Consider the following 115,343-nt stretch of genomic DNA (forward strand, 5'->3'; position numbering starts at 1 on the left):
GCTCTTTGAAAAATTGGAGAATTGGTTGCTGATACTTACGCCCCCTATTAGGTATTTATGCTCCGGATGCCTTAAGGTCGTATGTACGATTCCTTTCCATAATAAGAACAGGGGCATGGGTTTTTGCTGGTATTCCTTGGTAATGTAGGCCCTTCCCATTTCAATGGAATTTTTCATCATCCCATAAAGTTCGGGTTCCACCCGGAACAGGTCCTGCAAATAAAACCCGTCGATGCCGTATTCCGGGAAAATTTCCGAACCCAGACCCATACGGTAGGCACCCACAATGCATTTTTCCGCATCGTCCCATAAAAAAAGATGGTAATAATAGGAATCGAACTTGTCAAGGTCAATGGCATTGTTGGTACCTTCCCCAATTTCACGAAAAGTAACTTCGCGTTGCCGTCCAATTTCCTTGAGGATAAAAGGCATATCCTTCTCCTTGGCTAGGAAAACCTCGTAGTTCTTACTTTGCAACAACCTGCAATCCTTTTCCCGAAGCTTTTCGATTTCGCCCTGCATCACCTCTTTTCGCATGGCGGAAGCAATCTTTTTGGGCGGTTTGGGGATTTTTAGGGAAGTGGGTATTTGGTCTATCAGCCGTTCCTTTTCATAGGCATTGGAGAGAATATAGGTCTTTCTTCGCAACAGATCTGAAAATTCCACCATGTCTTCCTGTTCCTTTTGGGTCTGTACCGTTATAGGCTGGCCGATCCTGATTTTTATGGGTCTGTTATGTTGTGAAAATACCTGTGAAGGAATCATGGCCGTTCTAAAAATATCGTTCAGTTTGGAAAGCCTATAAAAAAGCTTGCTATTTCTGGCATGAAAATAAATAGGGACAACCGGTACCTCCGCCTTTCTTATTAGCTTTAAGACAGCATCTTCCCAAGGTTTGTCTACGATCAATTTTCCATCGCGATACGTGGAAACTTCCCCTGCCGGAAATATCCCCAAGGGATGCCCATCCCTTAGATGTGTGAGTGTCCTTTTAAATCCGCTCACACTACTTTTGGCATCCTTATGCCCTTCGAACGGATTTACCGGAAGAATGTAAGGGTCCAATGGCACCATACGCTGTAACAGGAAGTTGGCCATGATCTTAAAATCCGGTCTTTTGGGAAGCAACAGGTTCATCAGCAGAACACCGTCAATAGCTCCCAAGGGATGGTTGCTAATGGTGATGAACGGGCCGTCTTTGGGCAATCGCCTAAAATCCTCTTCGGGAATTTCAAAATCGATTTCAAAATGGTCTAAAACGGCCTGGGTAAATTCCCTGCCCTCCAAGTGAGAAATACTATCGTAAAACCTATTGACGCCGGATATGCGGGTGACCTTCATCAATACCCAACCTATAAAAGTTCCCAGAAAGCCGTACTTGGACAAGTTAACGGCCTTTGCCACTTCTTTTGCGGTCACTAAACCCATACCCTAAACAATTTCAGGGCATAAATATAGGAAAATGGTAGTGGAGGTCACTATTTTAAAGAAGGGAAAAAATAGCGCAGAAGGCTATTTCACCACTAATTGCACCGTCTCCTTACCCCGCTGTTCCAACAGAACTTCATGCCCATTCACCAAGGATTCGAGTGCTTGGGCGTTAAAATGCCGGATGGTGTAGAGCGAAACATCCTCATGGTGTACCACCTTGAACTTACTTTTTAATTGCTGTAAAAGATCTTGCAAACCACCAAATTTGTTATCTACACAAACTGAAAAACTAATGGCGGAATTTTGGATCAGGTCCACCTTGATCTTAAAGTCATGAAATAGCTTGAAAATCTCACTGATGTTGTTCTCCACCATGAAGGAAAAATCCAGTGAGGACAATTTCATGAGTACCTGGTTTTTCTTGACTATGAAGCAGGGAACTTTGGGTTCGATGCCCATGCCCTTGCCCACCGTAGTTCCGGGGTCCTTGGGGTTCAAAAATGATTTTACATGTAAGGGTATTTCCTTACGCTGTAACGGCTGCAGGGTCTTTGGATGTATGACCGATGCCCCATAGAAGGCCAGTTCGATCGCCTCTCGATAGGATATATTGTTCAACAACTGCGTTTCCTTAAAATATCTAGGATCTGCGTTCAAAACACCGGGCACATCCTTCCAGATGGTCACGGAGTCTGCATTAAGGCAATAGGCGAGAATGGCAGCGGTATAATCCGACCCCTCCCTTCCCAAAGTGGTCGTGAAGTTGTTGTCGTCACTACCCAAAAAACCTTGGGTGATGTTCAGTACCTTCTTATCGATATCCGCTACATTGGCCTGGGTCCTTTCCCAGTTTACGGTAGTGTCTCTGTAACTGTTATCGGTCTTGATATAATTGCGCACGTCCAACCAGTTATTGGCGATACCGACTTTCTCCAAATAGGCACTGATAATGGTGGTAGAAATCAATTCTCCATATCCTACAATTTGGTCATAGACAAAATTGTAATTAGGGGATTTGTTCCAGACCAAAAATCCGTTGATCTCATCGATCAATACCTTAAAGTCCTTATAAATTTTATGTTGTTTGTTCTCAAACAGATCGTTTATGATGCCGTTGTGGTACTCCACAATGTCCGAGATTTTCGAGGGAATGTCCTTCTTGTTCTTAAAATAGGCATTTACCACCTCTTCCATGGCATTGGTGGTCTTTCCCATGGCGGAAACTACTAACAGCGTGTTTTCATAACCTACTGTCTGCAATACGTTTACTACATTTTTTACCGCTTCCGCATCTTTCACGGAGGCACCTCCAAACTTAAATACTCTCATACACGAATTACGATTCTAAAATTTTAAATGTTCGTCAAATAATTGGCTATTCCTTTTTCATCCAAGTGCACCACGTCCCAATCACGCTTCACATCTGCACCTTTGCTTTTATAAAATTCAATAGCAGGTTCGTTCCAATCGAGCACCTCCCAACTTATCCTTTTTACACCCAATTTGTGGCCATACTTCACTACCTCGTTCAACAAAGCGGTCCCCAGACCACTTCCACGCATTTTCTCCGTGACGATGAGATCCTCCAAGTGGATGATGGGTCCCTTCCACGTAGAATATCTGGGGTAGACCAAGGCCATTCCAACGATATCCCCTTCCTGTTCGGCCACGAAACAGTGGAATAACTTATCATCTCCAAAGCCACTCCTTTCCAGATCGGCCACGGTAACCTCAACCGCATTTTCCTCTTTTTCGAATACGGCAAGCTCCCGGATCAATTCCAACACCTGTATCATATCCTCCCTTCGGGAAGCTCTAATATTATAATTCATTGTTACAAATAAAACACAAAGTTATAATTTTAAACAAAGAAGTGAAAACCAAACACAAGAGTTTCACAAAATAGGCGTTATTTGTAGTGAGATCAACCTTTATATCCTATGTCGGCCTTCAGAAAACAAACCTTAGGGGAATTTATCATTGAAAACCAGAAATCTTTCCAATATTCCTCCGGGGAACTTTCCAAATTGATCAACGCCATTCGTTTGGCCGCCAAGGTGGTAAACCACGAAGTCAACAAGGCGGGGCTAGTAGATATAATCGGCACCGCGGGCGAGACAAATATACAAGGGGAAAACCAGCAGAAATTGGATGTTTTTGCCAACGAAAAATTCATACAGACCTTAACGAACAGGGAAATCGTATGTGGCATTGCTTCTGAGGAAGAGGACAGTTTCATTTCCATAAACAGCAGCGATGATAACCATCAGAATAAATATGTGGTGCTGATAGACCCTTTGGACGGTTCCTCCAATATAGATGTAAACGTATCTGTAGGTACTATCTTTTCCATTTACAGAAGGGTAACCCCGGTTGGCACTCCGGTAAGTGTTGAAGATTTTCTACAGCCTGGCAACCAACAAGTGGCGGCAGGTTACGTAATCTATGGAACCTCCACCATGATTGTTTACACAACTGGCGATGGTGTTAACGGATTTACCCTCAACCCAGCTTTGGGTACCTTTTACCTGTCACACCCCAATATGAAATTTCCAGAAAACGGTACGATTTATTCCGTGAACGAAGGGAATTATGTCCATTTTCATCAAGGGGTGAAGGACTTTATCAAATATTGCCAGATGGAGGAAGAAGACAGGCCCTACACGTCAAGATACATAGGGTCTTTGGTATCGGATTTTCATCGGAACATGATAAAAGGCGGCATTTATATGTACCCTAAAAGTAGCCTTACCGGAAACGGAAAATTAAGACTGCTCTATGAATGCAATCCCATGGCCTTTATTGCAGAGCAAGCAAACGGAATGGCCATTGGTGGTAAAACGCGGATTCTGGACATACAGCCTACCGAACTGCACCAACGGGTGCCCTTTTTCTGCGGTAGCCGTAAAATGGTGGAAAAACTGCAGGAATTCCTCGAAAAGTATCAGTAAACTACCTCGGGGCAAGCCTCGATGTATTAAACCATTTGGCGATGCCAATAAAAAAGGGAGCGATTCGCTCCCTTTTCTGGTCTTAATGTGCGGACCTTATCGGTTCATATTTTTTATTTCGTCGATAAAATTATCCTCGTCCACTCCCGCTTGCACCAATTTAAGCGCTTTATCCACAACATAGGTCACGTTAACCGGATTAAAGCCCAGTCCAATACCCAAACGCTCAAGCATGGCCACCTGCTTTTCACCTAATTGATGGTCCGCATAGACCATTCGGGCCAAGTCGTACAAACGCTCCAATCTTCTATCGTAGCTTGTTGGAGGATTAATATCATGGGTTGCATAATCCTTTAAAATTTGCTTGTAATCGCTTTCGGAAATATCCAACCTCCGGGCCAACCGATCCAAGAAAGCCTGTTCTTCAACGGTAATGACACCATCGCTCATGGCAACACGGACAATGGCCGCAAAATGATCTTGGTTCCTCTTCTGAAAACCACTATCAAAAAAATCTGAAATTGACATGTTGTATTCTTTTGGGCAAATATAATTTTTTTACAGGTCATAGTTTATATCCCGTCCAACTTTGTTTCTACGCAAATTTGTACCTTCACGATGCTATGAAATGAGCCATAACAAGTCCTGATACCCACCTTGATGGTTATTGGCGAAATCAAAGATTAATGAACACATTTTGAAAATACAATAAACAGCGATGTGAATAATTACATCTGACCATTTAATACCATTAAATATAAACAGATGAAATCACCCCTTTTAGAATTTACCGATAAAGGTATCTATTGTGAAAAAGCGGACGTCTTCCTAGATCCATGGAAGCCTGTTAAAAAGGCCATTATCACCCATGGCCATGCAGATCACAGTCGCTGGGGAAATAAAGAGTATATCACCCATCACAGGAACATTCCCATTATTTCACATCGGTTGGGGGATATTAAGACCACAGGATTTGAATGGGGCGAAACCTTCATCATAAACAACGTTAAATTCAGTCTACATCCTGCGGGACATATCATTGGGGCCTCGCAAGTAAGGGTAGAACATAAAGGAGAGGTTTGGGTATTTACCGGGGATTACAAAACGGAGGATGATGGAATATCCAACCCTTATGAGCCGGTAAAATGCCATACGTTTATTACCGAATGTACCTTTGGACTACCCGCCTTTAAATGGTTGCCCCAAAAAGAAGTGTTAGCGGACATCAACGATTGGTGGCTGGAGAACAAAAAAGAAGGTAAGACCTCCATCCTATTTGGTTACAGTCTTGGAAAGGCACAGCGATTGTTAAAGTATTTGGATACCGATATTGGTACTATTTACACCCACGGGGCCATAGAAAATATGACGGAAGTCCTACGGCCGTTGGTCTCCTTCCCTCCCACCAAATTGGTCACCAAAGAAACCACCAAAAAGGAACTTTTGGGAAACATCGTTTTGGCCCCTCCCAGTGCCCATGGGAGCTCTTGGATTAGGAAGATGGTACCTTATGTTACGGCATCGGCCAGTGGTTGGATGACCTTTCGGGGCGCCCGACGCAGACGTGCCATTGACAAAGGTTTTGTCCTAAGCGATCATTGTGATTGGCAAGGCTTACTTTCCAGTATTGAAGCTACTGGTGCAGAAAAGGTCATTTGTACGCATGGCTATAGCGATATTTTTTCCCGATACCTTAGGGAACAAGGATATGATGCCCGTACGGAAGCTACCCAATACGAAGGCGAACAGGGCGAGATGGAAACCTCAAAATCGGTATCCGAATCATGAAACGATTTGCGCAACTCATCAAGACGCTGGATAGCACCAACAAGACCACCGTGAAGGTTGATGCGCTCACCCAATACTTTTTGGAGGCAGGTGACACCGATAAAGTTTGGACCATCGCCATCCTATCGCACCGCAGGCCTCCCAGACCCGTGAACACGACACTTTTAAGGGAATGGGCATCGGAACTTGCGAACATCCCCTTATGGCTTTTTGAGGAGAGCTACCATATTGTTGGCGACTTGGCCGAAACCATCGCTTTGGTAGTGCCTTCATTAAAATCGTCCACAGAGAAAACCCTCACCCAATTTTTGGAGGAGATGATCGCGCTCAAAAAGAAATCGGACCATGACAAAAAGCAATATCTTTTTGAAAATTGGAAGGAACTGGATTATTACGAACGGTTCGTTTTCACCAAATTGATAACAGGCGGCTTTCGCATTGGAGTGAGTCAGAAATTGATGACAAGGGCACTCTCCAAGGCCACTGAAATTGACGAGGACATTCTCGCCTATAAGTTAATGGGGAATTGGGACCCCAATACAATTTCCTTTCAGCAACTGGTTTTGGAAGAGCACAAATCCGACTACCTATCCAAACCCTATCCCTTTTATTTGGCCTATGCGCTGGAAGAAGTCCCGGAAAGTTTGGGCGATGTTAACGAATGGTCCATGGAACACAAATGGGACGGTATACGTTCACAGGTCATCCTAAGAAATGATGAAATCTTTGTCTGGAGCCGGGGCGAGGAACTGGTTACAGACAAGTACCCGGAATTTGAACAGTTTATCAGTTTTATTCCCAATGGAACGGTCATCGATGGCGAAATATTACCCTACCCAAAAGGACAAATAGGGACCTTTAACGACTTGCAAAAACGAATCGGGAGGAAATCGGTTTCAAAATCCCTCCTCACAAAAGTTCCCGTCATTCTTAAAGCATATGATTTATTGGAATGGCAGGGAACGGATATCCGGCAGAAACCTTTTTCCGAACGCAGACAATTGTTGGAAGCTCTGTTTGAAACCGTGGCTACGACTACGCTCAGCCACCAGAAATCAAAAACTACAGAGCAAAGTGAAAGTGGGGGCACTCAACGAAATCGAAGTGATTTGCCCCTACAACTCTCGGAAACCATGCAGTTTGATTCCTGGCAGGAGGTTGCCAAAGAAAGGGAGCTTTCCAGAGAAAAACACAGTGAAGGCCTCATGCTCAAAAAACTCGACTCACCGTACCTCGTAGGCCGAAAAAAAGGGGATTGGTGGAAATGGAAGGTGGATCCATTGACCATTGATGCCGTGCTTACCTATGCCATGCGAGGGCACGGGCGCAGAAGCAATTTGTTTACCGATTACACTTTCGCCCTATGGGACGAAAATGAGAACGGGGAACGGGAACTGGTGACCTTTGCGAAAGCGTACTCCGGACTCACCGATGCCGAATTTAGAACATTGGATGCATGGATCAAGAAAAACACATTGGAACGTTTTGGCCCGGTACGAAGTGTGACCCCACATCATGTGTTTGAAATTGCCTTTGAAGGAATCGCCCTGTCCAATAGGCACAAAAGTGGCGTTGCTACCCGTTTTCCCCGTATGCTACGATGGCGACAGGATAAAAACATTCATGAAGCGAATAGTTTGGGTGATTTGAAAGCACTCATTCCGAATTCCGCCAAAGCGGAATGAAGGAATCTCTCAATAAAAAACCACTTAACTAAAATGAAGAACAAAGCTAAAGCAAATAAGAACCGACTTGAAACAGATTGCTTCGCTGAGCTTGTAATTGTTATATGAAAGGATATTGCTACATTTTAACAAACAAGAACAAAACGGTACTTTACGTAGGAGCTACCAACAACTTGAAAAGGCGAATCAGAGATCATAAAGAAGGAAAGTATCCCAATGCGTTTACAAAAAGATACAATTGCGATAAACTCGTTTATTTTGAGGAATTTGAAGATGTAAAAGATGCCTTTGAAAGGGAGCAGCAATTAAAAGCAGGCAATCGGAAGCGGAAGGAAGAATCCATTAATTCCAAGAACCCAGAATGGAAAGATTTGTCAGAAGACTGGTTTGATAGGGAAGTGGATTCTGAATAACTTTTACCTTATATTGAACGGATTGCTTCGTTCCAAATTAAATTTAGAATACTTCAACAGATTACTTCGCTGCGCTCGTAATATGAACCGACAACAACTTTTTGAAATCGCAAATTCTTGGTTCACCAATCAGGACTGGAAACCCTTCCCCTTTCAAAAGGACACCTGGAAAGCATTTCTTCAGGGCAAAAACGGACTCTTGAACGCCCCTACCGGAAGTGGCAAGACGTATGCCCTATGGTTTCCCATAGTTCTTAATTACATCAAACAAAATCCAAATTATAAGACTAAGCATAAAAAAGGGCTCAAGGCCATTTGGATTACCCCATTAAGAGCATTATCCCAAGAAATTAAGCAATCGGCCGAGCGTGTTGTTACCGATTTGGAAACCCAAATGACCGTGGGAATTCGCTCTGGGGACACCACTACCAAAACTAGGGCAGCGCAAAAAAAACAAATGCCCGATTTACTGATTACCACCCCGGAAAGCCTGCAGCTCCTTTTGGCCACAAAAGGCTATGACAAAATATTCAAGGACTGCCAGGCCATAGTGGTGGATGAGTGGCATGAAATTTTGGGAACCAAACGGGGCGTACAAATGGAACTGGCCCTGTCCCGACTCAAATCGATTTGCAAAAAACTTCGTATTTGGGGCATTTCGGCTACTATAGGGAATATGGAACAGGCCCGCGAAGTTTTGTTGGGCCCTGCCTCCAAAGCCTTGGAAAATTCGGTCTTGATCAAGGCAAACCTCAACAAAAAAATAACGGTCAAAAGTATCATTCCCAATAAAATGGAGACCTTCCCATGGCGGGGACACCTTGGACTCCATTTGTTGGAGTATGTAGTCCCCATCATCAAGAACAGCAGGACTACCCTACTCTTTACCAATACCCGAAGCCAATGCGAAATTTGGTTTCAAAAGATTCTGGAAAAACACCCGGAGTTTGCCGGTGAAATAGCCATGCACCATGGGAGTATCAACAAGGAAACACGTATTTGGGTAGAGAACGCCATCCGAAACGAAAGCCTTAAAGCGGTGGTATGTACCTCCAGCTTGGACCTTGGGGTTGATTTCGCCCCCGTGGAAACCGTGGTCCAGATTGGCGGGCCCAAAGGGGTTGCCCGCTTTCTACAACGCGCGGGAAGAAGTGGCCACAGACCGGGGAAGGAAAGCGTTATCTATTTTTTGCCCACCCATGCGATTGAACTCATAGAGGCTTCGGCATTGCAAAAGGCCGTGAAACACAATACCGTTGAGGACCGTATTCCCTACCTGAATAGTTACGATGTCCTATTGCAATATTTGACCACCTTGGCCATTTCCGATGGGTTTTATCCAAATAAGATTTTCAAGGAAGTATCGGAAACCTTTTGCTATCAGGCAATGAGCGAGGATTATTGGCAATGGCTTTTGAACTTTTTGGTCATGGGAAGCCAAAGCTTGCAATCCTATGATGAGTATAAAAAAGTGGAAATTGAGGAGGACGGCAAATTCAAGGTGAACAACAGGGGCGTAGCCATGCGACACCGATTTCAAATCGGGACCATCGTTGGCGATGTGAACCTTACCGTGAAATATCAAAAGGGTGGCTATATAGGTACTATTGAGGAATACTTCGTATCAAAACTCAATAAGGGCGATGTCTTCACGTTTGCTGGCAGGAATCTGGAATTCATTAGAATAAAGGATATGCAGGTGCATGTAAAAAATTCCAAGAAAAAAACAAGCAAGGTCTCTAGTTGGATGGGCAGTAGGTTGACGCTCTCCGCCCAGATGTCGGAATTACTTCGGAACGAATTGTACAGTTCCGGTGAAGCGATGGAAAACCAATCGGTGGAAATCCGATCCCTGGCCCACATTTTTGAACGACAGCGCAGGGAAAGCATCGTGCCCCAACCCGATGAATTCCTCATTGAAACCTTTAAAAGTAGGGATGGTCACCATGCGGTTTTCTACCCTTTTGAAGGACGTTTCGTCCATGAAGCCATGGGAAGTCTTCTGGGATATCGCATCAGTCTGCTATCCCCCATTACCTTTTCCCTCGCCTTTAACGATTATGGTTTTGAATTGCTTTCGGACAAACCGATTGATATGCAACAGGTTTTGGACAACAACCTTTTTACGACCGATTTTCTTTTGGACGACCTACAGAAAAGTTTGAACGCCACCGAAATGGCACGACGAAAGTTCAGGGACATCGCGATCATTAGCGGGATGGTCTTTACCGGCTACCCAAACAAAGGCATCAAAATGAAGCACTTACAAAGTAATTCGCAACTCTTGTTCGAAGTTTTTAGGGATTACGAACCGGACAATCTGCTCTTTCAACAGGCCTTTACGGAAACCTTTGAACATCAGCTGGAAGAAGGTCGATTGCGACTTTCCATGGAACGTATAGCGACACAAAAAATCATATGGAAACAGTGTGAAAAGCCAACGCCCTTTGCCTTCCCCTTAATCACCGACCGATTAAGCCGTGAGCGACTTTCCAGTGAAAAGTTGGAGGACCGTATCCGCAGAATGGCGGCCCTATTGATGAAGTAAGACCATTAGCCCCCAGAGGTGGAATCCTTATTTAAACTAGTCCTTTACAGATACATTTACATTTCAATAAATCAAACCCAGATTTGTATTTTTACCCGCATGACCCATCCCATTCAAATTAAAGAGGAATCCTTCCAGTTACATTATTCCGGTGCCTTGTTCTGGGAAAACCAGTCGCTGCTGATGATGAGCGATGTACATCTAGGAAAGATCTCCCATTTTAGGAAGTATGGTGCCGCCGTACCGCAACACGCCCTTTTAAAAAACTTTGAGACCATGGACGTAGCCATTGCCCAATTTGACCCAAAACACGTGGTATTTATGGGAGATCTCTTTCATTCTTCACTGAACAAGGAATGGGAATTATTTGAAGATTGGGTTGGGCAAAAAAAAATGCAACTGACTTTGGTAGAGGGAAATCATGATATTATATCGCCCGTGAAATATGAAGCCTTGGGTATCACCATCACACCTGAGTTTTCATTGGGCAACTTTTTCATGACCCACCATCCGGAGGAGCGGGAAGGCCAGTTCAATTTTTCAGGGCATCTACACCCTGCCGTCCGTCTTACCGGACTTGGTAGGCAATCCGTGCGTTTGCGCTGTTTTTACAAATCATCTGTACAGATGATATTACCTGCAATGGGCGAGTTTACGGGATCCCATACCATGGCGGTTACAAAGGAGTGCGAAGTCTTCGCCATTTTGGGGGATACGGTACTGCCTGTCCAGGTACATGGCCGTAAGGCATAAAATTTATTGCAACTCGACCCAAAATTCCTTCGTTACCACACGTGGACATCCTTTGTTTCCCGTATGTTTATACAAAGAAAAAGTTATGAACAAGATCTATGCAGTGCTAAACCTCCTATCGGTCCTACTGGTTATTGGGGTGAACTATATCTCGCAGGCCGTGCGACTGAACGATACCACCATTGGAGAGGTAAGCAACACTTATGACAATCTATTCACTCCCGCCAGCTATGCCTTTTCTATTTGGGGACTGATTTTTTTGGGACTCCTGGCATTTGCCATTTTTCAAATCCATCGGGCCTTTTTCACTAGAAACTCTACGGAATTTATAAGTCAAATTTGGTATTGGTTCTGCTTGGCCAATATCTTCAACAGTGCTTGGGTAATTGCCTTTGTTTACGATTATACGGGACTTTCCGTTTTGATCATGCTAGGTATTCTTTTTTCATTGATCAGAATTGTTCTGAACACGAATATGGAACTGTGGGATGCACCCAAGGAGCTCATTGCCTTTGTTTGGTGGCCTATTTGTCTGTACAGCGGCTGGATCGCCGTGGCGACCATTGCAAATGTATCGGCCTTTCTTACCAAACTTGGATGGACCGGCGCTCCTTTATCGGAAAGCACCTGGACCATAATACTTGTGGCCGTCGCCACAGCCCTCAATTTATTGATCATAAAAAGACGATTTATGCGTGAATTCGCTGCCGTAGGTGTCTGGGCCTTGATCGCTATTGCAGTGAGGCATTGGAACAATTACCAAGTCATTGCACTCAGCGCCTTGATAGGTTCCCTACTTATTCTTAGCTATATCCTGTGGCAGGGTTTCAACAATAGAAAAAGCAATCCTTTTTATAAAAGTCCCCGAAAACTTTGATTAAAGTATTTCCTTTTTAAAATCAATTACTCCCATTTACCTAAATTTATATTCCACTCTTAATCCCAAAGGGCCGTCTTCCATTTGTATTCCCTAAACCAACCGATTATCCATAAATCCTTTCTAGAAATACAATTTCGTTTTTAAAAGAGGCTATTTTTTACAATATTAAATCGGTTTAATTTTAAGGTGGGCAAAACAGGAAACCAGTGAACAGATTTGTTGTTTGTTTTATTTTTCTAATCGGCATTCAAATAGGTACTTCTCAGGACCTGTTTTTTCAGCATTATGGTCTCGATGAAGGCCTGTCCCAACAGACCATTCGGTGCATTACCAAAACCCGTGATGGTTTTTTATGGCTGGGTACACAGGACGGCCTAAACAGGTTCGATGGTAAAAACTTTAAAGTGTACCAGCACAATGAAAACGACCCGCAATCCCTATCGGGAAATTTTATCAATAGGCTACTAGAAAGTGAGGACGGAACCTTGTGGGTCGCCACTGGGGGCAAAGGGGTCTGTTATTACCATCCGGAAACGGACACGTTTAAAAAGGCCCCAATGGAAGATGGGAACTACAACACATTGGCCTTGGATACCGATGGAAACGTTTACACTAATTCCCCCCAGACTGGTCTTACGGTGCTTAAAAAGGACCGTGATTTCGCCCCGGAACATTTTTCGGCCCTTGATAAAATTATCACCTCCATAGCGATAAAAGGGAAAAACATTTTACTGGGCACCAAATCCGGTAACATACTAAAAGGCACTACGGACAATCACAATGAATGGACCATTGGCAATTCTACCTTTCCTGGCAGTATCGAGGAAATTATCCCATATCAAAATGAATGGCTCTTAGGTACTTCGCGCGGACTTTATCTGTACAACGAGGCATTGGATACCACCACCTTTCTGAACATTGCCGAGCACGATGCTACCTCCAACGAGGTCTTTTTTATTGAATCCATTTTTAACACCCAAAATCAACTTTATTTGGGAACGGACAACGGTTTTTTCATGCTTGAAGGTTTGGATAAAACCACGGGTAGGTTTGCTTCGGGCAATGTGTATAAGGGCGATCTGGAGGACACAAACACGATTACCAGCAACAGGGTGTACGATGTATTGGTGCATGATGAACTTATTTATATCGGTACCAATAATCTGGACATCGCTTCCCAAGGTCTAAATGTCTTTAAAACCATTAACCCGGATACCAAGCCCGCCCTGACCAACAACTATGTCTTTTCCATTTTCAAGGATGCCGATTATTTGTTTATAGGTACACGAAAGGGACTTAATTGTATTGACCAAAATGGCGTGGTATACGTAATTTCAAAGGAGAGCACTCAACAGCAATTGGCGTACGACGTCATTAGGGGCATGGCAAAAGATGACCACAATAATCTTTGGGTGGCCACCACCAAAGGTGTTTCGGTAATATCCCTGAACAATTTCAATCCTCAAAAACCCAACATCACATCCTTTTATTTTGACGAAAACGATCTAAGCTCCCTGAGCAACGATAACACCCGGAGTATTTACAAAGACCGTCTTGGGACCATGTGGGTCTGTACTTACGGGGGCGGCCTAAACCGGTTTACGGGCGACCTAAGCCGTAATGAAATCACTTTTGAGAGGTACGGGATGTTGGATGGGGCAACTTCCATCAGTTCCGATTTTGTGTACAACATCGTTCAGGACCAAAAAAATCGGTATTGGATAAGCTCTGAAAATGGTCTTAACCTATTGACTTTCAAAGAAGGTGACTATCAAAACCCAGTTTTTAAAACATATGTTGCCAATGGCAAGGAAGGGGAATTGAAAAACAACAGCGTACTGAACACCTTTTTGGATGCCGAAGGGACACTTTGGGTAGCCACACAAAGCGGTATCAATACATACGATGAACTAACAGATTCCTTTATCCATTTTGGGAAAGCCGAGGGCTTGGGCAATGACTATGTTTACAACATCATGGAGGATGCGGATGGCATGTTATGGATGAGCACCAACAACGGATTGTTTCGGTTTGATAAAAAACAAAGTAAGTTTACCCACTTTACGGTCAAGGACGGGCTGCAAAGTTCTGAATTCAATCTAGGTGCCCATTTCAACGATACGAAAGAAAATGTACTCTATTTTGGGGGCATCAATGGCTTTAATTCCTTTTCCCCGCGCGATGTTCACCTGCTGGATTGGCAGGGCGACCTTTCCCTCACCTCCCTTAAAATTAAGGATAAAGAGGTGAACCCAATTACGCATCCTAGCGTTTTGGACCTTGGCTTTAGCATGGCAAAAAGGATTACGTTGGACCACGACTCCTTTCCCTGCTATATCCAGTTCACGGATTTTGACTATCGCCCCAATAAAAATACCCAATACCATTATTCCTTTGATGACGAGGATTGGAACGCCCTTGGCTATAGCAACGAACTTCAACTGCTCCAATTGCCCAAGGGAAAGCACACCTTGAAGATACAAGGTAGTTCTAGGGACGGCTTTTGGCAAAAGGACCCTTTGGAACTGGAAATTGTCGTAATACCGCCTTGGTATAACAGTACGCTTGCCTATTTCGTTTATGCGCTGCTACTGCTTGGGGCCGGTTATTTGATGTATCGCTTTCGGTTGCGCCAAAAAATGGCGTTCCAAGAGGCAAAACGCCTTAAGGAACTGGACGATGTCAAATCCCGACTCATCACGAACATCACCCACGAATTTAGAACGCCGCTAACCGTAATCCTTGGGTACCTGAATACTTTGAACAGTGAATTGGGGGAGCGGGCAAAAATGAAAATTCCCCTCAATGCCATTGAACAGAACAGTAAAAACCTACTAAAGTTGGTGAACGAAATGCTGGATCTGGCCAAATTGGAAACCGGCAACCTAAAATTGGACAGGACACCCATAAATCTGGCAACATTTACCCATTATATAGTCCAGAGTTTTTCGAGTCTCGCACAAACAAACCATATCCAATTAAAATATTTTAAAGCCGAAGATTCCATTGTCAGCACGGTGGATACGGAAAAAATGCGTCAAATTTTATTCAATTTGATAAGTAACGCACTCAAGTTTTCGGAGCAAAGAAGCACGGTCAAAGTGTTGGTGGCCAAAGAGGAAGATTGGACGACCATAACCATCCAAGATCAGGGCATGGGCATTCCAAAAGAGGAACTACCGCATATATTCAATAGGTTCTATCGCTCGACAAATACCTCTGCCACAACATCGGGAACAGGTATTGGACTTTCTTTGACCAAAGAATTGATACACCTCATGGAGGGTACTATTGAAGTGGATTCTATAGAAAACATTGGCACCACTTTTAAAGTAAAGCTACCCCTTTCAAACCTATCCCCAACAAAGGAGGATTATAGCTCGGAAGAAATTCAAAACACCCATTCTGTACAAATGGCACAAGATGCTCGGACGGAAAGAGAAATCGGCAAAGTAAAAAATGTGCATACGGTTTTGGTTGTTGAGGACAATGCCGATATATCGGCCTACATAGCCTCCAGGCTGGATTCCCAATACCATCTATTGTTTGCCTATAACGGGCAAGAGGGACTGGAAATGGCAAAAAGGGAAATACCGGATATCATACTTACCGATGTGATGATGCCGCTCATGGACGGATATGAAATGACCAAATTGCTTCAGGAAGATGTAGTAACCGATCATATTCCCATCATCATGCTCACCGCGAAGTCCATGGACGAGGACGTACTTGATGGCTTAAAAAGCGGTGCCGATGCCTATCTGGCCAAACCTTTCAACGAAGCGGAACTAAAGCTTCGAATTTCAAACCTCATCGAAAAAAGAAATCGGTTACAATCCAAATACCAAAATTCCATCCTTCATACACCGAAAAAATCCGATGCCAAATCCGATAAGAACCTACGATTTTTAAACAAGGCCGTTGAACTGATCCATAAAAATCTAGACAATGCCGATTATGACAGCGAGCAGTTGGCCAAGGATATGGCCATGAGCGACTCACAACTCTACAGAAAACTAAAGGCCATCACGGACAGGAGCACAGCTATTTTCATACGCCATGTACGTTTGGAAAATGCGAAAGAACTGCTCCAAAATTCTGATAAAACGGTTGCCGAAGTTGCTTTTGAAACAGGATTCAATGACCCCAACTGGTTCAGTAAAGCATTCCGGGAAGAATTTGGGCAAAGTCCCACACAATTTCGCAACTAACTGTATATAAGTTATTTAAGGTAATTTTTGCAAAAATACTACCCATGATATTTAGGGGATCGCATAAATAATCGTTCCATTTGCCAAAATAGCCAAGAAGGAATGCACGGCTGTTCCCGACATTTGACCTGAACCAAATAAATAAAAGAAAAAATGAAAACTTCAAGTGTTTTGATCGTGCTACTTCTTATGAATTCGGGTTTCTTGGCAGGGATGTTGGGAACGCAACTTTTGGGCTTTCTCAATCCCTATATAGTGGGGGGAGCGGAACTTCTTTTGGGAGTAGCCTATTACGCACACACGGTCGTTAGGGATGTACGTAACTGCTTTGACGTGGATTTCAAATTATAGTTGTCGCAAAGCATAGAAATCACCATATAGGAGCTTTTTTGACCGGTTTGTAAGGATTTTTTGAAGCCTAAAATCCGATTATTGCAATATTCAATAAAAATGATCTGCGTCCCTTGGTTTCCTTGAAAGGGTTAAAAATCTCACTGGAAAAAATTGCTTGGTAAGCCATCTGGGGTTACTTTTGCCGCAAATTTCTTGGATTGACCAAATCATCCATAGCAACGCTTTATCAACAGTCTCCCAAACTAGGGAAACTGCAGGACGCTATTTCCCAAGTTCAAGATTCAGATGCCCTTGAAAACCCAAGTATTGGGCTAAAAGGTTTGGCAGGTTCTGCACTGTCCTTTGTCCTTGCTGATACGTTTAACAAAAAGGAAAGACCGCTTTTGGCCATTTTCAACGACAAGGAGGAGGCCGCCTATTATCTCAACGATCTGGAAAGGATCCTTGGTGAAGAACATGTGCTTTTTTATCCAGGAAGTTATAGAAGGCCCTATCAAATTGAGGAAACGGACAATGCCAATGTACTCCTTAGGGCCGAGGTCTTGAACCGCATCAACTCCAAAAAAAAACCGGCCTTTATCGTTAGCTACCCCGATGCACTTTTTGAAAAAGTACTCACCCGGAAGGAACTGGACAAGAACACCCTAAAGATGAAAGTGGGCGATTCGCTGTCCCTCGATTTTTTGAACGAGGTGCTGTTCGAATATCAGTTCAAACGCGTGGACTTTGTGACCGAACCTGGGGAGTTTTCCGTACGTGGGGGTATCGTGGACGTGTATTCCTTCTCCAATGACGAACCGTACCGCATTGAATTCTTCGGCGATGAGGTCGATAGCATTAGGACCTTCGATGTAGCCACACAGCTATCCATTGATAAGATAAAGACCATAACCATCGTCCCCAATATGGCCAACAAGTTCCTTACGGAACAGCGACAATCCTTCTTGACCTATATTGCGGCGAATACACTGGTATACAGCAAGAATACTGATTTACTTTTTGGTTGCCTCAACGACCTTTTCGAGAAAGCCAAGGAAGCCTTTTCAAAACTCTCGGAGGAGATAAAACACGCCAACCCGGCGGAACTCTTTTTGAGCGGCGCGGCGTTTAAGGAGCAATTGCAGAACTTCACCGTATTAACTGCAGACGGCGCCCAAAAGAATCAAAACCAATTTGAGTTCCATACAAAACCCCAACCCTCTTTCAACAAGAAGTTCGATCTATTGATCGAAAACCTCAACGATTATAGGGACAAAGGCTATACCAACTATATTTTTTGTGCGAGCGAACAGCAATCCAAAAGGTTTCAGGACATCTTTGAGGAAATAAACGAAAAGGTACATTACCAGACCCTGGTTTTTCCCTTATATCAAGGATTTGTGGACGATGATCTAAAACTGGTCTGTTATACGGACCATCAAATCTTTGAGCGCTACCACAAATTCCATATCAAGAACGGATATTCCAAAAAACAGTCCATCACCTTAAAGGAACTCAATAAATTGGAGATTGGGGATTATGTGACCCATATAGACCATGGTATCGGGAAATTTGGGGGACTGCAAAAAATAGATGTGGAGGGCAAAAAACAGGAGGCCATCAAACTAATGTATGGCGAGCGTGATATCCTTTACGTGAGCATCCATTCCCTTCATAAGATATCCAAATTCAACGGCAAGGACGGGGCCGTTCCCAAAATATACAAATTGGGTTCCGGTGCCTGGAAAAAAATAAAGGACAAGACCAAAAACAGGGTCAAGAAAATCGCGTTCGACCTCATCAAGGTATACGCCAAAAGACGCTTGGAAAAAGGATTCCAATACGCACCGGACAGTTATTTGCAGAACGAATTGGAGGCTTCCTTTATTTATGAGGACACTCCGGATCAAAGCACGGCCACCGAGGATGTAAAAAAGGACATGGAGAGCGAACGCCCCATGGACCGATTGATCTGTGGCGATGTAGGTTTTGGAAAAACAGAAGTGGCCATACGGGCCGCTTTCAAGGCCGTTGACAATGGCAAACAGGTGGCCGTCTTGGTACCTACCACTATTTTGGCCTTCCAACACCACCGTACGTTTTCAGAACGGTTAAAGGATATGCCGGTTTCGGTCGATTATCTAAACCGATTTAGAACGGCCAAGGAAAAGAAAGAGACCCTAGAAAATTTGGCTTCCGGCAAGGTGGACATTATCATTGGTACCCATCAATTGGTGAACAAGAACGTAAAATTCAAGGACCTGGGACTATTGATCGTGGACGAGGAACAGAAATTTGGCGTATCGGTAAAGGACAAGTTAAAATCCATCAAGGAAAATGTGGATGTGCTCACCTTAACGGCCACCCCTATTCCTAGGACCTTGCAATTCAGTTTGATGGCCGCCAGGGATCTATCGGTCATCAATACGGCCCCACCTAACCGATATCCCATTGAAAGCCAAGTAATCCGCTTTAACGAAGAGACCGTTAGGGATGCCATTAGCTATGAAATTGAGCGTGGCGGTCAGGTATTCTTTATCCATAACAGGATCGAAAACATCAAGGAGGTAGCGGGCATGATCCAACGATTGGTTCCGGATGCCAAGGTAGGGATAGGCCATGGCCAAATGGACGGTAAAAAATTGGAAACCCTCATGCTGGGCTTTATGAACGGGGAGTTTGACGTACTGGTTTCCACGACCATTGTGGAGAGCGGCCTGGACGTTACCAACGCCAATACCATCTTTATCAACAATGCGAACAATTTTGGACTGAGCGACCTTCACCAAATGCGCGGTCGTGTGGGCCGAGGTAACAAAAAGGCCTTTTGTTATTTCATTACCCCGCCCTACGAGGTTATGACCACAGATGCCCGAAAGCGTATCGAGGCACTGGAACAATTTACAGATCTGGGCAGTGGCTTTAATATCGCCATGAAGGATTTGGAAATACGGGGTGCCGGCGATTTACTGGGTGGCGAACAAAGCGGATTCATTAACGAAATCGGCTTTGAAACCTACCAAAAAATTCTCGCGGAAGCCATTGAGGAATTGAAGGAGAACGAATTCAAGGAGCTGTATGATGAAGTGGACGGTCCCCAGGAAAAAGTGTATGTAAAGGAGACGCAGATAGATTCTGATTTTGAACTCTTGTTCCCCGATGACTACATCAATAACATTACGGAACGGCTGACACTATATACCGATTTGAACCAGATAGATGACGAGGAAGGACTCCAGAACTTTGAAAAACAATTGATAGACCGTTTTGGGGAACTGCCCCCCCAGGCCGAAGACCTATTGAATTCCGTACGGATCAAATGGATCGCCAATGGCATCGGACTTGAAAAAATAGTAATGAAACAGGGGAAGATGATCGGCTATTTTATAAGAGACCAGCAATCCGACTTCTACCAAAGCGAGAATTTTACCCGGATATTACAATACGTACAATCTAACCACCAAAAATGTAGGATAAAGGAAAAGCAGACCCGTAACGGGCTCCGTTTGCTCCTGACTTTTGACGGAATTACCAGCGTGGATAAGGCATTACAGGCGATGTTACCCTTTGAAAGAAGGGCTAGAATTGAAAATATCTCAAAATTGGAAGGGCAAAAAGGTGGTTAATCCAAAAAATAGCAATTTTAACAGAATTAACTCCCAGATACAGCCTGATTCAGATACCTTAGCAAAACCGCTAAAACTCTAAATAACCACGTGAAGTTCTTTACATATGACTTTTGATATCTCTGAAAAACTGGCCATCGTAAAGGTTATTGATGCACTTATCCATGCCGATGGTGTTGTGCATGACGGTGAAATAAACGCCTTTGGGAAACTGATGGAGGTTTTGGATTTTGACGCCAACTTTTTGATTCAGGCACGTTTTCTGGAAACCGAACAGAGCATCTCCATGGTTCGTAATTTTTCCCATGAAAAAAGGGAAATGTTGGAGAATCTTATGGAGGAGGTGGCAAAATCAGATGGTTTTGTCCATCAAAAGGAAATTGAAATGATGGAAAGTGTACTATCCTCCATCAAAATGCACATTCATTCCAATGTGTAAATGGTACTGTTAATAGCTTAGGAAGGCAATATTATCAGATTTCGGTCCTAAAAAACGACACCCAGCCCTATTCCATTATACTTTCATACCTCCCTTCAATTTGGATACTGGGCAAATCTGAGCCATAAATTCTCAGGTAATCGTTTCCATTTCAATTATCTTTAGCTGCTTCCTTATGCAGTTCATTTACAAAAAATCAAAAAAGTAGGTATGGATACTTTCTTAGGACAACTTCAAAAACCCATCGCAAGTTGCTTTTGCCTTGCATTCCTAGTATTGGTTTCGTGCAAGAAGGAAATTAATAAATCGGATAATGAGCCCGTGGAAATTTCAGTGGTTACGGAAGCCACCAAAAAAAGAATAGATTCCACCTTGAAATCCTTCGTTGATTCTGGAAATATCGCAGGTATATCGGCATTAATTTTTGAGAAAGGTCAAGAAGTGTATTTCAATGCTTTTGGTTATGCGGATAAAGAGGCCCAAAAACCTATGGACCGAAACACCATCGTCCAAATTTACTCGATGACCAAACCCATTACCGGAACGGCCCTAATGACACTTTATGAAAAAGGCAAATTTGACTTGGACGACCCCTTATCAAAATATGCTCCGGAATTTTCCAACATGGAAGTATATACAGGAGTGGATTCCAACGGAAAAATTACCACGGAACCTTTGGACCGACCAGTGACCATTAGGGATGTAACCAGACATACTGCAGGATTCCCCAATAGACCGGATATTCCAGGCTTGAGCGAATTATTGGAGCAAAAAAACATTTACGATCGTGAAAGTACACTAACTGATTTAGCGGAAAAATTAGGCGACATTCCGCTTTGGTTCCAACCGGGAACCCAATGGGAGTACGGGCCAAGTGTGGATGTACAGGCCCTTTTGGTGGAACGGATTTCTGGGGTTCCCTATGGGGAATATGTAAGGAACAATGTGCTGGTTCCTCTGGGAATGCAGGAAACACGCTATTTTATTCCTGAAGGGGACCGGGATCGATTTGCAAGACTGTATATACGAACCGGGGAGGGGGAGTTATTCAAGGATTCTGTCACCTACAGCAATTACACGGAACACTGGCCAATGACCAGGGGCGGTTCCGGACTCACCTCCACCTTGGACGATTATATGAAGTTTGCTCAAATGCTGGTAAACGATGGCCGTCTTGATTCCGTTCAAATTTTAAGGCCAGAAACGGTTAAACTCATGGCCACCAATCAATTGTCCGATAGCATCACCGAGCGTTCTTGGTTACCATCCAAGGGTCAGGTCGGTTTTGGCATCGACTTTGCGGTTCGGGTAGCATCCCCTGCAAATGCCGATGAAAATCATGGCGTTGTAGGCGAGTTTTATTGGGATGGTGCTGCAAGTACCCTTTTTTGGGTAGATCCCGTAAATAAGCTCACGGCCGTCATGTTCGTACAATTGTTCCCTTATGACCAAATAGGATTGCACAAAAAATTCAGGGATGCCGTTTATGGCCCCTACAAGGCGGATAATGCCAACTAAAAATCAGAATTTATGAAGATCGTAAAGATTTTGTTATTGCTTTTTTTATCCTTTAAAGTCCAATCGCAACATACGTTTTCGGGTAATTTCTCCCCGGCCGATGCTTTTCGCTATATCATGGTATATCACCTGTCCAGCGACGGTATTCAATACGTTACGGATACTGGTGTAAAGGACGGCCAGTTTTTCTTTACCTTGCCCAACTCCGTTTCCCCGGGCACCTACAGATTGGTGTATGGTGTTCCCCAAGATAAGTACTTTATCGACATCCTATACAACTGCGAAGAGGATATCGTCTTCAATTTTAACTTGGACGAGGGCATTACGATCGTGAGTTCTAAGGAAAACACGATCTACTATGATTACTTCACCGAAATCGAAAATGCCAAGGATGCACTCATGGCCTTTTACAGTGAAGGCAAGTCGGATAAAGGGGAGTATATAGACTTGGTGAACAACCTAAAACAGGTGCAAAATTCCTTCGAGACCCAATCGCAAGGTTTGATTGCCGATACTTTCGTAAAAGCGAATAGGCACTATCTACCAAAAGAGTATGTGTCTTTGGAAGACTATCTTATCGAGAAAAAGAAACACTACTTTGATGCCATTGATTTTAAAAACGCGACGCTACAGGCCTCTGAATTTTTTTCCGATAAAATCATAAACTATATGCTCTGGGCCATTCCCCCCGGAACTCCAGAAAAGGATTTGGTGAAGGAAATCAATAAAAACGTGGATTTTTTGGCCTCCAAATTGGAGGTGGTTCCAAAAGTTTTGCAAACATCGATTTGGGCCAAGGCTTGGAACAAGGCAAATGAAAGTGAGGTTTACACCGTTTCGGACTATATTTTCAATACCTATTTGAAAAAACTTGCTACAGATACCAATAATGCAAACTTAATTACGAACATCGAAACCCAAACCCGACTCCGTAAAGGGGCGGTTTCGCCCGATATTACTTGGGAGGAAAATGGAGTAAACAAATCATTGTCAGGTTTGACCGGTGCTTCCAACTACCTCCTGATTTTTTGGAGCAGTACATGCTCCCACTGTTTAAATGAATTGCCCGGTCTTCACGAACAGGTAAAAACCGTCAAGGATTTGAAGGTGCTCGCCGTTGGTTTGGAGGACGGAAAGGAAAATTGGGAACAGACCATTCCCAAGTTGCCTGGTTTCCACCATGCCATAGCCCTTGAGAAGTGGGAAAGCCCCTATGTACAGACTTTTGCGATCCAACAGACACCCACCTACTTTATCCTGGACAAGGACAAACGATTCTTGGACAGACCGGAAAGTGCCGAGGCGGTTGTTGAATATTTAAAGAGAAGTAATTAAAAAAACTGAATACAGGTTTGTCAACCTAAAACTATCTGATTTTCAGGGTTTTATTAAAGATTTGTTTTTAAGAAAAAGGATTATTGTAAATACAACCATTTTTTTGAAACTTGGAATTTACAGCTTGGAATTTTTAAATAGCCAATACTAAAGAACTCCCATAGCTCCCTAAACTTCAACTACAAGGTTTTTAAGTCCTTAATGGTCTTAAAGGCGATATCTACCTGTTCGTCATTCACCAAAATGGTAAACTCGTTGGTTGTGGAGATAACTTCGTAGAGCACGATTCCTTCCCACGCCAATCGCTGAAAAATAAAGTAGTAGATTCCTGGAACGGATACGTTTTCCGCAGGCAACTTGACCGTTATGGAGGAAAGGTTATCCGCTTTTTGGGTACATTTCTCGTCCTTGAAAAGTCTTTGGACGGTTTCGTCCATAATACTGCTGATGACGATATTGATTTCGTTTACGCCCCTACTGGAAGTATAAAAGACATCTTGGTTTTCATTGATTTCTTCCAATAATTTAGCCTGATGCACCAGTATTTTATCCGAAGCCAAAAACGTATAATCCGATAGGGAGGACCGCACCGTAATCTCCCCGATATTCTTCAACACCTTTAAAATCTTGTGTGTAGCCCTAAATTCAAGGTCATCGGAAAGTCTTTTCAGCGCCATGACAATAGCACCGTTTCGTATATCCTTTCCCAGTTCGGACTCAATTTCAGGTTTGACGATTCTTGAAAGCGATGTAAGGTTGATGATACCTTGTGCCAAGGCGCTTTGCAAGAACGGTTTTTTCTTGATGTAATGCTCTACAACGGAAGAAATGGTCTTCATATGTTAGAATTTATTGATTTAAAAAGCTGTATGCTATGCACCTTCCCGATAACTTTCGGAGCACCTCGTTGGCTTACGAGTATGCCATTGGCTCATTTCAGACATTTGGTTGTTTGAGCAAATATAACAACTTGTTATAAATAAAACAAAATGTTTTTAAATATTATTCTATAAAGTTAATAGGATAATCAAAAATGGTAAAACGCGGATTCAAGATGCTCCAATTGAAAGGTCCCCTTTTCCTTAAGTATGGTGATGATATCGAAACGGGATTCCACATCCAAATCGTTGGAGGTTACATAATGATCCGCCGCCATGACCAATAGCTTTATTTTCTTGGGTGTTACCGTTTCTGCAATATTCTCAAAAAAATCGGAGCTTCGCGAACGCACCTCCACAATGGCCAAGACGTTATCCTTTTTGGCAATAATATCAATTTCAGCTTTCAGGTACCTATAGTTTTGGTAGCAGATTTGATATCCATTTTTTATAAGGTAGTCTTTGGCCATCTCCTCTCCTTCCTTCCCAAACTCATTATGTTTTCCCATAATATTCTGTAAAAAAGTGTATTTCGTCGAAAAAATATGTTTTTTACCGTTTTTAAAAAAGGAACATATTAAATTCGGCTGTCGGACAACGAAAATATACGGATTCTTATACTATCCCAAATTTCGTTGCGTTAGATAGAAGCCCCAACTCTATTGAACGTAACATTATTAACGCCCTACTTTCAGGACTATGGAATATTTCATTAATTGTAATACTTCTACCCTTGCTCCGTATACGGCACCTTTAGACCAGATTAGAGCTTTACACCTTTACAGAAGATTAGGCTTTAGTGCATCGGTAGATACCATCAACCAAGCCATTGGACAAAATGCCGGTACCCTTGTGGATGCCTTGGTGGACCAGGCCATAAACATGGCCCCTACGGCCGCCCCTCTTTGGGCGGATTGGAACAATGCGAATTATCCGGCAGACGATGATGCCCGTAGGCAATTGGTTAACCAACAACGGTCAGAATTCGCCCTTGGCTATACCAATGCCCTATTGTCGAACAATCTTAGGGACCGATTGAGTTTCTTCTGGAGCAACCATTTTGTGACCGAATTGGATGTGTACGATTGTAACTCCTTCCTATACCACTACATCAACTGCCTTCAAAGAAACGCCATTGGAAATTTCAGGACGTTCGTAAGTGAAATTGGCCTAACCAGTGCCATGCTCTATTATTTGGACGGTGTCTATAACAATGGTAACAATCCCAATGAGAATTACGCAAGGGAACTCTATGAACTATTTACCCTTGGTGAAGGAAATGGGTACACGGAGCAGGATATCATAGAAACGGCAAGGGCCCTTAGTGGTTACGTGGAGCGTGGAGAGGAAGGATGTACCCAGGTGACCTTTAGGGCAGACAGACATGATACGGGTACCAAAACCATTTTGGGCCAAACGGGCAATTGGGGCTATGACGATGTTATCAACATCCTGTTTCAGCAAAGACCCAATGAAATAGCGGAATTCATCTGTCGTAAACTCTATGAGTTTTTCGTACATCCAGATTCACAGGACGACATGAACAACGCCCAAGTAATTATTGATGGCATGGCATCGACGTTCATTTCAAACAACTTTGATTTGGCTCCTGTCTTAAGGCAGCTATTTAAAAGCCAACACTTTTTTGACGATGAGGCCATTGGCGTCATCATTAAAAGTCCGTTCGATTTTTACTTAAACACCTTGAAGGAAACAAGCTTTGCCTATGATGATACCGTGTTGGGCTCCATGCTCAATTACAGCGGACTTTTAGGTCAAGAGTTGTTCGACCCCTTTGACGTGGCCGGATGGCAGCGAGACAGAACGTGGATCAACACCAATTTTATTATAGGTAGATGGCTTACCATTGAAAGTATTTTGGAATCTTTCTACCAACAGGATAACGAACAATTCAGGTCGTTGGGTTTATCCATAACAGGCACTACTGGTTTGACCAGTACAAATCCTGATGCGGTAGCCCGGCTCATCATCGACTTTATCCTCCCCAAAGGATTATTGGACGAAGGCGAGTATGCAAAGGCATTCGCCATCTTTAGAAGTGATGTGGAAGACGTCTATTACGAAGGTGGCAACCAGGAATCCTGGACCTTGGCCACATGGCCACAAGCCCCATATCAAGTGTATCTCTTGATGCAATACCTAGCCAGACAACCTGAATATCAATTAAAATAACAACACCTACTACTATGTGCCATACACATCACTCACCCCACAAAGGACTGGAACACGATGGTCATGATAAAGAGCATCAAATATGGAGCCGTCGTTCCTTTTTACAGGCATTGGGAATCGCCGGTTCCGGTTCTATGTTATTGGGAGCCAATATGCTTACCGCATCCTCTCCCTCCCCATTGACCGCAGGTATTGCCGCGGCGGAAACGGATAACATCCTAATTCTTATTAGACTGTCCGGAGGCAATGACGGTCTAAGTACCGTAATCCCCATTGAGCAATATGACAGCTATGCCAACGCAAGGCCCAATATCTACATCCCGGAAAGTAAAGTATTGAAACTGACGGATGAATTTGGTGTTCCATCTTACATGGGTGCCTTGGAGCCTATGTGGGGCAATGGCCAGTTTAAAGCTGTTCACGGAGTAGGGTATCAAAACCAAAGTCTCTCCCATTTTACGGGTTCCGATATTTATGCGAATACTGATTTGACCACAACCGGTTTTAGTGGACTCAATACCGGATGGATGGGAAGACATTTCGAAAATATTTATCCCGATTATTTGATAAACCCTCCCGCCGCTCCGGCAGCGATACAGATCGGGCAGTTTGGAAATTTGATTTTCCAAGGGGAGGAAACCAATTATGCCTTTGTGACCTCTAACGTGGAGCAACTACAGGAGATTGCAGAATCTGGCGTAGTTTATGGTTTGGACAATGCCCTCTTTAATGGCTGTATGTACGGGGACCAATTAAAGTTTTTAAGAGGGGTGGCGAATACAACCTATGAATATTCAGGTCTTATTCACGAAGCCTATGCGAGGGGCCAAAACCAAGTGGAATATCAGGATAACGGGTTTGCCCGTCAAATGGCCCTTTTGGCAAGATTGATAAAAGGCAATTTGGGCACCAAGGTATACATGGTATCGATGGGTGGTTTTGACACCCACGGCAATCAGCCTTTGGCACATGAGCGATTAATGACCAATCTATCCGTGGCCATCAATAATTTCTACGAGGATCTCGGGTTTACCCAACAGGACAATCAGGTATTGAGCATGACCTTTTCAGAATTTGGCCGAAGAATTTTCGAAAACGGTTCCAACGGAACGGACCATGGAAAGGCGGCCCCTACCCTATTCTTTGGCTCGGGATTGAACGGAAGTGCCTTTGTGGGAGACCATCCCACGTTGGACGACCCTGACGGAAGAGGCAACCTGGAATACACCATGGATTTCCGGGATTTGTATGCCACGGTGTTGGCCGAATGGTTGTGCGTGGACATTCCGCTGGTGGAACAACATCTTTTGGACCACCCCTACAATCCGGTGAATTTAGGCTTCAACTGTAGCGGTACTGATTTCCCCGATATTGTTTACAGCGACGGTCCGGTAACCCCGCCAACACAACCCGGTGAGGAAGGAACAGATCCCGCAAACCCCGATCTATTGAACGCTATAGTTCACAAACCTTTCTATCCTACGGATAGTACCCCACATATTTATCTGGAAATGCCGTTCTCGGCGCAGGTGGATATTCAATTGTACAATATTCTTGGACAACACGTTGGTACCGTTTTTAACGAAATGATGCTAGAAGGGTCCACAGAGATCAACATACGAGAGCGCATGCCCAAACACCTATCATCCGGCAAGTACATTTATCGCATAAGTGTACAGAACCAAAAGATGAGCAAGTCGGTTATGGTAGCGTAAACGGTTTCCCCACTATGCAACTTGACCTTCGGTCGTACTATGGTACGCCGAGGGTTTTTTGTTTTTTCCGTATCCGGCCCAACTAGGGATTAAAAATGGTTATTTTTGTGCCTTTAATTTAATCCGATGACCAAAGCCATTACACCCAAAAGATATACCGTTACGGCCGCCCTACCCTATACCAACGGACCTATACACATTGGCCATTTGGCCGGGGTCTACGTGCCTGCCGATATTTATACCCGATATTTACGCCTAACGGGCAAGGAGGTTGCCTTTGTCTGTGGAAGCGACGAACATGGCGTGGCCATTTCCATGAAAGCCAAGAAGGAAGGTGTTTCGCCCAAGAATGTCATCGACAAATACCACGGTATCATAAAAAAATCCTTTGCGGATTTTGGCATTTCCTTTGACAATTATTCCAGGACATCGGCAGCGGTCCACCACGAAACGGCATCGGGATTCTTCAAAAAATTATATGAACAAGGAGATTTCATAGAGGAAACTACCGCCCAATTATACGACGAGGAAGCGAAACAGTTTTTGGCCGACCGATTTGTAATCGGCACCTGTCCAAAATGCGGTAATGAGGAAGCTTATGGGGATCAATGTGAAAATTGCGGTTCCTCCCTGAATGCCACCGATTTAATCAATCCAAAATCCACCATAACGGGCACGACACCCACCACAAAGGAAACTACCCATTGGTTTTTGCCCTTGGACCGTTATGAGGACTTTTTAAGGGATTGGATCTTAAAAGGCCATAAGGACGATTGGAAACCCAACGTCTATGGACAATGTAAATCTTGGATCGATGGGGGTCTGGAACCCCGCGCCGTCACTCGGGACCTGGACTGGGGCATTCCCGTCCCCGTAAAAGGAGGTGAAGGCAAAGTTTTGTACGTCTGGTTCGATGCCCCTATTGGCTACATCTCCTCCACCAAGGAATGGGCCCAAAGGGAGGGAAAGGACTGGAAACCTTACTGGCAGGACAAGGACACCAAATTGGTGCATTTCATTGGAAAAGACAATATTGTTTTCCACTGCATTATTTTCCCTGCCATCCTTAAGGCGCACGGGAATTATATCCTGCCGGAAAATGTCCCCGCAAACGAATTCCTGAATCTGGAAGGAAACAAGCTTTCCACCTCCAAAAACTGGGCCGTATGGCTGCAAGAATACTTGGAGGATTTTCCCGGGATGCAAGATGTGCTTCGATACACCTTAACGGCCAATGCCCCGGAAACAAAGGATAACGATTTTACCTGGAAGGACTTTCAGGCTAGGAACAACAATGAGCTGGTGGCCATTTTTGGGAATTTTGTGAACCGTGTCATAGTGCTAACAAATAAGTACTATGAAGGGGAAATACCTGCTCCAAGTACCCTTTTGGAAGCGGATAGTGAAACCCTGAGCGAACTCAAAAAATTTCCGGAGATTATCTCCAATTCCTTGGAGCGCTACCGCTTTAGGGAAGCAGGCCAGGAGTTGATGAATCTTGCCCGCTTGGGCAATAAATATTTAGCCGATGCAGAACCCTGGAAAGTCATTAAAGAAGACGAGGAGCGTGTAAAAACAATTATGTATGTGGCTTTGCAAATTGCCGCTGGATTGGCGGTTTTGAGCGAACCGTTTTTACCGTTCACTTCGGATAAGCTTAAGAAAATACTCAATGTCGCTTTGGCTCCGCTTAGCGACCCAAAATCGGAGACTGAGGGTAGTCGAAGTCTCATTTGGAGCAGCGTTTCCCAAAATGAGAACCTGTTACCCCCCGGACACAAAATAGGCCAATCCGAACTTTTGTTCCGAAAAATAGAGGATGCCGAGATACAGGCACAATTAGAGAAGCTAGAGGCCACTAAAAAAGCCAATCAACAAGAAAACAAAGCCCTTATGCCACAAAAAGATACGATTACCTTTGACGATTTCTCCAAACTGGACATGCGCGTAGGCACCATAGTGGAAGCCGAAAAAATGCCTAAAGCCAAAAAGTTATTGGTTTTAAAAGTAGATACAGGTTTAGATGTCAGAACCATAGTTTCGGGTATTTCCGAAAGTTTTATCCCAGAAGAAATTATCGGTAAAAAAGTGACCGTTCTTATCAATTTGGCACCCAGGGCCCTGCGTGGCGTGGAAAGCGAAGGAATGATTTTGATGACGGAAAACAAGGATGGGAAATTGGTGTTTGTAAACCCTGACGAAGAAGGAGTTGGTAATGGGTTAGCCATTAGCTAAAAATTTAAATTCATATTTATTTGATTTATGAAGGATACCAATAATTACAATTTGGTCAAATACATCATGCTTCATTCGAAGCTATCAGAAAAATCCATCCATAACACGGTTGACCTATTAAACCAAGATTGTACCGTCCCTTTTATATCTCGCTACAGGAAGGAAGCAACAGGTGGATTGGACGAAGTACAGATTGGTAGTATCGTTCAGTTCAAGGAACAATTTGAGGCCCTTGAAAAACGCAAAAGCGCTATTATAAAATCGGTAGAGGAACAAGACCTGTTAACGCCAGAGTTAAAATCCAAATTTGAATCCGCCGAGGATTTGACCCAATTGGAAGACCTCTACCTTCCCTTCAAAAAAAGCAAAAAGACCAAGGCAGAGGTAGCCCGAAAACAAGGGTTGGAACCCTTGGCCAAAATTATCATGGCCCAACGTACGGACGACATTGAGTTCTTGGCATCCAAATACCTGGGTCCCGAGATACAAAACGAAGACGAAGCCCTGGAGGGTGCACGACACATTATTGCCGAGTGGATCAATGAACGCACCGACATTAGAAATATGATCCGGAACCAGTTGGAACGGTTTGCGTTGATTACCACAAAAGTGGTTTCGGCGATGAAGGATGCTTCGACTACGCTCAGCACAAGTGAAAAATCTCAAAAATACCGGGATTATTTTGACTGGAGCGAACCTTTGAACCGTTGTACATCGCACCGGTTATTGGCCATTTTACGGGCGGAATCGGAAAAAATCATCCGAGTAAAAATAGAACTGGACGATGAGCGGTTACTGGAACGCATCGAGAACAAAATCATCAAAACCAACAATGCCTGTTCTGAAAACATTGAATTGGCCATTGCCGATGCCTATAAACGTTTATTGTTTCCTTCACTCTCAAATGAACTGTTGAAAAACGCCAAGGAAAAGGCAGATGACGAAGCAATCGCCGTTTTCTCCAAAAACCTACGCCAGTTGTTGTTGGGGGCTCCTTTGGGCGAAAAACGAATTTTAGCGATTGACCCAGGTTTTAGGACCGGTTGTAAAGTGGTTTGTCTGGACGAACTAGGGAACCTTATGCATAATGAAACCATATATCCCCATGCCCCACAGAACGATGTTACCGGAGCTATCAAAAAATTAAGTTCCCTGGCCGATGCCTATAAAATTGAGGCCATTGCCATTGGAAATGGAACCGCATCCAGGGAAACGGAACGATTGGTAAAAAAAGTGGCATTTAAAAATCCCATCGAGGTTTTCGTGGTCAGCGAGGCCGGGGCTTCCATCTACTCGGCTTCGAAAATTGCCCGTGAAGAATTTCCCAATTACGATGTTACCGTACGTGGAGCCATTTCCATAGGTAGGCGCTTGGCGGACCCTTTGGCCGAATTGGTAAAAATTGACCCCAAGTCCATTGGCGTGGGGCAATACCAGCACGATGTGGACCAATCAAAATTGAAGAAATCCTTGGATACCGTGGTGGAAAGCTGTGTGAATTCCGTTGGGGTGAACATCAACACGGCAAGTGTCCCCCTGTTAAGTTACGTATCCGGTATTGGGCCAAAACTCGCCGAAAACATCGTGGCCCATAGAACGGCCCATGGACCATTTGGGAGTCGGAAGGAAATTATGGAGGTTCCCCGTTTAGGCGGAAAAGCCTTTGAACAGGGCGCTGGATTTCTTCGGATAAAGGATGCCGAAAATCCCTTGGACGATTCCGCCGTACACCCGGAAAGCTATTCCATCGTACAAAAAATGGCATCGGACAAAAAGAAGGGAATATCTGAACTTATTGGAAACAAGGCCCTCCTGAAGGAAATCGATCTCAAAAAATACTGCACTGATACCATTGGCCTCCCCACTTTGGAGGATATTCTTTCCGAATTGGAAAAACCCGGACTCGACCGTCGCGAAAAGGCCAAGGTGTTCACTTTCGACCAAAACATCAAAACCATATCGGATCTGCGGGACGGACAGTTGTTGCCTGGCATCGTGAACAACATTACCAATTTTGGGTGTTTTGTGGACATCGGCATCAAGGAAAGCGGCCTTATCCATGTTTCCAACCTTTCTGATAGCTTCGTAAAGGACGTAAATGCCCATGTAAGCCTTCATCAGCAGGTTATCGTAAAGGTATTGTCCGTCGATATTCCTAGAAAAAGGATACAATTGAAGCTGCACAAAGGCTAGGATTTAAAAAGAGTTTTAGTTCTGCGCCCGGAACAAGCGGTCGTTGATGCTACTGCCCAAGCCTTTTTCCGGAAAACGTTCGGCAAGGATCAAATCCAGACCGCTCGCATCCAAGATATGCATGGCCTCAAAAAGGGACGTGGCCGCCTCTTCCATTTGTTTGTTTTGCGATAGGGTGATGACCTTGGTAGCAGATGGAAAGTCTTCCTGGTAGAATGATAGAACTCCCACTTTCTTATGTGGATTATTCTTTAATTCCTCTCTAATATTATCACAAACCAGTAAAGGGGTTCTGGGAGAATAGTGTTTTAGCAGCATGCCAGGGGCTTCCGGAAATGTTTCATTTTCTGTGGAAACCTTTAGTTCGCCAACGACAGCCTCAATGGCCTCCTTTGGAATGCCTCCTTTTCGGTATAAAATAGGGGTCTCCCCTTTAAATCCTACGATGGTGGATTCCAAACCAACCTGACAAGGACCACCATCCAAAATAGCTGGAATTCGGTCACCAAAATAGTCCCACACATGTTGGGCAGAGGTTGGACTCACCCGAGTAAAGGGATTGGCACTGGGGGCCGCCAAGGGAAATGGCAAGCCTTTTAAAAGTTCTTGCGTCAACGGGTGATTTGGCATTCGCACCCCCACGGTAGGCTTGCCACCGGTAATGATTTCAGGCACTATATCCTGCTTGGGCAATATCAAGGTTAGAGAACCCGGCCAAAAAGCCTCTGCCAATTCATAGGCCTTTTGGGGAATATCCTTCGCCAAAATGGACAACTGCTCCATTTGGTGGATATGAACGATCAAGGGATTGAAAGCAGGCCGGCCCTTCATCTCAAAAATGCGCTTTACCGCCATACTGTCCAAGGCATTTGCCGCCAATCCATACACCGTCTCGGTGGGGATGGCTACTAGGTGCCCTTCCCTTAAAAGTGCCTGGCATTTTTCAATAGCCGTAGTTATTGAGGTCTTCATGGGGACCAAAGGTAACTAAGGTTTCCCTATTTTTGCACATTGACAGTCCATCGATGCTGAAAATCGCCTACCACCCCATTTATAATCATCCATTACCGGAAGGCCATCGGTTCCCGATGATCAAATACGAACTGTTACCCAAGCAGCTTTTGTATGAAGGGACTTGTACCGATGAAAATTTCTTTGCCCCGGAAATCCCAAATGACAAGTACATCGTTGCCGCCCATGATGCCGAATATTTTTATGACCTCCTAAACCTTAAAATTCCTCATAAGGAGGCCCGAAAAATTGGATTTCCACTGGACGAGAATTTGGTGGAACGGGAGCGGATCATAGCCGATGGCACTATGAAAGCCTGTGAATATGCCCTACAATATGGTGTTGCCATGAACATTGCAGGAGGTACCCATCATGCCTATAGCAATCGCGGAGAGGCCTTTTGCATGTTGAACGATCAGGCCATAGGTGCACGATATTTACAGTCCAAAAACTTGGCAAACCGCATACTGATCGTGGATTTGGACGTACATCAAGGAAACGGTACGGCGGAAATTTTTCAAAACGATGCTTCCGTGTTTACCTTTTCCATGCACGGTTCAGGGAATTACCCCTTTAAAAAGGAGGTATCGGATTTGGATATTTCGTTGGAAAAAGGAACTAACGACGAAGAATATCTCTCCATTCTAAAGGATACCCTGCCCGGGCTGATAGAAAAACATCGGCCTGATTTTATATTCTATCTCTGCGGGGTGGATGTGTTGGAAACCGATAAACTAGGAACCCTGGCCCTAAGCTTAAACGGTTGCAAACAACGTGACGAATTTGTCCTAAAGACCTGCAAAGAACATGGAATTCCGGTCCAATGTAGTATGGGAGGAGGGTATTCCATGGAAATCAAAACCATTATTGAGGCACACGCCAATACGTTTAGACTAGCTACCGTTATTTTTACCTGAATACCGCAAAATAATATAATGACTCAAGTGCTCTCAAAATTAACTCGGTATGGGTCAAGCTTTTTATTTTTATGGCATATGTGAAAATAAATTTTTTAATAGTTTTAAAATCTTAAACGTTTATTTTGAAATACTTTCTTTTAATAACTCTATCCATATCCCTGTATTCAAATGCCCAGATTAAGCCTGTGGACACTGTGAATACCCGATGGAAAATGTTCACCTACGATATGGGCAACATATTCAAGGGGGTTGGCCACTCCTATTCCAGACCATTTCATTGGAAAGGGGAGCAATGGGCGGATTTTGGTGCCGTGGTGGGTGGAACGGGATTTGTGTATCTTTTTGATGACAATACCTCACGGTTTATAAGAAACAATCGCGAAGGTGTGCCCAAGTGGATACGGGATTATGGGGAAACCTATGGGAATCCAGAGAACAATTACTTGGCGACTTCAGGTGTCTATTTTACAGGATTGATCCTTAAAAATGAAAAATTGCGTCGTACGGGCGTACTATTGGTAGCATCGGCGACTTCGGCCGGATTATTGCAACAAGTACTGAAGTCCGCAGTAGGGCGGGCAAGACCACTAGCAGAATTGGGAAAAGACACCTTTGATCCCTTTAATCCTAGTAGGAACTTTCATTCATTCCCATCCGGTCATGCCATTTTGGCCTTTACAAATGCATACGCGATCGCCAAACAATTTAAAAATCCTTGGCTCAAGGCCGGTATCTATACTGTAGGTGCCATTCCAGGAATATCCAGGGTCTGGGACGGACAACACTGGCTGAGCGATATGGTATTTGCTTTCGCCATTAGCATCGCCACAGTGGAGTCCATAGATCGTTATCTGGATTCCAAATACGATCAAAAATACAATGACCATGATAAAAATGTAAGTTGGAACCTGACGTTTGGTCCGGGGCAAATTGGACTTAACTTACAGTTCTAGATTATTTTGCAAAGTAAACATAAATGGTAACAACGATCAACACAACCGCAATACCTCCTTGTTTTACATACTTATATGGCGATATATCCACTTGTTCCGTGTAGCGTAATTCAAAGGCCTCCTTCCGTGGATAAAACTTACCTATAACAAGCATAATGATACAGTTCATCATGAACAATATAGCCATTACGTGCAAGTAATGTGGATAAGCATCGGCCTCTACCAAAGTAAGCTGTGCCGGGTCTGTAATACCGGCATTTTTTGCCTCCTCCAAAGATTTTCCAATAAAATGGGGCTTCATGATGAACTGACTGATAATATACAGCGCCGAACCCAAAAAGATTCCAATTTTGGCCGCAATGGCCGGAACACGCTTGGTGAGATATCCCACTACGATAATCGTGAAAATAGGAATGCTATAAATTCCATTGATTTCCTGAAGGTAATTGAACAAACTTCCCGCATTGGCAATCAATGGGGCAATGAACATCGCGGCCAAGGCCAAGCAAATCCCAAAAATCTTACCGTATTTGACTACCGTAGCTTCGGAAGCCTCCTTGTTGATATGCTGTTTGTAAATGTCGATACCAAACAGGGTTACAGAACTGTTCAACACGCTATTGAAGGAACTTAGGATAGCCCCGAACAAAACGGCGGCAAAAAACCCGACCAAGGTTTTAGGCAATACGGCCCGCACCAATTCCGGATATGCCAAATCACTGGAAGCCAATCCTCCCTCAAAATAATAGTAGGCTATCATTCCCGGTAGTACCAGGATTATGGGCCCTAAAATTTTCAAGAAAGCGGCCAATAACAATCCTTTCTGGCCTTCGGCGAGGTTCTTGGCCCCCAAGGCCCTTTGAATGATCTGTTGGTTGGTACCCCAATAGAAAAGCTGTACCAACATCATCCCCGTAAATATGGTCACAAAGGGTACCTCCTGTCCTTTCTCCCCTGTCGAATCGAATCGCTCCGGATTGGCAGTCATTAAAACGTCCAAACCTTGCGTCACGCTTCCATCCCCAATGGCCATCAAACCAAAAATGGGAATCAATAAGCCCCCAATAATCAAACCTATGGCATTGATACTATCCGAAACGGCCACGGCCTTGAGTCCGCCAAAAACCGCATAAATAGACCCAATGATGCCAATCCCCCAAATACAATAGACCAAGGCGGCGGATTCAGAAATATTGAACATACCCGGCACATCGAACATACCACTAATGGCCACAGATCCAGAATACAATATGACCGGCAAAAGGACCACTACATAACCTGTCAAAAAGAGTGCGGAGGTAATCGTTTTGGTGGTAACATCGAAGCGGTCCGCCAAAAATTGCGGAACCGTGGTCAATCCGCCCTTCAAATACCTAGGCAACAAAAATACGGCCGTAACCACCATGGCCATGGCCGCAAGGGTTTCCCAAGCCATAACGGACAATCCATCCTTGTATGCACTTCCGTTGAGGCCCACGATTTGTTCCGTGGAAAGGTTGGTCAGCAACAAAGATCCCGCTATGACCCCTGCCGTTAAGCTACGCCCGCCCAAAAAATAACCATCGGATGATTTTTCATTGGTAGTTCTAGTGGCATACCAGGCAATAATGGCTACAAGTAAGGTAAATCCCAAAAAAGAAAACACTGCAAGAAAATCCATAGGAAGGAGGTTTGTTAGTTATTTTAGCTTAATACTTCTTGAGTGTTGTTTTTCAATTGATTACAAAAAAAACAAAATCGAATTTTTTGATAATTATGAAATTCGCACAAAAGAACGGCAACTAATATAATACATACATTATTAGTCCGTAAATTTTACCGATTAAATAAGAAGAACTTTTGCTACATTTAAAATTATGATACCAAACACCCTTGAAATGAAACAGCTCGCCACCGAGATCCTTTTGATTTTTTCGCTTTGCCTATCGGCACAAACAAATTCCATTCAAATCAGTCCGACACTAACTGAGGGCGCTCCATCTGCCCAAGGCATGTCCCAAGAACGATTGGACAAGATCGACTTGATGTTAAGCAGCGAAATTTCAAAGGGCAATCTACCGGGGGCCGTTGCCCTCATTGCGAGAAATGGGAAAATCGTCTTTCATAAGGCCTACGGTATGGCAAATACCGAAAAAGGCGAGGAAATGGAAAAAGATGCCATTTTTAGGATAGCTTCCCAAACAAAAGCCATTACCGCCACGGCCGTGATGATGCTTTGGGAAGAGGGCAAGTTTAAATTGGACGACCCCATTTCAAAATATATCCCGCAATTTGAGGCCGCTCAAATACTGGATACCTTTAACGAAGCCGATTCCACCTATACCACAAAACCTGCGGAAAATCAAATTACCATTAGAGATCTTATAACACATACATCGGGTATTGGCTATGGCATGATCGATGGTGACGCCCGTTTTCGTAAAATATACGCGAAGGCCGGAATCATTGACGCTTTTACTTCTAAGAAAGTACTTATTGGCGATAATATAAAGATGTTAGCGGCCTTACCCCTGCACCATGAACCGGGCGAAGCCTGGACCTACTGCGAAGGCCTGGATGTTTTGGGGTATTTTATTGAAATCGTTTCAGGAATGCCCTTTAATGAATTCTTGCGTACCCGAATTTTTGAACCCTTACAAATGAATGACACGTATTTCTACCTCCCAAAGGAAAAAGCCGATGGGTTGGTAGCCGTTCAATATAAGGATGGGAATAAATGGAAGCGTTTTGAAACTCCTATTTTTGATATTGATTATCCAAGGAGTGCAGGTACTTTTTTCTCCGGTGGAGCAGGATTGTCCAGTACAGCTAGGGATTATGCCAATTTTTTACAGATGTACCTCAATGGAGGCGAGCTGAACGGAAAACGACTTCTTAGCAGAACTACCGTCTACAGTATCCTGAGTAATCAAATTGGCACTATTTGGGACGGCGGCAAGGATTATGGACTGGCGTTTGAAATTGTCAATAAAAAAGGTGCCATGGCCGGAGGAGAAGGGAGCGAGGGTACGTTCAGCTGGGGTGGTTACTTCAACACCCAATATTTTGCAGATCCAAAAGAGAATATCATAGGTATCATCATGAAACAGACCCAAGGGCCCGTTAATGACGATACCGGTTGGAAGTTCCGGCAGATGGTATTTACTGCTATCGATGATTGATGATTGTAGCTGCCGATTTAAATTAGGAAAGACCGGCATTCTCCTTTTCCAGATCTGTAATATGGGCCACCGTTCGTACCAAACGATGGTGGTTTTTTACAAATGGATTGGATTTGTCCCATACATAGCCAGCCAAGACGGAACAGATTTGTTCCTTGATTACGGGATTTTCAGAATCGTTAAAGAATATTTTTTGAAGGTTGCCCGTATACCATTCCTTTACATAGGTAGAGAAAACATCCACCCCTTCCAACATATATTGGGAATACTCGGTTTCCCAATCCACTTTTTTGCCTCTAAGTTCCTTGGCAATCAATTGTGCGGATAGGTGGGCCGATTCCGTTGCAAACGTAACCCCTGAAGAGAACACGGGATCTAAAAACTCCGCACTATTGCCCGTAAGCACAAATCCTTTACCATAAAGTTGCTTTACAGATTTCGCGATGTTCTTGATCATTTTGGGTTCAAATTCATAGGGCAGCCCTTCAAACCTATCCTGATAGTGGTCGCTCAATTTCATCATTTGCCGCAACTTTTCCTCAGTGGGGCCCTCAAAGGATTCCAAATACTCCGTGGGGCCCACATATCCTATACTGGTGTAGCCATTGGAAAAAGGAATGACCCATAGCCAGGTTTCCTGGCTTACGATATCAAAGGTAATGCGATGTCCCTCCCAGCCTTCAGGTCTTCGAACATCTTTCACATGGGTAAAAATGGAGGAGTGCTTGGGTATTTCCGATGGTTTTTCCAAATCCAACAATCTAGGGAGCACCCGACCGAAACCACTGGAATCTATGATAAACTTTGCCTCGATTTCAGAAGAATTGCCTTCTTCATCCATAATTGTGGTTACCGAATAGTCCTCCTTAAAATCCACGGCCAAAACTTCTCTTTCAAATTCGATATCGACCCCACGTGACAACAGTTCGTCAGTCAAGGTCTTATCAAATTCCGCCCTGGGAACCTGCCAAGTCCAGTCCCAACCTTTGGTATGCTTTTTACTGAAATCAAATTCGCACACCTTAGGACCCTGTAAAAATCGGGCTCCGGTTTTAACCTCGAATTTCTTTTTCTTGAGGCAATCCAGAAGACCAACTGCCTCAAAATGGTCCATACATCTGGGGATCAAACTTTCACCGATAACAAATCTTGGAAACTTGTTTTTCTCCACTACTTTCACCTTAAAACCCGCGTTGTAGAGATAGGCCGCCGCAACGGAACCGGAAGGTCCCGCCCCTATTATCAATACGTCCACTTTTTCTTTTTTCATCTAAAAACGATTTCCAGAACAATCCTGAACCTAGTTCACTAATTATTTTAAATTTGCTTCTGCAAGACCAATTACATAGACTAAAGGTATTATTTAAACCTTATAGAATCAACCATACATGCCAGAAATTAAAGGAAGTCTAGGAATTCAGGATTTTTATGATATTATTTTTGATCAAAAGCCCCTTACGCTTTCCAAGGAGCTTTTGGATACTGTAGAAGAAAGTCATAATTTCTTAAAGAAATTTTCCAAAAACAAGGTCATCTACGGGGTAAATACAGGTTTTGGGCCCATGGCCCAATACAAAATCAAGGATTCCCAGACCCTGGACCTACAGTACAATTTAATACGAAGCCATGCTTCCGGCACGGGAAATCCCATTGAACCAAAATACGTTAGAGCGGCCATGTTGGCCCGTTTAAATACCTTGAGTTTGGGAAATTCCGGGGTTCATGTCTCGGTTATTGAAGTGATGGCAGAATTACTCAACAAAAACATCGTCCCCTTAATTTATGAACATGGCGGTGTTGGAGCTAGCGGTGATTTGGTCCAATTGGCACATTTGGCCCTGGTCTTGATCGGTGAAGGGGAGGTCTTTTACAAAGGGAAAAGAAGACCTACCAGTGAGGTCTTTGAAATGGAAGGCATCAGCTCCATAAAAGTGGCCCTTAGGGAAGGTTTGGGACTTATGAACGGAACCTCAGTAATGACGGGAATTGGTATCGTAAACACGATTTACACCCGGCGCTTGTTGGAATGGGCCATTTCCTGTTCATCGGCCATAAATGAGATCATGCAAGCCTATGACGACCATTTGTCCGAAGCGCTCAACAGCACCAAAAAACACAAAGGCCAACAAGAAATTGCCCGCGCTATGCGGAGTCATTTAAAAGATAGTTCCCTAACGCGCAAGCGCGAACATCACTTGTACAATTCCAGTAGCGAAGTATCGGTCTTTGAGGAAAAGGTCCAAGAATATTATTCCATTCGTTGTGTTCCCCAAATACTGGGGCCTGTTTGGGATACGCTCAACGAAGTGGAACGTATTTTAATCGAGGAAGTAAATTCCGCCAACGACAACCCCATTGTGGATGTGAAAAAGAAACATGTATACCACGGCGGAAACTTCCATGGGGATTACGTTTCATTGGAAATGGACAAGTTAAAAATAGTTGTCACTAAGATGAGCATGCTCGCGGAGCGACAACTTAATTATTTGCTAAATTCCAAATTGAACAATATTTTGCCTCCTTTCGTTAATTTAGGTACATTAGGATTAAATTTCGGTATGCAAGGGGTTCAATTTACGGCAACTTCTACCACCGCGGAAAATCAAATGTTGTCCAATCCCATGTATGTTCACAGCATCCCCAATAATAATGACAATCAGGATATAGTGAGCATGGGTACCAATGCTGCCCTTATAACCAAAAAAGTAATCGAAAATGCCTATGAAGTAGTAGCCATAGAAATGATTACGATCGTTCAAGCGATCGAATACCTTGGAGTGGCCGATAAGGTTTCTTCCAAAACCAAAAAAATGTACGATGCGGTTCGTAAGATAGTTCCCCCATTCAAAGAAGATACCGTCATGTATCCTTATGTAAATCAAGTAAAGAGCTATATTATTAACCATCAAAATATGAAATCATGAAACGACTTTTAACACTATTGACCCTATTTTCATTTGTCATTTCTTTTGCCCAAGAATTGGCACTGGTCCGTGAAAACGACCTCTTCGGCTACATTAACAAATCCGGCGAATACGTAATCCAACCGCAATATGAAGGGGCCAAAAGCTTTTCGGAAGGTTTAGCGGCCGTAGAAAAGGACAAATTATGGGGATATATCAATACCAGTGGGGATTGGGCCATAGAACCGATTTACGACAAGGTCAAATATTTCAATTCCGGATATGCCCTGGTTCTAAAAGAGGACCGATGGAGGTACATCGATTCTAGCGGAAAGGAATTGGAAGTTCCTTCCACGGATAAATTCTATGACTTTGAAGACGGCGTGGCCTTCATCCGTCAGGGTGATAAAATAGGACTCATAGGTACCGATGGAAAAATAGTCCTAGAGCCTACCTATGATGAAATCCAATCCTTTAGGGATGGATATGCGAAGGTTCAAAATGGGGAATTATGGGGAATGATAGACAATAAAGGAAAAGTGGTCATCCCAGTTGAGTACGAAGAAATTGGGAATACTTGGAACGAAGCCGGAGTGTATGGCAAAAAAGGTGCCGATTTTGGAATTATTCACAACGGATCGTTCAATGTCATCGCAGGTGCGGATAAAGTTTGGAACTTTCATGGGAACTCCGGTCTCACTTATGCCAGAAAGGATAAGTTGACAGGCTTCGTAAATTCAAAAGGGGAATGGGTGATTCAGCCTATTTATAAGAAGGCACGAGCATTCTCAAACGGCCTGGCACCTGTGGTAGAAAATAAGGATTGGGGATATATTAACGAAGAGGGAAAAACAGTCATCGATTTCCAATATAAGGATGCTGAAATCTATTCAGAAAACGGGTTGGCCCCCGTCAAGGACAAGGATTGGGGTTTTATAGATACCAAGGGCAACCTTATTATTCCTATGGAATATGACATCACCGCAGGATTCGCTTTTTTGGCCGGAAACAACGACAAGGGCTTTTTAGGGGATTTCGCCCGAATAAAATCAAAAGAAGGATGGGGCTTTTTCAACACGAAAGGAGAGCTTTTGGGCAACAAATGGTACCAAAATGCGGAGCCATTCGTGAAAAATTAATGAAGGATTTTTAATGGGAGCGGAAAAAATCAAATACGCTTTGGTCACCGGCGGATCTAGGGGAATTGGCAGGGCCGTTTGCATTCAATTGGCAAAGGATTTGGAGTATCACCTTTTAATCAATTACAACAGTAACAGGAAAGCTGCAGAAGAAACACTTTCCATGGTACAGGAAGTAGGAGGCTCTGGGCAAATCCTGCAATTTAACGTGACCGATTGCGAGGGGGTCAAAAACACCTTGGACGAATGGCATGAAAAAAACAAAAATGCCATTATCGAGGTATTGGTCAATAATGCGGGTATAAAAAAAGACGGACTCTTCATGTGGATGCCGATGGAAGATTGGTCATCGGTCATAAACACCAGTCTGAATGGTTTTTATAACGTGACCAATGCCCTCATCCAAAAACTGCTTACAAATAGATATGGCAGAATCATCAATATCGTTTCCGTATCCGGACTTAAGGGAACCCCGGGCCAAACAAATTATTCCGCCGCTAAGAGCGCCGTTATTGGAGCTACAAAAGCCTTGGCACAGGAAGTTGCCAAGAGAAAAATCACCGTAAATGCGGTAGCCCCTGGGTTTATCGAAACCGATATGACAGAGGAATTGGACGAAACGGAGCTTAAAAAAATGATACCCGTTAACAGATTTGGCAAGGCCGAGGAAGTTGCCCATGTCGTCTCATTTTTAGCTTCGGACAAAACATCCTATATTACGGGCGAAGTAATCAATATCAACGGAGGTATCTATTCCTGATGAACTGAAAACGCAGAGGCAGATGAAGCGAGTCGTAATTACGGGTATGGGCATATATTCCTGCATTGGAAAGAATCTTGATGAAGTCAAGGAGTCCCTGTACCAAGGAAAATCCGGAATTGGTATCGACCCCGTTCGAACCGAGTTTGGCTTTAGATCTCCCCTCACCGGTATTTTGGAGGATCCCGATTTAAAAATGATGCTCTCCCGAAGACAGCGAATCAGCATGGGCGAGGAAAGCAGGTATGCCTACGTCGCCACGGTCGAGGCCATGCAGAACGCTGGAATCACGGAAGACTTTTTTGAGAAGAATGAAGTTGGAATCATTTTTGGAAACGATAGCACGGCACTGTCCGTGGTGGAATCCGTGGACACCATAAAAGAGAAAAAAGATACAACGCTCGTAGGATCGGGTGCCATTTTTAAGGCCATGAACTCTACGGTAACCATGAACCTTTCCACCATTTTTAAATTGAGGGGGATAAATCTAACCCTAAGCGCAGCCTGTGCCAGTGGTTCGCATTCCATTGGATTGGCCTATCATTTGATTAAAAGCGGGCTGCAAGACTCTATAATCGCCGGGGGGGCACAAGAAACCAACCACATTTCTATGGCAAGTTTTGACGGTTTGGGTGTTTTTGGTTTGCGGGATGACGACCCTACCAAGGCCTCCAGACCTTTTGACCAAGACAGAAATGGACTCATTCCCAGTGGTGGTGCAGCCACCCTTATCCTGGAAAGTTATGAGAGTGCCGTAAGAAGAGGTGCCCCTATTTTAGGTGAGGTCATTGGTTATGGCTTTTCTTCCAATGGGGACCACATATCGACTCCCAATGTAGACGGCCCATCCAGGGCCATGCAAAAGGCCCTAAAGGATGCCAACATCGATGCGGCTGCCATTGATTATATAAATGCCCATGCGACCTCAACGCCTGTAGGGGATGCCAACGAAGCAAAGGCGCTCTATGAAGTATTTGGTCAAAGTAACCCTTTGATAAGTTCCACAAAATCCATGACGGGACACGAATGTTGGATGGCCGGGGCCAGTGAAGTTATTTATTCCATGTTGATGATGCGGCACAGCTTTGTGGCTCCAAACATTAACCTTGAAAACCCCGATGAAGTCTCGGCAAAACTTAACTTGGCCAACAAAACCATAGATAAAAAAATTGATGTATTTTTGTCCAATTCATTTGGATTTGGCGGTACAAACTCCGCACTTATCGTAAAAAATGTTGACCGATAAAATGATGACCAAACAAACCATTATCAAGAAGATAAACGACTTTTTGATAGAAGATTTTGAAGTAGAGGAGGAAGCATTGGAACCCAATGCAAACCTAAAGGATACGATTGGCCTGGACAGCTTGGATTTTGTGGACTTGGTGGTCGCCGTGGAAAGCAATTTTGGCGTGAAATTGGTTGGTGAGGATTTTGTCAATGTTGTGACCCTTCAGGATTTCTACAACCTTATAGAACGAAAACTGGATTAGCAAACTACCTCTGGGCGCGCCCCGGAGGCATTCATATGAAACCGAACCTCAATTTTGCGGCAAGCCAAGGGATATCAAATTCTTCGGCGGAGCCGATAAAATCCCAAAGAACATAGAGACATGGCGACGGAGTGGGAAGGAAAATCTAAAGGTACCGTCCTAGGCTATAAGCTATATATCTTTTTCCTAAACACTTTTGGAATTGGCACGGCCTATTTTATTCTGAGGTTTGTAGTCCTGTATTATTTCCTATTCTCCTTTAATAGCTCCAAGTCCATTTTCTATTATTTCAATGGAAGACTCAAATACACCCGGTTAAAAAGTATTGCCGCCATTTACAAAAGCTATTACATGCTTGGCAAGGTGTTGACGGACAGGGTCGCCATTTCTACAAAATTCAGGGACAGATATCAATATACCCATGACGGAATGGAGCATATTGATGAGTTGCTTAAACAAAACAAGGGTGGTATTTTAATAAGCGGACATATTGGAAACTTTGAGGTTTCCCATTATTTTTTGGAGGATCGTTATTCCATTTCAAAGATTTTCATGGTGACCACACATGCGGAACATGAGAATATAAAAGAGTATATGGACGGCATTGTATCAAAATCCTCCATGGAGTTTATTGTGGTCCAAGAAGATATGTCGCACATCTTTGAAATACACAATGCCCTGGCACAGGGTGGTCTGGTCGTTTTTACGGGAGACAGATACCTTCCAGGCACCAAGACCCTAAAACAGGAATTCTTGGGTGCCGAAGCTGAATTTCCATTGGGCCCCTATCTTTTGGCCACCCGTTTAAAGGTGCCCGTACTGTTCGTGTATGTCCTGAAAGGCCCAAAAAAAGAATACCATCTTTACGCGAAACAAGCGGTTGCCAAGGCACGGGATCCACAAGCCTTACTAAGTGAATTCACCCAAAGCATGGAATGGATTTTAGTAAGGTATCCCTATCAATGGTTCAATTATTTTGACTTTTGGAAAGACAGTCTAAAGAAATGAAGGAAGTTTTAATTATATATTATTCCCAGACCGGACAGTTATTGACCATACTGGAAAATATCGCAAGAAACATACAAGGCGATAACGTTCGTATTTCCTATTATGAAGTAGTGCCGAAACCAGCATACGACTTTCCCTGGAAGAAGGAAAAATTCTATGATAGCTTTCCTGAATCTTTCCTTCAGATTCCAACCGATTTTGAATCTCCATCCAAAACGATTTTGGACAAAAAGTACGATTTGGTGATTTTAGGCTATCCGGTCTGGTATTTGACCCCATCGATTCCCATAAACTCATTTTTAAAATCGGCCGATGCAAAATTACTTCTTAAGGACACCCCAGTGGTTACGGTGGTGGCCTGTAGAAATATGTGGATCATGGCCCAAGAAAAAATGAAGAAGCTGCTGCTTGATGTAGGGGCGAAGTTGGTGGGGCATATCGCCCTTGTAGATAGAAATATCAATCATATCAGTGTGATCACCATTGCACATTGGATGTTTTCAGGCAGAAAGGACCGGTATTTGGGTATTTTTCCAAAACCCGGGGTATCTGATAAGGACATTAAAGAAGCGGAGCGGTTTGGGGCTCCCATTAAGCAAGCCCTGCTTTCCAATAATTATGACGCCCTTCAAAATGAAATTTTAGCCCTGAACGGAGTTAGGGTAAATCCCTTTCTCATCATGACCGATAAAAGGGGAAACGTACTTTTTTCCAAATGGGCGAACCACATTATCAAGAAAGGCGAACCCGGAAATCCCAAACGCCTCAAATGGATTGGTTTCTTCAAAAATTATTTGTTATTTGCTATTTGGGTCATAGCCCCTATAGTTTTTGTCGTATTTTTGCTGACTTATTTGCCGAGCTATAAACGAAGGAAAAGGGATAAAATCTATTATTCCTCGGTTGCGTTAAAAGAGAATTGATGAAGGACGTATTTATAACTAAAATTGCCAAATTTTTACCCAATAAACCCGTATCCAATGAGGAAATGGAGGAAAAACTGGGAGTTATAGACGGAAAGGCCTCCAAAGCTCGCCGTATCGTCCTACGCAACAATCAAATAAAACAACGGTATTATGCCATTGATGAACATGGCAATACGACCCATAACAATGCACAACTGACCAAAGAGGTGGTGGAGAAACTGTGTGATGAGAGTTTTACCACCAAGGACATCCAACTATTGTCCTGTGGCACCTCCAGTCCCGATCAAATATTGCCGTCGCATGCGGCCATGGTGCATGGATACTTGAAAAATGGCAACATGGAAATCAATTCGCCTTCCGGGGCATGTTGTTCCGGAATGAATGCCTTAAAGTACGGTTATCTTTCCGTAATGACAGGACAAGTGGAAAATGCCGTCTGTGCCGGTTCCGAACGTACCTCATCCTGGATGACCAACGATATTTTTGAAAACGAGGTCACCCATTTAAAGGAATTGGAAGACAATCCCATTCTGGCCTTTAACAAGGAATTCCTTCGATGGATGCTTTCCGATGGCGCGGGCGCCGTTTTATTGGAGAGCAACGCAAAAGGACCTAATCCTCTAAAAATCGAGTGGATGGAGGGCTACTCGTATGCGTTCGAAATGGATGCCTGTATGTACGCGGGTGCCGAAAAAACCGAGGATGGCAACCTAAAACCCTGGAGTGAATATCCTGCAGAGAACTGGGGAAAGATGTCCCTTTTTGCCATGAAACAGGACACCCGTTTATTGGGCGCCAACATCTTGGTCAAAGGAGTGGACAGCCTAAAACAAACTTATAAAAAACATGGCATAGGCCCAGAGGACGTGGACTATTATTTGCCCCACATCTCCTCGTATTATTTTAAGGAAGGCCTATACAAGGAAATGGAAAATCAAGGGATACCCATGCCATGGGAAAAGTGGTTTTTGAACCTTGAGCGGGTAGGCAATGTGGGTGCCGCTTCCATTTATGTGATGCTGGAAGAGCTTGTAGCATCGGGAAATTTGAAAAAAGGGGACAGAATTTTGCTTCATGTTCCGGAAAGTGCCCGATTTTCCTACATGTACGCTTATTTAACCGTCTATTAGATGGAACGATTGCAACCCCCAATTACCGATTCGGAATTCATTATCGAACTGATACCCCAAAAAAATCCGTTTGTAATGGTCGATACGTTGCACCATTTTTCAGAACATAAAATTGTATCGGGACTGACCGTAAAAAGCGAAAACCTTTTCTGTGTCGATGCACTATTTTTGGAGCCTGGGCTTATTGAGAATATGGCCCAAACGGTGGCCATGCACAAAGGCTACACTTATTATTTAAAAAATGAACCTGCTCCTGTGGGATACATTGGCGCCATTAAAAAAGCTGAAATTTTCGAATTGCCAAAATTAGGTTCAGAATTGGTTACGACCGTTACCATTCTCCATGACATCATGGGCGTCACCTTGGTGGAGGCAAAAGTCGAATGTGGCGAAAGAGTAATCGCAACCAGTGAAATTAAAACTGCTTTGGCATAAATCCAATGGAAAGGGACGGGCAAAAAATAGACATACGGAAGTTCTTGCCCCATAGGCCTCCCATGCTTTTGGTAACCGATATGCCCTTTGTGGACAGTACTTCCGTAATTACGGAATTCAACATACAGCCGCACTGCATTTTTTTGGAAAACGGATACTTTACCGAAGCGGGACTCATTGAAAACGCCGCCCAAACCTGTTCTGCTATCGTTGGCCAAAGTTTTTACGACGTAAAGGATTTTGAAGGTACAAGCAATGACCTCATCGGCTATATAAGTGCCATAAAAAAGGTCAGCATTTATGAACTGCCAAAAGTACATGAGGTTCTGGTGACAAAGGCACAGCTCTTGTCACGGTACGACCTTAACGGGGTAAGCATTTGCACTATGAGCTCCAGCACTTTTAGAAATGACGATTTAATTGTAGATTGTACGTTGAACTGTTTGATCCAAGAAGTACACGTATGAAGAAAGAAGATGTGCCGCAGGACGAAAGCAACCTGGCATCTGCCAATTTCAGGGAAATGGTCTATGCAGTGGACAAAGATGGCAAATACACGACTTCACTGAGCACCGGCTGGGACCCTAAAAAAATTGCCTTGGACAACGCCATCAAGGAAATAGAGGAGCGCGTGGCCAACGCAAGGAATCGGGTTCTGAACCGTGAGACAAGTCCCATTGAATATTACATGGAAGTCCATAAAATGGATATTCCCGTGCTGGCTAGCTATATGGGCCTATGGCAATGGCGCGTAAAAAGGCACTTTAAACCATCGGTATTTAAAAAATTAAGCCAGAAGACTTTACAGAAATATGCCGATGTATTCGATATCAGTATTGAACAATTGAAATCCATTGATGACGGAAAATCTTAAAATAGACTTTACCCACAATCAGTCCGCACATTGTGAAAACGGTGTGGTTTCAAACCTCATGAAACACAACGGTTTCCAAATAAGCGAGCCAATGGTCTTTGGCATAGGTTCTGGTCTGTTGTTCAGTTACCTGCCCTTCCTAAAGGTCAATTATGCCCCGGTTTTCACCTACCGTTCCATGCCAGGGTTCATATTCAATAAATTTGCGAAACGCACGGGTATAAAGATGAAACGGGAAAAGTTCAATAATCCAAAAAAGGCGCAGGAACGTCTGGACCAGAATTTGGCAAAGAACAATCCGGTAGGTCTTCAGGTAGGTGTGTACAATCTGGTGTATTTTCCAGATGAGTACCGTTTCCATTTCAATGCCCATAATATGGTCGTGTACGGCAAACACGGAGACCGGTATTTGATCAGTGACCCCGTAATGGAAGAGGTTACCAGCCTATCGAGTAAGGAGCTGGAAAAGGTACGCTTTGCCAAAGGCGCATTTGCGCCCAAAGGACATATGTACTACCCTATTTCTTTTCCGGAGAAACTGGAACTAAAAAGCGCCATTGTAAAGGGCATCAAACAGACGGCCCGGGATATGACGGCCCCCGTGCCCATTGTGGGCGTAAAGGCCATGCGGTGGGTAGCCAAAAACATTCGTAAATGGCCCAAAAAACTGGGGCCTAAAAAAGCGAACCATTATTTGGGCCAGATCGTGCGTATGCAGGAGGAAATTGGTACGGGCGGTGGCGGATTTAGGTACATTTATGCTGCATTCTTACAAGAGGCCAGTGTTTTACTGGAAAATCCCAAACTCATGGAGCTTTCCAAGGAGATGACTTCTATAGGTGACGCTTGGCGCGATTTTGCGGTGGACGCCTCCCGAATCTATAAAAATCGAAACGCAGAAAGTAACGGCTATGAAGATGTGGCCATCCAATTGGAAGCAATTGCCAACAGGGAAGAACATTTTTTCAAAACCTTGAAGAAAGCCGTATAAGTCGTCTAACCCTATGATTCAAACAGACCAACTTTCCAAAAAATACAAGGAGGCGGAACAGTACTCCCTTCTGGAATTGGACCTGAACATCCACACAGGGGAAATATTTGGATTGCTGGGCCCTAACGGCGCCGGTAAGACCACCCTTATTTCCATACTCAGCGGTTTGATAAAGCCGACTTCCGGTTCCTTCAAGATAGACGGACTTGATTACGCCTCGCACAAAAAGGAACTGAAACAACTGATCGGTATCGTACCCCAGGAATATGCCCTCTACCCTAGCTTAACGGCGTACGAAAACCTCTATTATTTTGGTAGTATGTTCGGGTTAAAAGGACCCTCGTTCAAAACTTCCATACAGGAACACTTGGAAATTTTGGGGCTCCAAAAATTCGCCCATAAAAAAATAAAGGGTTTTTCCGGTGGCATGAAACGACGGATCAACCTCATTGCCAGTATCCTTCACAATCCCAAAGTACTGTTTTTGGACGAACCAACGGTTGGGGTGGACGTCCAGTCCAAGTCAGTCATTATCGAATATTTGAAGGAACTGAATGCCCGTGGAACGACCATTATTTATACATCACACCACTTGAACGAAGCCGAAACCTTTTGTACCCAAGTTGGGATTATAGACCATGGCAAGCTATTATGTTTGGGTACGCCCAAGGAATTGATCCAAAACGAACAAGGTGCGGAACACTTGGAAGAGGTTTTCTTGGCCCAAACTGGTAAAGCCCTTCGCGATTATGCATAAACTCTGGGTATCGGCAAAAAAGGAGTTTTGGTTGCTCACCAGGGATATGGGCGGCCTGGCCGTTTTGTTCCTGATGCCATTGCTTTTGGTCGTTACCATCACGCTGATACAGGACAATACCTTTAAGACTATTCAGGAAAACAAGATACCTATTCTTCTGGTCGATTTGGACAAAGGCGAAGTCTCGGACCAGGTTGGAAATAACCTAATGGAGTCCCGTCTTTTTGAAATCGTTAGGGAAGAAAGTGAGGAACAAGCTCAGAACCTGGTACAAAAAGGAGAATATCAATTGGCCATTATCCTACCCAAACACCTGACGCGGGATTTACATCTGAAAATAGACCAAAACGTATCTGGAATATTGGCCCAGTTTGGGGTTGAAGAAACAAAGGATGGTCAAGAGTTAGAAATCGAAAAAAAGGAAATCAGGCTCTACTTTGATCCCGCCACCCAACAATCGTTCAAAAGCTCGGTACGGAACAACATTGATAAAATGATTTCCCAAATAGAGAGCAAATCCATTTACAAGGCCTTCCAAGAGGCCTTGGGCGAAGAAGAGTACAGTCCCATTTTTGATACGAAAAGTTTTATTTCCTTCACGGAGATCGTTCCGAATACCAACAAAAAAGAGGGAATTCCCAATTCCACACAGCACAATATTCCGGCCTGGACCCTGTTCGCCATCTTCTTTATCATTTTGCCCTTATCCATCAATATGGTACACGAAAAAAACCAAGGGACTTTTATCAGGCTTAGAACCCAGCCCGTTCCGTATGCCACAGTGTTGGGCGGAAAGGCCCTTGTCTTTTTGGTCGTTTCCCTCCTCCAATTTATTTTGATGTTATTGCTGGGCGTATACCTGTTTCCAGTAATTGGCCTTCCAAAATTGGACGTAGCGGGAAGAATTCCGCTGTTGATGAACGTAGCGTTTTTTGCAGGGCTGGCGGCTATTGGTTTGGGACTGCTGTTGGGAACCGTTGCCAAATCCCAGGAGCAATCGGCTCCCTTTGGGGCAACCTTTGTGGTGATTCTCGCGGCCATTGGCGGGGTTTGGGTGCCCGTTTTTGCCATGCCCCATTTCATGCAGCTGCTCTCAAAACTGTCCCCAATGAACTGGGGACTGAATGCCTTTTATGATGTATTTTTGAGAAATGTTGGGTTTGGGGAAATCCTTCTGGAAATAATCGCCCTTTTCCTATTTTTCATTGCAACAACGGTTGTGGCCATAATTTATAACGAAAGAAAAAATGCCGTCTAACAGTTCCAAGGAAATCAGTTTTACCAGCAAGGTACGTGTGCGTTTTACCGAAACCGACCCATTGGGTATTGTTTGGCACGGAAACTACATTCAATATTTTGAGGATGGGCGTGAAGCTTTTGGGAGGCACCACGGTATTTCCTATTTGGATCAGCAAAAGCATAATTTTTCATCCCCTATTGTTAAATCGACCTGTGAACACAAACTTCCCCTTCGCTATGGCGATGTTGCCGAAATTAGGACGACCTACGTGGATTCTGCCGCTGCCAAGATGATATTCAGGTACGAAATCATGAATCCCGAAGGAAAAGTGGTATGCACCGGGGAAACCGTACAGGTTTTTGTGGAACTCCAAGGGGAACTTTCCTTGGTCATTCCCGATTTTTTTAAGGAGTGGAAGAAAAAAGTAGGTTTATTGGATGGATAACGTTTACCTATCACATAACAACATCGTTTCTTCCTTAGGTTTTGATAGTACCACGGTTATCGATAGTATCGAAAAAGGAAACTGCGGGTTATCGGTCTATGAGGACAACAAGGTATTGCATGTGCCCTTTTGTTCCTCACGGATAGCCCCAAAGGAGCTTCAAAAACGATATGAAAACCTCAATCCCAACACGGAACACACCCGTTTGGAGAAAATGATGTTGGTTTCCCTTGCGGACACGCTAGAAAAAAAATCAAAAATAGGATTGGACGAAAGAACGGGACTACTTATTTCCACCACCAAAGGAAACATAGACGTTCTGGAGGAGGACAGTAATTTTGCGGAATCTAGGGCCTATCTTGCCGAATTGGGCGAACAGGTTCAGAAATTCTTCGGATTTAAAAACAAGGCCATCATTGTTTCCAATGCCTGTGTTTCCGGGGTTCTGTCAATTGCCGTAGCCAAAAGGCTGATTAAACAAGGTAGGTACGACCGCATTCTTGTGGTGGCTGGAGATCTGGTAACCCAGTTCATACTTTCTGGGTTCAATGCTTTTCAAGCCTTAAGCTTGGAACCCTGTAGACCGTACTGCAATTCCCGGACCGGCATCAATATCGGAGAGGTGGCGGCAAGTGTTTTGGTGACCAAAAACCCGAAGGAACTTGCGCCGGAATCTGTTCAAATCATGGGGGAGGCATCGTGCAATGATGCCAATCACATTTCGGGTCCTTCCCGCACGGGTGAAGGGCTGTACAGAAGTATTGAAAATGCCCTGGGACAATCCGGTGTTCGCAAAAAGGATATCGATTATATATCGGGACATGGTACGGCCACGATGTTCAATGACGAAATGGAGGCGATCGCCTTTGAACGGGCCGGCCTATCCAAAACACCCGTAAACAGTCTAAAAAGTTATTTTGGACACACCCTGGGAGCATCGGGCCTACTGGAATCCATCATCGGCATGCATTCCCTGCATAGAAACACTTTGTTCGCTTCTTTGGGTTTTGAGGAACTGGGCGTCTCAAGGCCCATGAACATTATCAAAAAAACAACCAATAAGGAACTAAACGTATTCCTGAAAACTGCCTCAGGGTTTGGCGGTTCCAACACCGCGGTCATCTTTAAGAAGGTATAAACTTTGTTATTATGATGTGGGGTATTAAATTCGCCTTTTTCAATCCTTGATTTTAAGAAATGCCAAAAAAATACATTAAGGCCATTGATGCACTGCAGGAGGCTCAGAAGATAGCTTTTGCCCCTTTCGTATTCCAGACCACGGTTTCGTTGAAAAACCTAGGCGTTTTTGACTTTATCTTTCAAAACGTAGCCAAAGGCGGGGTCACCCTTACCGAAATTTGTGAGGAACTCTCCATTAGCGAGTATGGCCTGAGCGTACTATTGGAAATGGCCGAAAGTGCCAACATTGTCTCCATGGACGAGCGCGGAAGGTATGAACTCACCAAAATTGGGTATTTCTTAAATTACAATCCTATGACCCAGGTGAACATGAATTTTACCCAGGATGTTTGTTACCAGGGACTTTTCCACTTAGAAGAATCCATCAGGGAAGGAAAACCTGCCGGACTCAAGGAATTGGGAAATTGGCCCACAATTTATGAGGGACTTTCCCAATTGAAACCTGAAATCCAGAAGTCATGGTTCGCTTTTGACCACTTCTATTCCGATGGCATTTTTGAGGAAGCGCTAAAAATCGTCTTTAGGCACCAGCCCAAACTGTTGTTCGATATTGGCGGAAACACCGGTAAATTTGCCATCCAATGTTGTGCTTATAACGAAGAGGTAAACGTGCATATTTTCGATTTACCGGGACAATTAAAGGTAGCCTTGAAGAATACCGCAGATCAAGGTTTTGGGGACAGGGTCCAAGGAAGTGAAATCGATTGGCTTTCAGAAAATCCGCAAATTCCCATGGGTGCGGATACGATTTGGATGAGCCAGTTTTTGGACTGTTTCTCCAAGGAAGAAATCCTAAAAATTTTCAAAACGGCCGTTAATGCCATGGATTCCCAAACGGAATTGATCATTATTGAGACCTATACGGACCGACAAAAATTTGACAACGCCAAGTTTACCTTGGAGGCCACATCCCTCTACTTTACCGCCTTGGCCAACGGAAACAGCAAGATGTACAAGGCCACGGAACTTATTGAACTTGCCGAAGCCGCCGGTTTGGAATTGAAGGATGATATAAGTTTGGGCGAATTCCACACATTATTCGTCTGCAAAAAGAAATAATTTTATTGGAGAACCGGTACTACATAGAATCCTTTAGCCACGTAAACAATGGCATCGTTTCCGTTAACGGCGCGCCTGTATTCAAGACCTTGGAAACCGATTTTAAATCGGTCATGAAATTGGCCTACAAACAGCTGATCGTGGATTATCCCAAGTTCTTTAAAATGGACAACCTGAGTAAACTGGGACTTTTGGCCGCGGAAGTGCTATTGAGGGAAGAATGGGAAAAAAATATCGCCATGGTATTCTCCAATAGGGCTTCCAGTTTGGATACGGACCGTGGGTACCAAGACTCCATAAAGGATGCCACCCACTACTATCCCAGCCCCGCCGTTTTCGTATATACCTTGGCCAATATCTGTATGGGCGAAATTAGTATCAAACACAAGATTCATTCGGAGAACTGTTTCTTTGTCATGGACGAATTCAGTCCTGAAACCCTGAGTTCCTATACTGAGGAATTGATGGATGAAAACAAGGCCGAAAAGGTATTATGTGGGTGGGTAGATGTGGATAATGAAAAATATGATGCATTTTTGTATGTTGTAGCGAAGAAAGGTACTTTTGTCCATTCGGATGCTGAAATAAACCGATTATATAAGACGACCCATGAGCAGTGATTTGAAACAAGAATTAAAGGAAAAAATTATAGAGCAGCTGAACCTGGAAGATGTTACCGCAGCTGAAATTGCGGACAACGATCCATTGTTTGGAGACGGTTTGGGACTTGACTCCATTGACGCGTTGGAACTCATCGTAATGCTGGACAAAGATTATGGCATTAAACTGGCAGATCCAAAGGAAGGCCGAAAAATCTTCGAGTCCATAGATACCATGGCCGCTTACATCAGGGCGAGCAAAGCCTAACTTGGTACCCTATCACAGATTTACATACAAGGTGTAATCTGCTATTTGTCTAAATATTTTCAATGAATCAAGGAGTTGCGATTACTGGAATGGGCCTAATTTCCGCTATTGGTAACAATGTTGCGGATAACTTCGCTTCCTTGATTTCCGGTACAATAGGCATTTCCAAAATTAGCCGTATAAAAACGGTCCATGAACATGAGATCATGGTGGGGGAAGTTCCGTTGACCAATGGGGAATTGGAAAAATTACTGGGCCTGCCCGCAGATTCCCATTCGAGGACTCCATTATTGGGGATCATGGCCGCAAAGGAAGCACTGGCACAGGCAGAAATTCAAGATATATCTGAATACAGAACCGGACTTATATCCGGCACTACGGTAGGGGGCATGGACAAATCCGAGCAATATTTCTATGACTTTTATGAAAGGGACCTCCATTGGAATCATATAAACAGCTTACATGCCGGTGACTCCACACAAAAAATTGCGGATGCCATAGGTCTTACCAAAAGCTTTGTAACCACCATTAGTACGGCCTGTTCCTCCGCCGCCAATGCAATCATGTTGGGGGCCAGAATGATAAAAAGTGGTGAACTGGATCGGGTAATCGTGGGGGGGTCGGACAGTCTTTCAAAGTTTACCATCAACGGTTTTAAGACCTTGATGATCTTATCCGATACGTATAACACTCCCTTTGATGAACACAGAAAAGGGTTGAATCTGGGCGAAGCGGCGGCATTTTTGATTTTGGAATCCGATGCAATCGTTTCCAAGGAAAACAAAAAGGTCTTGGCCTATGTAAAAGGCTATGGCAATGCCAACGACGCCTATCACCAAACCGCTTCCTCGGAAAATGGCGACGGAGCCGTCATGGCGATGGAGAAGGCCCTAAAAGTAGCAGGTATTACTCCAAGCAAGGTGGATTATATCAATGCCCACGGTACGGCAACGCCCAACAACGACCTTTCCGAAGGGAGGGCCTTACTTCGTGTGTTTAATGAGAACGTTCCGGAATTCAGTTCCACCAAACCATTTACGGGGCATACCTTGGCAGTAGCAGCGGGTGTAGAGGCCGTTTATTCCGTTTTGTCCATCCAAAACAACGTCATCTATCCCAACCTCAACTTTAAGACGCCCATGACCGAATTTAATTTGGTTCCGGAGACCCAATTAAAGAACAAGGAGATAAAAACGGTACTCTCCAATTCCTTTGGTTTTGGCGGTAACTGTTCTACCCTTATTTTTACCAAAGAGGCATGAAACCCTCATCGAGGGCATTGGTATGGTAAGTGAAATACCCAGGCGAAAGAAAATGTTTAAAAGTCAAGCCAATAAACTAATTTTAAACGCATGAAATTGGAGGTGTACATAAACAGTATCGGATCTGTTTCCGTCCAAAAAACTTTTGATGATTCGGGGTTTTTGGATGAGGTCGTTGATTATGAGGGCACTTCGGTTAAAGCGGTCGACCCCACTTATAGGGACTACATACCTCCAGCCGCGGCTAGAAGAATGGCAAAAGGCTTAAAAATGAGCGCCGTAAGCTCCCATAATGCCCTAAAGGAAGCGGGTCTGGACAATGTGGACGCCATCATCGTAGGTACGGGTCTAGGCTGCTTGGGCGAATCCGAAAAATTTGTGCGGGACTTATTGGATAACGATGAACAATACCTTACCCCTACCCGGTTCATTCAATCTTCCCACAACACCGTAGCGGGCTCCATTGCATTGGATATGGGGTGCAAGGGATACAATTTTACCTACGTGCATTCCAACATATCGTTCGAGTCCAGCCTATGGGACGCCAAGCTACAATTAGAGAACAATGAAGCTGAAAACATATTGGTAGGTGCCGTGGACGAATTGGTAGAACACCATGTAACCACCCATCAATTCATCGATCATATAAAAAAAGAACCCGTTTCCAGGGAACAGGTACTCCGCTCCGGCACCAAGGGCATTGTTTTTGGAGAGGGATCCCACTTTTTTGTACTGTCCAATCAAAAACAGGATACAACCTATTCAAGGCTCATTGCCATGGGAATTTACAATACCCTAAAGAAGGAGGAGGTCTCCGATACAATTCTGGTTTTTTTGCATACGAATGGATTGACACTCGAAGATTTGGACGGTGTCATTTTAGGTATCAATGGGGATGTAGATTTCGATACGATTTACCAAGACCTTGCAAATGGGATATTTCAAACTATTCCACAATTTGTGTATAAACATCTTTCCGGAGAATATGACACGGCTTCCGGTTTCGGTTTTTGGATGGCCAATAAAATCTTCAAAACCGGTAAGGTTCCAGAGGTCATCCGCTGGAACGATATAAAAGTAAGCCAACCAAAAAGGCTTTTGTTATATAACCAATATCGGGGTAAAAACCACAGTCTGGTAGTCCTGGAAAAATGCTAACTCGGAAAACAGTAAATACCATTTTCCTGTTGGGCCTGGCAGTCTTTGTGTCCCTATCATTTTTCAAACCGATATCTTGGCCCGCTTTCGCCCTATTGATGGCAAGTTGGTTCCTCTTGACACTGGGTGGTTCTTTTTTTATCCGGTGGAACTACCACATGACTTCCTTGAATTCAAATAACGAAATCAATAAACCCCAGGTCGCCATAACCTTTGATGACGGGCCGCATCCGGAATACACGCCAAAGGCGCTTTCCCTCCTAGAAAAGTACAATGCCAAGGCGACCTTTTTCTGCATCGGAAAAAATATTGAAAAACATCCGGAGCTATTTAAGGAGATTATACGGCAGGGACATTCCGTTGGAAACCATACCTTTTCACATGCCAACACTTTTGGTTTTTTTGGAACTGAAAAGGTTATGGAAGAACTTACCCTAACCAACAAACTTGTTGAAGGTATCTCAGGGTTAAAAATGGCCTTGTACCGGCCCGCTTTTGGTGTCACCAATCCAAGTATAGCCCGGGCGGTAAAAAAGTTGGGCTTAAAGACCATAGGATGGAACGTGCGTTCCTTGGATACAACCTTTAGAAATGAGGACCAGGTTTTAAAACGGATAACCAGCCGTACCCAAAACGGGGCCATCATCCTACTTCATGACACCAGTGCAAAATCAATCGCCGTTTTGGAACGATTATTGGTATTTTTGGAGGAAAGAAAGTTGCAATCGGTCACAGTAGACCAAATGTTCCAAATACGGGCGTATGAATAGAATCCTGGCAATCCTCTTATTATTCTCCTACTTGGGTTTCGCACAGACCAGAATGTCAGCGGAAGCGGCAAAATCCTTACAGCAATTGGTGAAACAAAAGGCAGAAGAGACCCAGACCATCACCAGTGATTTTGTACAGTACAAGCATTTGGACTTTTTGTCAAGCGACATCGAATCGACCGGGAAAATGGCTTACAAAAGCCCGGACAATGTGAGTTGGCAATACGTAAAGCCTTTCTCCTATAAGGTAGTCTTTAAAGGCCAAAAACTGCTTATCAATGACAACGGCAACAAAAGTAAACTGGATCTTGGTTCCAACGAACTTTTTAAACAGCTAAACCATTTGATAAGCGCCAGTATTAACGGGAATATGTTCAATGCCAATGATTTTGAAATTGCCTACTTCAAGGAGAACGAGACAAGTTTGGTGCATTTTTTACCCAGGGACCCTCAGTTTTCGGAGTTCATCCTAGCCTTCCACATCACATTTTCGCAAAGAGGGACCGTGGAAGAAGTGAAAATGATCGAACCCAGCGGCGATTACACCAGAATTGTTTTTTCCAATCGGATAGAAAACAAAACCCTACCCGATGCGGTTTTTGACCTTTAGCATTTTCCTGCTTCTATTAAGCTGTGCCCCGTTCCCAAAAAAAATGGGCTACCAACCCACTTCACTTGATGCACGGGAAATCAGGAACCCTTATTTTGCGGATGTACAAAAGGATTACGTCTACAAGGCGAACATCATTGTTTTCGAGAATAACTTCGGAGGGATCTTGGTCCTAAAAAAGTTGGCAGATCAAACCCATAGAATTGCCTTTACTACGGAACTTGGGAACACGATTTTTGATTTTACCCTTAGCGGGACCGACTTTAAAGTGAACCGCATCCTAAAGGAAATGGACCGTAAAATCCTTTTAAGTATCCTGGAACAGGATTTTAGAAGCTTGATCCAGGAAGAAATTGTACCATTGAATATCTACACGAAGAACGACAGCGAACTGACAAAGACCAAAATAGGTTCCAAAACACATTTCTACACGTTCAAAAACGATATCCTTACCAACATTACACGGGTGGGAAACGAAAAGGAAAAAGTGGTCATCACATTCTCAGAGATCGATGACCGTATGGCAAGACAAATTGTAATTTCGCACAAAACAATGAAACTTACCATATCTTTACAGGCCATCAAATGAAGAAGTCCATAACATTCCTGTTTTTGTTTGCATGTACCTTTCCCTATTTTTTAGGAGCTCAGGTAGCTCCCGGCATCAAAATGGGCTACAACGAAAGCACCATTAGCAAAACAAGGCTGGAACCAAAATCGGGATTATATATTGGTGGATTTCTGGACATTCCCATTACGAAGTTGTATACCATTCAACCGGAAGTTTTTTATTCCTCCCAGGGAGGTACCTCGGTGAGCCTGGATTACGGAGATGTTCAGATCGATTATTTGTCCATCATGGGCGCCAACAAATTCTATGTAGTTCCCAACAAGGGGTTCCATTTCAATCTTGGTTTGGGTCTGGATGTCAATTTAAAGAACAATTTAGTGAATTTGTCCAATGGTAACGGTGATGGAGAAATATCCCCTTTTGATGTGGTCGTTTTTGGAGGCATTGGTTATGAATTCAAATTTGGGCTTACTTTGGAGGCGCGGTACAAACAGGGAACCGTAAGTGTGGACTTTTTTGGTGCCAATGACCTTTACGAGGAAGCGGGAAGCAACCTGAACGGTGTTCTTCAAGTGGGCGCCGCTTATAAATTTAAAACCAAATAAATGCTGTTAGAAGGATTGTACGAGATTCAGGAATTTAATTACATGGAACCTTATGTGAAGGCCACGGTCAAACTCAACAAGGATCATGAAATCTTTGAAGGTCATTTTCCCGGCCATCCAGTGTTGCCCGGGGTCTGCGTAATACAGATTATTAAGGAACTCACCGAAAAATCCATAGAAAAAAAATTGCTGCTGTCCGTAGCTTCCAATGTCAAGTTCATGGCCGTTATCAATCCAGAAAAGAATGACACCGTTGAATTTGAAATTGAACTTTCCCAGTCAGATGACGAGGTAAAAATCAAAAATACGGTCAGCTTTGAGGACACCATGGCACTAAAATTGAACGCAAGTTTTAAAATTACGGCCTAATGAAGATGCTGTTGCTTGGTTTTCTGAGTCTTATAGCCTATTCCACATCCTTGGATGAGGTACGTAGCTTGTATCCAAAGGCCAAGGACGATGCCTCCATAACGAACACCCTCGCTGAAAAACTATCTGGCATTTCCCAAGATGATGCCATCGAACTTTATGGATATAAGGGAGCCGTTTTGACCTTAAAGGCCGAACATGCCAAAGCCGTCAAGGATAAAAAAGGGTTTTTTAAGGAAGGCGTAAGCATCCTGGAGGCCGCCATCGCTTCGAAACCTGGGAACATCGAACTTCGTTTCATCCGTTTGAGCGTTCAGGAAAATGCTCCCAAGATTGTAAAGTATAACGATGCTATCGATGCCGATAAGGATTTTATCCTAGACCACTTTTCAGGAATTAGGGATGGTTCCCTGAAAAAAATGATCCGTAACTATATTCAGGGTTCAAAGGTATTTACCTATGAGGAGAAGTCGGCCCTGTAGACCTATTTGATTGTGTATCTTTACGAAGAGTTCTAGGCCCATAAAACCTAAAAGCCCGTGCCAAACCAAAAGCCCATACAGGAAAGAATGCAGCAATGGCGATGCTGTGTCCTTATACCTACGTACAACAATGAAAAAACCTTGGCCCGGGTACTGAAGGATGTATTGCGGTACACTTCCAATATCTTAGTGGTAAATGATGGGGCCACAGATGGTACTCCCCAAATCTTGGCAGAGTTCCATGAAATTGACGTGTTTCATTTGGAAAAAAACCAAGGTAAGGGCAAGGCCCTTAAAACCGGCTTTAAAGAGGCTTTAAAAAAAGGCTACCAATATGCCATTACCATGGATTCCGATGGGCAACATTTTGCGGAGGACATTCCCGTGTTTCTGGATGCCTTGGAGACAGAGACCACAAAAAACGTCCTATATATTGGTGCTAGAAACATGGCCCAGGCCGATGTTCCCGGAAAAAGTAGTTTTGGCAACAAATTTTCCAATTTTTGGTTTTGGTTTGAGACTGGTACTTGGCTTCGGGATACGCAATGCGGCTATCGTCTTTATCCACTTAAAGAGATCGAAAAACTATCGCTTTATACCCCCAAGTTCGAATTTGAGATCGAGGTCATTGTAAAAGCCTCTTGGAAAGGCACCTTGGTTAAAAACGTCCCCGTCAAAATTTTATATGACGACGTGGACCGGGTCTCCCATTTTAGGACGGTCCCGGATTTTACTCGGATCAGCATCCTCAATACATGGTTCGTGCTGGTCACCATATTCTATATAAAACCGCGGGATTTTTTTAGAAAGATAAAAAAAAAGGGAGTCAAGAAATTCCTTTTGAACGATGTGCTGGGAAGTAACGATTCCCCTGCGAAGAAAGCGGGATCAATTGCCTTGGGGGTGTTTATTGGCCTTAGTCCGTTTTGGGGGCTCCATACACTTTTGGTGCTTTTTTTATCCTTCTTATTGAAATTGAACAAACCCATTGCCTTTGCTTTTTCCAATGTTAGCCTTCCTCCTTTTATACCCTTCATAATACTTGCAAGCCTGCAGACCGGTAGTTGCTTTTTAGGGGAATCCTTTACACTTTCAATGGATTCCATCAATGAGAATTTCGACTTCTTGATACACCTCAAGGCCTATCTTCTGGGAAGTTTGGTATTGGCCATTTTAGGTGCGGTACTTTTTGGGGGAATAGGCTATCTTACCCTTACATTTTTTGGAAAGCGGAAAATGGCCGTCAACAATGGGTGATTTCTTTTTTACTGCATACCAGCGAATACGAAAAAACAGGACAGTAAGTGTTTTTCTGCTACTTCTTATCATTGCAGGACTTATAGTTTGTACTACCAGAGTCAATTTTAAGGATGACATCACGGCCCTAATACCTTCCAACCCGGAGTCTAGGCGCATCCAAAAAGTATTGAAGTCCATTGCCTTTACGGACAAAATCATTGTAAATATTGAAAAAAAGGAAGCAGGGTCCGTGGAAGAACTTACCAAGTATGCATCAGAATTCCTGGACAGCCTTCAAAATGGGTATTCAGATTATGTCAAGAACGTTCAAGGAAATGTCGCTGATGCACAGGTACTGAACACGTTGGATCTGGTGTACAACAATCTTCCCGTTTTTTTGGACAAACCGGATTATGGTAGCATCGAACAAAAACTTTCAAATGAAAGTATTGACGTGCAAATGGCCCAAAACTATCGCACGTTGGTCTCCCCATCGGGAATCATTGCCAAAAAGAATATTCTCAAGGACCCGCTTGGACTTTCCTTCATTGCACTCAAAAAACTTCAAAAAATAGGTATTGCCGAGGATTTTATCATCCGCGATGGTTTTTTGTTGAACAAGGAGGAGACCAATATCCTATTGTTCATCACGCCTACACATCCTTCCAGCGCCACGGTGGAAAACAAACCCTTGGCCGAAGGCCTGTATGACATTCAAAATAGCTTGAACGTATCATACGCCGGTAAAGTGGATGCTTCGTTTTTTGGCGCGGCCTTGGTTGCGGTGGCCAATGCCCAGCAAGTCAAGAACGACATCCTATTTACGGTGAGCATCGCCATGGTCGTTCTTCTTGTACTATTGATCTTGTTTTACAGACGCCTCGCCCTGCCCTTCATACTTTTTGCCCCAACACTTTTTGGGGCGCTTTTGGCGATGGCCCTATTGGCGATTTCACGGGAGTTCCTTTCGGCGGTCTCTTTGGGAATCGGGGCGATATTACTGGGGGTTACCCTAGACTATGCCCTGCATATTTTGACCCACATTCGCAAAGGCGAAGAACTGCAAACGATGTACCGGGAGGTGGCTCCCTCCATTTTAATGAGCAGCCTTACGACGGCTTCGGCCTTTCTATGCCTATTGTTTTTGGAATCCCAAGCGCTACAGGATTTGGGACTTTTTGCATCGGTCAGTGTAGTGGGATCGGCTGTTTTTTCGTTGTTGTTCATCCCACAGGTATATGCTTTTGAGGGACATCGGCCCAAGGATTCCAACATATTGGAAAAAATGGCGGCTTTTGAATTCCATAAAAATAAATGGGCCATTGGTACTGTACTCTTGGGGAGTATACTGAGTATTTTTTTCTACAGCCGCGTGGGTTTTGACCAGGATATCGCCAAACTCAATTATGAATCCGAAGTGTTGACCGCTGCGCGGAAAAAATTGGAGTCATTAACAGATCTGGAATCAAAATCGGTCTACCTATCCACCTTCGGAACTGAACAGGAAAAGGTTTTGCAACGGAACGATGTCATTTATACCGACCTACTAAGACTGAAAAACGAAGGAAGACTTGTCAATTTTACCTCTGTGTCGAGCCTTGTTAAATCCGAAAAGACCCAAACCGATAAAATAAGGCAATGGCAGGAATTCTGGTCGCGACCCAGAAACGATTCCTTAAAGAAACACTTAAATAATAGCGCCGATGCTTTCGGCTTTAAGGAAGGTACCTTTCGACATTTTTACGATTGGCTCCAGGGTGATTTCAAACCCATGTCCGTATCCTCGTTCAAGGAATTTCCGGCACTCAGTGTCGATGACTATCTTGTAACCGACAGCACAGGAACAACAGCCACTTCGCTCCTCAAATTGAACGAAGATCAATACCCTGGCATCAAAACCTACTTTGCCAATCATGAAAATACGCTTTTGATCAACCGAAAAGAGGTCAACGAATCCTTCCTGGGAACTTTAAAGGAAGACTTTAATCGTCTGCTCTGGCTGTCCCTACTCGCGGTTGTCATTATTCTGGCCCTATTTTACAGAAGCCTTTCGCTTACCCTGGTCACTGGTATACCCATTTTTTTAACATGGTTTTTGACCGTGGGGATTATGGGGATTTTGGATATCGAATTCAATATTTTCAATATCATCATCTGCAGTTTTATCTTTGGGCTGGGAGTGGATTATAGTATCTTCATTACCAACGGATTGCTCATGGAGCACCGAACAGGCATTAAAACCCTCCCGACGCATAAAACTTCGATCATACTTTCGGTCATTACGACCATTGCCAGTGTAGGGGTAATGGTTTTTGCCAAACATCCCGCGCTGTTTTCCATATCCAGGGTATCCTTGATCGGGATTTTTTCTGCGGCTTTTGTGGCGTTCACCATTCAACCGCTATTGTTCCAACTGTTTATCGGCACTAAAAATAAGCGGCCTATTTCACTGCGCTATTTTGTGCATTCCGTTCTTTCCTTTGCCTATTTTGGCCTGGGCGGACTCCTATTTTCCCTATATGCATGGGTAGTGACTTTGTTGAACCCAACCCAACCTAAAAAAGAGAACCTAGGTTTTCATAAGTCGGTTTCCAAGTTGATGAAATCGGTCTTATACACCAACCCTTTTGTCAAAAAGCAGGTGTTGAATCCTACTAAGGAAACTTTTGAAAAACCGGCAATGCTCATCGCCAACCATACCTCATTTTTGGATATTTTGTGTATTGGGATGCTGCATCCCAAGATTATCTTCCTAGTAAACGATTGGGTCTACAACTCTCCCATTTTTGGAAAGGCAGCAAAGTTGGCAGGAGCCTATCCAGTCTCTGGCGGTGTGGAAAACGGGGAGGAATATGTGGCCGAAAAACTCCAGCAAGGATTTTCCATCATCGCTTTCCCGGAAGGTACACGTTCCACATCCAACAAAATAAACAGGTTTCATAAAGGAGCATTTTACTTGGCCGAAAAATTCAAATTGGACATCATCCCCATTTTGATACATGGGAATTCCGAAGTACTTCCAAAAGGCAGTTTTGTGATTAGGGACGGCGGTATCACGGTGAAAATCCTACCGCGAATTGTACATGGGGACAAAAAATACGGGGAGAATTATACCCAACAGGCAAAAAAGATAGGTGTTTATTTTAGGAACGAATTTCAAAACATGCGTACGCATGTAGAAACCAAGGATTATTGGAGAAAAACCCTGTTGGAGCATTCTCGCTTTAAAGGGAAGGCGCTGTTTAATCGGGTAAAAACCGATTTACAACAAAATGCTGTAGTCTATCATGATTTGCTAAGGTCAATTTCATCCAAAGGAAAAATCGTACATCTTTCCAAGGACAATGGACAGTTGGACCTACTCTTATCCATAGATTCTTCAGAACGTAAACTTCACTCATTTATAGAAAACAAGGAGGCTTCAACAGCCTTGAAACAGAATTTTCTTTACAATAATTATAGTAAAATAAACCTGTACGATACTCCAGAGGATGCATTAGCAAACGAGGCGGAAATTCTACTATTCAATTTGGATACATACTCCTTTTCAGAATCTTTATTTGCGAAATTTGAGACCATATTTCTATTGAAACAGGGCAAACAGTTGAAGTATGCCGAAGTTTTACCCTCAGATTTTCTGGTTAAAGCGCAAAATGATAATTTTATTGTACTCAACAAAAATCCATCACATTGAAGAAACAGTACGATGTCGTCATCATTGGTAGTGGTATGGGCGGACTCGTGGCCGCCAATATCATGGCCCGTGAGGGACTTACTGTTTGTGTGCTGGAAAAGAACAACCAATTTGGGGGCAATCTGCAGACCTTTGTTCGGGACCGTACCATATTCGATACCGGGGTCCATTATATTGGCGGATTGGCACCAGGGCAAAACCTACATCGCTACTTCGACTATTTGGGTATTCTGGATGGTCTGCATCTGAGAAAAATGAACAGGGACGGGTTTGACATCATCACATTTGACAACGATGAAATTGCCTACCCGCATGCCCAAGGCTATGAAAACTTCATAGACCAACTGGCAAAACAATTTCCGCAGGAAAGAAAGGCTATTGAGAGCTATTGCAAAAAACTTAGGGAAATATGCTACAAGTTTCCGCTTTACAATTTGGAGGAAGGAAAGCCCTATGGAAACGACCCGGAGCTTTTTCAACAAACCGCGAAGGAATACATTGCCAGTATTACCCAAAACGAAAAGCTGCGTGCGGTTTTGGCAGGTTCCAATTTGTTGTACGCCGGCGACCCTGACAAAACTCCATTGTATGTACACGCCCTATCCATCAATTCTTATATTGAAAGTGCCTACAGATGTGCCGATGGGGGTAGCCAGATTACCAAATTATTGATCAGAAAGCTTAAGGAAAACGGCGGGGAGGCCTACAAGCACAGTGAGGTAACGGATATAACCTGTACGGGCAAGAAATTGGAATCGGTTACCCTAAAGAACGGCAAAAAAGTGTACGGCAATATCTTCATTTCCAACATAGAACCAAAGCATACCCTACGGATGATCGGGGAGGAGCACTTTAGAAAATCCTATAATCACCGCATCCAGAATATGGAGAGTATAATATCTGCCTTTAGCATTCATATTGTATTGAAACCGAAAACTTTTAAATACCTCAACAAAAACTATTACCATTTTAAGGATTATAGAAAGGTCTGGGACGCCCACAAGTATACCCAGGAAACCTGGCCGGAAACCTACATGGTTTCCATGGGGGTACGTAAAAATCAGGATGCATGGGCAGAGCAACTTACAGCCATTACCTACATGCGGTATGAGGAGGTAAAAGAATGGGAAAACACCTTTAATACGGTAGCCCATTCACGTGACCGCGGAAAAAGTTATGAGGAATTTAAAAAGCACAAAACAGCCGTGTTTCTGAAGGAACTGGAGAAAAAATTTCCTAATATCAGGGAGTGTATCCGGTCCGTATATGCTTCCACCCCACTATCTTATAGGGACTATATAGGGAATCATCAAGGATCCATGTACGGTTACGTAAAGGACGTTAACGACCCTTTAAAATCCTTTATTTCGCCCCGGACCAAAATCGAAAACCTATATTTAACGGGGCAAAGCCTGAACATGCATGGCATTCTAGGTGTCACTATCAGTGGTGTGGTTACCTGCTCCGAGATTTTGGGAGGCTCCTATTTGATCAACAAGATTACCGATACACTTGCGAAAAAGGCCAACGAAAAAATGACCGTCTAATGGGCACATTTAAAACAACTCCAATTACAGTATTGGAAACTATTTCGAAGGAAGATTTTATCCGAAATTATTACAAGCCCCAGAAACCCGTGTTATTGAAGGGCCTGACCAAAGATTGGCCCGCCTATGAAAAATGGTCCTTGGATTATATTCAAGGAAAGGCGGGCGACCAAATCGTGCCTTTGTACAACAACGAACCGGCCAAGGACAAACAAAGTGTATACGCGCCCGTGGAGGAAATGAAATTGGCGGAGTATATTGAAATACTTAAAACCAAGCCTACGGACCTTCGGATTTTCTTTTATGAAATCCTAAAAAAAATGCCCGAACTAACAAACGATTTTGAGTACCCGGACATTGGCCTAAAGTTTTTTAAAAAACTACCCGCCTTGTTTTTCGGTGGTGGGGAGTCCAAGGTATTCATGCACTATGATATCGACCTACCGGATAGTATGCATTTTCACTTTGACGGTCATAAGCATGTGACCCTATTTTCACCGGAACAGACCAAATACCTGTATCGAGTGCCGTATTCCATCCATAACCTGGAATCCATCGACATGGACAATCCGGATTTTGAAAAATATCCTGCCCTGCAATATGCCGAAGGAATTACCGCCAACATGGAACATGGCGATGCCCTTTTTATGCCCAGTGGCTATTGGCACTACATAAAATATCTGGATGGCGGCTTCTCCATGACGCTCCGAGCGCTTCCCCGAAACCCCAAAAGATTCGCGAACATGCTCTATAATGTATTGGTAATGCGCAATTTTGACAACTTTACCCGAAAGCATTGGGGACAAAAATGGTTGGATTACAAAGATCGGATTGCCATAAAAAAGACACATAAAAACCTAGTGAACCTTTCATAATTGGGAAATTACAGGCCATTACTGCGAGTTTTTTGGATACCGATGTGCATGGCACTATGCGTATCCTGTGGGGTTTCCAAATCCTTACAGGAGAAGCCCGATGTCTCCATGTATCAAACTGAAATTCCGGCACGTAAAAAAATAAACAATTCCACCTTTACCATTGCCCATAATTTCCTGCGTAAGAACCGTCAAGGTCTATGGGAACTTAAGGTTAGTGGAAATCCCTTGGAACTGGGGCTAAAAACGGGCAGCCTCACACAAGAATTGTTCAATGAACAGGAGGACATTTTTGTAAATAAGATAGATGAACTGGTACCCTCCAAGGGCTATCAAAATCTACTCCGTAAGTTTTTGGCCTGGTTTAACCGTAAAATGTACCTCAATATTGATTCGCAATTTAAGGCGGAACTTTATGGGGTCTCCCAGTATGCCTCCCCCAATTACGATTACATAGCAAAACCGTACCAACGGGTCATGTATTTTCACGGTGCCCATGATATTGGTCATGCCCTACAGGATTTGGCCTTAGTGGGCTGCTCCTCCTTTGCGGCTTGGGGAGATAGCACTGAGGATGGTAAATTATTGATCGGCAGGAATTTCGACTTCTACGCCGGGGATGCCTTTGCTAAGAATAAAATCATTGCATTTGTAGAGCCTGATCATGGTTACAAATTCATGTCGGTTACCTGGGGTGGCATGATCGGTGTGGTATCCGGGATGAACGATCAAGGGTTGACCGTCACCATCAATGCCGGAAAGTCCCAATTTCCCCTAATTGCCAAAACTCCTGTTTCATTGGTAACCCGTGAAATTTTACAATATGCCTCCACCATCGATGAGGCCATAGAAATTGCCAAGAAACGTGAAGTCTTTGTTTCGGAATCCATATTCGTGGGAAGCGCCAAAGACAAAAAAGCGGCTATCATTGAGGTCTCTCCCAAGAATTTCGGGGTCTATGAAGTGGAAAATTCCGATCAGTTGATCTGTGCCAACCACTTCCAAAGTGCTGCCTATGCAAATGATAAAAAAAATCAGAAACATATTTTGGAAAGCCATTCCCAATACCGTTATGAACGGATGGAAGAACTTTTGAAGGAAACGCCCAAAATTGGCCCGCAAGATGTGGTTTCCATATTGCGGAACAAAGAGGGCTTGGACGAGGAAAAAATAGGGTACGGAAATGAAAAGGCATTGAACCAATTGCTGGCACATCATGGTATCGTTTTTAAACCGGAGGACCTCATGGTCTGGGTCTCTAGCAATCCGTATCAATTGGGCGAATTTGTGGCCTATGACCTAAACGAGGTGTTTAATCTTTCCGCATTTGCCGATGCTCCTATAGCCGAAACGGAACGCAATATTTCCAAAGATCCCTTTTTACAAAGCGAAGCTTACCTGAATTACGAACGATATAGAATTTTGAGAGATGAAATAGAGGATGCTATTTCCAATGAAGCCCATGTGGAGCAAACCAAATTGAAAAAATTGGTGCAACTAAACCCTTATTTCTGGGAAGGCTATTATCTGGCAGGATTGTATAATTACAACAAGGGCTACGATTTGGTAGCCAAAGGCTATTTTGAAAAGGCCTTGGAATTGGAAATTACTACTGTTCCAGATCGGGAAAATGTGGAGAAGTATCTTCGTAAACTACGATGACTAGGAACTCCTAAAAAATAACCCCGATATCCATAAAGGGCACCGGGGCTTATCAAAACTTTGATTTAATTTATTTTCCCAACATCAAGAGTTCATTGCAACGGATTTCCGTAATATAACGCTTGTCACCTTCCTTAGTCTCATAAGAGCGATGGGTCAGTTTACCTTCTACGGCCACTTGCTTTCCTTTCGTCAAATAATTTTCTACGATTTCCGCAGTCTTGCCCCAAGCTACTATGTTATGCCATTGGGTGTCATCTACTTTCTCGCCCTTTGCATTTTTGTAGCTCTCGGTGGTAGCCAATGAAAATTTGGCCAATTTGGTACCATTCTCCATGGTTACGATTTCTGGGTCCTGACCCAAGTTTCCAATCAACTGTACTTTGTTTTTAAGTGCGTTCATAATTTTAATTTTTAGCGTTAAACAGTTAATACTATCGAATTGCTTTTGTTCGACGGGACAAACTTATAACCACTCCAAATCGGTACTCGGTTTTAAAACACTTATTTTCGTTTGTTATCGTTTACAGTCGTTTGTAAACTTTTATTTGATTGATTTACAATATATTGCATTTAATTTTTAATATTACTTAAATTGATTTATTTACTTGCGTTTTACGGTTTCCGAGCATCTCTTAAAAAGGACCTGCCCCCTCTAAAGCAGAAATAGGCAATAACCCAACCAATGGATTGCCAGAACCAATCTATTGATAACTCATGTCTTACCCCTGAATCTGGTTCAAGAATTAAATACGGAGTTCGCCCTAATATGGGTAATAAATCGGGAAGAAGGAAAACTCCAATTGCAATACTTAATATGGTGAAAAATATCCCAAGTATTGTCTCTAGTATTTTACGCCCTTTTGACACTTCAATAAAAATATTCATTTTACTGTTATTCAAAAAACTTTAAATTTATTAGGATACTATATATTAAAATGCCTTGACCAAATAAATAAAATCATTCATATTTCAAACACTATATAATACAACAAGAACTTCCATATGAAATCAGCCTTTACTTTTATTTGTTCACTTTGGATTCTTTTCAGCTTGCAGGGTCTGTTTTCACAACGGTTGCAAGTGAGCTCCAACGGGCGGTATTTGGTGACCCAAGAAAACGAACCTTTCTTTTGGCTGGCGGATACGGCCTGGGAACTTTTTCATCGATGCGATGAAAAACAGGCTGCCCTGTACCTATCAAAAAGAGCGGAACAGGGATTCAATGTCATACAAGCGGTGGTGCTGGCAGAACTGGATGGGTTGAACGACCCTAACCCGTATGGAGAAACACCCTTGAATAACAACGACCCAACATCTCCAAACGAGGCTTATTTTCAGCATGTGGACCGTATCATCCAAATGGCGGATTCCTTAGGACTTTATATAGCCTTGCTTCCCACTTGGGGTGATAAGGTCAACACCAAGGAGTGGGGTGTTGGTCCGGAAATCTTCCATCCGAAAAACGCCTACTCATTTGGTGAATGGATGGGAAACCGATACAAGGATTTCGAGAATATCATTTGGGTCATCGGGGGAGATAGAAACCCTAGGAACGAAAGTGATGACGTACTTATTTGGAACCAAATGGCCGAAGGCATCGTCAAAGGTGCCGGTGGCTATGACCGAACCTTAATGACCTATCATCCACAACCGACCCAAAACGGAGGTTCCTCCACTTGGTTTCACGATCAAAAATGGTTGGATTTCAATATGCATCAAACCGGACATTGTGCAAACAAAGGTACATACAAGCACATCCAACACGATTATGCCCTTAATCCCATAAAACCCGTTTTGGATGGAGAACCCCTCTATGAAGATCATCCTAATTGCTTCAATGCAAAGGAGCTTGGCTACAGTTCAGCGGAAGATATCAGAAGAATTATGTATTGGAACGTTTTTGCAGGGGCATTGGGTCAGACTTACGGTTGCCATGCCGTTTGGCAGATGTACACTCCGGACAAGGAACCTATAAACGGACCCTTGCGCCCATGGACCGCCGCTTTGGACATGCCCATGGCCAATCAGGTAAAGTATCTTAAAAATTTAATGCTGTCCAGACCCTACCTAACCCGTATACCCGACCAAGGTATAATTCATGGTGAACAAGCGGAGAACAATGATTACAAGATTGCCACGCGAGATCAAAATGGTAGCTACGCCATGGTATATATGCCTACTGGCGGAAAAGTTGATTTGGATGTGACCGCATTGACTTCCAACAAATTGACAGCTTGGTGGTATGACCCCAGAACGGGGAATAGCTTTTTGGGCGATGAAGTGTTGAAATCGGACCACGTAATCATTAACGCGCCCACCTCCGGTAAAGGCCATGATTGGGTGTTGGTGCTGGACGCGACCCCAACCGGGTTTTCCAAGCCGGGAGTAGCCAGGTAAATGGAACCTTGAAATAATAGTAGCAACTCCGTAATTTTTCCTATCTTAAAAGCTTCAAAATACGAACTCCCTATGGTTTTAAACGTGACCGATAATCCGGACAAAAAAAGATACGAGGTATCTGTGGAAGGCTCCACGGCCTTTGTGGAGTACATCAAGGCAAAGGATAAAATCTACCTCACCCATACGGAAGTACCAACGGCCTTGGAAGGCAAGGGCATCGGTTCATCGCTCGTCTTAAAAGTATTGGAAGATTTAGAACGACAGAATCTGACCCTTGTTCCCCTGTGCCCCTTCGTAGCGATGTACTTAAAAAAACATCCTGAATGGAAAAAATTGGTCATGAAAGGCATCAACATTGAATAATCGAATTTTATGGATAAAGAAATCGTAAAGGAATACACCAACGGTGAACTGACCGTGGTGTGGAAACCAAAGAAATGCATTCACTCAGAGGTCTGTGTAAAAACCCTGCCACAGGTATATGACCCCAACGGAAAACCTTGGATTACCCCGGAAAATGCCAGCACAGAGGCTTTGAAATCGCAAATCGAGGCATGTCCATCTGGAGCATTGACCTTTTACATGAACGGGAATTCAAAAGCAGCATCAGAAAAAGCCGAAGAAGGACAAAAAACGGCGATTGCCGTACTTGCCAACGGTCCCCTACGCGTGTCGGGTAATTTGCAGATACAATTGGCTTCCGGAGAAACGGTACAAAAAGAAGGAACCACGGGCTTTTGTAGATGTGGTGCTTCGGAAAACAAACCCTTTTGCGATGGATCACATCGAAAAATACAATTCATCGGATAACCAAGATAAAAACAAAGCAACCCTATGGAATTAGCCATACATAACTGGATGCGGGCAGAATCCCTAGAACATACCTTGGGCCGTATTGCCAAGCTGGGATATACCCGTCTGGAAATCCAGGGCACCCCGGAAAACTATGATGCCAAAAAAATAAAACCTGTCATGGACGACCATGGCATACAATGCTGGGGTTCCGTCACCTTAATGTTGGAAGAGCGAAACTTATTGGCGAAGGACCCCGCGCAGCGAAAAATGTCAGTGCAGTATGTGAAGGATGTAGCCAAAATGGTATATGACCTTGGTGGTTCCGTGATCTCGCTGGTTCCTGCAACGGTCGGTAAAATTATCCCGGATGCCACCCCGGAACAGGAATGGGAATGGGCCGTTAAAGGCGTGAAGGAAATCTATGCCTATACAGAGGATTTAGGGCTCAAAATAGGCATAGAACCTATCAACCGATTTGAAACCTATTTTATCAATCGGGGCGGACAGGCATTGGCCCTTGCAGAGGCCGTAGGACCCAATTGCGGGGTGTGCTTGGACACCTTTCACATGAACATTGAGGAGGTGGACATGTTCGAAACGATGAAAAAAGTGGGCGACCGCTTGGTAAACTTCCATGTGGCGGACAATAACCGCATGGCGCCCGGCATGGGCCATTTGGACTGGGCACGAATCATACGCACGCTGAACGAGATCAATTATGACCAGGTACTCTCGGTTGAGTTCTGCGCCCCCTTGGATAGGACCCCGGCCAATCCCTTCCCCAATTCCATCGATACTGACCCGGAAGGCTTGACCGCTGAACAGAAGAAATTTTTGGAAGATCATGGCAGTTCCGCCGTTACGGATGAATTCTATACCATGCTGACGAAAAAATCCATGGAAACATTGACCAAACTGATCAATAAATGAAAATAGCGAATATTGAGGCTTTCTGGTTGCGTTGTCCCATCCCCAAGGAAAAGCAACATTTTAGCGATTACGGACTGCTGACCAATTTTGATATGACACTGGTGGTAGTCACCACGGATACCGGTCTACAAGGTTTTGGGGAGGCCAAGGCCGCGGTGGGATCCTCGGGATCCTGTGCGAGTATTGTTAGTTGTATCGAGAACGAACTAAAACCCCAACTAGTGGGGCAGGATGCCCGAAATATTTCTCGAATCTGGGAGATGGTCTATAACGGAACTCGTGACCACTATTCCTTGTCCCGAGGTCGTAAGTTTCCTATTTTAGGCCGACGGGGACTTACCATTTCCGCCCTTAGCGGTATCGATACCGCCCTTTGGGATATCAAGGGAAAGGCCCTCAACGCTCCGGTGGTGGATCTGTTGGGCGGTAGTTGCCGAGAGAAAATGGAAGCCTACGCCAGCGGTGGATGGGCCAAAATGGATGCCATTGGGGAGCAATTGAAAGGGTACACCGCCAAAGGTTTTTCGGGGGTGAAAATGCGTGTGGGCATCATGGACGAGACAGTAAAAGCGAGCGTGGATCGCGTAAAGGCCGCACGTGAAGCCTTGGGCGATGCTATCAAGTTGATGACGGATGCCCACGGCACCTTCAGCGTGCCGGAGGCCAAACAGTTCTGTCGTGGTGTGGCCGATTGCAACTTGTATTGGTTCGAGGAGCCCATCAATCCCGATAATAAAATCGGGACCGCCGAAGTGCGTTCCCAGACCCATATTCCCATCGCTGCCGGGGAAAGCGAATATACGGCCTTTGACATCAGGGATATGATCGCGGAACGGGCCTTGGATGTCATCCAGCCCGATTGTGCCATTATCGGCGGTATCACGGAGGCCATGCGTGTATCGCAATTGGCCCATACCTATCAGTTGGAACTGGCACCGCATTGTTGGGGATCTGCCTTTTCCTTTATGGCCGGACTATCGGTGGCCTTTGCCTCGCCTTCGGCTAATGTCATTGAATTTTCCTTGGGTGGAAACCCCATGATGTACGACCTGGTGAAAGAACATATTAGTGTGGACCAAAACGGCATGATCGCCGCTCCGGACAGACCCGGTTTGGGCCTGACGCCCAATTGGGATTTTGTAAAAGAATTTAAACAATAAGAACCATGGCAAAAGCAGTAAAAATCAATCATGTAGCCTTGGTGGTGAGCAATTTGGAGGAAGCTTGTGAATTTTATGAGCATGAACTGGGCCTGGAACCCATTCCCGCATTTTTGTTCGACTACCCAACGGCCTTTTTCAAGTTCAATGAGGAGCAACAGCTACACCTGACCGAATGGGAAGATAGCTACTCCTTTCGAGGACATTTGTGCGTTACCGTAGACGATATCAACGCGGTTTTCTTTCGGATGAAGGAACTGGGAGTCATTGACATCCAACCTTGGGGAAAGGTGCGCCAACTGCCCGATGGTGCTATCCAGATGTTCGTGCGGGATCCATCGGGAAACTTGGTGGAAATATCCTCGGACCCGGACGATAAGGATAAAATCGACCCCAAGATTTTTGAGGACGAACTATATCAAGAGGGTATATATGTGTCCGGAAGAAACGATTTTAGGGGATACAAGACCAAGGATGCCACCCTGTACCACAACAAGTAATGTGCATTCACTAAACAAGCTTAGACCTGTCAGGTTTCCAAAACCTGACAGGTCTGCAACATCAAAACTACTAAATGCCCAAAAATATCCTTTTATTGGAAACCATAGCCGACGAAGCCATGGAGCTTTTGGAATCGGCCGAGGATATGAACATCCTAACCGGTTTTGACGCCGCTTCCTTGGAAAGGCATCTTTCCGAGAGCGAAATTCATGCCATTATCACCCGTGGAAAAGGTCAGGTACGGTCATCATTAATAGCATCCCTTCCCAAATTGGAAGTCATTTCCAGATGTGGTGTAGGCTTGGACAACATCGATGTGTCGGCAGCGACCGAAAGGGACATCAAGGTCGTAAATGCGCCCAATTCCAACGCCAATACCATTGCGGAACACACTATTTCCCTGTTATTGGTACTGCAAAGGAACCTTTACAATGCCATTACCATGGTGAAGGAAGACCGATGGCAAGATCGTGGCGGTTATGTGGGCGACGAACTGCACGGGAAGACCTTGGGCATTTTGGGGATGGGCAACATCGGTAAAAAAGTTGCCAAAATTGCCGATGCCCTAGGTATGGAAGTCATTTATTGGAGCTCAAAACAGGAAGAAGTCCCCTACCCTTATAGGGATTTGGATGAAGTCTTGAAAACTTCGGATTGCATAAGTCTGCACCTACCCCTTACAAAGGAAACGGAAAACCTCATCGATGCCCAAGCGCTATCTAAAATGAAACCATCGGCCCTAATCATCAATACCGCCCGGGGCAAGATCATTGACCAAACGGCGCTGACCGAAGCACTCTATGCAAACCGATTGGGAGGTTTTGCCGCCGATGTACTATCCGAAGAACCGCCAAAAACGAACGACCCTTTATTAAAACTGCCCAATACCTACATTACGGCGCACGTGGGTAGCCTCACCAAAACGACCTATGATTTTATGTGCTTGTTCACGGTACAAAATACCCTGGCAATCCTTCGGGACGAAATGCCCGCCAACAATTGCATCTATAACTTGAAGGAATTAAAAGATTCAAACCGATAAAAATGAAGTATCAATCCAAACCAACCCTACTTTTCTTATTGTTCCTATTGTCTTGTATTTCAGCGAACTCCCAAATTCTTGTGAATCAAGACCGATTGGAACAGCGGATTTTCGATTTGGCAAAATTCGGACTTCAGGAAAATGGCGAAACGGAGCGGGTCGCTTTTAGTGATGCCGATTTGGAGGCGCACCAGTGGGTCTTGGACGAATTGACGAAAATGGGATTGGAAGCGCATACCGATTTTGCGGGTAACATAGTGGCGACCAGGTCGGGTTCCAAGAAGAACATGAAACCCATAGTCTTTGGGTCCCATATTGACCGGGTCCCCAATGGGGGCAATTATGACGGATGCGTGGGCTCCATGGCTGCTTTGGAGGTCATTCAGACCTTGAACGAGAACAATGTAAAAACAAAACACCCGCTTCAGGTCATCATTTTCTCGAACGAGGAAGGTGGCGTTATGGGTAGTCGGGCGATTGCCGGACATTTGGGCAAGAGTGCACTAGGTGTTAAAAATTCCACGGGCTACACCATGGGAGAAGGCATCATGCGTTTGGGCGGGGACACTACCCGACTTGCGGAGGTTGTGCGAAAAGAGGGTGATTTGGCCGCATTTTTGGAGTTTCACATTGAACAGGGAGGCATCCTTGAAAAAGAAAATTTGGAAATTGGGGTGGTAGAGGGTATTGTAGGACTTAAATGGTGGGATGTCGTATTTACAGGTTTTGCCAACCATGCAGGCACCACGCCCATGGATGCCAGACAGGATGCGCTATTAGCAGCGGCAAAATTCATCGTTGCCGTAAACGAAATCACCAACAGCTTTGACGGGGCCCAAGTGGGTACTGTAGGGAGAATCAAAGCGGAGCCCGGTGCCCCAAATGTAATTCCTGGAAAGGTAACCGCCAGTTTGGAAATACGAGATCTCTCATCGAATGTGATCCAAAAGGTGTATCAGGCCATTAAAACCAAAACGGAAGAAATTGCAGCTTCCTCAAATGTCACGGTGGAATTCCGTCCCTTGGATACCACTGCGGACCCTGCCATTATGAATTCGGAAGTACAAAAAATCATTGCCGAAAATGCCAAATCCTTGGGGTTGACCTATAGATATATGCCCAGCGGAGCGGGACACGATGCCCAGGATATGGCCATCCTTGCCCCTACGGGAATGATCTTTGTTCCCAGCAAGGGCGGCATTAGCCACTCGCCAAAAGAATTTACTTCTGCAAAGGATATGGCCAATGGGGCCAATGTGCTCTTAAAATCCTTATTGGAGTTGGATAAAAAATTGGATTAATTGGGATACTTTACATATCATTTTCGGGGTTTTATCCCTACCTTGAAAGCATATCACTAATAGCTACAGAAAATGCAAAAACAACTACTATTTTCCATCCTGTTCATTGTTGGATTCTTCCTAAATTCTTATGCCCAAACCGTTGAAGAAATGGTGGCGGCCATAGAAAAAGAGGGTACCGAAAATTCCCAATTAGAGGAACTGGCCTATCAATTGATGGACCTCAATGGCCCAAGGTTGGTGGGTACGCCAGAAATGAAATCTGCGCACGATTGGGCGGTAAACACCTATAAAAGCTGGGGCATCGATGCGGAAAACCAGCAATGGGGCACCTGGAAAGGATGGCAACGGGGCATTACCCATGTTGATATAGTACATCCCAGGGTGGCCTCCTTGCATGCTACCCAATTGGCTTGGAGCCCAAGTGCGGGTAAAAAGGGAGTTACGGCCGAGCTTATTGCCCTCCCAACAATACAGGATTCCTTGGCGTTTGCCCAATGGCTTCCCAATGTAAAGGGAAAAATTGTTATGGTCAGCATGATGCAGCCCACCGGAAGACCGGATGACAATTGGGAAGAATTCGCTACCGAGGCTTCCTTCAAAAAAATGAAGGAAGAGCGGGAAGCGATGGAAAAAGCCTGGGACGAGAACATGAAAAATACCGGATATTCCAGTAGGACCATCAACAAAGCATTGGAAGCGGCAGGTGCCGTTGCAATAGCACAATCCCGATGGTCGCGTGGATTTGGGGCGAACAAAATTTTTAGTGCCGGAACCGACAAAATTCCCGTAGTGGACATTTCCTTGGAGGGTTATGGGATGCTATACCGTATGGTGGAGCACGGCGCCAAGCCTCAGATCAAGATTATGGCGGAATCCAAGGAACTTGGTGAAGTACCTACCTTCAACACCATTGCCACCATTCCAGGAACGGAACTCCCCGATGAATACGTAATCTTATCCGCCCATTTCGATTCTTGGGACGGGGCTACAGGTGCAACCGACAATGGCACAGGGACCATCACGATGATGGAAGCCGCACGGATACTTAAAAAGTTATACCCCAATCCCAAAAGGACCATATTGATCGGTCATTGGGGAAGCGAAGAGCAGGGGTTAAACGGGTCCAGGGCCTTTGTGGAGGATAACCCAAAAATTGTGGAAGGACTTCAGGCACTGTTCAACCAGGATAATGGTACGGGAAGGGTGGTGCGTATTTCAGGGCAGGGCTTTCTGCATGCCTATGATTACCTAGGCCGATGGTTAGAAGCGGTTCCGGATGCCTATAAAAACGAAATTGAAACTACATTTCCCGGTACACCTGGAGGCGGCGGTTCAGATTATGCCTCTTTTGTGGCGGCAGGGGCACCGGCCTTTTCGTTGAGCTCCCTAAGTTGGGCCTATTGGAACTATACGTGGCATACCAATCTGGATACCTATGACAAAATTGTCTTTGACGACGTTCGGAACAACGCCATCCTTACGGCCATCCTAACCTATATGGCCTGTGAGGACCCAGAAAAAACATCTAGGGAAAAAGCGGTATTGGGTATCGATCCCAGAACCGGGGAACAAAGGGAATGGCCCAGCCAACGAAGTCCTACCAGAAAGGGTGGTATGGATTAAAATTCGTGCTTATCGGGAAAATGCACCTATGAAGGTAGTAGTGCCCCTCGTATGGTACGGCTCCAAATTTCATAACCCGCTTTGTTTAAATGTAGCCCATCCGCCATATACAGTTCGGGCCGAGGTTTGTGGTCTTTGGATATCATAGGGTTAAAGACATCAATGAATTGGGCCTGTAGTTCATGGACCACATACTTTTCCAATAACCGATTGGTTTCCAAAATATCCGGAAGCATCTCCTGCCTTGCAATCGTTGGTTTTATGCTGATAATCGCCAAAGCTATGTTCGCATCCTTTTCCTTGATTTTTTGCACCAACCTCTTGCAGTCGGCCAAAACTGTTTCGGGGGATTTTCCTTCGCCCAAATCGTTCTCCCCGGCATATAGAACAATTTTGCTAGGATGTAAAGGGCCGAATACCTCATCAAAATAATGGGCACACCAAGCATAGTTGGAACCACCAAAACCCAGGTTCAACACATTCAGGGGCGCTAGATCTTCCTTCATATGCACCCACAGCCTTATAGAGGAACTTCCATAAAAGGCAATTAAGTTTTCTGTGTTTTCAAGGCTTCGGGCCCTTCGCTTGAGTCGGTTTATCTGGTTGCGCCAGAAGTCGGAAGGGTCTTCGCCGTCCGGTAAGATATTTTCAGATATTTCGTCCAAAACATCATCGGATGGCACCTTAAACCCTATATCCCTCCAAAACTTTATGAATCCCGATTTTAATTCCTTTAGATATCCCATTTAGCAAAAACTCAATCGGGCAAAGGTACGATATGCCGATTAGTATCTGGATGTAAGACCGTTTCATATAATTATCTATAAATAATATTCGTACCGAGACACCCTACAGAAGTCGAATTTCTCACTAAAGGAGGGGCTTCCTTAAAAAAGCTCCCCTCCCTGGTTAGGGAGGGGTGTTCCGCGACAGCGGAACGGGGTGGGTCGAAGTTTCTTACCGATACTTTTTCCATCGCCGAAAAAGTATCCAAAAAGGCTAGGCTGATTTTGGGATACTTGAAATCCAGCAAGTCCTTGGCCCGCATCGCCCAGGCCGTTTCCGATTGCATCGGAATACTATTTGGGCGATTTCCTTTTGCCAAGTCCAAGGACGCCCGGATTTACTACGTATCCCAAAATAGACCGGTTTTCCCCAAGAACCATTTTACGTTACCCCGTCTTTTTTAACACCAAAAAAAAGCTCTGCTCCCTGAGTAGGGAGGGGTGTTTTGCCTCAGCAAAACGGGGAGGGTCGGGATTAGGGCTGTAGTTTCCACCTTCATTTTCTTTGGTTCTTCAAAGAAAACGAAGCAAAAGAAAAAAGACTTTCCAGTAGGAATTTTTACTTCGTAAAACCCATCTCGAAACTCGGCCGTTCCGTTTCAAGGAACAGGTTCCATCCCGAGCTTTCTCGATGTATTCTTCTGGAAAGGGAACCACACATTCATCTTTAGGTTTTGGATTTGCCTTTTTTATAGTTGAGTGGGATTATGCCTAATACCAAAAAAGCTCCACTCCCTGAGTAGGGAGGGGTGTTTTGCTTCGGCAAAACGGGGAGGGTCTGAGTAAGATATTTTAGGTGTTTGCCAGGATTCCCACTTTAAAACGGAAAATAAACCCCAATTCATTATCTTCATAGTCCTAAAACCATCCGAAACCATGATACAAAAACTAAGCTGTCTTATCGCACTACTTTTTATCGTACCAACAACCCTTGAAGCCCAGCGTAGAAAAAACAGGAGCCAGCCAGATTACATAAAAGTCGAGGACTCCATGTTCACAAGTCTAAAGTGGCGAAACATTGGTCCATCAAGAGGCGGTAGAAGTGTCGCCTCTACCGGGGTCATCGGTGAACCCATGACCTATTATATGGGTACCGTGGGCGGTGGAATTTATAAAACTACGGATGACGGACTTACGTGGAAGAATATTTCGGACGGCTTCCTAAAAACAGGTACCGTAGGGGCCATTGCCGTGGCGGAAAGCAACCCGAACATCGTATTTGCAGGTATGGGCGAACATGCGGCCCGGGGGGTGATGACCTCCATGGGCGATGGGGTCTACAAATCTAACGATGCCGGAAAGACCTGGACCCATGTGGGCTTGGATGAAACCCGACATATTTCGGATGTGATCATTCACCCAAGCAATCCTGATATTGTTTTTGTAGCAGCCCAGGGGGCGCAATACGGCCCCAGTGCGCAACGAGGTATCTATCGTTCCACCGATGGGGGTACTACTTGGGAAAACGTCCTCTTTGTGGATAACACCACCGGAGCCTCTTCCCTATCCATGGACATGAAAAATCCCTTGATTCTGTATGCCGCCATGTGGGAGCACAGACGCTATCCCTGGGTAATGGAATCCGGTGGGAAAAATTCTGGCATCTATAAGTCTACTGATGGCGGCTCAACATGGAAACAATTGAAAGAAGGACTTCCAGAGGAAATGGGTAAAATTGGAATATCCGTTTCCAGGGCCAATCCAGAAAAGGTTTTTGCCGTTATTGAGGCAGAAGGCGAAAAAGGCGGGGTCTACCGTTCCGATAATGCCGGTAAAAAATGGACCCAGGTCAACAAGGACCGTATCAATATTGCCAGGGCCTGGTACTACATGGAAATTTTTGCAGATCCCCAGAATGAGAACGTAGTGTACGTCCTTAATGCTCCGGTGACAAAATCCATCGATGGAGGCAAGACCTTTACCCCCGTTCCTACCCCACATGGGGACAACCATCATCTTTGGATCCACCCCCATAACAACCAAATAATGGTCAATTCCAATGACGGTGGCGCGAACATCTCCAACAACGGTGGAAAAAGTTGGAGTACCCAGGAAAACCAGACAACCGCCCAATTTTATAGGGTGATTACGGATAATTTGGTGCCTTATAATGTGTATGGCGGACAACAGGACAACACAACTGTGGCCATTGCCTCCAGGACCAACGATTCAGGTATCGATTGGAAGGACTGGTATGCTGTGGCAGGTGGTGAAAGTGCCTTCTTGGCCTTTGACCCGGATGACCCTAAAATTATTTATGGCGGCACCTATCAGGGTAATATCGACAAGTGGGACGCCGCGACCAAGGAATCCAAACCCATCAAACAATATCCGGAACTGGGTCTGAGCATTGCGCCCAAGGATGCGAAATATCGGTATAACTGGAATGCACCCATCATTACATCGCCCCATAACAGACAGACTATTTACCATGCAGGGAACGTCGTTTTTAAATCGACCGATGATGGTATCAGTTGGACTGCCATCAGTCCGGACCTGACCAAAAACGAAACCGACAAGCATGGCCCAGGCGGAACCCCCTTTACCAATGAGGCCGCGGGGGGCGAGAATTACAATACCCTAACCTATTTGGTAGAATCCCCGCATGAGGAAGGTGTACTTTGGGCAGGTAGTGATGACGGACTCTTGCATGTAACTCGCGACGGTGGCCAAAACTGGCAAAACGTAACCCCATCAGGAATCCCCGATGGTATTGTGAACAGCATTGAGGTTTCTCCCCATGACCCGGCAACCGCATACGTAGTGGTCATGCGCTATAAGTCCATGGACTTGAATTCCTATATATTTAAAACATCTGATTACGGTACTACTTGGACCAAAATCGTAAACGGCATCACGGGAGAGCATACCTTTACGAGGGTCGTTCGGGAAGACCCCAAACAAAAGGGGCTTTTGTACGCTGGCACCGAAACCGGTCTTTTCATTTCCCTAAACGATGGTGCCCATTGGCAGCCTCTGCAATTGAATTTGCCTATAGTGCCCATTAACGACCTCATTATCCATGACAATGACCTAGTAGCCGCTACGGCCGGAAGGGCCTTTTGGATTCTGGACGACCTATCGGCCTTACAAAATATTAAGACCGAAAAGCAGGCAGTAACCGTTTTTCAACCCAAGGACACGTATTTATTTTTTGGAGGCTATACTGAAAATCCAGGGCCAGGGGAAGGCTCCAACCCAAAAAGTGGCGTGACTTTCGATTACTATCTGGAAGAAAAACTGGATTCCACTGAACTTAAATTGGAGGTGTTGTACAAGGGCAAGGTCATCCGCACCCTAACCAACCAAAAACCAAAGGATTTTAAATCGTGGCCGGGAGGTCCTTCAAAACCGGAAGTTTTGCCATCCAAAAAAGGCTATAACCGCTTTACATGGAATTTTAGAAAGGACCCCATTGTGGCCGTGGACAAGGTATTCGTTCTGGGAGGCGACCAAGGCTCGACCGTGGCCCCGGGAACCTATACACTGCGTCTTTCCATGCCCGGAACCACTTCCGAAACGGAAGTCACTATCTTGGCAAACCCCAACATAAAGGCAACTCCGGCCGACTATGCAGAGCAACAGGAAATGTTGAACACCATTGATAAAACGGTCGCGGAGATACACGAAGCCGTCAATGCAATGCGGTCTGCCAAGGCACAATTGGAAAATTATAAGAAGTTGTTAAAGGATACCAATAGTGCTTCGGAGTTACTAAAACAGGGGGATTCCATTATGAAAAGGATTACCCAATGGGAAGAAAAATTGATACAACCCAAACAAAAAACATTTCAGGATGTCATCAACTTTAAGAACCAACTAAATGCGCAACTTCTAACCTTAAAAGGCTATATAGACGTGGCCGAACCCAAGGTTACCCAAGGGGCCAAGGAACGGTATAGGGATCTGTTGCAGCTTTGGAACGGACTCAAACAAGAGCAACAAACCATCATTCAACAGGAAATGGCGGAGTACAATCAAACGTACCGTTCTCTGGAGCTTCCAGCTATTATTATGGAAGAATAAGGATAGAAATATATGGCCGATTTTATCTGCGACCGAACCTTCAAAGCGCAGGATTTCACCAAAACCCGTTTAAAGAGGGCGGAATATGAAAACTGCCGTTTTGAAGGTTGCGATTTTTCCGATGGCTTTTTGGACAACCAACACTTTATGGAATGTACCTTTTTGGAATGCAACTTGAGCAACGCCAACGTGGTCAATACCATTTTTAAGGAAGTCCGCTTTGAACATTGCAAGATGATGGGGTTAAAGTTTGAGACATGCAACGCCCTGTTCATTGACTTCAGTTTTTTGGACTGCACCTTGAATTATAGCTCCTTTTATGGCCTAACGCTGAAAGGGCTTCGCATGGTAGACTCGAAACTTATTGGGGCCGATTTTACGGATTGTAACTTAACGCAGTCCCAATTCGTTCGATGTAACCTTGAAAATGCCCTATTTCAAAACACCAACCTCTCCCAAGCGGATGTAAGCACTTCAACCAATATGAATATAGATCCGGAAAGGAACGTTCTGTCCAACTGTACGTTTTCCATGGAAAATCTGCCCGGATTATTGGCCAAATACAAAATAAAGGTAGTTTCCTAATGCTTTCAAAGGTCCATCATATTGCCATTATTTGTTCCGATTATGAAAAATCCAAGGAATTTTATACCCAATTTCTGGGACTGACCATTTTAAATGAAACCTACCGAACCGAGCGGGATTCCTATAAACTGGATTTAGCCCTAAACGGTCATTATATCCTAGAAGTTTTCTCCTTCCCCCAACCTCCAAAACGCATTTCCAGACCGGAAGCTTGTGGATTGCGACATTTGGCCTTTCAAGTTGGGAGCATCGAAGAAATGGTCACCCATTGCAACCAAAACAATATTGCGGTAGAACCTATCCGGGTGGATGAAATCACCGGAAAAAAATTCACCTTCATCTCCGATCCGGACGATTTGCCCATCGAATTTTACGAACAATAATTTTATCCATTTGTAAACGGATAATTCTTACCTTGTTGCAAACGAATCATATATGAGACTATTCCTGATTATTTCCTTGTTTCTTATTCATTCCATAGGTGCACAGAATACCCTTTCTTGGGAAGAAGGAATGGAATCCCCGGAAGCCACCCTCAAACATGTAGAATGGATGACAGGGCACTGGAAAGGGGAAGCTTTTGGCGGCATTACGGAAGAAATCTGGAGTCCGCCATTGGGAGGCACCATGATGTTTTCCTTTAAATTGGTATCGGATGGTACCGTAAGTTTTTATGAATTAGGGCACATCCGGGAATTGGACGGAACTTTGTTATTTCAATTAAAACACTTTGACGGAGACCTCTTTGGGTGGGAAGAAAAAGAAGAAACGGTAGACTTTAGATTGGTCAAAATAGACGGAAACAGGGTCTATTTTGACGAGTTTACCCTTGAAAGGATTTCGGATCAGGAAGTGAATCTATACGTTGTCATAGAGAATGAAGATGGCACCCAGGAAGAAGTGCAGTTCAATTACAAAAGGCAATAGATGGAAAAAAGAAAGTGTCTGGAATGTGGGACGGAAGTCATGGGCAGGGCAGACAAAAAATTCTGCAACGATTACTGCCGAAACGCATACAATAACAAATTCAACAAGGATAGTAAAAACCTCGTACGGAACATCAACAATCGCCTACGAAAAAATTACAGGGTGTTGGACAGTTTCAAACTTACGGACGGTAAAACAAAGACCACAAAAACCCGACTGATGGATAAGGGTTTTGATTTTGAGTACATCACCAATCTTTATACCACCAAAAAAGGAACCACCTACTATTTTGTCTATGACTTGGGCTATCTGCCCTTGGATAATGATTTTTACATGATCGTAAAGCGGGAATAATAGTCACGAAAACCGCAAAAACAAAAAAATCCGAATCTATGAAAACACTAGTATCCGCAACATGGCTTCATCAGCATATGGAAAAACCGAACCTGGTCATTCTAGATGCCAGTTCAACAACCAATGGACGGACCATTCCAAAGGCACGGTTCGCGGACCTGGATCATGCTTTTGTGGATGCCTCCAGCCCTTTTCCCAATACCGTTCCCAAACCGGAACAATTTGAGCTTGCATGTCAAAACCTGGGCATCGACCAAGATTCTGAAATTGTAGTGTTCGATACCAAGGGCATTTATACCAGTCCACGGGTTTGGTGGTTGTTCCAGCTTATGGGACATAGCAACATTAGCGTTTTGGACGGTGGCCTGCCCGCCTGGATCGAAAATGGTTTTGAAACGGTTACGGAACATTTAAAGCCAACAAAAAAGGGAAATTTTAAGTCGGATTATCAAACCGATATGGTAGTGACCTTTGATCAGATCAAGGCCAATATCGACCGACAAAAATTTGTTGTTGTGGATGCCCGGTCGGCCGGCAGGTTCAATGGAACGGCTCCGGAACCAAGAAAACACCTACAAAGCGGCAGTATACCAAAGTCCGTGAATCTTCCTTTTGAGGATGTACTTGAAAATGGTAAATTCAAGTCTGCGGAAGATATCAAAAACCTGTTCCAAAGCATCTTCAAAGAACCCCAAGAAATGGTCTTTAGTTGTGGCTCCGGAATTACGGCCAGTATCATTTTATTGGCCAGTGCTATCGGATATGAAAAAAGTCTAAAACTATATGACGGTTCTTGGACGGAATGGGCAGAATTGAACCAACTAACAACTGACAATAAATAGCACGTTTTAGGAAGTAGCAAAAACCTCCATAATTTCAATTTTCAAAAATTCCAAATTCCAAAACGATAGCATGGTATATTGCAGGTTCATTGGATAGGCTCCATGCTGAAAACATAGCATTGGAACCCAAAAAAAATGCCTCCTTTCGGAAGCACCTTTGTTAACTAACTTGGTTTAAAAATTTATTTCCAATTGTGGCCGCTCAGCTTTAGGGCCGCAATGACGATGTCCTTTCTACTGATCTGCCCCACCAAAATACCGTTGCGCATTACGGGAAGTCTTCTTCTGTTATGCTGGGCAAAGATACCGGCGGCATCGAATATTGAGATATCATCGGGGATGGTTTCCACATTTTTTGTCATGAAGTTCTCCACGTTCTTTTCCAAAATAGGCTGGTTAAAATAGCGGCTCTCTGATATTTGCTTCATACAATCGGCCTCGGAGATGATCCCCACCAAAAATCCGTTGTCATCCAAAACTGGCCCACCGGAAATATGGTGCTTGGCAAACTTTTCCATGACCTCCAAAATCGACTGGTCCGGCCTAAAGGTCACCAATTTGGTGGTCATATAATCGGCCACCAATATAGGGGCCTCAAATTCCTTTTTAACGGTCTTCCTGATTCCTTGAAAGCTTTTGATTCCCATGAGTATATATTTAGCGGTTGATTAATAAATATATTAAAAAAAAGTTAATATGGTAAAAAAAATAGATGAATGGTCACATCTCTTTAATATTTAATAATTTTAGACAGAACCGATAACCAATGAAAAAGACTTCCTCCGTACTTATATTGCTCCTCTTGACGTTGGCCGTGTATTGGAGCATTGCTTCCCTAATGCCCACATATTCCGCGGATATTGACCTTGGTAAGGATAGCTTTTCCACGGATAGGGCCTTGACCCATGTAGAAGCGATTTCCAAGGAACCGCACGGCGTTGGATTTCCCGCACATCAAAAAGTAGGCTCCTACATCGTTTCCCAATTGGAAAAAATGGGCCTGCAGACCCAATTACAAAAGGGATACACCGCCGGGGACTGGGCCAACCTCAGTAAGGCGACCAATATTCTGGCCAGGATTAAAGGAACGGGTACCGGTAAGGCCCTCCTTTTATTAAGCCATTACGATAGTAGTCCGCATTCCTCCTTGGGCGCCAGCGATGCCGGTAGTGGGGTTGCCACCATTCTGGAAGGGGTAAGGGCCTTTTTGGCCAAAAACGAATCGCCAAAAAATGACATAATTATCCTCATTTCCGATGCCGAGGAGTTGGGCCTTAACGGAGCCGATCTGTTTGTAAGGGACCATCCGTGGACCAAGGACGTTGGTCTTGTTATCAATTTTGAGGCCCGTGGGAGCGGTGGCCCAGGAATCATGCTTTTGGAAACGAACCGGGGCAATTATAATTTGATCAAGGAGTTTACAAAGGCAAATCCTGAATATCCTGTGGCGAACTCCCTCGCCTACAGCATCTACAAATTGCTTCCCAACGATACGGACTTGACTGTTTTCAGGGAAAAGGCGGATATCGATGGGTTTAACTTTGCCTTTATTGACGACCATTTCGATTATCATACCGCTAAAGACTCCTACGAACGCTTGGATAAAAACACCCTCGCCCACCAAGGTAGCTACCTCACCGCTTTGTTAGATCATTTCAGCGCCATGGATTTGACCACCGTACGGAGTTTGAAGGAATCCGTTTATTTCAATGTTCCCATTTTTAAAATGGTCTCCTATCCCTTTGAATGGATCTGGCCCATGCTCTTTCTGGGCATTGCCCTTTTCTTAGGGTTGTTGGTCTTGGGTATCCAAAAAAAGGTACTGAGCGGCAAGGACATGCTAAAAGGTTTTGTACCCATGCTCATCGCATTGAGCATCAACGGAGCGGTTGGATACTTTTCTTGGGGCGCGCTAAAATCCATATACCCGGCATATACGGATATGTTGCATGGTTTTACCTATAACGGTCATGCCTACATTCTCGTTTTTGTTTTTTTCTGCTTGAGCAGCTGTTTTTATGCCTACCACAAGTTCCAGGTGGTGAAAACACCCAATTTATTGGTGGCGCCCCTCTTTCTTTGGCTGGTCGTCTGCACGCTGATCTGTTACTATCTGAACGGTGCGGCATTTTTTATCATCCCGGTGTACACAAGCTTGGTGGCCCTGTACATAGTAATCAACCAAAAAAGCCCCAACGGGTTTTTATTGTTGTTTTTGGGATTACCGGCCATTTTTATTTTCGCACCATTTATTCAGCTATTTCCCATTGCCCTAGGGCTCAAAATGATGGTGGCCAGTACGGTGTTTACCACGCTGACCTTCTTTCTCTTGCTGCCCCTGATCAATCGGATACGAAACAAAAGGGGCTTGGCCTTTTTAAGTTTTTTACTGTTTTTGGGCTTTTTTGTATCGGCGCACATGAATTCCGATTTTGATGTGGATAACCCAAAACCGACCAGTCTACTGTACGTATGGAACGTCGATAAAAACGAAAGCCACTGGGCCACGTATGAAAAGGTAGTGTCGGATTGGACAAAGCAGTATATTGGCGATACCAAAATGCGACCTGAGGAGCTGTCCGAAAACACCATCAGCAGCAAATACGGTTCGGGATTCAGTTACGTAGCTGAAGCCCCAAAAAAGGAAATCGCCCCGCCGATCATCGAGGTACTATCGGATACCGTTATCGGCATGCATCGATCCCTAAAACTCCAGCTTATCCCACAACGCAATGTAAACCGGTTGGAAGTGTTCACCAACGATACGCCCATAAACAAGGCCATGGTGAACGGTATCGAACTTTCTGATTATTACTTAAAAGACCGAAGGAACGGGAAATTGGTAACCCATTACATCACTGACAACGAGCCTACCTTGCTATCGCTCGTATATCCGGCGGATGCAACTCTGGAACTTACCTTTTACGAGGCAAGCAACGACCTGCTGACAAATCCACAGTTCACCGTCCCAAAACGGCCAGAAGACAACATCCCGATGCCCTTTGTGCTGAACGATGCCATACTAACCATCCAAAAAATGAAGTTTGAATAAGGTAATAGGAGTCATAGGCTGCGGCTGGTTGGGACTTCCCTTGGCAAAATCGCTCGTAACAAAAGGGTATGAGGTAAAGGGTACCACAACCTCCAAGGAAAAATTGGAAACCCTTTCCAATGCGGGTATCGCACCATTACGGGTGCACCTTTCCGAAAATGAAATACAGGGAAATATCCAGGAATTCCTAAATGGGACGGACACGCTAGTGGTCAATATTCCTCCAAAACTTAGGGGCAAGGGACCTAAAGAGAACTATGTCCGTAAGATAGCACTGTTGGCAGCCAACATATCGACCTCGGCCGTTCGCGAGGTGCTTTTTGTGAGTAGTACATCGGTGTATGGGGACGGCCAAGGGGAAGTGGATGAGGAAACCCTCCCGGTACCGACATCGGAAGCCGGCAAACAGCTTTTGGAAACGGAAAAATTAATTACGGAAAATCCAAATTTTGAAGCGACCATCCTTCGGTTTGCGGGACTTATCGGTCCGGATAGACATCCCATACATATGCTATCCGGTAGAACGAACCTTTCGGGAGGCAATGCCCCCGTGAACCTCATCCATCTGGAGGATTGCATCGGCATCATTACTTCCATAATCCAAAATAATTTGTGGGGCGAAACGATAAACGGGGTATATCCGGCGCATCCAACAAAGAAATCCTACTATACTCAAAAGGCCCACGAGAAGGGATTAAACCCACCCAGTTACAATACGAGTGAGACTGAAAATCTGAAAAAAATCACTTCTTGTAATCCTTTTATTACTAAAAATTACGTTTTTTCTGCTTCTATTTAGTCTATTTTCACCACAACTTTTGGCGCTTTCACAACAAAGTCCGCCATTTTTTGTTAATAAAATGTTGGTTTTTAATGGGTTATCGACGAAATACATAACTTAGAGTGAACTTTAAAATAAATTGTCATGAAAAAATCTAAGCTTAACGAACGGATTATCATGGAGTTGGAACGCTTGATCGCGCAAAGTTGCGGAGACGAGCGAAAATCCAGGAAGTTTACTCAGCTACATGTAGCCTTGCTCAAAAAATACTATAATGCCGCCGATGTTTCCATCGATTATCACAGACACCGCGTAACAATGGATGTCATAATGGACGATGAAGCCTACAGGCCCGGGAAATTGAACATTAACTTACCCGTCCTGCATACTAACCTTTTGTTTGGCAACCTTAAGAGCTTTCTCCGTTCCTGTATTGACAGGGACCGCAAAAGTCTTGGTTTTTATGCCCAACTCCTTAATAATTTCAAACAAAAGGAACAGGTCTATTCGCTCGCCTAGGAAAGTTCGAATAAAGGAAATCAAGGACACCCAACGGTGTCCTTTCTCTTTTAACCCAAAATACGCAATAGAAAGTCTAGTACGGCTTCAAACTACTTCAAACACACGCTGTTTAAGCTGTTTTTTAATTTAACCATAGCGATGCTCTGCTAAAATCAAGAAAACAACTGTGTTTATTGTATTTTGAACCCTCATTACAAAGTCATAATGCATTATTTGGGTTTAAGGACAATTAAACGGTTCATTAACAAGTTCATTGGGAATAATTTAATAGTTTAGCGCACCAAAAAATAAATCAGTTCGTGATGAAAAGATTCATTGTTATTTTAGTGCTTACCATGGGTTTCTATGGAACAGCACAGACCAAAAGTGAGCTATTAAAGCATTATGAGGCCTTCTACAACCAAATGCGGTTACAAGGCGATGTGGATGGTGTCATCAATGCACTAACGCACTTGAACGTGTTGGCCCCTTCCCAGGAGCGTATGGATACCTTGGCCTATATCTATGCCAACGACAACCAGCACCTACAGGCCCTGAATACCATTGGTATTGAAAAAGTGGACACGGATTCAGATTTGGCCGTGCAGGTTAAGGCTATTTCCCTAAAAGCCTTGAACCAACCCAAAAGGGCCTTGGAACATTTTGAAGTACTGTACCAGAGAAATCCAAATCCGTATCTGGCCTATGAGCTGGCAGACCTCAACATTCAAATAGGTGACAATGCCAAGGCATCCACCCACATTGAATATGGTATTGCCAATTCCAAGGACGATATGCGCTATGCCTTTTACGAGCGTCAGCAACCCTATGATGTTCCCCTTAAAGCGGCATTCATCCATTTAAAGGGACTTGTGCAGTTCAACACGGACAAGGAAAACATCGATGCGGCCATTGCGACCATCGACGAGGCGCTGGCCATTGACCCTAACTTTAACCTGGCAAGCTTGAGCAAGCAGGCACTTACCTCTAGAAAACAAGCTCCTTCGGAAGAACCAAAGAAGTAAACTGTTTAAGAAATATTGAAGGGACCGTTCGAGAATCTTTTTCTTGGACGGTCCCTCAATTTTTACGTAGTTCCTCCAACAAGGCATTGTCCATGGCCTCCTTAATCTTGATCAACTCCCCAACATGTTCGTTGGGTACGGCAATTGACAGAACATAGTGGGCAATCTTCCAAGATCCGTCAATCTTTTTGAGGACCCCGGAGCCCCTACAAAGTTTCATTTGGGTGTCCAAAAGTTCATCGAACCACGCAAACTGTCCGGTAGCATCCACATAGACATTTCGTTCCACGGCCGTAAAACTCCATGCCCTTCCCTTGTCAAAATGGAGTTTTGCATACTCCTTGAATTCGGCCAATTGCCAATTTTCCGTAGCATCGGTACCGATAAAAACGGCATCATGGGTCATTAATCCGAAATACCCATCAAAATCAGCTTCGGCCGCAGCCCGATGCCATGCATCCAAGGTCTTTTCAATGGTTTTTGTATCGGTTTCCTGCCCTGTTGAAACCGCACATATATGCAGAAACAGGATATAGCTATACGTCTTCATTTTCAATCAGATCGGTCGGTAGGGTATTATTTACGGTCACATCAAACTGCTTTCTCAGCGCATTATAGGCCGTAATAAGTTCTTTGATGGAATTTTCCGGGTTCAGTCGGTACTCCAAATCCCCCTTGGTTTTTAAAATATACGTTTTCACCACCTTTTGCCTGCCCTTCACCTGGGGAATATTGAACTCCGCCGGGTATTCGCTGGCTTCCAATAGCTTTTGCTTTTCCACCAAATCCTCAATGACCAACACCAAATCCTCCCGGAAGCCAATGGTGTAAATACGTTCAAAACTCTGGTGAAAGGAATAATACTCCTTCCATTGGGCCAAAATGGCATCGGACTTCGCATTTACGGCAACCACCGGGGGCAGCTCGTTGGCCATGGTCTCAAAGCTGGATTCGGCTACGTTGGCCGACTCTTGGACGACGTCTTTGCAGGAGCCCAAAAGCAACAGAAATAAAATAAAATACGGGAATTTTGGCATGGACCGAAGGTACAAATTTTAAGAAAAGGTATCTTTACCCCACAGGTCATTTAACTACATTTTTAATGGAAAAATACATTTTGATTATCGGCGCATGCGGACAGATAGGAACGGAGCTGACCCTTACCCTAAGGGAACGCTATGGGAACGACAAGGTCATTGCCAGTGATATACGGGAGGGCAGCGATACTTTGATGAATTCCGGGCCTTTTGAAATCTTGGACGCCACCAATTACGATACCTTGGAGGAAGTAGTCGCCTATTACGATATCAGCGAGGTGTATTTAATGGCCGCCATGCTCAGTGCCACGGCCGAAAAATTCCCCATGCGCGCCTGGAACCTCAACATGAACTCCCTTTTCAACGTGTTGAACCTGGCCAAGGAAAAAAAGATAAACAAGGTTTTTTGGCCTTCAAGTATTGCCGTTTTTGGCCCAAATACCCCCAAGGACCATACGCCACAACATACCATCATGGAACCTAGCACGGTGTACGGCATCAGTAAACAGTCTGGGGAACGTTGGTGCGAATATTATTTTAAAAAGTTCAATGTGGATGTGCGCAGTCTTCGCTATCCAGGACTCATTAGCTGGAAGACCATGCCCGGTGGCGGTACCACGGACTATGCCGTGGAAATCTATCACAAGGCCTTAAGCCAAGGGCGTTATTCCTGTTTTTTAAAGAAGGATACCATGCTCCCCATGATGTTCATGGACGATGCCATACGGGCCACCTTAGAATTGATGGAGGCCGATACAAAAAAGATCAAGGTGCGGTCCGCCTACAACCTTGCAGCCATGAGTTTTGATCCCGCGGAAATGGCCCGAAGCATCCAAAAGCATATTCCCGATTTCACCATCGAATATGCTCCCGATTTTAGACAGGACATTGCCGATTCCTGGCCGAAAAGTATCGATGATTCCGATGCACAGAAGGATTGGGATTGGCATCCGGAATTTGATTTGGACCGCACTACGGAAACCATGCTGGAAAATTTAAAATCCTAGCAATACCTTACAACATGGTACCGCCTGAGGCCTCAATGCGTTGGCCGTTGATCCATCGGGCATCTTCTGTGCATAAAAACGCGATCAAACCTCCAATATCCTCGGGTTCCCCTACCCGGCCCAAAGCCGTTACACTGGACACCATTTTTCGTTTTTGCTCGTTGGACTTGTTCTCCCCATTCCCAAAATCGGTTGCAACCGCACCAGGTGCTACCACATTGGCCCTGATTTTTCGTTCGCCAAGCTCCTTGGCCAAATACCGGGTAAACACCTCCACGCCACCCTTCATGGACGCGTAGGCCGAGGATTTTGGAAAGGTGAATCGGGCCAAACCGGAGGAAATATTGATAATGCCACCACCATCGTTCAAATATTTTAAGGCCTTTTGGGTCAAAAAATAGACGCCCTTCAAGTGAATGTTCATCATTTCGTCAAAATCCGCTTCGGTAGTTTCCAAAAATGGTTTGTAAATGCCCGTTCCAGCGTTGTTGATGAGAAAGTCAAAGTGGGTGCTCCCCATGGATTCTTGAAGACCCTCTTCCAATCGGCCATAAAAGGCATCAAAAGTGGAAACATCGCTTGTGTCCAATTGCAGGGCAAAGGAATTTACGCCCTGTTTTTTTACTTGTGCCACCACGTCCTCCGCTGCAGCTTGGTTGGAGTGATAGGTAATGACGACATCCAAACCTTTCTTTGCAATCTGCAGGGCCATATCTTTGCCCAGTCCCCTACTTCCACCAGTGATTACCGCTATTTTATTCATGCCCATAGTTCAATTGTTTTTGGTTTTCAAAGTTAGCAACCGTTTATCTCCAAAGGTGTCGATGGATATTCCGGTCAGATCCATTTCTTTATCATCATCGGGCCATAAGATACACTCTTTTATAATCTCAAAGCGTATGGTCGACTATTGAAATGCATTTGGGGACGTTTTAAAAAATATTCGATTACGTCCCCAAGCCCATTTATTTTCTTTTGTGCGCGGGTTCCCAAATCAGTCTAAGAAAGGAGCTTAAACGCTCATTTTCGCGACTCACAGGAATTCCCCCAACGATACCGATCATAAGATTATCGGCTATACCCAATCTCATCTGAGGTCGTATGGTCATGTCAAAATCCCTTCGGTCCATGGTCTTGTTGAATTCCACTCCAATAAAATTTCGGGTACCCGTTATCATATAATGAAAACTGGTATTGATGTCGTACGTGGTGTGAAACTTTTGGGTCTCAAAATTTTGCGCTATCATGGGACCTGTATAGATTAGGGAATGAATATTGGTCCCCCATCGCTTTGCTACGACCAGAAAAGGATTATAGACATTTCCTGAAATTAATGGTGCCCCAAAATTTCTAAAGTTGGACAGTTCAAATTCGTTGATGTATCCCAAAGCCATGGAAGTGGCCATAGGTTCGCTCACAAAAAAGGACCATTGCGCAGCTATCTTTATACTGTTTAATTTGTTTGAAGGCAACGAATCCCTTTGGGTACCGTTTAGGGGCGAGTAAAAAGTGAATGGCAGCTCAACTTCCAGTCCCAACCGATCCATGGGGGCCCATTCGTACTCGATCAAGGCTTCGTAGGAATCAAACTTTAAATTATCTGTGAGTCCCAGCCCTAGGTTCCATTCCTTTTCTCCCCTTCTGGCACCCAGATCACGGATAAGATCAATATAAAGAGGTTCCGCATGCAGTACCTTATCGGGTTCTTTTTGGTTTTCCACCTGTTGAATATATAAACTGTCTTTTTCGGCATTTGAAATTTGGGCCATGCCAGTGGCCGAAAGTGTCCATACGAAGAAGAACACCCCTAATTTTTGAGTTTGCATTTTTAATTTGTTAAAGCATTTGAAAATAATCCCATGTCGCTTTTGCGATGGGAAACCAGTGTGCTGAAAAACAAATTAAACCTTGGGCGGAGGTGTAATCAATTGACCAAACCCGTGGGGCAAGTGCATTTGATAATTGGGAAAGGTCTTTATAGCGGTTTCAAAATTCGAAGTATCCAAACCATATTCAAAAAAGAATGCTGAAATAAGATTTATTTTCACCTTGGAAGAAGTATTGTGCTCCTCCGTATCCGGGTCATCAAATTCCTCAAAAGCTTCCTCAAAACCCAATAACTGCTCCACCACAATTTCCACAATACTCTCTTGGTCATTAAAGGCAAGATTTTCTGGAATATATTCTGGCTTTGGGTCTATGGTATCCACACTAATGTTCAAAAGGTACACTCCCATGAAACCCCATAGAAACCTTATATAAACGCTATTTCTTAATTGACCGAACACGGGCCAAAATTACGATCCCGGCTAGACTTACCAAATGTTTAACCCATTTTTAACGTCAAGGGGTCTATGTCAGATCATCGGGCTCTATATGAATAAGGACATGTTCCAGATAGGGTATGACCTCCTTGAGATGGCCCTCTATTTCATGCCCTTCCCGTCTTCAAGAGACCGATTTACATTGATAGTTTTAGGTAAGGGCCTTTGCCCTTTCCGATGTCGCTATTTTTAAAGCCCATAGGATTTTATGGCACTTGCAATCTGTTCCTGTTCCGTAGTTTCAGGATACAACAGATATCTTGGGGCGATGATGGGTTTTACCTGTTCCCCGGTTATCTTCGTGATGGTCGAAAAGGGAAATTTCCCCTCGGTCATTTTAGTCAGTATCCCTTCCATTGCTTGAAATTCGGGATGGGTTTTTTGTATGATCTCAGCCTTGCCTTTCACCTGAAAGCCCTTTTGTACCAAAATATCCAGAAAGCTGATACATACCTTTGGATTCTGCTTTATGTTTTTTACCGATTGGGGCGAGGCGATGTTGGCCACGATGATACTGTCCTCTTGATATGCCGCAAAGATTTCCTTGGGGGAGACGTTGGGCAGGTTATCCTTGGATACCGTGGCCATCCAGCACAAGACGCTTTTGGCCATACATGCTTTGAGTTCTTCGGATAGTTTCATTGGTATGGGTTTTTACGTACGGCTATTATTCCAGCCTGCGCATCATGGTCATGGTTCGAGTTACCAATCGCCACCTATCCTCAAATTTTAAAAAGGTACTTGAGAATCGGATTTTCCCTGGAACGGGTCTTCCCATAATGGTTCCTTTCATATCCAAAACGCCAATAACGATTCCAGTATTCCCGGAAAGGATAACCTTATCAACTTGCACCTTGATCTCGGAAACATTTACATTATCAACTCCGTTTATCGCCTGATCTTTGGTTTCCAACATACCATTCCCTGCAATCAACACAAATCCTTCGGTAGCACATTCCTCCAAAGGCTTTGTATTCTTATTCAAGGTATACTCTTTAAATAAGCGTTCGTTCAATGCCTTTAACTCGTTTTGAGTTTCTTGATTCACGTCCTGACCCAGTCCCATAAATGGAAGCCAGAGCAGCAAAAAGATACTTGTTTTCATGGTAGTTATATTAAGGTTTAAACTCATTTTTAACTTCTTCATAGGTTTCCAAACAGGTATCCAAGTCGTTTCCGGTCGTATGGATGCATTCGCAGAATTGATATCCCGCTTCCTGGTTGGGGGCATCGGTGAATTGTTTTTTACAATCCTTTATCGAATTATGGGGCATCACTTCATGTCCGAATTCGGCGTAGGCCACAGTGCCCACCATCACCAAAAACACAAAACCCGCAAAAAGATAGGGAAATTTCCAACTGTATTTCTCCGGTTTTTGAAAGATTCCCAAATCCGAAAAGTAGTTCAGTGGCAGCAAATAGCGCACGCGGTCATAGTTCCAAACGATCAAAAATAGACAGGCCCACACCATGAGGGGCGCCGTGACATAAGCCCCCTCAAAACGTACCGCATAGGAGAGGATCCAAATATTTACGATTATGGGAAAGTATAAGAGTGCGCCCAAGGTCATGGTTCTGGGAATCAACAATAAAATAGCGGCCAAAATCTGTGTCACGCCAATAAAGGTGTAATAATAGCCAGTATGGTGCAGGGCCTCTAGATAGGCTCCCATGGGATGTATGATGGACAGGCCACTGGCGAAGCGTTCCCCTATGATCTTTACCCACCCGGCCACCAAAAAGGCAAAGGCCTAGGAAACCCAACAAAAAATGGAAAACAACCAATACCAGCGGTTGCTTTTTATGTAGATGTAGAACTGTTCAAAGTGGGCGAGCATGGACTACGTGGTTTCCGCACCAAGGTAGTGAAACAAAACATACTCGTAATAGGTAGAATTAAGTCGAAAAACAAGGTATTTCCAAGAGGGCCTAAAATAATTATGCCTCAAATCACGGAAGAATTTATTTGTTTTTTGCCTCAGTTCTTTGTTGGCAATTGGCTTTTAACTATTCTTTGGAAGCTTCAAGTCCCTTGAATATTAGATTTATTCCCCATTTCATGAGTTCTATAGAGTCCTTGTTATTTAAGTTGCATACGTCTTTAGTAACAATGAGAGGCTCAATACCCATCAGAATTGTAAATAAGTTCGAAAGATTCTCCTTTTCTTTTTGAGTAAAATTTGTTTCTTCCAGAGCCATTTTCAATGTCATCGTTCTTCTAGCACCTCTTTTGATAGTCGAAGTGTTTGAACCTAAAACAACACTAATGTATTTTCGAAAAAGATTTTCATGATCTAAGGCTAGTTTGTTATAATAGTCTTGTATTTCGAGAATCTTATCATGGATTTCATTGCCTTTTAGGTTATTAAATAAATTCTCTGGGCTTTCTGTACTAAAATCTAACCCAGCTTCTGCGGCCAATATGTCAATATTTGAAAAGTATCTATATATAGTTGCTCTAGAAATACCAGTTTTCTTAGCAATGTCTTCAAGGTTGAATTCTAATCCTTTATTAAGGTAATATTGGGCACTAGCAAGGATTTTATTTCTTGTTTCTAACTTTTGATTGGTTCTGCCAGAATTTAAATATCTTTTATTCATGAGACAAATATCTCACAAAATTTGGATTCAAAAAAATTTACTCTTATGTTTGTGAGACAAATATCTCATAAAATGAATAAAAACAATACAAAATGGGTACTAGGGCACAAGGTAACACCTCATGAAACCACTGGAGATTATGATTTGATGTTAGCTGAAACCCCTGCCAAAATGCAAGGTCCACCACCTCATATGCATAATTCATTTAAGGAATCATTCCTAATCATTGAAGGTGAAATGGAGTTTATGGTAAACGGACATGTTAAGGTTATTAAGGCAGGAGAATCAGTAGATATTCCGCCTAAGACGTTGCATACGTTTGCTAATAAAAGCGAAAGACCTTGTAAATGGATAAATATTCATAGTCCTAAAGGATTTAGAGATTTTTTCGAGCAAATTGGTGTTCCCGAAAATGAAGAAAATGCTGTTGAGAAATCACTTGCTCCAGAGATTATTAATGAAGTGATGGCTACTGCATCAGAATTTGATATGATTATCAAGATTTAGCTTATTGCCAACGGTTAGGCTATGATTTGTGGCGGCGTTGGAAATCGTTAGATTTCCAGCCGTGGCAAATCCAGCCGTTGATGGTTTTGTAGTTTCAAGTTAATGAATTGCAGCTATAAATTATAGCCTTTGTTGGCAAGCGTTTTGTTTTTTATTAAATCATTTATTATCAACACAGAAAATGTTAAACCAACAATCAGGGGCCATTTCCCAATAATACTTTCAAAATCATATTCCATCAACCATTCCGTGAAATTTCTTGGACTTACGAATAGCATAAAAATCAAAAATCCGGTTATTCCACACATTAGTAGTATTAACTTTCTTATTTGTCTGCTTTTATGAAGTCCTTTTAGCAACATTAAGAGTCCTACATATCCACAAATTCCGAGAATCATACTACTAATGGCAATCAAATAGTCTAAGGATAGTTCAGCATCCGATATCGCAAAATATATTCCAATAAAAGTTAATCCCAATAACCAAGTAGCAGGAATCAATCCACTAATTAGAATTACATAAAGTATTTGTTTCATTTAATGTTTGCCAACGGTCTCGTATAACCGTCAGTTACGGGTTTATATGCGTTAATTTTCGGTTTGACACTGACTTTAGCAATTCCGAGTGGATTCGGACGTAGTCGAATCCGCCGTAATTGCGGTTATACATTGTTGTACGCTGGCTTTTTATTCGTTCAGTTCTTTCCAACATTTTTGTACTTCTCGTTCAACTTCTTTTTCCATTTTTGGTAATTCATTCAGAACCCAGCTTTTACTTTCTTTGGTCAGATAATCTTTATTTTCAGTCAGTTTGAATTCCATTGCACTTTTGATTAATGGAATCAAATCTTTCGTTTCTGTGTCGCCATTCGCAAAATTTGGTCCGATTAAATATCCTAAAATGTCTTTCTCGTATTTTGGTTTGTAATGTAAAATGTGCGTTACAATCGGAAAATAGAAGTAAAAGAAACTATTGGTATTCGATTGATATTGAATTTTATTGAATTCCGAAATCAACAATTCAGATTGTGAGTCAGAAGTGTCAAAGTCCAATTCGCGAAGTAAATCAAAAGTCTTTTTCGCACTTGGTTTAATTTCTCCCATTCTCTTCAAGTCAGAAAATGCTTTTTCAAATTCCGATTTAATTTCTTTGTTCCTTATCCAATCTAAAATTTTCAATTAGTTCAGTTTTTAGCTTGCGTACAACGATGGCGCTATGATCTGTGGTCCTTTTTCAGGCTCATGCTTTTGGGCCATTGATCATAACGCGTGTTGGTCGTAGTTTTTTTTTAATTTTATTTTCTCCTAAAATTAGGAATAAAAACTACGGATAGTTTGCCATAAGACAATGACAAGGTCTCTTTTCTTCAAGATTCCCGTTTTATATTGATGTATACATTGCGTGTATGATCAGTCTAAAACGGAACCAAAACTCCCCTAAATGAATGAAAATGAACAACAATACCGCTTAAAATTTGACTTTCTCAAAATTTTTACCGTCCTTGTTCAAGTAGTTTTTAACGTTCCCAACGTTTTGATAGCGAGCTCTCAACGCTGATAAGCTAAACTACTTGGGCAATATCCGCCGGAAATGTCCGAATATTACCGTAATCCATTTTAAGACATTTAGCGTCCCCGATTTTTTAAGTACAATATACTTCACGTAACCCTTGAAGAAAAGAACGATGGCGATGGCAAATTACGATCAACGATTGTATATAGTAACAAGTTACTATATTTCTATTTTAGGGGAAGTGCTTTAAAAATCCTATAAATAATTGGTTGGTGCAAATAAAGTATTGGGTAATTAAAGGTATTAGGCCAGAACGGATTCTTCCTCCTCACTTCGTTCGACGTTAGAAGGACAGGAACGGGGAGGGTTTGGGTTCGATGATGGGTGCCAATTACAGCATACTGTCAGTTCGAGTGGCGTCCTGGAAGAGACGCTGTATCGAGAACCCTTCGGCTTCGCTCAGGGCAGGCTCCTTGTGTGTCCCGAAGCTTCTCGATACTAATTTTCTCGTGCCTCGAAAATTCACTCGAAGTGACAATAAAGCCATTCTTAGCCTAAAAGAGGCATCTGCCCTAGGACAGTTTCTTCCTCCTCGCTATGCGCGTCGTCAGAAGGACAAGAATGGGAGGTGTTCGTCGTCAGAATTATAATAAGTGCCGTGTTTTCATTCCTACACATTGTACACCCAAAAGCTCCACACCCCGGTCAGGGAGGAGTGTTTCGCGACAGCGGAACGGGGAGGGTCGGAGATTTGGTTCCGATACTTTTTCCATCGCCGAAAAAGTATCCAAAAAGGCTAGGCTGATTATGGGATACTTGAAATCCAAGCAGTCCTTGGCCCGCATCGCCCAGGCCGTTTCCGATTGCATCGGAATACTATTTGGGCGATTTCCTTTGGCCCAATTCCAATGCCTCCCGGATTTGCTACGCATCCCAAAATAGGCCGGTTTATTTCCTAACATAAATTTGTGTTACATGGCACTCTTTAACATCCAAAAAAGCTCCCCTCCCTGGTCATGGAGAGGTGTTCCGTGATAGCGGAATGGGAGGAGGAATTACGTCATTGAATTGCCCTAAAATCGGTAAATGTATAAAACGTAAAAGCCCTTCAAGAAAGGGCTTTTCTTTTTGAGTTAGTTTGGTTTTAAACCTTAGATTATCTGGAAGCCTTAAAGCTGTATTCATGCAACCCCTTAAAGGTATTATGCGATTCCTGAATACCAAAAATATGGCAGGTCTCCTTTGTGGAACGGACTACAGGTCTTTGAAAGAATAAGTGTTTGCTATCGGCGTGCTGGGTGGGTCTTTGAAAAGATTTCATAAAGCAAGGTGTATTAGATTACTACTATTTTTATCGATTTCCTTAGGTTCAAACCTCCCGCGGGGCGTACCTTCAAAATCACCGGAATGCAACCTCTTAACTACATATCTATCATTTTGTTACAACTAAATGTATTCAAAAAAATAGTCCGAGTCTGGAATTTGATTCGGCCATAAATAAGAAATAATACTCTATCAATTTCGGTGCGCCGATTTTATCAAGATGTAATTTTTTGGCTCGTTTTTTTGTCAACTAAAAAGAGATACTTTCCCAAATACCAGTTCCATTTTAGGAATAAGCTACAACGGCACCAAAATAAGCTGCTTTCGAGACTCAGAATCGCAACCAAAGAATTGAAAATTTTAATGGACTTGACTGGAAAAGGTCGATCTCAGACCGCCAAATCGTCCTTGATCACCTCGATAGAATTACTTGATTTACGTTCCAACAATGCAAACCCGAAGGTAAGTACTCCTACCCGTCCAATGAACATCAATACAATTACCATCAATTTACCCCATTGGGAAAGCTCGCTGGTAATTCCCGTGCTCAGACCTACGGTACCCAAGGAGGAAGCGACCTCAAAAAGGATTTGCCGTAGTTCGAAGGTTTCGGTAAAGGTCAGTAGAAAAGTAAACAGAAAAATGATGCTGGTATACAGAATGAAGGTGGACGTAGCCACATAAAGCCGTTCAAAAGGGATGGTCCTCTTGAAAAATGTTATCTGACGTTGCCCAAACAACCTACTTTTAAGCACGGATATCATCGCGGTCAAGGTCGTGATTTTCATTCCACCCGCCGTTCCCGAAGGTGATGCACCTATGTACATTAAAAATATGACCGATAACAAAATGGGGAGGCTCAATCCGCCCGTAGGAATGGTATTAAAACCCACCGTGGTCATGGCGGTCATGGCCTGAAAAAAAGACTCCGTCAATTTGGACTCGGACCCCTGAACACTCGGTTCCGCAAAATACACCAGCAGGGTCCCCAATCCCAATAGCAGTAAAAATCCATAGGTAATGATCTTAGTGGTAAAGGATAGTTTTTGGGACCGCCCGGTGATACGGTACCATATATCCGTAATCACGATAAAACCCAAGGATCCCCCAATGGCCAAAACGGATATAACGGTATTGATGAACACGTTGTCATTATATCCCTCAAAACTATCGTTGAACAGGCCAAAACCGGCAGTACAAAAGGCCGAAACACTGTGAAATACCGAAAACCAAATCGCTTTTAACGCTTCCATCCCTGATTGCCGAAACGCGATATAAAAACAAATAGCTCCCAGCACTTCCATGACCGTGGTAAAAACAACCACGCTCTTGATAAAATCCCTAATTTTTATGGTCTTGGGCATGGTAAATTCCGCCCCCAAAATTTTGTTGTGCCAGGCCGAAATGTTTCTCGTAGTGAACAGTAAATAGTATGTGGTCAAGGTCATGTAACCGATGCCCCCAATCTGGAACAGGGCCATGATGATGAACTGCCCAAAGAAATTATAGGAATCGTAAACACTTACCGTCACAAGACCGGTCGTGGAAATTGCCGAGGTTGAAATAAACAGATTGTCCAACAGGCCAACACTCGTTTTATGGAATATGGGAAGGGACAAAAGGCCAAACCCGATAACCGTATACAGAAAAAAACCCCACACCAAATTCATTTGGGGGGATTTGCTTACCTGGAACTTTTTATACCATCGAACAAGCTTGTCGATACGGTTAGTATGCTTTTTCATTCCATACATTTACGGCCTATAAAGGTACTTGCACAAACCCGATAAAGGGTGCTCATTAGCTAAACTTGAGCTTCCTTTCAATCGCCTTGATCATTTCATTGGCAATATCCTTGCCCGTAGCGTTTTCAATGCCTTCCAGTCCGGGGGAGGAATTTACCTCCAACAACAAGGGACCTTTGTTGGAACGGATGATATCCACGCCGGCGACGGCCAGATTCAAAGCCTTGGTGGCCTTTAACGCCAATTTTTTTTCCTCTTGTGTAATCTTGATCATGGACGCCTTACCACCTTGGTGGATATTGGCCCTAAACTCGCCCTTTTCCGCCTGGCGCTGCATACTGGCCACCACTTTACCATTGACCACAAAACAACGGATGTCCTGCCCGTTGGCTTCCTTGATGAACTCCTGAACAAGGATATTCGTGTTCACACTTTTAAAGGCATTGATCACACTTTCCGCTGCCTTGTTCGTTTCTGCCAAAACAACTCCTTTCCCTTGGGTACTTTCCAACAATTTGATGATCAAGGGCGCACCGTTCACCATTTTGATCAAATCCTTGGTATCCATGGGCGATTTGGCGAATCCCGTGATGGGAATATGAATATCGTTCTTGGAAAAAAGCTGCGATGCGAAGAGCTTGTCCCGCGATTGGGTAATGGATTCTGCCGAATTCTGACAATACACGCCCAAATTGTTGAACTGCCGTATCACCGCACAGCCGTAAAACGTAACGGCCGGTTTTATACGTGGGATGACCGCATCAAAATCCTTGAGGATGTTCCCTCCTCTATAACGAATCTCCGGGGAATGCGCGTCCAGTTTCATATAGGCCTGTTCCACGTTCAAAAATACGATTTCGTGGCCACGGGCCTCGGCCGCTTCCATCAACCTTTTGTTGCTATACAGGTTGGGGTTGCTTGCCAATAAGGCGATTTTCAGTCCGGTTTTTTCTTTGTAATAGGGTTTGTATTTTTCCGTAACCTCCTCATCTGTAAATTCCTGGATCTGATAATTTACCGCCGGGTTAACAATGTACCTATCCGTCAAGGCCTCACGCCCCAACAACATCCGGAACTCCATCGTATCCCTATTTGCCAGGGTCAGTTCTATATCAAAGGTGTTATCGCCCATGGTAACGGGCGTACGTACTACCAAGCGCTCCTCAGATATACCACTGGAACTTTTCACCATCCTACGGTCTATCAACCGGGCCTCGCAGTTGATGGCAATACTGCGGTTCTCCTGTAAGGGGTTCACCTCGAACTTTACCCATTCCTGGGCCCCTTTGTTCACAATCTTCAAATTAGTAGCCTGTATGGAGGAAGTCTTTGCCCCGGAATCTACCCGCGCCTTAATGGCCGGGACTCCCAATTCCTTAAAAACACACCATTCCTCGCTACCTATAATCTTCAAATTTTCCAATATTATTTTTTTCTTAGTTCAAAAATGTCCTTGCGGCGGTCCCTTAAATTCCGGACCGCTCCAAATTGATTGAGTTCCCTGAGCAAACTGATGTCCACATTGGCAATGAGAATCATCTCCGTATTGGGCGTCGCCTCTGCCTTGATTCCGTTCGTGGGAAAGGAAAAATCACAGGGTGTGAACACCATACTCTGAGCGAACTGAATGTCCATATTCTGCACATTGGGCAAATTCCCCACACTACCGGCAATGGCCACATAGCATTCGTTTTCTATGGCCCGTGCCTGGGCGCAATTGCGCACGCGGGAGTAGCCGTTTTGGGTATCCGTCAGGAAGGGCACAAAAAGAATGTCCACCCCTTCGTCAGCCAACAAACGCGGGAGTTCAGGGAACTCCACATCGTAGCAGATAAGTACGCCAATTTTTCCGCAATCCGTATCAAAGGCCTGCAACTTCGTTCCTCCCTGTAGCCCCCAAACCTTGGCCTCGTCTGGGGTCACGTGTAGTTTTTCATAGCGCTCCAAGGAACCGTCCCTTCTACACAGGTACCCCACATTGTAAAGCTTGCCGTCAATAACTTCTGGCATACTCCCCGCGATGATATTGATGTTATAGGTAATGGAGAACTCCGAAAATTTCTGTACTACCAAGTCCGTATGCTTCGCCAGTTCCCTAATAGCCTCAGAAGTACTTAAATGATTGGCACTGGCCATTAATGGTGCATTGAAAAACTCCGGAAACAAGGCAAAATCCGACCGATATCCCGAAACGGCATCAATAAAATATTCGGCCTGTTGTAATAACTCATTTATATCCTTGTACGGACGCATCTGCCATTGGATCAAACCCAATCTTACGATTGTCTTTACGGTTGTGGCCACACCTGTGGGCTTTTGATAGTAGATATTGTCCCATTCCATCAAAATAGCAAAATCATTAGACTCAACATCCCCTTCTAAATACCCTTTCATTACCTTGGAAGGATGAAAATCATTACTTATCTGAAAATTTAATACCGGATCGTGGATTTCCTTACGACGAACTAAATCAATGTACTGTTTGGGCGTATACTCTTTAATGTATTTGTGGTAATTGGGCATCCTACCACCAAAAACTATACTCTTTAGATTCAGTTTTTCGCATAGTTCTTTTCTGTAATCATAGAGCCTTCTTCCCAAACGAAGTCCTCTAAATCCAGGAACAATAAACACATCAATACCATAAAGTACATCACCGTCTTCATTGTGGGTATTGAACGTATAATCCCCTGTAACCATTCTATAGGTATGTTCGCCTTCAAACTTGGAAAAATCCACTATGATTGAAAGGGCACAACCTGCCAACTTCCCGTTTATCTTGATGACGACCTGTCCTTCAGGAAACGTGTTAATCAATTTTTCTATTTGTTCCAAGGTCCAAACGGCATTCTGCATGCTGGTGTAAGAGGAAACCATAGCTTCCTTCAATTCCTTATAGTCCGAAAGGCTAAGGTATTCCAGCTCAATATTTTCAATCTCTTCTATTTTCATATCAATTTTAGGAGTGTGTTTTCAACGGACTTATTCCGATAAAAAAGTATGGGTTTAGGCCTACAGGACCCAAACCCAATATTCATATTTAGTTTACTGACTTTAAACCGAAATCCAAAGACTAATCGTCGTCCTCATCGCCATCTACCATATCCTTTGGATCTGGTTCCATGATTGCGTCCGGATCGTCGTCGTCAAAATCCTCGTAGTCGTCCTCATCATAGTTTTCCATGGTATACTCCAACTTGGCACTGATCTTTACCAGGTATTTGGTATCCTCCGTTAGGACCTCCACCGCCTCGATCCGCTCTCCTTGGGCGTTTTTAAAGGATATGATGTTACGATCATCATACCCATCTGGATAGCGCTCCACTAAAAGCTTCAACACTTCGGGGGTCAGCTTCTTAAAATCTACGATTACTTTTTTTAAATGTGCGTTCTTGTCCATAAATAATTAATAGTCCAAAAGATAAGCAAAAATTAAAGGTGCAACAATGGTCGCATCACTTTCTATAATAAATTTTGGGGTGTCTATATCCAACTTGCCCCAGGTAATCTTTTCATTGGGTACGGCACCTGAATAGGAACCGTAGCTTGTGGTACTGTCGCTAATCTGGCAAAAATAGCTCCAGAAAGGGGTATCCGTGCGTTCCATATCCTGATACAGCATGGGCACAACACAAATTGGGAAATCCCCCGCAATACCACCTCCTATCTGAAAAAACCCAATTCCGTTTTCGGAATTATCGGTATACCAGTCTGCCAAAAAAGTCATATACTCGATACCGGATTTCATGGTGCTGGCCTTCAGCTCTCCCTTAAGTACATACGATGCAAATATATTGCCCATAGTACTGTCCTCCCAACCTGGGCAGATAATTGGCAAGTTTTTCTCCGCTGCAGCGTACATCCACGAGTCCTTCAAATCTATTTCATAATATTCCTCCAAAACACCCGAGAGCAACATTTTGTACATAAATTCATGGGGCAAGTAGCGTTCTCCCTTATCATCGGCATCCTTCCAGATCTTAAAAATATGCTTTTGCAACCTACGGAAGGCTTCTTCCTCTGGAATACACGTATCCGTTACCCTATTCAGTCCCTTTTCCAATAAATCCCATTCCTGCTGCGGCGTAAGATCTCTATAATTTGGCACACGCTTATAGTGCGAGTGTGCTACCAAGTTCATGATATCCTCTTCTAAATTGGCTCCGGTACAAGAAATTATCTGAACCTTGTCCTGACGAATCATTTCCGCGAAAATCTTACCCAGCTCCGCGGTACTCATGGCCCCGGCCAAGGAAACCAACATTTTGGCACCCTTGTTCAGTTGCTCCTCGTAGCCCTTGGCGGCATCCACCAAAGCTGCGGCATTGAAGTGTAAATAGTATTTTTCAATAAAATTGGAGATAGCTCCCTTATTCTTCGTCATCATTAAATTTTAAACTGTTGTTCGATTTATAGTCCACATCATAGGTATTGTCGTACTCCTCATCAGCGTCCTGGCCCATAAACTTATAACTCAACATCTTATAATACAACTTTGCGGCCACAAAATCCGAGGATTTTGCGGAAGGATTAGGGCAAAGTTCCACCAGATCAAAGCCTACCACGTTTTTCTCCTCAAAAACCTGTTTTAAGAACTCCAAGGTCTCGTACCATAAAAGCCCCCCAGGTTCCGGTGTTCCCGTAGATGGCATAATCGAAGGATCCAAAGCGTCCAGGTCAAAGGTAATGAATACATTGTCCGTCATGGCCTCAATGACCTTGTCCATCCAATATTCATCGGCCACCATCTCATGCGCGAAAAATGTCTTGTCCGCATCGATCAAGGTCTTTTCAATGGCATCCATGGAACGAATCCCTACTTGCACCAAATTGGTAGTCTGACTGGCCTCATGGACAGCACAGGCGTGATTGTATTTACTACCGGCATAGGAATCCCTCAAATCTGCATGTGCATCTATGTGTAGCACGGTAAGGTCGTCAAAGCACTCGTTAAAGGCGCGGATCGTACCAATGGAGATGGAATGCTCCCCGCCTACCAGTGTTACAAATTTATTTCGCTTTATATAGTCCTTGGTTACTTTGTGGACTTCGTTTACCATGGCCTCTGGAGAGGTGTGTCCGGCAATGGCATCGGCCAAGTAAATACCTTGTTCGTACACCTCGGTATCGGTCTCAATATCATAGCGCTCCATATTCTCGGAGGCTTCCAAAAAGGCCTTGGGTCCGTTGACCGTTCCCTTGCCCCAAGTCGTAGTGCCCTCGTAAGGCACAGGAATCAAAATAACCTTTGCGGTTTCCAGCTGTGCGAATTTGTCAGGTATACCTGCATAATTCTTTGATGTAGTCATCTTATTTAAAAATTAGAACTAATTAATTTGAAAGTTGTTTTTCCGCCTTTGCGGATTTTTTCTTTTTTGCTTTTTGATAGTCCCCATATCCTAAAATTTCCAAAAGATCCTCAGCGGTCTGTTGTGGACTATACAGGGTAGTTACCAGTTCACCATTCGCGTCCTTATCGATCAAGATATGTTTGGGCTGTGGGATCAAACAGTGCTGCAGACCGCCAAAGCCCCCAATGGTCTCCTGATAGGCACCGGTATTAAAAAACCCAATGTACAAAGGTTTATCACGTTTGTACTTTGGGAGATAGATGGCGTTCATATTCTGCTCACTATTGTAGTAGTCATCGCTATCACAGGTAAGGCCTCCCAGCAAGACCCTTTCGTACTCATCGTTCCACCGGTTTATGGGCAGCATTATAAATCGTTTGTTAATGGCCCAAGTATCTGGCAGGGTAGTGATGAAGGAGGAATCAATCATATTCCATTTCTCACGGTCGTTCTGCTGTTTTTGGTAGAGGATCTCATAAATGGCACCACCGCTTTCACCCACGGTAAAGCTCCCGAATTCGGTAAAAATATTGGGAACGGGTACATCGGCTTCTGCACAGGCAATATTGATCTGGTTCAAGATCTCATCCACCATATATTGATAATCGTATTCGAAGGCCAGAGAGTTCTTTATTGGAAATCCGCCACCAATATTCAGGCTGTCCAAAGAAGGGCAGATTTTCTTAAGTCGCACGTACACCTTTAGACACTTTACCAATTCGTTCCAATAGTAGGCATTGTCCCTGATACCGGTATTGATGAAAAAATGTAGCATCTTAAGCTCCACTTTATCGTTGTCCTTTATCTGGTTTTCGTAGAACGGCACTATATTTTTATAGCCGATGCCCAATCTGGATGTATAAAATTCAAATTTGGGCTCCTCCTCCGATGCAATACGGATACCAACTTTGAACGTATCATTAATACTATCCGAAAGAAGTTCTATTTCCTCATAATTATCGATGATCGGGATACAGTTGTCATGGCCATTATTTATCAACCGGGCAATGTTATCGATATACTGCTCGCGTTTGAACCCGTTACAGATGACATAGGCGTCGTCCTTAAGTTTGCCGTCCTTTTTCAACTGTTCAACAATGTTGATGTCAAAGGCTGAAGAGGTCTCAATGTGAATATCGTTCTTTAAGGCCTCATGCATTACATGTTGAAAGTGTGAACTTTTGGTGCAATAGCAATAATGGTACTTACCCTTGTAATCGTTCTTTTTGATGGCATTTACGAACCAGTTCTTTGCACGCGCAATATTCTCGGATATTTTGGGTAGGTAGGTAAACTTCAAAGGGCTACCATATTCCTCGACCAATTCGTTTAGGGGAATATTGTGAAACTTCAAGTGGTCACCGTCTAATGTAAATTCCTCTTGGGGGAAAAAATAGGTCTGATCGATAAGATCAATATACTTGGTATTCATGTAAAAAAATATTTGATGTTTGAAAATACGGTTTAATAATTAATAAAATGTGCTCATATCATGTTAAGAAAACATGATGTATTTTCAAATCAAATAAGAATTTGTTTTTGGGTGGTGGGAATGAAAAAATAGATGTGCTGACTCTGCACGATCGAGGAGTTACATTCGGAAGTTAGCTTTAAAATTCGGTTGCTTATCTTATAAGCCATTTTTGGGTTTGACTTCCTAATTCCCAAAAACCCGAACATAGAAACAAATTGCATTATGTTCAGCTAAAGACCATGGCCTTACATTGAGTTAACCTCATATTTTAGGGCACAAATGAAAACAAAAAAATTGAAAAAACAACCGTTTTCAAACAAAATACGTTCAAGGACCAATAATTGTTCAACAGAGTCGGGTTTATGATTTTTTTAAATTTACAAAATATTTATATTCAGTATCTTACCAAGAATATTAATCAATATATCCATGGAAATGAAACATCTTAAAATAATACGAATACTACCTTTTGTGGTAATGGCCTTGCTGATATCCATGGCAAATGCCCAAATTGCGGCCGGTGTCTATCTTTCCGATCATGATAATACGCAGCACGAACTTAAAATCAACAAGGGTTATCTGACCTATTCGGTATACAAATTGGACCCGGCCGAATTTATAAAAACGGTAGGTGGGTTTTATACTGCGGATGAAAAGATGCTAAAAGTACAGCTCGAGTTCAATTCGGATTTTGAAAAGGACGGAATCAGGGCATTGGAAATGCCTTTTTCCATGGATGGAGATAAGATCATAATACACATGGAGGATGCCATAACCTTCGAAAAAAAAGAATCCTTGAACCAAGCCCTGGACGGGCAATGGCTGTTTGCTACGCGTGGTCCCGATACGGGCCAAGAACGCCGGGGCGATGAAAACCCAAGGAAAACCTTAAAATTCCTGATGGACGGTCGGTTTCAATGGATTGCCTACCAAACAGAGACCATGGCCTTTTCTGGAACTGGGGGCGGCAGTTTTACTTCGGTGGACGGGGTCTATACGGAGAACATCGAGTTTTTCTCCCGTGATAACGATCGGGTAGGTGCCCGTCTAGAATTCAACTACGAAATCAAAGGTGACGATTGGCATCATACCGGCAATAATAGCAGGGGGGAACCCATGTATGAAATATGGTCCAGAAGAAATTGATGTAATTCCTTTTGCTTAAAATCCACAAAAAACCCTATTTTTGCCAGCCTATTTGGCCTCGTAGTTCAATGGATAGAATAGAAGTTTCCTAAACTTTAGATGCAAGTTCGATTCTTGCCGAGGCTACAAATAAATGCATATAGATTCACCGAAGGTGTTACATACGAAAATAAAAAAAGGACAGCTTGCTGGTCCTTTTTTTGTTGAAATTTGTAAAGCGTTAGCTTTCTATATGCATTTTCAACATGAGACACAAAAGAAAAACGCGGTTATCTCTTGTCGAGGCTACTTTAAACAAAAAGTGGGAATCCTATTTCTCCTTTTTTTGTTTGCGTTTAATAGTTGAATTATTAGGTTTTGTTATTTTGCCCCACTATTCTTCAACTGGCTATCCATACTATCCTCCGCAAATTTCCCCTGTACGCTCCAGCCGCCATCTACGTAGAACAATTGGCCTGTCACATAACTGGACTCATCAGAAGCTAAGAATATAGCCGGCCCAATCATTTCCTCCGGTTCTCCGGTCCTTTGCATGGGTACCACCCGACCCCAATTTTCTTTATACTCCGGATCCTCATTCAAGTTCCGTTCCGTGTTTATTGGGCCCGGTCCAAAGGTATTCACCCTAATTTTAAACGGAGCCAATTCCACCGCCATTTGTTTGCTCATGGCCTCTATGCCTCCCTTACTGGTGGAATAACAGATGAGGTTCTTCACACTGAGTACGGAACAGATGGAGGATATATTGATGATACTACCGCCCTTTCCATTTTCCTTCATGAGGCGTGCCGCTTCAATGGAACAAAACAGGGTTCCCTTTATATTCAGGCCGATTACCTTGTCGAACAAGGCTTCATCGGTATCAAAAAAATCGCTCCAACCAGTAATTCCGGCATTGTTGACCAAAATATCCAATTGGCCATACTCCTGACGAATATAGGCGAACATTTTCCGAATCTCCGCAACCTTGGACATGTCCCCTTCGTACAACTCGGCTTTACCGCCCATTTTAACAATACTTCCTACTACTTGCTTAGCATAATCCATCCCAGGTAAATCATTGATGATTACGGTAGCCCCTTCCGCAGCGTAGCCTAAAGCGATTTCCTTCCCTATGCCCTTACCGGCACCCGTTACCAATGCAATCTTATTTTTTAGTCTCATTGCTTAACCGTTCAATTTAATGAACCCACCATCGATGGGATAGTCCGTACCCGTAATAAATTGCGCCTCATCACTACATAAATATACTGCCAAAGCGGCAATTTCTTCAGGTTTGGCCATTCTGCCAATGGGCTGCGTTTTTGATAATTTCTCAAACATCTCCTCTTGATTATCGGGGAAGTTTTTGGCGATAAATCCATCCACAAAAGGGGTGTGTACCCGGGCAGGCGAAATGGAGTTACAAGTAATATTGTCGTTTATAAAATCCTTGGCAA

General features: G+C 43.8%; 109 protein-coding genes and 1 tRNA gene (2 of these 110 running past the window's edge). 75 read left to right on the forward strand and 35 right to left on the reverse strand.

What is annotated here, in order from left to right; all coding sequences use genetic code 11:
- The 3 genes from F0361_RS04510 to F0361_RS04520 form a co-directional block, all read right to left on the reverse strand.
- Positions 1-1,428, reverse strand: partial view of a GNAT family N-acyltransferase gene (locus F0361_RS04510; protein WP_154917395.1) — the 5' portion only. The gene continues 387 nt to the left of window position 1, outside the view; the window shows 1,428 of its 1,815 coding nt (coding positions 1-1,428); it begins with the start codon at positions 1,426-1,428; the stop codon falls past the left edge of the window.
- Between the two features lie 84 nt (positions 1,429-1,512).
- Entirely contained in the window at positions 1,513-2,760 is a 1,248-nt protein-coding gene (locus tag F0361_RS04515; RefSeq protein ID WP_138257905.1) for an aspartate kinase, read from the reverse strand.
- 23 nt (positions 2,761-2,783) lie between these two features.
- Entirely contained in the window at positions 2,784-3,263 is a 480-nt protein-coding gene (locus F0361_RS04520; protein ID WP_154917396.1) for a GNAT family N-acetyltransferase, read from the reverse strand.
- A gap of 108 nt (positions 3,264-3,371) precedes the next feature.
- On the opposite strand from F0361_RS04520, the gene fbp reads away from it, so the two are divergent.
- Entirely contained in the window at positions 3,372-4,382 is a 1,011-nt protein-coding gene (gene fbp / locus F0361_RS04525) for a class 1 fructose-bisphosphatase (RefSeq protein ID WP_154917397.1), read from the forward strand.
- A 96-nt stretch (positions 4,383-4,478) separates the two neighbouring features.
- On the opposite strand, the gene F0361_RS04530 is transcribed toward fbp, so the two are convergent.
- Positions 4,479-4,910, reverse strand: a complete 432-nt coding sequence (locus tag F0361_RS04530; RefSeq protein ID WP_154917398.1) for a TerB family tellurite resistance protein — start codon at positions 4,908-4,910, stop codon at positions 4,479-4,481.
- Positions 4,911-5,147: 237 nt separating this feature from the next.
- Between F0361_RS04530 and F0361_RS04535 the strand changes: the two genes are divergently transcribed.
- From F0361_RS04535 to F0361_RS04590, 12 genes are all read left to right on the forward strand, one after another.
- Positions 5,148-6,170 carry a ligase-associated DNA damage response exonuclease gene (locus tag F0361_RS04535; protein ID WP_154917399.1) on the forward strand — a complete coding sequence of 341 codons (1,023 nt, stop codon included), beginning with the start codon at positions 5,148-5,150 and terminating at the stop codon, positions 6,168-6,170.
- A complete protein-coding gene (locus tag F0361_RS04540; protein WP_154917400.1) occupies positions 6,167-7,855 on the forward strand; it encodes an ATP-dependent DNA ligase in 1,689 nt (562 codons plus the stop codon). The genes F0361_RS04535 and F0361_RS04540 overlap by 4 nt, the downstream gene beginning before the upstream one ends.
- Before the next feature lie 104 nt (positions 7,856-7,959).
- Entirely contained in the window at positions 7,960-8,268 is a 309-nt protein-coding gene (locus F0361_RS04545; protein WP_154917401.1) for a GIY-YIG nuclease family protein, read from the forward strand.
- Between the two features lie 82 nt (positions 8,269-8,350).
- Complete coding sequence (locus F0361_RS04550) at positions 8,351-10,816, forward strand: ligase-associated DNA damage response DEXH box helicase (RefSeq protein WP_154917402.1); 2,466 nt, start codon at positions 8,351-8,353, stop codon at positions 10,814-10,816.
- A gap of 99 nt (positions 10,817-10,915) precedes the next feature.
- The gene (gene pdeM / locus F0361_RS04555; protein ID WP_154917403.1) at positions 10,916-11,569 is read left to right on the forward strand and encodes a ligase-associated DNA damage response endonuclease PdeM; all 654 of its coding nucleotides are present in this window, start codon (positions 10,916-10,918) and stop codon (positions 11,567-11,569) included.
- Between the two features lie 85 nt (positions 11,570-11,654).
- Entirely contained in the window at positions 11,655-12,446 is a 792-nt protein-coding gene (locus F0361_RS04560) for a tryptophan-rich sensory protein (RefSeq protein WP_154917404.1), read from the forward strand.
- Between the two features lie 209 nt (positions 12,447-12,655).
- Positions 12,656-16,660, forward strand: coding sequence for a hybrid sensor histidine kinase/response regulator transcription factor (locus tag F0361_RS04565; protein ID WP_154917405.1), 4,005 nt, complete (start codon positions 12,656-12,658; stop codon positions 16,658-16,660).
- Between the two features lie 153 nt (positions 16,661-16,813).
- The gene (locus F0361_RS04570) at positions 16,814-17,011 is read left to right on the forward strand and encodes a hypothetical protein (RefSeq protein WP_154917406.1); all 198 of its coding nucleotides are present in this window, start codon (positions 16,814-16,816) and stop codon (positions 17,009-17,011) included.
- A gap of 200 nt (positions 17,012-17,211) precedes the next feature.
- Complete coding sequence (gene mfd, locus F0361_RS04575) at positions 17,212-20,619, forward strand: transcription-repair coupling factor (RefSeq protein ID WP_154917407.1); 3,408 nt, start codon at positions 17,212-17,214, stop codon at positions 20,617-20,619.
- A 106-nt stretch (positions 20,620-20,725) separates the two neighbouring features.
- Entirely contained in the window at positions 20,726-21,058 is a 333-nt protein-coding gene (locus F0361_RS04580) for a TerB family tellurite resistance protein (protein ID WP_154917408.1), read from the forward strand.
- A gap of 210 nt (positions 21,059-21,268) precedes the next feature.
- Positions 21,269-22,576, forward strand: a complete 1,308-nt coding sequence (locus F0361_RS04585; RefSeq protein WP_154917409.1) for a serine hydrolase domain-containing protein — start codon at positions 21,269-21,271, stop codon at positions 22,574-22,576.
- A 12-nt stretch (positions 22,577-22,588) separates the two neighbouring features.
- Positions 22,589-23,911, forward strand: a complete 1,323-nt coding sequence (locus F0361_RS04590) for a TlpA family protein disulfide reductase (protein WP_154917410.1) — start codon at positions 22,589-22,591, stop codon at positions 23,909-23,911.
- Positions 23,912-24,090: 179 nt separating this feature from the next.
- Here the strand turns inward: F0361_RS04590 and F0361_RS04595 are convergent, their stop codons facing one another.
- Together F0361_RS04595 and F0361_RS04600 are read right to left on the reverse strand one after the other, a co-directional pair.
- Positions 24,091-24,750: an aspartate kinase gene (locus F0361_RS04595; protein ID WP_138257920.1), complete on the reverse strand. Its 660-nt coding sequence runs from the start codon at positions 24,748-24,750 to the stop codon at positions 24,091-24,093.
- Positions 24,751-24,938: 188 nt separating this feature from the next.
- The gene (locus tag F0361_RS04600; RefSeq protein ID WP_154917411.1) at positions 24,939-25,298 is read right to left on the reverse strand and encodes a YraN family protein; all 360 of its coding nucleotides are present in this window, start codon (positions 25,296-25,298) and stop codon (positions 24,939-24,941) included.
- 190 nt (positions 25,299-25,488) lie between these two features.
- Here F0361_RS04600 and F0361_RS04605 point away from each other — a divergent pair, with 190 nt between their 5' ends.
- The 4 genes from F0361_RS04605 to F0361_RS04620 all read left to right on the forward strand — a co-directional run bounded on the left by F0361_RS04605 (position 25,489) and on the right by F0361_RS04620 (position 33,125).
- A complete protein-coding gene (locus F0361_RS04605) occupies positions 25,489-26,982 on the forward strand; it encodes a DUF1800 domain-containing protein (RefSeq protein ID WP_154917412.1) in 1,494 nt (497 codons plus the stop codon).
- A gap of 14 nt (positions 26,983-26,996) precedes the next feature.
- Positions 26,997-28,697: a DUF1501 domain-containing protein gene (locus F0361_RS04610; RefSeq protein ID WP_154917413.1), complete on the forward strand. Its 1,701-nt coding sequence runs from the start codon at positions 26,997-26,999 to the stop codon at positions 28,695-28,697.
- Positions 28,698-28,823: 126 nt separating this feature from the next.
- On the forward strand, positions 28,824-30,932 hold the full coding sequence (gene metG, locus F0361_RS04615) for a methionine--tRNA ligase (protein WP_154917414.1): 2,109 nt from the start codon (positions 28,824-28,826) through the stop codon (positions 30,930-30,932).
- A gap of 27 nt (positions 30,933-30,959) precedes the next feature.
- Complete coding sequence (locus tag F0361_RS04620) at positions 30,960-33,125, forward strand: Tex family protein (RefSeq protein ID WP_154917415.1); 2,166 nt, start codon at positions 30,960-30,962, stop codon at positions 33,123-33,125.
- Between the two features lie 15 nt (positions 33,126-33,140).
- Here the strand turns inward: F0361_RS04620 and F0361_RS04625 are convergent, their stop codons facing one another.
- On the reverse strand, positions 33,141-34,097 hold the full coding sequence (locus tag F0361_RS04625; RefSeq protein ID WP_154917416.1) for an L-threonylcarbamoyladenylate synthase: 957 nt from the start codon (positions 34,095-34,097) through the stop codon (positions 33,141-33,143).
- Positions 34,098-34,150: 53 nt separating this feature from the next.
- Between F0361_RS04625 and F0361_RS04630 the strand changes: the two genes are divergently transcribed.
- Together F0361_RS04630 and F0361_RS04635 are read left to right on the forward strand one after the other, a co-directional pair.
- Entirely contained in the window at positions 34,151-35,053 is a 903-nt protein-coding gene (locus tag F0361_RS04630) for a histone deacetylase family protein (RefSeq protein WP_154917417.1), read from the forward strand.
- 125 nt (positions 35,054-35,178) lie between these two features.
- Positions 35,179-36,009 (forward strand): phosphatase PAP2 family protein, encoded by an 831-nt coding sequence (locus F0361_RS04635; RefSeq protein WP_246160805.1) that lies wholly within the window; start codon positions 35,179-35,181, stop codon positions 36,007-36,009.
- A gap of 1 nt (position 36,010) precedes the next feature.
- Here F0361_RS04635 and F0361_RS04640 read toward each other — a convergent pair whose 3' ends face one another.
- The gene (locus F0361_RS04640) at positions 36,011-37,669 is read right to left on the reverse strand and encodes a solute:sodium symporter family transporter (RefSeq protein ID WP_154917418.1); all 1,659 of its coding nucleotides are present in this window, start codon (positions 37,667-37,669) and stop codon (positions 36,011-36,013) included.
- Positions 37,670-37,886: 217 nt separating this feature from the next.
- Between F0361_RS04640 and F0361_RS04645 the strand changes: the two genes are divergently transcribed.
- Positions 37,887-39,170, forward strand: coding sequence for a serine hydrolase domain-containing protein (locus F0361_RS04645; RefSeq protein WP_154917419.1), 1,284 nt, complete (start codon positions 37,887-37,889; stop codon positions 39,168-39,170).
- Between the two features lie 22 nt (positions 39,171-39,192).
- Here F0361_RS04645 and F0361_RS04650 read toward each other — a convergent pair whose 3' ends face one another.
- Positions 39,193-40,440, reverse strand: a complete 1,248-nt coding sequence (locus F0361_RS04650) for an NAD(P)/FAD-dependent oxidoreductase (protein ID WP_154917420.1) — start codon at positions 40,438-40,440, stop codon at positions 39,193-39,195.
- A 118-nt stretch (positions 40,441-40,558) separates the two neighbouring features.
- On the opposite strand from F0361_RS04650, the gene F0361_RS04655 reads away from it, so the two are divergent.
- The 32 genes from F0361_RS04655 to F0361_RS04810 all read left to right on the forward strand — a co-directional run bounded on the left by F0361_RS04655 (position 40,559) and on the right by F0361_RS04810 (position 71,241).
- The gene (locus F0361_RS04655; protein WP_154917421.1) at positions 40,559-42,094 is read left to right on the forward strand and encodes an HAL/PAL/TAL family ammonia-lyase; all 1,536 of its coding nucleotides are present in this window, start codon (positions 40,559-40,561) and stop codon (positions 42,092-42,094) included.
- Positions 42,091-43,212, forward strand: a complete 1,122-nt coding sequence (locus F0361_RS04660) for a WG repeat-containing protein (protein ID WP_154917422.1) — start codon at positions 42,091-42,093, stop codon at positions 43,210-43,212. The genes F0361_RS04655 and F0361_RS04660 overlap by 4 nt, the downstream gene beginning before the upstream one ends.
- 28 nt (positions 43,213-43,240) lie before the next feature.
- Entirely contained in the window at positions 43,241-43,972 is a 732-nt protein-coding gene (gene fabG / locus F0361_RS04665; RefSeq protein ID WP_154918492.1) for a 3-oxoacyl-ACP reductase FabG, read from the forward strand.
- A 22-nt stretch (positions 43,973-43,994) separates the two neighbouring features.
- A complete protein-coding gene (locus F0361_RS04670; protein WP_154917423.1) occupies positions 43,995-45,218 on the forward strand; it encodes a beta-ketoacyl-[acyl-carrier-protein] synthase family protein in 1,224 nt (407 codons plus the stop codon).
- Positions 45,219-45,222: 4 nt separating this feature from the next.
- A complete protein-coding gene (locus tag F0361_RS04675; protein WP_138258004.1) occupies positions 45,223-45,465 on the forward strand; it encodes an acyl carrier protein in 243 nt (80 codons plus the stop codon).
- A gap of 120 nt (positions 45,466-45,585) precedes the next feature.
- Entirely contained in the window at positions 45,586-46,473 is an 888-nt protein-coding gene (locus tag F0361_RS04680; protein ID WP_154917424.1) for an LpxL/LpxP family acyltransferase, read from the forward strand.
- The gene (locus F0361_RS04685) at positions 46,470-47,396 is read left to right on the forward strand and encodes a flavodoxin family protein (protein ID WP_154917425.1); all 927 of its coding nucleotides are present in this window, start codon (positions 46,470-46,472) and stop codon (positions 47,394-47,396) included. The genes F0361_RS04680 and F0361_RS04685 overlap by 4 nt, the downstream gene beginning before the upstream one ends.
- Complete coding sequence (locus tag F0361_RS04690; RefSeq protein ID WP_154917426.1) at positions 47,396-48,529, forward strand: beta-ketoacyl-ACP synthase III; 1,134 nt, start codon at positions 47,396-47,398, stop codon at positions 48,527-48,529. Before F0361_RS04685 ends, F0361_RS04690 begins: the two co-directional genes overlap by 1 nt.
- Positions 48,530-48,964 carry a hypothetical protein gene (locus tag F0361_RS04695; RefSeq protein ID WP_154917427.1) on the forward strand — a complete coding sequence of 145 codons (435 nt, stop codon included), beginning with the start codon at positions 48,530-48,532 and terminating at the stop codon, positions 48,962-48,964.
- Positions 48,965-48,969: 5 nt separating this feature from the next.
- Positions 48,970-49,431 (forward strand): ABC transporter permease, encoded by a 462-nt coding sequence (locus F0361_RS04700; protein WP_154917428.1) that lies wholly within the window; start codon positions 48,970-48,972, stop codon positions 49,429-49,431.
- Positions 49,428-49,838: a hypothetical protein gene (locus F0361_RS04705; RefSeq protein ID WP_154917429.1), complete on the forward strand. Its 411-nt coding sequence runs from the start codon at positions 49,428-49,430 to the stop codon at positions 49,836-49,838. Before F0361_RS04700 ends, F0361_RS04705 begins: the two co-directional genes overlap by 4 nt.
- Positions 49,822-50,829, forward strand: coding sequence for a BtrH N-terminal domain-containing protein (locus F0361_RS04710; RefSeq protein ID WP_154917430.1), 1,008 nt, complete (start codon positions 49,822-49,824; stop codon positions 50,827-50,829). Before F0361_RS04705 ends, F0361_RS04710 begins: the two co-directional genes overlap by 17 nt.
- 13 nt (positions 50,830-50,842) lie before the next feature.
- Positions 50,843-51,586 carry an ABC transporter ATP-binding protein gene (locus tag F0361_RS04715; protein WP_154917431.1) on the forward strand — a complete coding sequence of 248 codons (744 nt, stop codon included), beginning with the start codon at positions 50,843-50,845 and terminating at the stop codon, positions 51,584-51,586.
- Positions 51,579-52,844, forward strand: a complete 1,266-nt coding sequence (locus F0361_RS04720; protein ID WP_154917432.1) for an ABC transporter permease — start codon at positions 51,579-51,581, stop codon at positions 52,842-52,844. The genes F0361_RS04715 and F0361_RS04720 overlap by 8 nt, the downstream gene beginning before the upstream one ends.
- Complete coding sequence (locus F0361_RS04725) at positions 52,834-53,271, forward strand: acyl-CoA thioesterase (protein ID WP_154917433.1); 438 nt, start codon at positions 52,834-52,836, stop codon at positions 53,269-53,271. The genes F0361_RS04720 and F0361_RS04725 overlap by 11 nt, the downstream gene beginning before the upstream one ends.
- Positions 53,264-54,409, forward strand: coding sequence for a beta-ketoacyl-[acyl-carrier-protein] synthase family protein (locus F0361_RS04730; RefSeq protein ID WP_154917434.1), 1,146 nt, complete (start codon positions 53,264-53,266; stop codon positions 54,407-54,409). The genes F0361_RS04725 and F0361_RS04730 overlap by 8 nt, the downstream gene beginning before the upstream one ends.
- 59 nt (positions 54,410-54,468) lie before the next feature.
- A complete protein-coding gene (locus F0361_RS04735) occupies positions 54,469-55,530 on the forward strand; it encodes a methyltransferase (protein WP_154917435.1) in 1,062 nt (353 codons plus the stop codon).
- A 5-nt stretch (positions 55,531-55,535) separates the two neighbouring features.
- Entirely contained in the window at positions 55,536-56,150 is a 615-nt protein-coding gene (locus tag F0361_RS04740) for a 3-oxoacyl-ACP synthase (protein WP_154917436.1), read from the forward strand.
- On the forward strand, positions 56,140-56,397 hold the full coding sequence (locus F0361_RS04745) for a phosphopantetheine-binding protein (protein ID WP_154917437.1): 258 nt from the start codon (positions 56,140-56,142) through the stop codon (positions 56,395-56,397). The genes F0361_RS04740 and F0361_RS04745 overlap by 11 nt, the downstream gene beginning before the upstream one ends.
- A 62-nt stretch (positions 56,398-56,459) precedes the next feature.
- Entirely contained in the window at positions 56,460-57,659 is a 1,200-nt protein-coding gene (locus F0361_RS04750) for a beta-ketoacyl-[acyl-carrier-protein] synthase family protein (RefSeq protein WP_154917438.1), read from the forward strand.
- A gap of 90 nt (positions 57,660-57,749) precedes the next feature.
- Positions 57,750-58,817, forward strand: a complete 1,068-nt coding sequence (locus F0361_RS04755) for a beta-ketoacyl synthase N-terminal-like domain-containing protein (protein WP_154917439.1) — start codon at positions 57,750-57,752, stop codon at positions 58,815-58,817.
- Positions 58,811-59,587: a polysaccharide deacetylase family protein gene (locus tag F0361_RS04760; RefSeq protein ID WP_154917440.1), complete on the forward strand. Its 777-nt coding sequence runs from the start codon at positions 58,811-58,813 to the stop codon at positions 59,585-59,587. Before F0361_RS04755 ends, F0361_RS04760 begins: the two co-directional genes overlap by 7 nt.
- The gene (locus tag F0361_RS04765; RefSeq protein WP_154917441.1) at positions 59,580-60,197 is read left to right on the forward strand and encodes a LolA family protein; all 618 of its coding nucleotides are present in this window, start codon (positions 59,580-59,582) and stop codon (positions 60,195-60,197) included. The genes F0361_RS04760 and F0361_RS04765 overlap by 8 nt, the downstream gene beginning before the upstream one ends.
- Positions 60,178-60,786 carry a hypothetical protein gene (locus F0361_RS04770; RefSeq protein WP_154917442.1) on the forward strand — a complete coding sequence of 203 codons (609 nt, stop codon included), beginning with the start codon at positions 60,178-60,180 and terminating at the stop codon, positions 60,784-60,786. Before F0361_RS04765 ends, F0361_RS04770 begins: the two co-directional genes overlap by 20 nt.
- Positions 60,783-61,373, forward strand: coding sequence for an outer membrane beta-barrel protein (locus F0361_RS04775; protein WP_154917443.1), 591 nt, complete (start codon positions 60,783-60,785; stop codon positions 61,371-61,373). The genes F0361_RS04770 and F0361_RS04775 overlap by 4 nt, the downstream gene beginning before the upstream one ends.
- Positions 61,374-61,742, forward strand: coding sequence for a hotdog family protein (locus F0361_RS04780; protein ID WP_154917444.1), 369 nt, complete (start codon positions 61,374-61,376; stop codon positions 61,740-61,742).
- The gene (locus F0361_RS04785; protein WP_154917445.1) at positions 61,742-62,224 is read left to right on the forward strand and encodes a hypothetical protein; all 483 of its coding nucleotides are present in this window, start codon (positions 61,742-61,744) and stop codon (positions 62,222-62,224) included. Before F0361_RS04780 ends, F0361_RS04785 begins: the two co-directional genes overlap by 1 nt.
- 87 nt (positions 62,225-62,311) lie before the next feature.
- Complete coding sequence (locus F0361_RS04790) at positions 62,312-63,481, forward strand: DUF2062 domain-containing protein (protein WP_154918493.1); 1,170 nt, start codon at positions 62,312-62,314, stop codon at positions 63,479-63,481.
- Positions 63,474-67,157, forward strand: a complete 3,684-nt coding sequence (locus F0361_RS04795; protein ID WP_154917446.1) for an MMPL family transporter — start codon at positions 63,474-63,476, stop codon at positions 67,155-67,157. The genes F0361_RS04790 and F0361_RS04795 overlap by 8 nt, the downstream gene beginning before the upstream one ends.
- Positions 67,154-68,704: a phytoene desaturase family protein gene (locus F0361_RS04800; RefSeq protein ID WP_154917447.1), complete on the forward strand. Its 1,551-nt coding sequence runs from the start codon at positions 67,154-67,156 to the stop codon at positions 68,702-68,704. The genes F0361_RS04795 and F0361_RS04800 overlap by 4 nt, the downstream gene beginning before the upstream one ends.
- Positions 68,704-69,579 (forward strand): cupin-like domain-containing protein, encoded by an 876-nt coding sequence (locus F0361_RS04805; protein WP_154917448.1) that lies wholly within the window; start codon positions 68,704-68,706, stop codon positions 69,577-69,579. The genes F0361_RS04800 and F0361_RS04805 overlap by 1 nt, the downstream gene beginning before the upstream one ends.
- A gap of 48 nt (positions 69,580-69,627) precedes the next feature.
- Positions 69,628-71,241 (forward strand): C45 family peptidase, encoded by a 1,614-nt coding sequence (locus tag F0361_RS04810; protein WP_246160806.1) that lies wholly within the window; start codon positions 69,628-69,630, stop codon positions 71,239-71,241.
- A 70-nt stretch (positions 71,242-71,311) separates the two neighbouring features.
- Here F0361_RS04810 and F0361_RS04815 read toward each other — a convergent pair whose 3' ends face one another.
- Positions 71,312-71,644, reverse strand: coding sequence for a single-stranded DNA-binding protein (locus F0361_RS04815; protein ID WP_138257959.1), 333 nt, complete (start codon positions 71,642-71,644; stop codon positions 71,312-71,314).
- A 602-nt stretch (positions 71,645-72,246) separates the two neighbouring features.
- On the opposite strand from F0361_RS04815, the gene F0361_RS04820 reads away from it, so the two are divergent.
- From F0361_RS04820 to F0361_RS04860, 9 genes are all read left to right on the forward strand, one after another.
- Positions 72,247-73,641 (forward strand): glycoside hydrolase family 140 protein, encoded by a 1,395-nt coding sequence (locus tag F0361_RS04820; protein WP_154917449.1) that lies wholly within the window; start codon positions 72,247-72,249, stop codon positions 73,639-73,641.
- Between the two features lie 72 nt (positions 73,642-73,713).
- Positions 73,714-74,007: a GNAT family N-acetyltransferase gene (locus tag F0361_RS04825; protein WP_154917450.1), complete on the forward strand. Its 294-nt coding sequence runs from the start codon at positions 73,714-73,716 to the stop codon at positions 74,005-74,007.
- Positions 74,008-74,016: 9 nt separating this feature from the next.
- Positions 74,017-74,454, forward strand: a complete 438-nt coding sequence (locus F0361_RS04830; protein ID WP_154917451.1) for a (4Fe-4S)-binding protein — start codon at positions 74,017-74,019, stop codon at positions 74,452-74,454.
- A gap of 24 nt (positions 74,455-74,478) precedes the next feature.
- On the forward strand, positions 74,479-75,369 hold the full coding sequence (locus tag F0361_RS04835; RefSeq protein WP_154917452.1) for a sugar phosphate isomerase/epimerase family protein: 891 nt from the start codon (positions 74,479-74,481) through the stop codon (positions 75,367-75,369).
- A complete protein-coding gene (locus F0361_RS04840; protein WP_154917453.1) occupies positions 75,366-76,529 on the forward strand; it encodes a mandelate racemase/muconate lactonizing enzyme family protein in 1,164 nt (387 codons plus the stop codon). The genes F0361_RS04835 and F0361_RS04840 overlap by 4 nt, the downstream gene beginning before the upstream one ends.
- Positions 76,530-76,534: 5 nt before the next feature.
- The gene (locus F0361_RS04845) at positions 76,535-77,029 is read left to right on the forward strand and encodes a VOC family protein (protein WP_154917454.1); all 495 of its coding nucleotides are present in this window, start codon (positions 76,535-76,537) and stop codon (positions 77,027-77,029) included.
- Between the two features lie 74 nt (positions 77,030-77,103).
- The gene (locus tag F0361_RS04850; RefSeq protein WP_154917455.1) at positions 77,104-78,072 is read left to right on the forward strand and encodes a 2-hydroxyacid dehydrogenase; all 969 of its coding nucleotides are present in this window, start codon (positions 77,104-77,106) and stop codon (positions 78,070-78,072) included.
- A gap of 2 nt (positions 78,073-78,074) precedes the next feature.
- On the forward strand, positions 78,075-79,373 hold the full coding sequence (locus F0361_RS04855) for a Zn-dependent hydrolase (protein WP_154917456.1): 1,299 nt from the start codon (positions 78,075-78,077) through the stop codon (positions 79,371-79,373).
- A 72-nt stretch (positions 79,374-79,445) separates the two neighbouring features.
- Positions 79,446-80,999, forward strand: coding sequence for a M20/M25/M40 family metallo-hydrolase (locus tag F0361_RS04860; RefSeq protein ID WP_154917457.1), 1,554 nt, complete (start codon positions 79,446-79,448; stop codon positions 80,997-80,999).
- A 26-nt stretch (positions 81,000-81,025) separates the two neighbouring features.
- On the opposite strand, the gene F0361_RS04865 is transcribed toward F0361_RS04860, so the two are convergent.
- Entirely contained in the window at positions 81,026-81,745 is a 720-nt protein-coding gene (locus F0361_RS04865) for an SGNH/GDSL hydrolase family protein (RefSeq protein WP_154917458.1), read from the reverse strand.
- 71 nt (positions 81,746-81,816) lie between these two features.
- A complete protein-coding gene (locus F0361_RS04870; protein ID WP_154917459.1) occupies positions 81,817-82,071 on the reverse strand; it encodes a hypothetical protein in 255 nt (84 codons plus the stop codon).
- Positions 82,072-82,660: 589 nt separating this feature from the next.
- Here F0361_RS04870 and F0361_RS04875 point away from each other — a divergent pair.
- From F0361_RS04875 to F0361_RS04900, 6 genes are read left to right on the forward strand one after another with little or no spacing between them, the layout of a single operon-like run.
- Positions 82,661-85,810 carry a WD40/YVTN/BNR-like repeat-containing protein gene (locus tag F0361_RS04875; protein WP_154917460.1) on the forward strand — a complete coding sequence of 1,050 codons (3,150 nt, stop codon included), beginning with the start codon at positions 82,661-82,663 and terminating at the stop codon, positions 85,808-85,810.
- A gap of 12 nt (positions 85,811-85,822) precedes the next feature.
- Entirely contained in the window at positions 85,823-86,395 is a 573-nt protein-coding gene (locus tag F0361_RS04880) for a pentapeptide repeat-containing protein (RefSeq protein WP_154917461.1), read from the forward strand.
- A complete protein-coding gene (gene gloA2, locus F0361_RS04885) occupies positions 86,395-86,778 on the forward strand; it encodes an SMU1112c/YaeR family gloxylase I-like metalloprotein (protein WP_154917462.1) in 384 nt (127 codons plus the stop codon). The genes F0361_RS04880 and gloA2 overlap by 1 nt, the downstream gene beginning before the upstream one ends.
- 52 nt (positions 86,779-86,830) lie before the next feature.
- Entirely contained in the window at positions 86,831-87,322 is a 492-nt protein-coding gene (locus F0361_RS04890) for a DUF6265 family protein (RefSeq protein ID WP_154917463.1), read from the forward strand.
- Positions 87,323-87,676: a hypothetical protein gene (locus tag F0361_RS04895; RefSeq protein WP_154917464.1), complete on the forward strand. Its 354-nt coding sequence runs from the start codon at positions 87,323-87,325 to the stop codon at positions 87,674-87,676.
- A gap of 38 nt (positions 87,677-87,714) precedes the next feature.
- Complete coding sequence (locus F0361_RS04900) at positions 87,715-88,518, forward strand: sulfurtransferase (protein WP_154917465.1); 804 nt, start codon at positions 87,715-87,717, stop codon at positions 88,516-88,518.
- 182 nt (positions 88,519-88,700) lie between these two features.
- Here the strand turns inward: F0361_RS04900 and F0361_RS04905 are convergent, their stop codons facing one another.
- A complete protein-coding gene (locus F0361_RS04905; protein ID WP_125221560.1) occupies positions 88,701-89,165 on the reverse strand; it encodes a CBS domain-containing protein in 465 nt (154 codons plus the stop codon).
- A 119-nt stretch (positions 89,166-89,284) separates the two neighbouring features.
- Here F0361_RS04905 and F0361_RS04910 point away from each other — a divergent pair, with 119 nt between their 5' ends.
- The 4 genes from F0361_RS04910 (at position 89,285) to F0361_RS04925 (ending at position 93,877) form a co-directional block, all read left to right on the forward strand.
- Positions 89,285-91,570 (forward strand): M28 family peptidase, encoded by a 2,286-nt coding sequence (locus F0361_RS04910; RefSeq protein WP_154917466.1) that lies wholly within the window; start codon positions 89,285-89,287, stop codon positions 91,568-91,570.
- On the forward strand, positions 91,563-92,369 hold the full coding sequence (locus F0361_RS04915) for an SDR family oxidoreductase (RefSeq protein ID WP_154917467.1): 807 nt from the start codon (positions 91,563-91,565) through the stop codon (positions 92,367-92,369). The genes F0361_RS04910 and F0361_RS04915 overlap by 8 nt, the downstream gene beginning before the upstream one ends.
- Positions 92,370-92,495: 126 nt before the next feature.
- Positions 92,496-92,870 (forward strand): hypothetical protein, encoded by a 375-nt coding sequence (locus F0361_RS04920; RefSeq protein ID WP_154917468.1) that lies wholly within the window; start codon positions 92,496-92,498, stop codon positions 92,868-92,870.
- Positions 92,871-93,175: 305 nt separating this feature from the next.
- Entirely contained in the window at positions 93,176-93,877 is a 702-nt protein-coding gene (locus tag F0361_RS04925) for a tetratricopeptide repeat protein (RefSeq protein WP_154917469.1), read from the forward strand.
- 55 nt (positions 93,878-93,932) lie between these two features.
- Here the strand turns inward: F0361_RS04925 and F0361_RS04930 are convergent, their stop codons facing one another.
- Together F0361_RS04930 and F0361_RS04935 are read right to left on the reverse strand one after the other, a co-directional pair.
- The gene (locus tag F0361_RS04930; RefSeq protein WP_154917470.1) at positions 93,933-94,427 is read right to left on the reverse strand and encodes a nuclear transport factor 2 family protein; all 495 of its coding nucleotides are present in this window, start codon (positions 94,425-94,427) and stop codon (positions 93,933-93,935) included.
- The gene (locus F0361_RS04935; protein WP_154917471.1) at positions 94,414-94,914 is read right to left on the reverse strand and encodes a hypothetical protein; all 501 of its coding nucleotides are present in this window, start codon (positions 94,912-94,914) and stop codon (positions 94,414-94,416) included. The genes F0361_RS04930 and F0361_RS04935 overlap by 14 nt, the downstream gene beginning before the upstream one ends.
- A gap of 65 nt (positions 94,915-94,979) precedes the next feature.
- On the opposite strand from F0361_RS04935, the gene F0361_RS04940 reads away from it, so the two are divergent.
- Positions 94,980-95,921, forward strand: a complete 942-nt coding sequence (locus F0361_RS04940) for an NAD-dependent epimerase/dehydratase family protein (RefSeq protein WP_154917472.1) — start codon at positions 94,980-94,982, stop codon at positions 95,919-95,921.
- Between the two features lie 7 nt (positions 95,922-95,928).
- Here the strand turns inward: F0361_RS04940 and F0361_RS04945 are convergent, their stop codons facing one another.
- The 7 genes from F0361_RS04945 to F0361_RS04975 all read right to left on the reverse strand — a co-directional run bounded on the left by F0361_RS04945 (position 95,929) and on the right by F0361_RS04975 (position 100,846).
- Complete coding sequence (locus F0361_RS04945) at positions 95,929-96,690, reverse strand: SDR family oxidoreductase (protein WP_154917473.1); 762 nt, start codon at positions 96,688-96,690, stop codon at positions 95,929-95,931.
- A 196-nt stretch (positions 96,691-96,886) separates the two neighbouring features.
- Positions 96,887-97,747, reverse strand: a complete 861-nt coding sequence (locus tag F0361_RS04950; protein WP_394349866.1) for an HAEPLYID family protein — start codon at positions 97,745-97,747, stop codon at positions 96,887-96,889.
- A gap of 75 nt (positions 97,748-97,822) precedes the next feature.
- On the reverse strand, positions 97,823-98,158 hold the full coding sequence (locus F0361_RS04955) for a hypothetical protein (protein ID WP_154917474.1): 336 nt from the start codon (positions 98,156-98,158) through the stop codon (positions 97,823-97,825).
- A 276-nt stretch (positions 98,159-98,434) separates the two neighbouring features.
- Positions 98,435-98,887, reverse strand: a complete 453-nt coding sequence (locus F0361_RS04960; protein WP_154917475.1) for a pyridoxamine 5'-phosphate oxidase family protein — start codon at positions 98,885-98,887, stop codon at positions 98,435-98,437.
- A 25-nt stretch (positions 98,888-98,912) separates the two neighbouring features.
- A complete protein-coding gene (locus F0361_RS04965; protein WP_161598202.1) occupies positions 98,913-99,350 on the reverse strand; it encodes a nuclear transport factor 2 family protein in 438 nt (145 codons plus the stop codon).
- 10 nt (positions 99,351-99,360) lie between these two features.
- Positions 99,361-99,981, reverse strand: a complete 621-nt coding sequence (locus F0361_RS04970; protein WP_246160807.1) for a DoxX family protein — start codon at positions 99,979-99,981, stop codon at positions 99,361-99,363.
- A gap of 271 nt (positions 99,982-100,252) precedes the next feature.
- Positions 100,253-100,846: a TetR/AcrR family transcriptional regulator gene (locus F0361_RS04975; protein ID WP_154917477.1), complete on the reverse strand. Its 594-nt coding sequence runs from the start codon at positions 100,844-100,846 to the stop codon at positions 100,253-100,255.
- Between the two features lie 72 nt (positions 100,847-100,918).
- On the opposite strand from F0361_RS04975, the gene F0361_RS04980 reads away from it, so the two are divergent.
- Positions 100,919-101,353 carry a cupin domain-containing protein gene (locus F0361_RS04980; protein WP_154917478.1) on the forward strand — a complete coding sequence of 145 codons (435 nt, stop codon included), beginning with the start codon at positions 100,919-100,921 and terminating at the stop codon, positions 101,351-101,353.
- Positions 101,354-101,466: 113 nt separating this feature from the next.
- Here the strand turns inward: F0361_RS04980 and F0361_RS04985 are convergent, their stop codons facing one another.
- The 11 genes from F0361_RS04985 to F0361_RS05030 form a co-directional block, all read right to left on the reverse strand.
- Positions 101,467-101,889 carry a hypothetical protein gene (locus F0361_RS04985; RefSeq protein WP_154917479.1) on the reverse strand — a complete coding sequence of 141 codons (423 nt, stop codon included), beginning with the start codon at positions 101,887-101,889 and terminating at the stop codon, positions 101,467-101,469.
- A 150-nt stretch (positions 101,890-102,039) separates the two neighbouring features.
- Complete coding sequence (locus F0361_RS04990; protein ID WP_154917480.1) at positions 102,040-102,531, reverse strand: hypothetical protein; 492 nt, start codon at positions 102,529-102,531, stop codon at positions 102,040-102,042.
- A 978-nt stretch (positions 102,532-103,509) separates the two neighbouring features.
- Positions 103,510-103,827, reverse strand: coding sequence for a hypothetical protein (locus F0361_RS04995; protein ID WP_154917481.1), 318 nt, complete (start codon positions 103,825-103,827; stop codon positions 103,510-103,512).
- Positions 103,828-104,021: 194 nt separating this feature from the next.
- Positions 104,022-104,186, reverse strand: a complete 165-nt coding sequence (locus tag F0361_RS18665; protein ID WP_161598203.1) for a hypothetical protein — start codon at positions 104,184-104,186, stop codon at positions 104,022-104,024.
- A 391-nt stretch (positions 104,187-104,577) separates the two neighbouring features.
- On the reverse strand, positions 104,578-105,933 hold the full coding sequence (locus F0361_RS05000) for a TrkH family potassium uptake protein (protein ID WP_154917482.1): 1,356 nt from the start codon (positions 105,931-105,933) through the stop codon (positions 104,578-104,580).
- A 55-nt stretch (positions 105,934-105,988) separates the two neighbouring features.
- The gene (rimK, locus tag F0361_RS05005; protein WP_193554872.1) at positions 105,989-107,356 is read right to left on the reverse strand and encodes a 30S ribosomal protein S6--L-glutamate ligase; all 1,368 of its coding nucleotides are present in this window, start codon (positions 107,354-107,356) and stop codon (positions 105,989-105,991) included.
- Positions 107,357-107,358: 2 nt separating this feature from the next.
- Positions 107,359-108,885 (reverse strand): bifunctional GNAT family N-acetyltransferase/carbon-nitrogen hydrolase family protein, encoded by a 1,527-nt coding sequence (locus F0361_RS05010; RefSeq protein WP_154917483.1) that lies wholly within the window; start codon positions 108,883-108,885, stop codon positions 107,359-107,361.
- A 121-nt stretch (positions 108,886-109,006) separates the two neighbouring features.
- Positions 109,007-109,333, reverse strand: coding sequence for a hypothetical protein (locus F0361_RS05015; protein WP_138256359.1), 327 nt, complete (start codon positions 109,331-109,333; stop codon positions 109,007-109,009).
- Positions 109,334-109,339: 6 nt separating this feature from the next.
- Positions 109,340-110,317, reverse strand: a complete 978-nt coding sequence (locus F0361_RS05020) for a deoxyhypusine synthase family protein (RefSeq protein WP_154918496.1) — start codon at positions 110,315-110,317, stop codon at positions 109,340-109,342.
- Positions 110,304-111,242 (reverse strand): agmatinase, encoded by a 939-nt coding sequence (gene speB, locus F0361_RS05025; protein ID WP_154917484.1) that lies wholly within the window; start codon positions 111,240-111,242, stop codon positions 110,304-110,306. Before speB ends, F0361_RS05020 begins: the two co-directional genes overlap by 14 nt.
- A gap of 22 nt (positions 111,243-111,264) precedes the next feature.
- Positions 111,265-112,716, reverse strand: a complete 1,452-nt coding sequence (locus F0361_RS05030) for an arginine decarboxylase (RefSeq protein ID WP_154917485.1) — start codon at positions 112,714-112,716, stop codon at positions 111,265-111,267.
- 477 nt (positions 112,717-113,193) lie between these two features.
- On the opposite strand from F0361_RS05030, the gene F0361_RS05035 reads away from it, so the two are divergent.
- Together F0361_RS05035 and F0361_RS05040 are read left to right on the forward strand one after the other, a co-directional pair.
- Complete coding sequence (locus F0361_RS05035; protein ID WP_246160808.1) at positions 113,194-113,904, forward strand: DUF4488 domain-containing protein; 711 nt, start codon at positions 113,194-113,196, stop codon at positions 113,902-113,904.
- A gap of 54 nt (positions 113,905-113,958) precedes the next feature.
- Positions 113,959-114,030 (forward strand) — tRNA-Arg (locus tag F0361_RS05040).
- A 234-nt stretch (positions 114,031-114,264) separates the two neighbouring features.
- Here the strand turns inward: F0361_RS05040 and F0361_RS05045 are convergent.
- Entirely contained in the window at positions 114,265-115,068 is an 804-nt protein-coding gene (locus tag F0361_RS05045; protein ID WP_154917486.1) for an SDR family NAD(P)-dependent oxidoreductase, read from the reverse strand.
- Positions 115,069-115,071: 3 nt separating this feature from the next.
- Positions 115,072-115,343 carry the end of an SDR family NAD(P)-dependent oxidoreductase gene (locus F0361_RS05050; protein ID WP_154917487.1) on the reverse strand. The gene runs 493 nt beyond the window's last position, so the window shows 272 of its 765 coding nt (coding positions 494-765); the start codon falls outside the window, past its right edge — the gene reads right to left on this strand; its stop codon occupies positions 115,072-115,074.

Source organism: Maribacter flavus (assembly GCF_008386635.1).
Taxonomy (GTDB): Bacteria; Bacteroidota; Bacteroidia; order Flavobacteriales; family Flavobacteriaceae; genus Maribacter; species Maribacter flavus.

Coding starts and splice junctions, on each gene's coding strand:
- F0361_RS04515 (WP_138257905.1), bottom strand. CDS start 2,760: ATGAGAGTATTTAAGTTTGGAGGTGCCTCCGTGAAAGATGCGGAAGCG.
- F0361_RS04520 (WP_154917396.1), bottom strand. CDS start 3,263: ATGAATTATAATATTAGAGCTTCCCGAAGGGAGGATATGATACAGGTG.
- fbp (WP_154917397.1), top strand. CDS start 3,372: ATGTCGGCCTTCAGAAAACAAACCTTAGGGGAATTTATCATTGAAAAC.
- F0361_RS04530 (WP_154917398.1), bottom strand. CDS start 4,910: ATGTCAATTTCAGATTTTTTTGATAGTGGTTTTCAGAAGAGGAACCAA.
- F0361_RS04535 (WP_154917399.1), top strand. CDS start 5,148: ATGAAATCACCCCTTTTAGAATTTACCGATAAAGGTATCTATTGTGAA.
- F0361_RS04540 (WP_154917400.1), top strand. CDS start 6,167: ATGAAACGATTTGCGCAACTCATCAAGACGCTGGATAGCACCAACAAG.
- F0361_RS04545 (WP_154917401.1), top strand. CDS start 7,960: ATGAAAGGATATTGCTACATTTTAACAAACAAGAACAAAACGGTACTT.
- F0361_RS04550 (WP_154917402.1), top strand. CDS start 8,351: ATGAACCGACAACAACTTTTTGAAATCGCAAATTCTTGGTTCACCAAT.
- pdeM (WP_154917403.1), top strand. CDS start 10,916: ATGACCCATCCCATTCAAATTAAAGAGGAATCCTTCCAGTTACATTAT.
- F0361_RS04560 (WP_154917404.1), top strand. CDS start 11,655: ATGAACAAGATCTATGCAGTGCTAAACCTCCTATCGGTCCTACTGGTT.
- F0361_RS04570 (WP_154917406.1), top strand. CDS start 16,814: ATGAAAACTTCAAGTGTTTTGATCGTGCTACTTCTTATGAATTCGGGT.
- F0361_RS04580 (WP_154917408.1), top strand. CDS start 20,726: ATGACTTTTGATATCTCTGAAAAACTGGCCATCGTAAAGGTTATTGAT.
- F0361_RS04585 (WP_154917409.1), top strand. CDS start 21,269: ATGGATACTTTCTTAGGACAACTTCAAAAACCCATCGCAAGTTGCTTT.
- F0361_RS04590 (WP_154917410.1), top strand. CDS start 22,589: ATGAAGATCGTAAAGATTTTGTTATTGCTTTTTTTATCCTTTAAAGTC.
- F0361_RS04595 (WP_138257920.1), bottom strand. CDS start 24,750: ATGAAGACCATTTCTTCCGTTGTAGAGCATTACATCAAGAAAAAACCG.
- F0361_RS04600 (WP_154917411.1), bottom strand. CDS start 25,298: ATGGGAAAACATAATGAGTTTGGGAAGGAAGGAGAGGAGATGGCCAAA.
- F0361_RS04605 (WP_154917412.1), top strand. CDS start 25,489: ATGGAATATTTCATTAATTGTAATACTTCTACCCTTGCTCCGTATACG.
- F0361_RS04610 (WP_154917413.1), top strand. CDS start 26,997: ATGTGCCATACACATCACTCACCCCACAAAGGACTGGAACACGATGGT.
- metG (WP_154917414.1), top strand. CDS start 28,824: ATGACCAAAGCCATTACACCCAAAAGATATACCGTTACGGCCGCCCTA.
- F0361_RS04620 (WP_154917415.1), top strand. CDS start 30,960: ATGAAGGATACCAATAATTACAATTTGGTCAAATACATCATGCTTCAT.
- F0361_RS04625 (WP_154917416.1), bottom strand. CDS start 34,097: ATGAAGACCTCAATAACTACGGCTATTGAAAAATGCCAGGCACTTTTA.
- F0361_RS04630 (WP_154917417.1), top strand. CDS start 34,151: ATGCTGAAAATCGCCTACCACCCCATTTATAATCATCCATTACCGGAA.
- F0361_RS04640 (WP_154917418.1), bottom strand. CDS start 37,669: ATGGATTTTCTTGCAGTGTTTTCTTTTTTGGGATTTACCTTACTTGTA.
- F0361_RS04645 (WP_154917419.1), top strand. CDS start 37,887: ATGAAACAGCTCGCCACCGAGATCCTTTTGATTTTTTCGCTTTGCCTA.
- F0361_RS04650 (WP_154917420.1), bottom strand. CDS start 40,440: ATGAAAAAAGAAAAAGTGGACGTATTGATAATAGGGGCGGGACCTTCC.
- F0361_RS04655 (WP_154917421.1), top strand. CDS start 40,559: ATGCCAGAAATTAAAGGAAGTCTAGGAATTCAGGATTTTTATGATATT.
- F0361_RS04660 (WP_154917422.1), top strand. CDS start 42,091: ATGAAACGACTTTTAACACTATTGACCCTATTTTCATTTGTCATTTCT.
- F0361_RS04670 (WP_154917423.1), top strand. CDS start 43,995: ATGAAGCGAGTCGTAATTACGGGTATGGGCATATATTCCTGCATTGGA.
- F0361_RS04675 (WP_138258004.1), top strand. CDS start 45,223: ATGACCAAACAAACCATTATCAAGAAGATAAACGACTTTTTGATAGAA.
- F0361_RS04680 (WP_154917424.1), top strand. CDS start 45,586: ATGGCGACGGAGTGGGAAGGAAAATCTAAAGGTACCGTCCTAGGCTAT.
- F0361_RS04685 (WP_154917425.1), top strand. CDS start 46,470: ATGAAGGAAGTTTTAATTATATATTATTCCCAGACCGGACAGTTATTG.
- F0361_RS04690 (WP_154917426.1), top strand. CDS start 47,396: ATGAAGGACGTATTTATAACTAAAATTGCCAAATTTTTACCCAATAAA.
- F0361_RS04695 (WP_154917427.1), top strand. CDS start 48,530: ATGGAACGATTGCAACCCCCAATTACCGATTCGGAATTCATTATCGAA.
- F0361_RS04700 (WP_154917428.1), top strand. CDS start 48,970: ATGGAAAGGGACGGGCAAAAAATAGACATACGGAAGTTCTTGCCCCAT.
- F0361_RS04705 (WP_154917429.1), top strand. CDS start 49,428: ATGAAGAAAGAAGATGTGCCGCAGGACGAAAGCAACCTGGCATCTGCC.
- F0361_RS04710 (WP_154917430.1), top strand. CDS start 49,822: ATGACGGAAAATCTTAAAATAGACTTTACCCACAATCAGTCCGCACAT.
- F0361_RS04715 (WP_154917431.1), top strand. CDS start 50,843: ATGATTCAAACAGACCAACTTTCCAAAAAATACAAGGAGGCGGAACAG.
- F0361_RS04720 (WP_154917432.1), top strand. CDS start 51,579: ATGCATAAACTCTGGGTATCGGCAAAAAAGGAGTTTTGGTTGCTCACC.
- F0361_RS04725 (WP_154917433.1), top strand. CDS start 52,834: ATGCCGTCTAACAGTTCCAAGGAAATCAGTTTTACCAGCAAGGTACGT.
- F0361_RS04730 (WP_154917434.1), top strand. CDS start 53,264: ATGGATAACGTTTACCTATCACATAACAACATCGTTTCTTCCTTAGGT.
- F0361_RS04735 (WP_154917435.1), top strand. CDS start 54,469: ATGCCAAAAAAATACATTAAGGCCATTGATGCACTGCAGGAGGCTCAG.
- F0361_RS04745 (WP_154917437.1), top strand. CDS start 56,140: ATGAGCAGTGATTTGAAACAAGAATTAAAGGAAAAAATTATAGAGCAG.
- F0361_RS04750 (WP_154917438.1), top strand. CDS start 56,460: ATGAATCAAGGAGTTGCGATTACTGGAATGGGCCTAATTTCCGCTATT.
- F0361_RS04755 (WP_154917439.1), top strand. CDS start 57,750: ATGAAATTGGAGGTGTACATAAACAGTATCGGATCTGTTTCCGTCCAA.
- F0361_RS04760 (WP_154917440.1), top strand. CDS start 58,811: ATGCTAACTCGGAAAACAGTAAATACCATTTTCCTGTTGGGCCTGGCA.
- F0361_RS04765 (WP_154917441.1), top strand. CDS start 59,580: ATGAATAGAATCCTGGCAATCCTCTTATTATTCTCCTACTTGGGTTTC.
- F0361_RS04770 (WP_154917442.1), top strand. CDS start 60,178: ATGCGGTTTTTGACCTTTAGCATTTTCCTGCTTCTATTAAGCTGTGCC.
- F0361_RS04775 (WP_154917443.1), top strand. CDS start 60,783: ATGAAGAAGTCCATAACATTCCTGTTTTTGTTTGCATGTACCTTTCCC.
- F0361_RS04780 (WP_154917444.1), top strand. CDS start 61,374: ATGCTGTTAGAAGGATTGTACGAGATTCAGGAATTTAATTACATGGAA.
- F0361_RS04785 (WP_154917445.1), top strand. CDS start 61,742: ATGAAGATGCTGTTGCTTGGTTTTCTGAGTCTTATAGCCTATTCCACA.
- F0361_RS04790 (WP_154918493.1), top strand. CDS start 62,312: ATGCAGCAATGGCGATGCTGTGTCCTTATACCTACGTACAACAATGAA.
- F0361_RS04795 (WP_154917446.1), top strand. CDS start 63,474: ATGGGTGATTTCTTTTTTACTGCATACCAGCGAATACGAAAAAACAGG.
- F0361_RS04805 (WP_154917448.1), top strand. CDS start 68,704: ATGGGCACATTTAAAACAACTCCAATTACAGTATTGGAAACTATTTCG.
- F0361_RS04810 (WP_246160806.1), top strand. CDS start 69,628: ATGGCACTATGCGTATCCTGTGGGGTTTCCAAATCCTTACAGGAGAAG.
- F0361_RS04815 (WP_138257959.1), bottom strand. CDS start 71,644: ATGAACGCACTTAAAAACAAAGTACAGTTGATTGGAAACTTGGGTCAG.
- F0361_RS04820 (WP_154917449.1), top strand. CDS start 72,247: ATGAAATCAGCCTTTACTTTTATTTGTTCACTTTGGATTCTTTTCAGC.
- F0361_RS04825 (WP_154917450.1), top strand. CDS start 73,714: ATGGTTTTAAACGTGACCGATAATCCGGACAAAAAAAGATACGAGGTA.
- F0361_RS04830 (WP_154917451.1), top strand. CDS start 74,017: ATGGATAAAGAAATCGTAAAGGAATACACCAACGGTGAACTGACCGTG.
- F0361_RS04835 (WP_154917452.1), top strand. CDS start 74,479: ATGGAATTAGCCATACATAACTGGATGCGGGCAGAATCCCTAGAACAT.
- F0361_RS04840 (WP_154917453.1), top strand. CDS start 75,366: ATGAAAATAGCGAATATTGAGGCTTTCTGGTTGCGTTGTCCCATCCCC.
- F0361_RS04845 (WP_154917454.1), top strand. CDS start 76,535: ATGGCAAAAGCAGTAAAAATCAATCATGTAGCCTTGGTGGTGAGCAAT.
- F0361_RS04850 (WP_154917455.1), top strand. CDS start 77,104: ATGCCCAAAAATATCCTTTTATTGGAAACCATAGCCGACGAAGCCATG.
- F0361_RS04855 (WP_154917456.1), top strand. CDS start 78,075: ATGAAGTATCAATCCAAACCAACCCTACTTTTCTTATTGTTCCTATTG.
- F0361_RS04860 (WP_154917457.1), top strand. CDS start 79,446: ATGCAAAAACAACTACTATTTTCCATCCTGTTCATTGTTGGATTCTTC.
- F0361_RS04865 (WP_154917458.1), bottom strand. CDS start 81,745: ATGGGATATCTAAAGGAATTAAAATCGGGATTCATAAAGTTTTGGAGG.
- F0361_RS04870 (WP_154917459.1), bottom strand. CDS start 82,071: ATGCAATCGGAAACGGCCTGGGCGATGCGGGCCAAGGACTTGCTGGAT.
- F0361_RS04875 (WP_154917460.1), top strand. CDS start 82,661: ATGATACAAAAACTAAGCTGTCTTATCGCACTACTTTTTATCGTACCA.
- F0361_RS04880 (WP_154917461.1), top strand. CDS start 85,823: ATGGCCGATTTTATCTGCGACCGAACCTTCAAAGCGCAGGATTTCACC.
- gloA2 (WP_154917462.1), top strand. CDS start 86,395: ATGCTTTCAAAGGTCCATCATATTGCCATTATTTGTTCCGATTATGAA.
- F0361_RS04890 (WP_154917463.1), top strand. CDS start 86,831: ATGAGACTATTCCTGATTATTTCCTTGTTTCTTATTCATTCCATAGGT.
- F0361_RS04895 (WP_154917464.1), top strand. CDS start 87,323: ATGGAAAAAAGAAAGTGTCTGGAATGTGGGACGGAAGTCATGGGCAGG.
- F0361_RS04900 (WP_154917465.1), top strand. CDS start 87,715: ATGAAAACACTAGTATCCGCAACATGGCTTCATCAGCATATGGAAAAA.
- F0361_RS04905 (WP_125221560.1), bottom strand. CDS start 89,165: ATGGGAATCAAAAGCTTTCAAGGAATCAGGAAGACCGTTAAAAAGGAA.
- F0361_RS04910 (WP_154917466.1), top strand. CDS start 89,285: ATGAAAAAGACTTCCTCCGTACTTATATTGCTCCTCTTGACGTTGGCC.
- F0361_RS04920 (WP_154917468.1), top strand. CDS start 92,496: ATGAAAAAATCTAAGCTTAACGAACGGATTATCATGGAGTTGGAACGC.
- F0361_RS04925 (WP_154917469.1), top strand. CDS start 93,176: ATGAAAAGATTCATTGTTATTTTAGTGCTTACCATGGGTTTCTATGGA.
- F0361_RS04930 (WP_154917470.1), bottom strand. CDS start 94,427: ATGAAGACGTATAGCTATATCCTGTTTCTGCATATATGTGCGGTTTCA.
- F0361_RS04935 (WP_154917471.1), bottom strand. CDS start 94,914: ATGCCAAAATTCCCGTATTTTATTTTATTTCTGTTGCTTTTGGGCTCC.
- F0361_RS04940 (WP_154917472.1), top strand. CDS start 94,980: ATGGAAAAATACATTTTGATTATCGGCGCATGCGGACAGATAGGAACG.
- F0361_RS04945 (WP_154917473.1), bottom strand. CDS start 96,690: ATGGGCATGAATAAAATAGCGGTAATCACTGGTGGAAGTAGGGGACTG.
- F0361_RS04950 (WP_394349866.1), bottom strand. CDS start 97,747: ATGCAAACTCAAAAATTAGGGGTGTTCTTCTTCGTATGGACACTTTCG.
- F0361_RS04955 (WP_154917474.1), bottom strand. CDS start 98,158: ATGGGAGTGTACCTTTTGAACATTAGTGTGGATACCATAGACCCAAAG.
- F0361_RS04960 (WP_154917475.1), bottom strand. CDS start 98,887: ATGAAACTATCCGAAGAACTCAAAGCATGTATGGCCAAAAGCGTCTTG.
- F0361_RS04965 (WP_161598202.1), bottom strand. CDS start 99,350: ATGAAAACAAGTATCTTTTTGCTGCTCTGGCTTCCATTTATGGGACTG.
- F0361_RS04975 (WP_154917477.1), bottom strand. CDS start 100,846: ATGAATAAAAGATATTTAAATTCTGGCAGAACCAATCAAAAGTTAGAA.
- F0361_RS04980 (WP_154917478.1), top strand. CDS start 100,919: ATGAATAAAAACAATACAAAATGGGTACTAGGGCACAAGGTAACACCT.
- F0361_RS04985 (WP_154917479.1), bottom strand. CDS start 101,889: ATGAAACAAATACTTTATGTAATTCTAATTAGTGGATTGATTCCTGCT.
- F0361_RS04995 (WP_154917481.1), bottom strand. CDS start 103,827: ATGTTAGGAAATAAACCGGCCTATTTTGGGATGCGTAGCAAATCCGGG.
- F0361_RS18665 (WP_161598203.1), bottom strand. CDS start 104,186: ATGAAATCTTTTCAAAGACCCACCCAGCACGCCGATAGCAAACACTTA.
- F0361_RS05000 (WP_154917482.1), bottom strand. CDS start 105,933: ATGAAAAAGCATACTAACCGTATCGACAAGCTTGTTCGATGGTATAAA.
- F0361_RS05010 (WP_154917483.1), bottom strand. CDS start 108,885: ATGAAAATAGAAGAGATTGAAAATATTGAGCTGGAATACCTTAGCCTT.
- F0361_RS05015 (WP_138256359.1), bottom strand. CDS start 109,333: ATGGACAAGAACGCACATTTAAAAAAAGTAATCGTAGATTTTAAGAAG.
- F0361_RS05020 (WP_154918496.1), bottom strand. CDS start 110,317: ATGACGAAGAATAAGGGAGCTATCTCCAATTTTATTGAAAAATACTAT.
- speB (WP_154917484.1), bottom strand. CDS start 111,242: ATGACTACATCAAAGAATTATGCAGGTATACCTGACAAATTCGCACAG.
- F0361_RS05030 (WP_154917485.1), bottom strand. CDS start 112,716: ATGAATACCAAGTATATTGATCTTATCGATCAGACCTATTTTTTCCCC.
- F0361_RS05035 (WP_246160808.1), top strand. CDS start 113,194: ATGAAACATCTTAAAATAATACGAATACTACCTTTTGTGGTAATGGCC.
- F0361_RS05045 (WP_154917486.1), bottom strand. CDS start 115,068: ATGAGACTAAAAAATAAGATTGCATTGGTAACGGGTGCCGGTAAGGGC.